We start from the raw sequence: 115,343 nt of genomic DNA, 5'->3' as shown, positions 1-115,343 counted from the left end.
GACGTCGGTGAGGCGAGACGTGCCGAACTCCGCCGACCGCCTCACGGCGCCGACGGCCTCTGGCCCCTCGGACCACGCTCTGCGCAGCATCACCGTGCCCAAGGCGCTTCCGCCGAACCCCACGATCGCCCCCGCGAGGTGAACCACCAGCACGGCTTGGTACCAGCCGGAGTTGAAGCCGGCCGCCAACAGCGAGCACATGTCGCTAAGTGCCACGCCGCGAGTATGGCCGCCACGACGTGTCCGAACCGCCCGGGCAGCGGTGCTACGCCGTCCGCGCAGCGGTGCTACATTGCGCCGTGTCGCGCCAGCGCACCTGAGTGTTTTCGGGAGCTCAGGCTCTTGCGCAAGCAGCCCTTGGGACGGGCCCGTTGGGGAAGCTTTGGGAAGCCTCTGGGGGAAGGGGGGTCGATGCCGATCGAATCGTCAGGCCGCAGCGCTGGGAACCCGCGCTTGTACGAAGTCATCGAAGGCACGCCCGCCGAAGGGCCAAGCCCCACCATCTGGGCGTGGCCCCAGCTCATCGACTATCTCAAGGTCGCCGGACAGCCGGTGCAGGGGCCGTGGCCTCCGCACCAGCAGCGTCGCCCCGATCCCGATGCGGACTCGCTGCCGCGAGCGGTGCCGGATCCGCACGGACCCGGCAGCCAAACCCCGAAGGGCTGAGGCATGTACCCGTCTCGCTTCGGCTACGAAGCTCCCTCTACGGTCGACGAAGCGATCGGACTGCTGGCCGCGGCGCAGGGTGAAGCGAAGGTGTTGGCGGGCGGCCAGAGCCTCATCCCGATGATGAAGCTGCGATTCGCTGCGCCGGCGATGCTGGTGGACATCAACGGCATCGACGGCCTCGGCTACCACCGCGCCGATCCCGACGGCACGTACCGCATCGGTGCGCTCTGCCGGCACGCCGACCTTGAGAAGTCAGCGACGCTGGGCGGCCATCAGCCCACCATCGCCGCGGCGGCACCGCTGGTTGCTGACCCGCTGGTGCGCACCCGGGGGACCTTGGTGGGCTCGGTATGCCATGCCGACCCGCAAGGCGACTGGGCGTCGGTGATGGTGTCGCTGGACGGCGCCGTCGTGGCCCAAGGTCCCAACGGCCGGCGAACCGTGGCGGTGCGGGACCTCATCGAAGGCCCGTTTCAGACCGTGCTCGCTGCTGACGAAGTTGCGGTCGAGGCCGTCGTGCCGCCGCCGGTGGGCACCCGCGCCGGCGGCTATCTCAAGCTGGAACGACGGGTCGGCGATTTCGCCACGGTCGGCGTGGCCGTCTCCGTGGAGCAGTCCGGCAGCAGCGTTGCCCGGGCGGGCATCGGGCTGACCGGGGTCGGGCCTGCCACCATCAGCGCCGCCGACGCGGCTGCGGCCCTGCTGGGCACCTCGCTCGAAGCCGAGGCGGTCGACGAGGCCGCCCGCCTGGCGGCGCAGGCGGCACAGCCGCGTACCGACCACCGCGGCAGCGCGGAGTACAAGCGCCATGTGGTGGCCACGTTCGTGCGGCGCATCGGGGCGCAGATTCGCCAGTCCCAGCAGAAGGCGGCCTGAGATGAGCACACTGTTCGAAGAGGTGCCGCCTAGCGTCGCCGACGACGTGCCGGTGCGCCGAGTGAGCCTGACCGTGAACGGCGACCGGCGAGCCGCCGACGTCGAGCCGCGGCTGCTGCTGGCGCACCTGCTGCGTAACGGCTTCGGGCTGACAGGCACGCACACCGGCTGCGACACCACCAACTGCGGCGCCTGCACCGTGCTCTACGACGGCACGCCGGTCAAGAGCTGCACGATGCTCGCCGTCCAAGCCGACGGCCACGAGATTCTGACGGTCGAAGGCTTGGCGACGGCGAGCGAGCTGCACCCGATCCAGGAGGGCTTCAAGGACGAGCACGGCCTGCAGTGTGGCTTTTGCACCCCCGGCATGATGCTGTGCGCCAAGGCGCTGCTGGCGGAGAACCCCAACCCCAGCGAGGATGACATCCGCTGGGCGCTGTCGGGCAATCTGTGCCGCTGCACCGGCTACCAGAACATCGTCAAGGCGGTGATGTGGGCCGCCGACAAGCTCAGCGATGCGGCGCCCGACAGCGGCGGCGGGGAGGGCTGACATGGCACTCGACGAGATCAAGATCGGCGGGCTCGGCGCCAGCCGCCGCAGAGTCGAGGACAACCGCTTCATCCGCGGCAAGGGCAATTACGTCGACGACATCACGCTGCCCGGCATGCTGCACATGGAGATCCTGCGCAGCCCGCTCGCACACGCCCGCATCAAGTCCATCGACGTCAGCGCTGCTTGGGCCATCAGCGGTGTTCGGCTGGTGCTCACGGGCGAGATGATGGCCGCCCGGAATCTGGCATGGATGCCGACGCTCTCCTATGACACCCAAGCCGTGCTCGCCACCGACAAGGTGCGATTCCAAGGCCAAGAAGTCGCTTGCGTCATCGCCGACGACCCCTACATCGCCAAGGACGGCTGCGAAGCGATCGTGGTCGACTACGAACCGCTGCCCGCCATCGTCAACCCGACCCAGGCGCTGGCCCCCGACGCCCCGCTGATCCGTGACGACAAGGCGGGTCAGGACTCCAACGTGATCTTCGACTGGGAGGTGGGCGACCGCAGGGGCACCGACCGCGCGTTCGCCGAGGCGGACGTGGTCTCGGCCATCGAGATGCACTACCCCCGCTCGCACCCGTCGCCCATCGAGGCGTGCGGGTCCATTGCCGACTTCGACCGGGCCACCTCCAAGCTCACGGTGTACATGACCACCCAGGCGCCGCACATCATCCGGGCTGCGGTGGCGCTGGTGGCCGAGCTGCCCGAGCACATGATTCGCATCGTCGCGCCCGACTTGGGCGGCGGCTTCGGCAACAAGGTGCCGGTCTACCCCGGCTACGTCGCGTCGATCCTGGCCTCGATCCTGTTGGAGCGCCCGGTCAAGTGGATCGAGGACAAGAGCGGCAACCTCATCTCCACCGGCTTCGGCCGCGACGTCTATCTGAAGGGCGAGATGGCGCTGCGCGGCGACGGTCGCATCCTCGGCGTGCGCATGCACACCGACTCCGACCACGGCGCCTTCTTCTCCGATGCCCAGCCGAGCAAGTTCAAGATCGGCCTGATGCACTCGGCGTTCAGCTGCTACGACATTCCCGCAGCGCACCTCACTGCACAGGGCGTCTACACCAACAAGGCCCCCGGCGGGGTCGCGTACCGATGCTCGTTCCGCGTCACCGAAGCGATGTACTTCCAGGAGCGCATGGTGCAGGCCGCAGCCCGCGACCTCGGCATGGACCAGGCCGAGTTCCGCCGCATCAACCTGGTGCGTGACGACGACTTCCCTCATCGCACGCCGTTCGGGTTCCTGACCGACTCCGGCCAGTACGCCAAGTGTCTCGATGTAGGCCTCGAAGCGATCGGCTACGAGGACTTTCTGCGCCGCAAGGAAGAAGCCCGGCAGCGGGGCCGTCTGCTGGGCATCGGCATCTCGACCATGACTGAGCCGCTCGGCGCTGGCAACAGCCGCGAGTACGACATCTTGGGCATCAAGATGTTCGACTCGGCAGAGCTGAGAGTCCACATGACGGGCAAGGCGCTGCTGCGCACGGGCGCCAAGACCCAAGGCCAGGGCCACGAGACGACGTGGGCGCAGATCGTCGCCCACGAGCTGGGCATTCCAGCCGCCGACGTGCTCGTCGAGGAAGGCGACACCGACACGGCACCGTTCGGCATGGGCACCTACGCCTCGCGCAGCACCCCGGTCGCGGGCGCCGCGGTGGCCATGGTCTCGCGCAAGATTCGCGCCAAGGCCCGCAAGATCGCGGCGCACCTGCTGGAAGTCTCCGAAGAGGACATCGAGTGGGAGCTCGGGCGTTTCTCGGTCCGAGGCGCCCCCGACCGAGGCGTGACCATCCAGGAATGCGCAGTGGCTGCCTACTCCAACATGCCCGACGGCATGGAACCCGGCCTCGAGAACAACGCCTACTACGACCCGCCGAACCTCACGTGGCCGTTCGCCTGCTACATCGCAACGGTCGAGGTGGATCCCGAGACCGGCGTGTGGGACGTGTTGCGGGTCGTGGCCGTGGACGACTGCGGCGTGCGCATCAACCCGATGATCGTCGAGGGCCAGATCATGGGCGGCCTGACCGAGGCCTACGCCATGGCCAACATGCAGTTCATCACCTTCGACGAGGACGGCAACTGCATCGGCTCGAACTACATGGACTACCTGCTGCCGACTGCGTGGGAGACGCCGGGCTTCGAGCTGCACGAAGTCGTGACCCCGTGCCCGCATCACCCCATCGGGGCCAAGGGCATCGGGGAATGCGCCACCGTCGGCGGCCCGGCGGCGTTCGTGAACGCCGTCATCGACGCCATCGGCGATGCCGGAGTGCGCAACATCGACATGCCGCTGCTGCCCGACCGCGTGCATCAGGCCATCACCACGAGCAGCGACGTCTCCGGCGCGCCGCCGGTGCGCACCGAGCCATGACCGACCCCGAGTTCGGCGCGCATCAGCCGGTCGAAGGCTGGGGCGTGCTGGAGCGCGCCACCGAGCTGGCACGCAGCGGCGAGGCGTTCGTGCTGGCGACGGTGGTCTGGCGCGAAGGCCCGACTTCGGGGCAGCGAGGATCTCGTGCCATCTACACGGCGTCGGGTGAGATGCACGGCTGGATCGGCGGAGCGTGCGCGGAGCCGGTGTTCATTCGGGAGGCCATTGCAACGCTCGAAGCCGGAACGCCAAGGCTGCTGGCGCTCGGCGCGAGCGATCGTTTCGGCGATCTCCCTCAGGGTGCCGCCGCGGTCGCCATGTCCTGCCAGAGCGAAGGCGCCCTGCAGATCTACTTGGAGCCGGTCGTGGCCGTTCCGCACCTGGTGATCGTGGGAAGCTCGCCGATGGCGACCACGCTGGCCGCGTTGGCCCGACAGCTCGACTGGCGTGTCGAGCTGGTCAGCGGTTCGGGCTTCAGCGAAGGGCTGCTGAGCGCGCAGTCGATCCTCGTGGTGGCCACGCAAGGCCACGGCGACGAAGAGGTGCTGGCAGCGGGACTCAAAGCGGGGCCGGCCTACGTCGGCCTGGTGGCGTCGGACCGGCGCGGCCACAGCATCCGGGCTCGACTCGCAGAACAGGGCTTCGGCGACGACCAGATCGAGACAGTACGGGTGCCCGCAGGCCTCGATCTCGGCAGCACCACCCACAAGGAGGTGGCAGTGTCCATCCTGGCCGAGCTGGTGCAGCTGCGCGCACAGGGCGCGTTCGCTGTCCGGATCGCACCACGCGCTGCTGCGAGGCCCACTGCGGTCGATCCTGTCTGCGGCATGACCGTCGAGGTAGATGCGGCTGCCGCGTCGCTGGAGCTGGCCGAGGGAACCTTCTACTTCTGCTGCGCGGGGTGCCGGACGTCCTACGCACGTCAACGGGGAGTTGCCTGATGCAGCTCGCGCAGCAGTTTCATGTCGCTCAGCCGCCCGAAGCGGTGTGGGACTTCTTCGGCGACGTGCCGCAGGTCGCGGCGTGCCTGCCCGGTGCGGACCTGACCGAGGAACTTGCCGAGGACCACTACGGCGGCACGGTGGCCATCGGCCTGGGTCCGGTCAAGCTGGACTTCGACGGCGACGCAAAGATCACCCAGCGGGACGAGTCGGCCCGAACGATCTCGGTCGCTGCCGCCGGTGCGGACCGAAAGGGTCGCGGGCAAGCGACGCTGGCGCTGGAGGTGGTGCTCGCGCCCGTGTCCGGCGGCACCAACGTCGAGGTCGCGATGGACTTGCAGCTCTCCGGCGCCGCTGCACAGTACGGACGCGGACTCGTCAGCGACGTCACCGCAGTGCTGCTGCGCGACTTTGCGTCCAGTGTGGCGAACCGGCTCACCGCGATGTCTGAGGGCCGCGACCCCGACCAGGTCGGCGGCGCCCGGTCTGCCAGCGGCATCTCCATCGGCCTGCGTGCTGCGCGCATGGGGCTGGCGAGAGTGTGGCGCCGTTTCGTCCTGCCGTACCGTCCCGAGGCTGTGTGAGGAGGCTGTCGTGCTGTGGTGGATCGGAAACCTGATCCTGCTGCTGGTGGTCGTGCCGGTCGCAGTGGCGCTGCTGAACCGGGTGCTGGCCGCTGTCGAGCGGATTCGCAAAGCCGGCGACGACATCTTGGCCGGCGGCGTGGCGGCCGCCGGAGCGCTCGAGTCAACACCCGAGCTGCTCGCGACCACTGACCGATCGATCGAAGCGGTGGCCGACGGCGCCGTGCGCTACGCCGGATCGGTCGGGAAGCTCTTGGGACCGGAGGAGGACTGATGCCTGCTGTTGCCTGGTTCACCGTCATCGTCGGCGGCCTGATCCTCGTGGCGGCCGCTGTCGGGCTGTTGCGCGTGGTGCTCCACCTGCGAGCCGTCCACCGCACGCTGGTGCAGGTCGCCGGGGGTGTGCGGGCGATCGCCGATCGCACGTCCACGGTCCCGACCGTGGTGCCGTCGGTGAACTCGACGCTCCAGCCCGTGCGGGACTTCTGCGAATCGATCTGAGGAAGGGAGTCTCGTGATGATGATGCTCGCCCAAGCCTCCACCACCGGCTGGACGGTCGGCTACGTGATCGGCATCGCCGCAGTGGTCGCCGTAGTGGCTCTCGTTGTGCCGATTCTCCTGCTCGCTCGTTCGATCGGCCGGCGAGCCGCGGAGATCGACGACGCGCTGGAGGACGCCGTTACCAACACCGCAGCGCTGGGCGAGCTGCACGCGACCATCGAATCCGCATCGACCATCGTGGCCGGCTTGCGGCGCGGCCGCACTCGACTGGGAGGCTGACATGACGCTCACAGCGCTGATGGGCCTGACCGACACCCAAGAGAACCTCTGGTGGGGGGTCGTCATCGGCGGATTCGTGGTGATCGCGGCAGTCGTGGCGCTGCTCACCACGCTGGTGCTGCTCGTCCGCACGATTGAACGCCGCGTGCGAACGATCCGCGACACACTCCAGCGTGCCGCAGCCAACACCAGCGACACTGCGCTCATCGCCCAGACCGCAGACCAGGTCGACGCAGTGCTCTCCGAAGGCCTGGAGCATCATCTGTTCCTGGGCCGAGTACTCGAACGGGTGCGATCATGACGACGCTGGTGGTGCTCTCGGTCGTGCTGATCGGTCTGTTGATTGCAGGCCTCGCGTTCTACCTGTACGTCGTGGGCAGTCAGCTGACGCGTATTGCCACGCTGCTTGAGGAGTGCTCGCAGATCGTGCAGAAGGTCTCCGCCGATGCCGAAGCCGTCGAGCCGGGCGTCGAACGCATCAACAACACCAGCGGCGTCATCGCTGGTGCCTTGCCGCTGCTGTACGGCATGGCCGAAGGCATCGTGGCCGGGGCGACCTATGAGCCGGTGCCCGAGCCTCGCGAACCGGTGCCGGCTCAGCCCGCGTCCGGCACACGACGCAGCCGGCTGCACGACGCTGTCGGCTATCGACCTGAGCAGACCTAGCCGCCTGCGCCCGGCTCACGCAGCTGGCTGTCTCTCGGCGGTCAGCCGGGACGCTGGCCCGGGGCTGAGCCGTCGAGGTCGCGGGCGGTGGTGAGCGGACCGGCTGTGGTCGCCCGGTAGCTGCCGATCCACTCCTCTTCCCAATGCTGGTCGAACTGCTCGGGCGAGCACCCGGGGCGGTACACGGCCACCAGCTCTTGGACGATCTGCTCGCGATGGGAGCGCCTACCGCCCGGGACTTCGTAGGTGCAGATGTGGAGATTCCACTTGTTGCCGGCGCGCTGCTCCCAGCATTTGGCACGTTCGTGACCGAACGGCAGCCCGGCATCGCGCAGGTCATCTGCGTGGTCGACGTCGATCACGGCGTAGGCGCGCGGCGCGCCGTGCGGATCGGCCCGATACAGGATCGCGAACACGGCCGCCACCGGAGGCGGTGTCCAGCCGCCCAGCACCCGCGGCCCTTCGAACGGGTAGCCGGCGAGCGAGCCGAGGCGGATCATCGGGTCCGAATCAGCCGCCGAGCGCAGGGTCGCCGGACCCGGGGTCAGGGAGTGCTGGGTCGTCGAACCACATCGGGTCGGCGGCGATGTCGTCTTCACTGACCACCTCGGCCCGAGTCGCCGGCCAGTCGGGCAGACCAGCAGCGCGAGCGGCGTCGGCGAATGCACTCAGCGCAGCCTCCACAGCGGCATCTGCATGCAGCGCCTCGATCACGATCTGAGCGCCGTAGGCCGGCGTGCCCACCCCGGAGGCGATGCCGTCGAGCGGCGCGACGGCATCTGCGAGCGCGACCACCTCGTCGAGCGTCACCGGCCGATCCCCCTCGGCTTGGACCGAGACGCTCCACCGGCTCATCGGGGTCTCGTGTTTCGGGCTTGAATCATGGGGCCGCCCCCGTCGGGGAATCACACTGCGTGTACTCGCTTCAGCCGACCTGTGCCAGTGCGACGGCGAACCGTTCGAGGCTGTCCAAGTCGTGACCCGATTCGAGACGGTCGATGAACGGGCCTGCAGCCATCATGCCCAGCGTGTTCGGCAGCGTCGCGGTGTCGTCGCCGACGAGCGGATTCATCCAGACGATGCGATGGCAGAGCCGGCCGAGCCGTTCCGTGGCGCCGGCCAAGGCTGCGGGCTCGCCACGGTCCAATCCGTCGGAGCAGATCACGACCGTCGCGCCGCGGCTGAGCCCTTGGCGCCCCCACCTACGAATGAACGTCTCCAGCGACGCGCCGATCTGCGTGCCGCCGTCCCAGTCCAGGACGCGTTCGGCGGCCAGCCGCATGGCGTCGTCGGGATTGCGCCGGTCCAGTGCGGGCGTGATGCGTGTCAGCCGGGTGCCGAAGCAGAACACCTCCACCTTCTGGGCCGCTCGTCGCATCGAGTACGCGAACTGCAGCAGGTTTCGCGAGTAGTCCGCCATGGACCCGGAGACGTCCAGCATCAGCACCAGCGGGCGGGGCCGTTCGCATCTGCCGAGTCGTGACACGGCGGGGGCGCTGTGGCTGAGGCGCACGGCGTCGCGTGCCATCCGACGGATGTCCAGTCGTGCGCCTGCTGGATCTGAGCGCTGCCGTCGCGAGCGCCGCCGAGGCGGTTCGAGCCTGACCTGCGCCATGATCCTTCGCAGCGCCGCAAGCTCGGCCGGCGCACACTCGGCGAAGCGCTTGTTGCGCTCGATCTCGATCCCTGAGGCCTGACGTCCGAGCACCATCGCGCCGTCGTCGCTGGATTCGGCGCCAGGTTCGCTGTCCGGCACGTTGAGCGTGCCGCCCGTGCCGTGCGCGTTCGGCACGCTCGAGGTGTCCTCGGGTCCATGCCCGGCGGCGTGGCCCAAGAAGTGGCGTCCGAACACCTCGTCGTAGAGCGGCAGGTGGTCGCGGCGACGCACCAGCGTGGTCCGGCCGGCCCAGTAGACGTCTGCGAGGTCGCTCGGCGTGAGCTGCGAGACCGCGGTGCAGAACGCGATGACGCTGTCGGTGCCCAGCGGGAGACCCTCGCCGCGCAGGGCATGACCGAAACCGACGAGGTGTTCGCTGAACTCGACACCGGCGTCGCCGCCGGCATGGCGCGCCGCCGCCACAGTCGAGCCGAAAGCGGCGTCAGCCATCGACGACCAGACGGTCGAGTCCCGCGGAGACGAGCTGGAGGTCGTCGCGATCCTTGACGACGGCGCCGATGGTGTCGGCCGCGGCTTGGGCGTTCAGATCGTCAGCGCCCAGCGCTCCCAGCGCCCCGACCCAGTCCAAGGTCTCGGCCACTCCCGGGGGCTTGGCGAGGTCCATGGCGCGTAACTGCTGCACTGCCGCCACCACTTTGCGGGCCAGCGTCGCCACCGCGCCGGGCGCCCGCAGACGAACGATCTCGATTTCCTCGTCGAAGCTGGGGTAGCCGATCCAGTGATACAGGCATCTCCGCTTGAGGGCATCGTGCAGCTCGCGCGTGCGATTCGAGGTCAGCACCACCAACGGCCTGCCCGCCGCAGCGACCGTGCCGACCTCGGGGATGGTGATCTGGAAGTCCGACAGCAGTTCCAGCAAGAAAGCCTCGAACTCGTCGTCGGCGCGGTCGATCTCGTCGATGAGCAGCACCGCATCGCTGCCGGCCTTGATTGCCGACAGGAGGGGCCGCTCGATGAGGAATTCCGGGCCGTACAGGCCGCTCACTGCGCCGGCACCGGCCAGCTCGGCCTCCGACAGCGCTCGGACGTGCAGCATCTGACGCGCGTAGTCCCACTCGTACAGGGCTTGGTAGGTGTCGATGCCCTCGTAGCACTGCAGCCGGATGAGCTGTCGCCCGCCGATCTGTGCCAAGCACTTGGCCATCTCGGTCTTGCCGACGCCGACCTCTCCCTCAAGCAGGATCGGCCGACCCAGCCGCATGGCGATGAACGTCGCTGTGGCTGCGCCGCGTCCGGCTAGGTAGCCGGCTGCGCGCAGCCGTGCTTGGAGGTCTGCCACGCTGGACGGCATCTCGCCGAGCGGCTGGTCGCCCGTCATGGAAGTGGGTATCTGTGCAACTGCAGTCAGCAACGACGTCGACGCAACGGCGTTGTCTCAGTCCCCTGAGCGGAGGCTCGGCCCTGTGCGCTGCGGCGTTGACGCCGATGTCGGACCGAGCACCAGATCGCGCACCGAAGTGCTCTCCGGGGAGCGTTTGCCCTCGCGCTCGAGGAGCTTCCGCCACGAGGTCGCGAGGTCTTCGTCTTCCTGCGCGAAGCCGTCGAAGCTGAAGTAGCGGGCGTTACGGCAGACCCGCGTGCTGCCAGCCGCAACCGCAGCGTCGCCGTTTCCCCGCCGGTCGCCATCGGTGGCCTGCCAGAACTCGGTCAGGACCTGTGCGGCCTCCGTTTCGGAGGGAGCATCGGAGAGCGTCACCTCGTCGATGGTAGCCGGAGCGCGGCAATGCCGGCGCTTCGGGCCGGCGACTACGATGGGCAGCGGCGAGGTCACGCCCGCTCGGTGCGTGACGAAAGGGGTAGCCGACCATGAAGGCAGCAGTGCTCAATGAGATTCCGGGGGAACTCGAGATCGAGGACATCTCCGTCGATGCCCCCGCACCGAACGAAGTCCTGTTGCGGGTGGTGCATGCGGGCTTGTGCCACAGCGACCTGCACTTCATGGACGCCCAGTGGCCCTACGAGCTCCCGGCGGTGATGGGCCACGAGAGCGCCGGAGTGGTCGAGGCCGTCGGCGACGATGTCTCCTACGTGAAGCCCGGTGACCACGTCATCACTTGCCTGTCGGTCTTCTGCGGCCACTGCGAGCGCTGCTTGACCGGGCGCCCCAACATCTGCGGCAACCATGCTGCGGTTGCTCGTGCCGACGGCGCTGCGCCCAGGCTGTCCAAGACAGACGGCACTGCGCTCTCCCAGTTCGCTCGCCTCGGCGGGTTCGCCGAGGAGATGCTGGTACACCAGAACGCCGTCGTGAAGATCCGTGACGACATGCCGCTGGACCGCGCGGCATTGATCGGGTGCGGCGTCACGACCGGCTTGGGCGCCGTGTTCAAGACTGCCCGTATCGAGCCTGGCGCCACCGTTGCCGTGTACGGCGCCGGCGGCATCGGTCTGTCGGCCGTGCAGGGAGCACGCATCGCCGGCGCCGGCCGGGTCATCTCGGTGGACGTGGAGGACGCCAAGCTGGAGACGGCTCGCCAAGTGGGCGCCACCGACACGGTGAACGGTGCGCAGGTCGAGGCCGTCGAGGCCATCAAGGAGATGACCGGCGGTGGCGTGGACTACGCCTTCGAGTGCATCGGGCTGAAGCAGACCTGCGAGCAGGCGTGGTCGTCCGCCCGTCAGGGCGGCACGGCGGTCATCGTCGGCATGATGCCCTTCGGCGAGAAGATCGAGATCACCGGCTATGAGATATTCATGCTCGAGAAGCGGCTGCAGGGCTCGATGATGGGCTCGAACGCATTCCGGGTGGACATGCCCAAGTACGTCGACATGTACCTCGACGGCCGGCTGATGCTCGACGAGATGATCTCGGCCCGTCTGCCGCTGGAAGACATCAACGCCGGCTACGAGCAGATGCGCCAGCGCGTGGGCACGCGTACCGTCATCGACTTCGACTGATCGATTCCGGCTGAGCCACATCGACGAGGGGGTTCTGCGCAGATGGACGTGGTCGGCAGGGTCGCCGTGGTGACAGGTGCCGCGAGCGGCATGGGACGCGCCATGGCCGATACCTTCGCCGCAGCAGGCATGAAGGTGGTGCTGGCCGACATCGAGGAAGCGCCGCTGAACGATGCTGCTGCGGAGATCAGCGCGACCGGCGCAGAGGCCATTGCGGTGCGCACCGACGTGTCACGCTTAGCCGAGATCGAAGCGCTAGCGGATGCTGCGGTCTCCGCATTCGGCCGTGTGCATGTGCTGTGCAACAACGCGGGCGTCGGCATTCCGGGGCCAGTGGGGGACATGTCGCTCGAGGACTGGCGCTGGACTCTCGACATCAACCTGTGGGGGCCGATCCATGGCTGCCACGTGTTCCTGCCGATCATCGAAGCTGCCGGCGAGGGTCACATCAATTCGACAGCGTCGGTAGCCGGGCTGTACGGAGGCGCATCGCTGGGCGCCTACAACGTGTCCAAGCACGGCGTGGTGGCGCTGATGGCCACGCTGGAACGGGACTTGCGACTGCGCCGCTCGCCCGTGCATGCCTCAGTGCTGTGCCCCGGCCCGATCAACACCAACATCGTCTACAGCCAGCGCAATCGTGACCCCGACGACGCCGCTCACCATGTCCGTACCGAGCAGGGCGAGAAGTTCTGGGACATGCTCAAGGGCTACTTGGCCGAGGGTATGGACCCTGCCGAGGTGGGGCCGATGGTGCTTGACGCCGTGCGCACCGACCGCTTCTGGGTGCTGACCCATCCGGAGATGGCCAAGATCGCCCGCCACCAGGTCGACGCAATGCTCGCCGACGGTCACCTCACGCACTGAGGGTTGTCCTTCGGTACTGGGTTCGCCGGAATAGCGCCCGCCGGCATCGGGGTGCCCCGATGGAATGGCACGGTTGAATGGCGGCCTTGAGCAGCGCCGCACCCAACCGTTCGTGAGGTTCCGATGAAGCCAGCAGGGCCAGCACGGCGCGCTCCGGCGAGAACGCTGGCGACTCAGCCGTCGGTGTTCGCCGTCGTCCCGCGAGAGCGTGGTGCCGGCGACCGACGCCCGGCATCGTCCGGCTCGTCGACTGTGCCGACCGGGCCTTCAGGGCCGAGCGGGCTGTCCGCTGAGCCGGTCGGGTCGGCCGGCGCGGCAGCACCTGGCTATCGATGGAGGCTGCTGTTGGTCATCGGGCTGGCCGTGCTCGGCTTCGGCTCGCTGATGACACTGGTGACCGCGGCATTGACGCCGATCTCCGAGGAACTCGACACCTCCCTGTCCACAGCGGGCTGGGTGATGACCGGACTCATGCTCGCCATGGCCGTCTCCACCCCGATGGGCGGCAAGCTGGCCGATGCCTACGGGCATCGACGCGTGTTCATGTCCGGCATGGTCGGCATGACCGCGGCCATGATCGTCAACAGCTGGGTTCCCGACATCGGGAGCTTCATTGCAGTGCGCGCCGCATTCGGCGTATGCGGCGGAATGCTGATGCCTTCAGCGATGGCACTGCTCATGCACGCCTTCGGTCCGGCCAAGCGCGCACAAGCCGTCGGGTGGTTCCAGTTCGCCATGACCGGTGCGCCCACCATCGGGGTGGTCGCGGGCGGTCCGTTGCTGAACGTGCTCGGCTGGCGCGGCGTGTTCCTGCTGTTCGGCGTGATCGGCTTGGGAGGCACCGCCCTTGCGGCTTTCGTGGTCAGGCCCATCCCCCGCGGCGTGCGCGTGCCCATCGACGTCTTGGGAGCGTCGCTGCTCGCTGGCGGGACCGGGCTGGCGCTGTGGGCCATCACTCGGGTGCCGACGTTGACCCAGGCGGGAGCGCCGTTGCTTCGGGACCGCACGCTCTTGACGATGCTGGGCGGCTCAGTGGTGTGCTACGTGCTCTTCGTCGTCTGGGAGCGGCGCGCACCGTCGCCGCTGCTGGATCTGCGGCTGTTCCGTCGGACCAGCTTCACGCTGCCGCTGATCGCCGCACCCGCCAACCAGTTTGCCTACATGGGGGCATTCACGCTGGTGCCGGCGATCTTGCAGACTCGCTATGGCTACTCTGTGGGCGCAGCGGCACTGCTGATGGTGCCGCGGCCGGGTGCATTCGCCATAGCGTCGCCGCTGGGCGGCACGATCGTGACCAAGTTCGGCGCCAGAGCACCGATGTTCTTCGGCACGTGCGCCATGATCGGTTCGATGCTCGCCTTCGCTGTCGGCGCGGATCCCGCCGGCTGGGGCCTGATCGCGGTCATGGTGGGGCTGGTGCTGTCGGGTCTGTCGGCGGGCATCGGCTCGCCCGCGTACCAAGTGCTGGTAGCGAACTCCGTCGACGACAAGGACCTCGGCATCGCGAACGGCATGAATCAGACCGTCATGTGGATCGGCATCATCTTCGGCATCCAGACGATGCTGGCGTTCGCCGGCAATGATCCGTCATTCGGCCGGCTGCGCGCCACGTTCGTGCTGGGTGCCGTGGTTGCAGCGTTCGGCTTCGTCGCACCGCTGTTCGCCACCCGCCGGGCCGCTCGCGGGGTGTAGCCGGCTGGATTCGCCCTCGCACCGCGCGTGCTCACCGCTGCCCCGGGGCTGTGCGGGGCAGCGACGCTCAGAGCGCGGCCAGAAAATCGAGCAGCTCGGCGTTGAACTCGTGTGCTGCTTCTTGTTGCACCCAGTGGCCTATGCCGTCCAAAATCACCGACTTGTGCAGGTTGGGCAGCGTTTCGTTGAACTTGGCGATGGAACCGGCGCCCCACACGGTCGGGCCGTCCACCTCGCCGCCGACGAACAGGCTCGGCTGGGTAATGGCTGCGCCGTCGAAGACGGCCATGTCTTCCCAGTCGCGGTCCACGTTGCGGTAGCGGTTGAGCCCGCCGGACATGCCGGTGCGCGTGAACTCCGAGACGTAGTAGCCGAACTCGGTCTCGGACATCCAGCGCGGCCACGTGCCCGCCGACGGCCAGATGAAGTTGTCCGAGAGCTTCCCGCCTGGCGACACGGAGAATCCGCCGCCGGAACCGTCGCCGGCAGCGCGCCGTGCGGCCACGCCGTCGCCTGAAGCGGCGTAGTACATGCCCAGCAGCCAGTGAGCCAGATCCGCTTCCATCTCGGCCTCGGCGCGGCCTGGCTGCTGGAAGTACTCGATGTAGAACTCCTCGTCGCCCCCCATCATCCGGAACGCTTCGCTCGGCTTGAAGTCGCTGCGGGCGTTGTACGGCACGCTCACCAGCACGAGCGAGCTGAAGATGTCGGGCCGCAACAGGGCTGAGCTCCAGGCGATGGGCGCACCCCAGTCGTGACCCGCGATGATCGCCTGGTCCGCGCCGAGCGCTCGCACGACGCCGACGTTGTCGGCGACATGGCGCACCATGCGGTAGTCCTCGACTGCCGTCGGCGCGGACGAGCGGCCGTAGCCGCGCACGTCAATCGCCGCTGCGCGGTACCCGGCTGCGGCAACAGCGGGGAGCTGGTATCGCCACGAGTACCACGACTCGGGGAAGCCGTGGACGAACAGCACGAGCGGCCCCTCGCCCATCTCGGCCACGTGGATGCGGGTTCCCAGCGCATTCACGTCGTGGTGTCTCACGCCCGACAGGTTCCCGGCTGCAGCACCGTCGATGCCATCGTTCTCGCTCATGGCGACAGTCTGGCCTCCGTGCCGCCTTCCGCGCTGCTGCAATGCGGCGACATGTCGAAGCCTGAAGCGGCGGTGTCGCTAAGGGGCCTCCGCCGGCTCAGCATCGAGCTCTACCCATTCGAGCCCGTCGCGGATCGGGTATGGGAGCTGCGGTTCGATCTGTCGGCCTATGACGCGTGGTACGTGGCGCTCGCGGAGTCGCTCGGTGCGCCGCTGGTCACGCTGGATCGCAGGATGGCACGCGCCGCAGGCACGCGGTGCGAGTTCAGCGTTCCGCCACTGCCTGAGCGGAGCTAGTCGCCGAGAGCTCGTTCCTCGTGCATCGTCGGGTTGCAGGGCGAGCAGCCAGACAGCGAGCCGAGCATCGCCCGACGCGGCGCGGCCGCAGCGGCAAGGATGGGCGACATGACCAGCGACATGAGCACAGAGCGGTTCGAGCTGCCGGAACTGGAGACCATTGCGCTGGTGCCTGAGCGCGAGACGCTGCGGGTTTGGCTGAACCGGCCGCAGTCGCGCAACGCCCACAACCAACTCATGGTGCGCGAGGTGGGCGACCTGTTCACGGCGCTCAACGGGCAGATCCGGTACCGGGTGGTGGTGCTGGGCGGGCGCGGCCCGTCGTTCTGCGCAGGCGCCGACCGCAAGGAGCGGCTGCCGCCGGCGGCAAACGACCGTGAGGCTCGCTATGTCAATCAACTGGGCCGTCGCGCGGCGCGTGCCATCGAGGACTGCGAGGCCGTCACCATCGCACGGGTACACGGGCACGCGATCGGCGGCGGCTGCTGCTTCGCGGCGAGCTGCGACTTCCGCGTCACCGAATCCGACGCGATGTGGTACGTGCCCGAGGTCGAGCTGGGCGTGCCGCTGCCGTGGGGCGCGGTGCCCAGGCTGATCTCCGAGCTCGGCATGGCTCGGGCCCGCCAGTTCGTGATGACCAGCGAGCGCATTGACGGCCGCCGTGCCGCCGAGTGGGGCTTGGCCCACGAGGTGTGCGAGGGCATCGAGGCCTTGGACGCTGCAGTCGACCGCTGGGTTGCGCGGCTGACGGACCTGCCAGCGCTGTCGGTGCAGATGGCAAAGCACCAGCTGCGCGGCTATAGCGCGCTCACACGGCTGGGCGACCTGTCCGAGTTCGACGGCGATGCCTCTGCCCGTGCCATCGTGAGCGAAGACGCCCGAGCCCGCTTCGGCACCTTCTAGCCGGGGCACGGCCGACGGCGCAATGGGCCCGCGCGTCAGGCCGAGCTAGAGCTGGCCTGGCTCAGCGCCAGGCAAGTAGTTCACCGGCAAACTCGTCAAGCGTCGGACTCGCGACGGCAGGTCGGCGCCGACCAGCCGTGAAGGCCCCGCCGGCAGGGTGGACAAGATGATGCCGTCGAAGCTGGCACGCGACAGCACTGCCTGAATCGCCCGGAGCGGATCCGGATCGCCGAGTTCGCCGGTTGCGGCGTAGGACGCAGCCGCGATCTTCGCGAGCTGCGCGTCGAGACGCTTCTGCGCCTGCTCCATGCCCAAGGTGTCGGGCCCGAGATGGTCCGCCGCAGGCACATGTTCAGACGGAATTCCCGTCACCGGGTCGGCCGCGAGCATCGACAGCCGACGCGCCCGCGCGTAGCTCTTGGAGTGCGTCATCGGCACCAAGAGATGAAATTCGCACGGGCCCAGAGCGTTCAGCCGGTCGATCTCAGCGACCACTTCGCCGGTGCCCAACGTCTGGTTGGCCACGATCAGCCAGCGTGTCACCTCGACGTCGGGCGCCCCCGGCGTCAGCCCGGGACGTATCCGGTCGACACGAAACGCCACGCGCAGCCTGATGCGGTACAAGGCGATCTCGCCGTCCACGATCATGACGTCGCGCTCTTCGACATAGGCCACCGACAGGTCGCGGATCGTCTTGGTGGCCTCCGCCACACCTCGGCGAGCTGCGTCCTCCCAAGACAGCCGGCTCGCCGCTACCAGCGTGATGACCTTCTCGACCGCGTTGCGGTTCGTCTGAGGTGATGCTTCCAAGTTGCAGACCCGTTCAGTGTGCGCCGGAGGGACGGTCGGCGTGAGGCAGACTGTAGGGCACGCCGCGTCGGCGCGGCACACTGCGCGTTGTCCGGCGTGCCGGGTCGGCACTGGTGTCTCGTTGCGCTGATGCAGACTGTGTCGCAAGCGGGACGCGACACCCCACCCGATGTCGAGGAGGGACCCATGAGCAGCGTCTACAACGTCATCGAGCTGATCGGCACCAGCGAGGAGTCGTGGGAGAAGGCAACCCAGAATGCGATTGTCGAGGCTTCCAAGACCTTGCGCGATCTGCGGGTGGCTGAGGTGGTCGAGCAGGACGTCGTGATCGAAGGCGGCACGATCGCAGCCTTTCGCACGAAGGTGCGGCTGTCGTTCAAGCACGAGTCGCCGTGAGCTGCCATCGCTGCGCATCTGCCGCGATTCCGCGGTGCCGCCGCAACGCCCGCACACGTAGCCCGCGCGAGCACCGAGTCGGTCACCGAATCTGGCACAGAGTCTGCGGACACTGCTTGCTGCGATGACCTCAAGCGGCCTTGACGGCATCCGTGTCGTCGAGCTGGGGCAGATGGCAGCGGCACCGTGGGCGGCGAAGCTGCTGGCCGACTTGGGCGCCGATGTCATCAAGGTCGAGCCGCCTGCCGGAGACGCGGCGCGGCGGCGCGGGCCGTACAGGGGTCGCGGACCCCACCTGCTCGGCGGTTCCGGCCGGTCCCACCCCGCCGGCAGTTCCGACCCATCTGACGACTCCGATCTAGCCGGCGACTTCGGCGCATCTGCGTTGTCCGGCGCATCCGACCAGGACGACATGAGCGGCTTGTTCGCAGCAGTCAACACGAACAAGCGCAGCCGTGTTCTCGATGTCTCCTGCGACCACGACCGCGCCGTGCTGGACGAGCTGCTCGCCGAGGCGGACCTGTTCATCCACGACCTGAGCCCGCGCATCGCGGCGGCACAAGGTCTGGCGGCGTCGTCGCTGCGAGCACGGCATCCGTCGCTGGTGACCACGTCGATCACGCCGTTCGGGCAGACCGGCCCATACGCGAACTGGAAGGCCACCGAGTTGCAGGTGGTACACGGCGGCGGCTGGGGTTGGCTGACTCCCGGCTGCGTGCAGGACTCCGAGTTGCCTCCGCTGAAGCCTCACGGCCACCAGGCTGCGTTCCAGTCCGGCTTCGCCGCGGCGTGCGCGTCGATGGCCGCTGTGGACCGAGCGCAACGCACCGGACACGGCGAGCACATCGACTTCGCTCAGATGTCCTACGTCGCCGGGATGCTGGAGGCCGCCTTCATCAGCTGGACTTACCGAGGCGAGAACTCCAGCCGCTTGGGCGCCCGCATCCTCAACCCGTGGGGCATCTTCCCCGCCGCCGACGGTCTGATCTTCGTGGTGTGCATCGAGCGGGATCAGTGGGAACGGCTGAAGGACTTCATGGGACGGCCTGAGTGGGCCGACATGGACATCTTCGACACCGTCGAAGGACGCTTCGACAACGAAGACTTGCTGCGCCTGTGGCTGGGTGCGTGGATTGCCGACCAGCCCGTGTCCGATCTGTTCCATCGAGGCCAGGCGCAGCGACTGGCCTTCGCTCCAGTGAACAGCGTGGCGCAGATGGCTGCCGATGCGCACCTGGCAGCACGGGGCTTCTTGGTCAGCCACGACCAGCCGGGGCTCGGCAGCATCACCGTTCCGGGAGCGCCCTCGCGGCTGACGAATCCGTGGTGGCGCATCCGGCGCCCGGCGCCCGCTCTGGGCGAGGACAACGTGGCGGGCTTCGCGGGCGCGAGGTCGTGTTCGCCGCCGTCAACAGCGTCGCCGCCGCAGGCATCCGTGCCGCCGACTGCGCCACCGAGCCCGGCCACAGCGCTGCCGGATGCATCGGGGCGTTCGGCCGCCGCATCGCCAGCGTCAGCCCCAGGCCACCGCAACACCGATCGTCCCCTCGACGGGGTCACGGTGGCCGACTTCACTTGGGTCTGGGCGGGGCCGTACTGCACGCTGCACTTGGCGCATCTGGGTGCGACGGTGATCAAGGTGGAGTCGGCGACCCGGCCGGACTTGGGCCGCCGGCTGCCGACGCAATCCGCCCGCCACCACGTCACGCTGGACACCAACGGCTACTTCAACCAGTACAGCCAAGCCAAGAAGAGCGTTGCGGTGGATTTGGGCACGGCCCGGGGCCGGGCGTTGGCGAAGCGCCTGGCGCTGGCGTGCGACGTGGTGGTGTCCAACTACGCCACTGGTGTGATGGACACGTGGGGATTGGGCTACGAGGCGCTGGCCGCCGAGCGTCCCGACGTGATCGTGGGCGCCATCAGCGGCTACGGGCATCACGGGCCGTACAGGTCCTACATGGGCTACGGGCCCACCACCGGTCCGCTGTCGGGCTTGGCGTCGATGACCGGGTACGTGGGCGACGACGCTGCAGAGCTGGGCGTGTCGCTCGGCGATCCGGCGGCGGGCATCGCGACGGCGTTCGCACTGGTGGCTGCTCTGGTGGCACGGCGACGAACCGGGGAAGGCCAGTTCATCGACACGTCGTTGTGGGAAGCCACCACGGCCTGCACGGTCGAGGGCTGGATGGAGTGGGTGATGCGAGGCGTCCAGCCGAAGCCGTCGGGCAATCACGACCCGCTGATGGCGCCGCACAATCTGTACCGCTGCGCAGGCAACGACGACTGGGCTGCCATCTGCTGCACCGACGAGGCCGAATGGGCCGCTCTGGCGGGCGTCACCGGCATCGACTCTGCTGACGACAGGTTCGCCACCGCCGCAGTCCGCAAGGCCAACGAGGCAGAGCTCGACAAGCTCATCGGTGCGTGGACACGCGAGCGCGACCAGTGGGACGTCACCGAGCTGCTGCAAGCGGCGGGTGTGCCCGCTTTCCCCTCGCTCAGCGCCCGTTCGCTCGAAGTCAATCCTCACTTGGCATCGCGAGGTTTGATCGAGCGGCTGGAGCATCCGGTGGTAGGGCAGATGAGCCATGTGGGGATTCCGTGGCTGCTGACCGACGGCACCAACGGCGTGCGAGCCCCCGCGCCCACACTGGGCCAGCACACCCACGACGTGCTGACCGAGATGCTGGGCCTGAGCCCCGACGAGATCGAATCCCTAGAGCAAGCTGGCGTTCTGCGCTGATCTGGGTTATTGAGCAAAGTTACTCAATAGCCCAGATCGGTTGCTATGCTTGCCGCATGGAGACGTACCGACGCCCGCTCGTGGCAGAGATCGTTGCGCGGCTCGAGCAGCCGCCGGAGCGTCTGGTCGCGGTGTTCGGGCCCCGGCAGACCGGCAAGACGACCGCTGTTCGGCAAGCTCTCCGCTCGATCCGCCGGCCCTGGCGTATGGTCGCGTTCGAGCCCGGAGGTGCCGACGACTCATCCGATGGAGCGTCGGACGAGCCTTGGCGAGCGGGTGTAGGCACGGCCCCGGGTCCAACCGCACGTCTGGCTTCCGCGTCCCGAGACGCCGAGTGGCTCGTCGAAGTTTGGGAGCGATGCCGTCAGCGAGCGTGGCAATCCCGTGCAGGCTACGTCTTGGTGCTTGACGAGATTCAAGCGCTACGAGACTGGTCATCGGTCGTGAAGGCCCTCTGGGACGCCGACCGCGCATCGGGCTGTCCGCTGCACGTTGTCATTCTTGGCTCGGCGCCCTTGCGGATTCAGGCGGGTCTCAACGAGAGTCTCATGGGCCGCTTTGTGTCGGTCGTGTCACCTCACTGGTCCTTCCCTGAGATGGCCGACGCATTCGGCTTCAGTTTGGACGAGTACGTGTTCTATGGCGGGTATCCCGGAGCCGCGCCGCTTCGCGCCTCACACGAGCAGTGGCACGGATACGTGCGTGGCAGCTTGATCGAGCCGAACATCGAGCGGGATGTGTTGGCCATGACAAGAGTCGACAAGCCCGCTCTGCTGCGACGCCTCGTCGAGCTCGGTGCAAGCTACTCGGGACAGATCGTGGCCTACAACAAGCTGGTAGGTCAGCTCCAAGAGGCAGGGAACACCACCACCTTGGCGAGGTATCTGCAGCTGCTGACAAACGCCGGGTTGCTGGCGGGATTGCCTAAGCACACTGAGCGAGCCGTCTCGGCTAAGGCTTCAACGCCCAAGCTGAACGTGCTGAACACTGCCCTGATGTCCATGATCTCCGGCTACCGATTCGACGAAGCGCGTTCGGATCGCACGATGTGGGGGAGGCTCGTCGAGAGTACTGTCGGAGCACATCTCATCAACACGATGTCCTCCGACGGTCACGTCAGGTATTGGCGGGACACTCATCGCCGTTCAGCGGTTGAAGTCGACTTTGTGCTGCAGAGAGGCCCACATCTCCTGGGAATCGAGGTCAAGAGCGGGACGGCGCCTCCCCAGATGACCGGGCTTAATGAGTTCAGCAATCGCTTCAACGCGAGAACCCTCGTCGTGGGCCAGGGAGATATCCCCTTGGACCAGTTCCTCTCTGCCCCTGCAACCGAATGGGTGGATGTGACATGAGCGACATAGACGAGATATACGTCCAGCGGACCTGCACGCAACTGGCTGGCCTTGGTGGTAGCCGGCAAACAAATCACTCGATGTCGCTAAGCGATTACCGCTCTGAAGTTGTGTACATCTTGCTCGGAGGTCCCGGCTCTGGCAAGACGACCGAGTTCAAGCGGGAAGCCGAATCGCTCGGCGATGCGGCGACGTACGTCACAGCCAGAGATTTCGTGGCTCTTGATCCCGAAGACGAGTGGCGTCACAGAACGTTATTCATCGATGGCTTGGATGAAATCCGCGCTGGCACGTGCGACAGGCGCACGGTCCTCGACAAACTACGCAATCGCCTGAAGACACTCGCTTGGCCGACGTATCGCCTGTCGTGCCGCGAAGCCGATTGGCTTGGGAGCAACGACCGGCAAGCATTGGAACGAGTGACTCCCGGCGGCGCTGTGACCGTCCTACGACTTGACGCGCTCGACGATGAGGCGCAGCTCGCGCTGTCAAGGCACTACCTCAATCCACCTGTAGCTGTCACGGCTGGAGGCGCGGCGGGAGAAACAGAGACCGCGTGCATGGCGACGGAGCTGCCTTGCGACCGCGAAACCGCTCGGCTCTTTCTGGGCGCGGCGGAGCAACGAGGCCTCGTCGGGATGCTGGGCAACCCTCTCTCGTTGAGTCTGCTCGCTGAGGCCGTTGCCGAAGAAAATGGGAAGTGGCCCGAGAGCCGGCGCGAGATATTCGAAGACGCATGCAGTCGTTTAGCACAAGAACAGCCTGAGAATATAGAACAACTAGCATCGGCAGTCTCGGAACCTGTGAATGTCAACGGCTTACTTCTGGCCGCCGGCGAGCTGTGTGCCTATTCGCTCTTGACTGGCATTGAGCGTATCTCGCTCATCTCAGCGAATGGCGACCTCCCCTGCATAGCGCTCAATGAACTGTTTTCGGACATTCGACGCGATTTACCTTCGCCCTACGCCAATGTACTTGGCGCTGCCGACATCCCGCAGCTGCGCCGAAGCGCCCTTGCTACCAAGTTATTCGCCGCCGCGTACACCACTAGTGCAGATGCCGTGGCACCGGTGATGTCGCCTCTGCATCGCCACATCGCTGAATTTCTTGCTGGCCGTTATCTTGCACAGCTCATCAATGACGGCCTTCCCGCGCGTCGAGTCATTGCGCTCATGCTGAGTCCGTCCGATCAGCGTGTCGTGACATCACTGCGAGGCTTGTCGGCGTGGATTGCGGCGCATTCGACTGAGGCGTTCGATCTGCTGATCGATGCTGACCCTGTCGGTGTTGGATTGTACGGGGACATCAGCGGCCTGAGCTCATGTCAATTCAAGAAGCTTCTGGGCGCGCTTGCTTGCTTCACAGCCGAGGGTCCGCTACTCGGACATGAATGGCGCGACAGCCCAGAGATGGGATACCGGGACAACACTGCCTGGGCGTTTCGTTCGATGGTGACCCCAGCGACCCTCGACACGATTGAGGACCTGTTACGTGAATGCAAGACGAACTACGAGAGTAATCGGATCGCACAGTTCTTGTTATCAGTGTTGGCAGAGGCCGCGCAGGATACTCCGAAAGTCGCTGCCTCGCTGGAGCAGGATGTGTTGTGCATCGTAAGTGACACGCGCTGCCATCATCAGACTCGAAGTGCCGCATTGCGAACGTATCTCAAAACTGGCAAGGCAGAAGACGGCCGCAACGAACTCCTGCTGCAGTTCCTCACCGCGGCAGAGAATGATCCGAAATCAGATCCGCAAGGAGATCTGACCGGGCTTCTGCTCGGCGAGCTCTACCCACACCATGTGCTGCCTGGAGACATATGGTCACATCTCCGCCCGCATGCGGTGCAGTACTACTACGGTAGCTATACACTATTCTGGAAGAAACGTCTTATTGAGCACTCGTCTCCTCAGAATGCCGCTGATGCACTGGATGCTCTGTGGATCACACTCAATTGTGATGAAGGTGCAGGCGATGTCGTCGCGCTACTCCGCAAGAGTGAGCTGCCTGAGCTGCCGTTGGAACTTGTGAAGCTCGCACTTGATATACCCAACGGTGAACGCGATCAGCGCAATAGAGGACGAGTTTCGACTAGGTCAGAGAGGACACTCTACGATGGAGACGAAGGTAACCCGGATTGGGAGCGATTGTTTAGGTGGCTAACTGTCGCAACCGCATGCTTGGGTCATATTCGATCTTTAGCAAGACAAGACCTACATGACGCCATCTCCGCAAGCCTCAAACAGATGGAGCCGCAGGACGCATTTGCACTGCTTGGGTCCGACGATGCGCGGCGTGTGGCTGATGGAGCAAACGATCTTGCGGACCCCACTGGATCCCTACGCGCGTGGCTAGAAGCACGCCCCGAAATACAGCGTCAGCTGTATCTGTTATGGTTGCGATGGCGTGCTGAGCAGTATAGCGCGCCAAATGCGCAGCATTTTTGGGCACTCTCGGTGCCGATGCCGTTGTTTGACAGTACTCTGCCGCGTGATCTTGGTGTCTGGTGTCTTGAACAGGCGATAGCACTTGAAGCCTCCGACCAACAGTTTGCCGCTTTGCTCCTCAAGCACATCATGCGGTACCAGATCAATGATGCCGACATCAACGAAAATCTCTCGTTGGAATTGATCCGTACCGAAGTGAGCGGCAGTCTGGTGCTGCGAGCGGTCTTCGAAGATCTGATGGAGGCACCCGAGATTGATCCACATCTTGCTGAGCAAGAAGCCAGGGTGCAGGCTGCTCGGCTCAAGCGAGAGGAAGAGCAAGGAACACTCCGCCAGCAGTGGACAGATTATATTCGTGCCAACCTCGAAACGCTACGCGCCGGTTCGTTCCCTGTCCATCAACTCGACTATCTCGCAAGCGTCTACCTCGGGTATCACCGCAACACAGGACAATACAGCAGCGGAGGTGAGCGGCTGGCGGCTTTTTTGCAGAATGACAGGCAACTCGCGGCAACTGTATGTGACGCGTTCACGGTCGCCGTGCTCAGCGCCGAGTTGCCCACCGTCCGGGAGACGATCACTCTGAATGCCGAGCGTAGGCGAGCGTTTGTCACCTGGCCGCTGTTCGCCGGCCTGCAGATCGTCGAGGCGGAGGGCAAGGACTGCTTGGCGGATTTCGACGATGAGCGTAAGAGGCGCATTCTGGCAAGCTGCTTCTGCGTAGCGCAATCGCTGGTGCGTACTCCGACGTGGCTTGAGCCGTGGGTGCAGACGGATCCGTCACTGGTCGCAGATGTACTCGTCCAGTGCATCAGGGGTGATGTGCTCGCAGGCCAAGAGTCGAGCTTCGCACTGCACTGGCTCGATCTACTGGATTTTGATGCTACGACGGAGTACCAGATACGGCTGCGTGTACTGAGGTCGTTTCCAACTACTGCACCTCGACGTCAGCTACGGCTGCTTGACCAGTTGCTCCTAGCTGTCGTCAACGCGGGCAGTGGGTGTCGGACCAATGAGACTATTGATATCGTGACGACCCGTGATGTCCTTGACGCGAAGCTAGCTAGCACGAGTATGACGGTATCGCAGCGTGCTCGTTGGCTTATGGCGGCGGTGCTCTTGTTTGAGTGTCATTATCTGGATCAACTTGTCACTTACGTAGTCGGGAACCCCGGCAGTGCGAGCGCCCGGAAGCGCAGTCTGGTGGAGTTCTTGTACGCTGAAGAGGTAGCGCCCCGTTGGACGAGCGAGCCCCACTTTAGCAATGCCCTCTTGCCGTGTACACTGGCCACGTTGGTTGAGGTCCTAGGTAGCGAGTTCGCACCAGCGGGGACAAAATACCGCGTGGGTCTGTCCACTGTTGACAGTGAGGCCGAAGATTGGATTGCCGGCTTTATCGCACAACTTGGTGATATTCCTGCGCCCGAAGCGACAAATAATTTGCAGGAACTACTGCAGAACCCTGAGTTAGAGGCATGGCAAGACCATTTGCGCCGAGCAACGGAGACACAGCGAACCCTGCGGCGTGATGCCGAATACCAGCCGCCTACGCTGGAAGTGGTGCAACAGACACTCAGCAATGGCCTACCTGCGAACGCAGGCGATCTAGCATCTCTGCTAGTGGATCGTCTTGACGACATCGCGGGTAGGTTGCGGGGGGACCCAAGTAACCCTTGGCGCAGCTTTTGGAATGAGGACCAGTACGGCCGGATATTTGATGGCATGGACGACCGGAATTTTGATGCAAAGGTCGAAGATGCATGCCGCGACGTGCTGATGCAGATGTTGAGAGCGGAAGGGCTAGCGCGCGAGATTGATCTTGGCCGTGAAGGCAACTACGCTGCTGACACGCGTGCGGACCTCCGTGTCAGCTATGGCGGTTTCAACGTTCCGATCGAAATCAAGAGACACTCGCACCGAAACCTTTGGAGTGCGATCCGCCGTCAGCTCATCGAGAAGTACACCACTGATCCGGCCAGCGACGGTTACGGCATCTACCTTGTGCTTTGGTTCGACAGCAATGGCAAGATGAGGGTGCCGGTGCCAGCATCAGGCAAGCTTCCTCGGACATCAAGCGAACTACAAGCGATGCTTGAGGCTTCCCTTAGCGACGACGAGAGGCGTCGCATATTCGTGCGAGTGCTCGACGTCACGAAGCCGCGCAGCTGATGGCGAAGCCATTCGGAGGCCGGCTGGGTCCGCTTGTTCGGCGAGCCAGCCCGTGAGCGTGAGCTGAAGCAGAAGCGACGGTGTCTGCGGCGGAGCTGAAGCTTGCGCTACTCGGGCCAGTCGGTGAGGGTGACGAGGTCGAACATTGCGCCTGCTGGGTCGGCCACAGTGGCCATGCGGCCTGGACCCCAGTCGAAGGGCGGCACGATCACGCTGCCTCCCTCGGCTTCTGCTGTCGCGCACGCAGCGTCCACATCGGCCGCACCGAAGCTGACCCGCCAGTGCGGTGGCACCCCTTCGGGCAACGGCATCGCTGAGGTGCTCGCCACAGGTTTGCCGCCCAGCGTGAACACCGTGGGCGAATCCGGCATGTCTTCCATCGTTCCGGCTTCCCAGCCGAACAGCTGGCCGTAGAACTGGGCTGCGGTGTCGTTGTCGTGCGTCGCGACCTCCGCCCACGTGAACGCACCTGGCGCATTGACGATCCCTGCGCCGATGGCGGTGATCGGTGCCCACGTGCAGAACACGGCACCTGTCGGATCGGCGGCGATCACCATGCGGCCCGCCGCGTTCGGTCCCGGCTCGGGCATGTCGACCGCCGGCCGCATCACCGCTCCGCCTGCGACCACGACACGGCTGGCGAACTCGTCTGCATCTTCGACCGTCACGTACACGTTCCAGCAGGGCGGGACCCCTTCGCTGAGCAACTCGGGCGGCATGTCGAAGATGCCTGCGGCAGGGCGCCCATCCACGACGGCCATTACGTAGTTGATCTCGCCGGTGGGGTCGCGCTCGTACTCCCAGTCCATGACGGCGCTGTAGAAGTCGAGCGCGCCCTCGACGTCGGTCGTTGCCAAGTCGACCCATGACGGCATGCCGGCTGGATGTCTGTCACTCACCGCCATGAAGATGCTCCTGTGCGCTACGGCCTCACGGGCGCCAAGCCCATCAGGCGGAGTACGTTGACGGGTTGTCAGGCAGGTAATGGGACTGTGACTTGGGCTGGGAGGGCTTGGCTAACCGGCTGGGGCGAGCTCACGCCGCAGAATGCTGGCGGTGAGTTCTTGGGCTTCCCGCGCTTGGCTCAAGAAGCGGGTCATGCCGAAGAACCCGTGGAACTGACCCGGGTACTCGATCAGCGTGGTGGGCACGCCGGCATCGGCCAGCTGGTGCGCGTAGGCGACACCTTCGTCGCGCAACGGGTCATGGCCGGCCACGATGACCAGCGCAGGCGCAGCGCCAGCAGGGTCGCCGACTGCGAGCGGGGCCGCATAGGGGTTGGAACGTTCCGACGGCGGGCAGTAGTGGTCGTCGAACCACGTCATGGTCGAGCGGGTCAGCAGGTAGCCCTCGGCATTGGCGATCATCGATGGGGTATTCCTCTCGAAGTCGGTGACCGGGTAGACCAGCACCTGCAGCGCCGGCTGGCTGCAGGCCTCGCCGGCCGCTGCGCCGTCACGGCACTTGAGCGCCACCGCTGCCGCCAGGTTGCCGCCTGCGCTGTCGCCGCCCACCGCCACCCGCGCCGGGTCCACCCCCAGCTCGCCGGCATGGTCCACCACCCACTGGGTCGCGGCGCAGCAGTCGTCGATCGCGGCTGGGAACCGATGCTCGGGTGCGAGGCGGTAGTCCGCCGAGACGGTCACCACGCCGGCCAGCATTGTGAGCGAGCGGCACGTGCGGTCGTGCGTCTGGATGCTGCCGACCACCCAGCCGCCGCCGTGGAAGTAGACGAGGCAGCCGAGCGTTCCGCTGTCGTCGGCGGTAGCGGCACCCTCGCCAGGCCGATAGATGCGCACCGCAATGTCGTTGCCGTCCGGGCCGGGGACAGTGCGGTCCTCCGTGGTGGCGATCTCGACGAATTCCCCGGCGGGCGGCATCTCCTCGAAGCCTGCGCGAGCGCGTTCGTGGCCGACGTCCTCGAACGAAGGCCGGCCCAAGGCGTTCAGCTGGTCGATAACTGCTGACGCTTCGGCTTCGAGGGTCACAGCGAGCAGCATATGCGCACGGTCGTTGCAGCGCCCGGACGCGGGCACCCGCGACGCAGCACCCTTGCTCGACGTTGCGCGACAGGCCGCTCGGGTTCGCTCAAGCACAACCGAGGCGCCGCCCGAAACACTGCCAGCCGGCGGCAAGGCAATGCGGCTGCTCAGCCTGTAACTTGTCTCGCACCACATTCACCGATGGACACGACGAGATCAGGGGGATGCTGTGGCGACCAAGGCTGGGGAGCGGCTGGACTTCGACGGCGGTGTGCAGGTCATCGTCACCAAGGGCGGCGAGGCTGATGTCTCGGCGTCTGCGGGAGGCGAAGGACTGAAGGTCGGCAAGCGCTATCAGGACGAGGAATCCGGCATCGAGGTGCTCGTCACCAAGCCGGGCGCGGTGACCTTGCAGTGCAATGGCAAGGACATGGCGCTGCAGGAACCGAAGAAGACCAAGTCGGCCGACTGAGGCCGACCGACCGGCACGGGGCCGACTGAGGCCGACCGTCCGCTAGGAGGCCGACTAGGCCGACCGACTAGCACGGGGCCGCCGGAGGCCCAACGGTCTGAGGGGTGGCGGCACGCTGCAACGCATCGAACACCGACTGAGCGGCGGCCTGCTTGAACGCGCTGAGGCGCGTGAGTTGACCGATCTGTGTGCTTCGGTGCGGGAGGCACGCCAGCCTGCGGTGCTGGTGTTGCGCAACGAGCCCGGCAGCGACTTCTGCTCGGGCATCAGCTTCGACCCGATCGATCTCCAGCCCGATCCGGCAGCGGCTGTGGCCACGGTGCGTGGCCCAGTGGTGTGCGCCATCAGCGGCCTCTGCAGCGGGCCGGGCCTGGAGATTGCGCTGGCGTGCGATGTCCGGCTGTGCGATGCGAGCGCTCGTTTCGCCATGCGCAGTGCGCTGGAGGGCCGGCTGCCGTGCTGGGGCGGTACCCAGCGGCTGCCACGCGTTGTCGGTGCCTCGCGGGCCGCCACGATGCTGCTGCTCGGAACCGAGGTAGACGCGCAGACGGCGCTGACGTGGGGCCTGGCACACGCCGTCGAGCCCGACTTGACCGCCGCAGTGGATCGCTGGCTGGACGAACTGGCCGGCGTAGGCCCGCTGGCACTGGAGTTCGCCAAGGAAGCCGTCCACCGCGGCTCGGAGCTGCCGCTCGCCGACGGCTTGCGTCTCGAAGGCGACCTGAACCACCAGCTCGCCGCCACCGACGACCGCGCCGAAGGCTTGGCCGCCTTCTTCGACAAGCGCCCGCCGGACTTCAGTGGCCGCTGACTTGCCCGCGTCGAGCGACTGGCCCCGACCGGATGTCCCCCAAGTCCGCTGGACCTGACGTGAGCGATTGGCTGCCGCCGGGCCTGCCCGACTACGCCGCCGTGCTCGCCGCAGCCGTGGACAGACGGCTGGGCCTTGGCGTGGAGGGTGACGCGGCGTACTGGCTTGAGCTGCCGAGGCGCCTCGGTGCAGCGGGCGTTCCCGCCGAGCCGGTGCGCTGGGGTGACGGTGCGCTGTGCGTGGACCTCGGTCCCGACGACGCCGAGACGTGGGAGCGCTTCGCGCTGGTCCATCGCAACGAGCCAGACCCCGAAGCCGTCGCCGTCGCCGCGCAGGAATGGCGCCTGGCGGTGACCCCCTACCGGAAGCTGCCCGCCACGGCCGCCGCGCCGGTCGGCGTCGCTGCTGCCGACACCGCTGCGGCTGCCGCACCGTCGGGGCGTGCGGCGGTCGAAGGCAGGAGGATCGTGGACATGACCTCGATGTGGGCGGGGCCGCTGTGTACCGAACTGCTGGGCCGCGCTGGGGCCTGCGTTCGCAAAGTCACCTCCGCTGCGCGGCCCGACGGGCTCGCAGGCACGCCCATGTACGCCGAGCTGAACGCCCACAAGGCAACGGTCGAGATCGACTCCAGGCACCCAGCCGGCCGCCGAGAGCTCGAAGACCTGCTGGGGTCGGCAGACCTGCTGGTCACCTCGCTGTCGCCGCGGGCGCTCGCCAATCTCGACCTGCTGCCGTCACAGCTCGGGGCACACCACTCAGGTCTTCGCACCTTGGCCATCACGGCGTTCGAAGCAGACTCACCCGAGCACCACTGGATCGCCTACGGCAGCGGCGTTCACGCTGCGTCGGGACTGGGCTGGCTGGGCGACAGCCCGCAAGCCCCTGCGTACTCCTACCCCGATCCGCTCGCAGGCCTGCTGGCGGCGCGCGTCGCAGCAGATCAGCTGACCGGCGCGCTGCCACGGCATCGGCGCGTATCGCTCGCCGCTGCCGTAACGCCGCTCGCCTGCCGGGCCGCGACGGGCAGCACCAATGTCGCCGACCTGGCCGGCGCAGTTGGACGACCCAGCCGTGGCTGAGCGGGTGCGACTGCACTTCGGCGACGACGGCGTGGCCACCATCACGCTGTGCCACCCGCCGCTCAACATCTACGACCTGGAGATGCGCGACGGGCTGATCGAAGCGGTCACCGCCGTGCGGGACGCACCCGATGTCCGCTGCGCAGTCCTCGCTGCCGCAGGCAAACACTTCAGCGCCGGTGCCGATCTCAGCGAGTTCGGCAGCGCCGAGTCGATCTTCGATGCGCGGCGCATCCGCTGGGATAGAGACCCGTGGCTGCCGCTGGCGGACCTGCCGGTTCCCACGCTGTGCGCACTGCACGGCTACGCGCTCGGCTCAGGGTTGGAGATGTCGCTGCTGTGCGACCTGCGCATTGCCGGCGCGGACACCGTCTTGGGCCTGCCCGAAACCAAGCTCGGCATGCTGCCCGCCGCAGGCGGCACACAGAGCCTGCTCGCCGGGATCGGACCTGCAGCGGCTCTGCCGCTGGTGCTCAGCGGGCGGCACATCAGCGCCGCACAAGCGCACAGCCTCGGCATCTTGAGCGAAGTCGTGCCAAATCCCAGCCTTGTCCGCCGCACCGCCGAGCTGGCACGCCAGCTCGCCCGCCTCGACCGCCCCATCGCACGAGGCCTGCGCCGCTGCCTGCGCGCCGCCAACGACCTGCCGCTGCACGCCGGCCTGGCCGTAGAGCGCCGCTGGGCCCAGATGTCACAACCCGCCGCTGACGAGCTTCACGCCCTCGCACCGGAGACCTGCCATGCTGCCGATGTCCGTGAACAGGCGTGTTGAGGCTGAGCGCATTTCGCACGGCTCTGTCGGCGGGCTACTGCAGCTTGATGTCGTCGCAGCGGCTGTTGGCCCGGCCGGGGTTGAAGTAGCGGGGCTGTTCGACGAAGCCGCTGCCGGTCCGATCGGTGGCGAGGTACTCCGCCACGGCGTTCGCAGTGGCACGGGCGGCTGCGCTGACGTACTCGTCGGTGGCGAACAGCTGCGCTTCGGAGCGGTTGGAGAGGTAGCCGTACTCGATGAGCACTGCGGGCACGTTCGGGCGGCGAATCATCCCGTAACTGTCGTTCGGGTAGTTGTTCGCTCCGCGAGGCAGCCGTACACGCAGGACTCCCGCATCGCGCCGACTGCGCCAGGTGACGCCGCTGAACTCGGACAGCTCTTCGGTGATGTGCGTATAGAGCAGCCCGCCCAGCCTCGAAGAATCAGGATCGGGCTGCTTAGCAGACGCGGACTGCACATAGACCTCCGTGCCAGGTCTCGTGCTGCGGCTCGGGCTGGGTGCGTTGTGGTGAATCGAGATCAGCGCGTCCGCTCCCAGCGCGTCTGCCAGCGCGGCCCGCACCCACAGCAACGAGGCATAGTTGCCGGTGCGGGTGGCAACCGCCGAGATGCCCCGAGCAGTGAGCGCCTCGACCACCGCAGAGCCGAGCGTCAGGTTCAGGTCTCGTTCGGTCAGTCCGTTGGGTCCGATGGCACCGAAGTCGTGGCGGCCCCCGTGGCCCGGGTCCACCACGACCTGCACTCCGTTGAGCGGCGTGCCGTCGGAAACCTCGGCGGCATTGCCGCACGGCGTTCGCACCAGATAGCCGTCGGTCGTGCGTTCCAGCACGGCGACCGGCACTCCTGTAGGCGTCACCAGTGCTTCCGGCATTCGCTGCTCAATGTCGCTTGACCCTGTGTCCGAGACAACGAAGCCGTCGGGGTTCATCAGATCGACAGGGCTGCTCACCAGCCAACGCCCCAGCGCGGTGCCGGCCGGCACGTACCGCCGCTCGGGCAGCAGCCGGTCGCTCCACGCGCCGTCTTCGGGACGCTGCTGCAGCCCGACCTCCACACGGCCGTCGGTCAGGCGGCGGGCCACCACCCGCGCGCTGATGTCGTGGGCTGCGCTGTTCGTCACCGTCAGCTCCGGGCCCCACTTCCATCGACCTGGCGCGGCGTCGGCGGCGACGAATCGCCGTTCGCCCAGGATCCGTTCGCTCCACGCACCCCCTGCCGTCTGCTGCAGCGCGAGCTCCACCACGCCACCGGCCACACGCTGTGCTGCCACCCGAACCTCGTATGCGGTCTCGGTTGAGGCTGGTTCGGCCCCATCGTCGGCTTCAGGAACGGCAGCAACCGACGCCGACGCGGCCAACACGACTGCAGCCACGGCCGCCGAGGCAAGTGCCGCAATCCGTCGCACGGCCCGGCAGGTTATGACCTCGCAAACACTCGCTGCCGGGTGCCGCTTGGTCATTCCTTCCAGTGGCCGTGGGCAACTCCTCTGACGCGTGGCTCTTGGTGCAGCAGCTCTCCGAGATGGGTGATTTCGTCGAGGTCCCAGCCGAGTGCAGTGCAGACCGCGGCATCCCATCGGCGGCGAATGTCGGTGTAGCCGTCGCGGAACTGCGGCACGACCTCAGTGCGCGTTGCCTGCCAACATTCGGCGAGATGCGCCATGCACGCTTCGTCGATCACCGAACGCGCGTCCACTGAACGCGCATCACCGGAGGTGCCGGCATCGCCAGACCCGGCATCATCAGACCCGGCATCATCGGGCATCGTGCTCACCCAGACGGCGTCAGATGTCGATGCGGTAGAGCTCGGCCGCGTTGAGGGACATGATGCGCTCGACGTCTTCTGGAGCGATGCCTTCCAGCGCTTGGGCCAAGCCGTGGTCGTCTCGGGGATACAGGCAGGTCGGGTGTGGGAAGTCGGTCTCGAACATCAGCGACTGCGCACCCACGTACTCGACCGTCGAGCGCACCGTCGAGCGTTCGAACCAGAAGCAGCCGTAGAACTGCCGTCGGAAGTAGTCCGAGGGCGCCATCGAGAGTTCCGCTAGCTCGTTGGGTGCCGTCTCGCGCATCTGGTGGTCGAGCGCTTCGAGGAAGAAGGGCAGCCAGCCCACGCCGCTCTCCACGGATACGAACTTGAGTTCGGGAAATCGCTCCGGCACACCGGAGTAGATCATGTTGCCGATCACGCGGGCATTGCCCATGAACAGGTTCGCCGAGCCGACCGCCAGCCTCCGCTCCGACCCGAACGACGGCCACGGTGCCTTGCCGTAGAAGTCGAGATTGCCGTTCGACGAGCCGATGTGGAAGTTGATCGGCATCTGCAAGTCCGAGCAGGCCTGCCACACCGGTGCCCAGTGCGGCATGGCCATGTCCGGCAGCCCCGCCTCTTCAGGATTGGAACACGTCACGATGCCCCGCAGTCCGTTGGCGTGGCAGCGTTCGATCTCGCGCACGGCTGCGTCGAGGTCCCACCACGGCAGCAAGGCCATGCCGAACACCCGCTGACCGCTGGCGTCCTGAAACTCGGCCAACGCATCGTTGTAGATCTCCACCGAGACGAGGCGCAGCGCGTCGTCGGGCGACTTGAGGAAGTTCTGGTTGCCGAAGCCGGCGACGTTCGGATACATGATCTGGGCTTCGAGGCCGAGCACCTTGAGCATCTCCACCCGAGCCGCGGCGTCGTAGCTGGCTCGATGCACCATCTCGTTGTCGTAGTCGAAGAATGCGGCACCGGTGATCTTGCGGCCGTCGGGGTCCACCACCGAGGAGGCAATGGGCAGCCCGATCGGGATCGAGCCGTCGAACCACCACCGACGCTTGCCGCCGCGCTCGGCCATCTGCGGGACGCGGTCGCGGTACTTCGCCGGCGCACGAGACGTCCACAGGTCGTAGGGCTCCGACCAGTGACTGTCGGTGTCGATGATCTTCAGGTCGTCCAGCATCGTGCCGCTCATCGCCTTGCCTCGCTGTCTGCTCGCTGTCTCGTCGCTGTCGTGTCGGGCGCTCCGCCTCTCAGCTCGCCTGTGAGACCGTCACCGGTCGCTCGCCGAATTCGGGACGTTCGGTGCGGGTCTTCTTCAGTTCCCAGAAGCCGTCGACGTCCATCATGGCCACCATGCCGTCCCACAGCTTCAGGGCATCGGCGCCTTTGGGCGCACGCGTGATGACCGGTCCGAAGATGCCGACGCGTTCGCCGTCGGCGCGGTCGAGGGCGATGATGGGCGTGCCGACGTCCTCGCCGACCAGCGCCAGTCCCGCGTCCATGCGGGTGCGGATCTCGGTATCCCACGACTCGTCGGCAGCGGCCTTGGCGTGCTCGGGGTCGATGCCCAGCTCCTCCAAGGCGTGCGCGATGTCGAAGTCGCGGTCGCCGTCGTGGTGGATGCGGCTCGCGAAGTCCCAGTAGACGCCGAACACGGCATCGTCGCCCTCTGCTGCCCGGACGGACTCCATCACCCGCAAGTGCCCGTGTGTGACCACCACAGCCTCGTAGTACGGGCTGTCGGCGGCGGGATTGTTCTTGAACAGCAAACTGATCGGCTGCCAGGTCACCTTCAGGTTGCGCTCGGCAGCGACTTCATCGACGACCCACCTGGCCGTCACCCAGCACCACGGTCAGATGGGGTCCACCCAGAACTCGATCTCGGTGTCAGTGCCGGTGTCACGCGTCATGCGCGCAATCTAGCCGAGTCCGCCAGCAGCGATCAGGCTGGCACGCAGGCTGGCTACCCAGGCCCGCTACATCGGGGTGCCGTCGGGATGCAGGTAGTCGCGGGTGATGTGGCCCTCGTCGCACAGCGCCTGCCATTCGCCGTCGTCGAGGCCCAGGACGTCGCGGTAGACGTACTCATTGGCATCGCCGAGCAGCCCGATGGGTCGCCACGGCATCTCGGGGCCGTCCCAGCGCCACTGGCGACCCGGGAAGCTGTGCCAGCCCTGCTCTACCGAGCCGTTCTGGCGGAACCAGCAGCGATCGGCCATCTGTGGGTCTGCGCGCAGTTGCGACTCGCGCAGCACCGGCCCGGCCGGCACGCCTGCCTGCTGGCAGCGGTGAAACACCTCCGTCGCAGTAAGCGCTCGAGTCCAGGCGCTGATCCGCGTGTCGATCTCGTCGTGGTGGGCTTGCCGCCCAGCGAGCGTGGCCAAGCGCTCGTCGCAGCCGAGCGACGGCACGCCGTCGGGCCGGTCGGCGTCGATGAGGCCGGCGAGCGCAAGCCAGTCGGCATCACTCTCACAGGCGATCACCGCCCACTCGTCGTCCTGGTCCGCCAAGGCGGGGTCGGCCGCGCAGCGGTAGCAGCCCTGCGGCGCCCGTGCAATCGAGCGATTGCCGAGTGCCGTGTGCGCAGTGCCGTTCGCAGCGGCGTCGATGAAGTACTCGCCGATGTGCTGCATCACATTCTCGGACTGGGAGAACTCAATGAGCTCGCCCACGCCGGTTCCGGCAGCGTCGCCGATGCCGTCTCGCCGCCCCAGCACGGCCAGCACCGCGAATGCTGCGGTGGCGGCGCTGGCGGGGTCCATGTGGAACACCGAGGTCAAGCTGGTGGGGTCGTCGTCGGCGTAGCCCCGCAGGCTGGTCAGCCCGCACAGTGCCTCGAAGTTGGCGCCGAAGCCCAGATAGTCGCAGTAGGGGCCGTCAAGCCCCATCGGCGGCATGCGCAGCATCACGGCACGGGGGTTCGCAGCGTGAACCGTCTCCCAGTCGAGGCCCAGCTTCGGAACCACGCCCAGCGAGTTGTTCTCGACGATCACGTCGGTCTCGCCCACGAGGCGCGCCAGCGTCTCGCGCCCCAGCTCAGTTCTGGCATCCAGCGTGCAGCTCAGCTTGCCGCGGCCGTGCGAGCTGAACATGTTGTGGCGATTCCACGGTCGGCGGCCCGGGTCGTTGTCGGGATAACCGGACAGCGGGCCGAGTTCCGGCACGAGCGGTGCCGGCGGGCGGGCCACGTGGCCTCGGGTGGCGGTCGGGAACACGTAGGGGTTGTCGACGCGGATCACCTCGGCGCCGAGGTCCGACAGATACATCGTGCAGCCCGGACCGGCCCACACCACCGTGAGGTCCAGCACGCGGATGCCGCTGAGCGGCAGCGTCGGGGCCTCCGCCACGCCGCTGCGACTGAGCGCAGCCGCGGCCGGCGCGCCGGCCGCGCTTGATGCCTCTGCGGGGCTCGGTCCGCCGGTTGTGCAGTGCAGGCTCGCGTGCTTCACCGTGCGCACCTCGTCGCGCACTTCGGCGTCGTGCTGTCCCAGCCAGGGCGCCGGGCGTGGCGGCTCGGGCTGAGCGCGGCGCGCCGGGCGCCCGCCTGGGTGCAGCCGGAACGGCGCAGCGAGCTGGGTGACCGTGCCCGCGACGGGATGGGTCACCGGCAGGAAGAACTCGCGGGCCGCAAAGTGCCCGTCGCTCAGCACGTCCAGCGGGGAGTTCAGCGGCATGACCGCCCACTTGTGTACCTGCGCCGATGCAGCAACGTCGGCACGCGTGTGGCTGAGCAGCCACGGGTACAGCGCTGCCTCGACCGCCTCGGGCAGGCTTTCGTCGAGCATCCAAGCGGGGGTCGCGAAACGCTCGGCCAGCGAAGGTTCCTCGTGCGACCCCAGCCCGAGACCTGCAGCGGCCAGCGTCTGGGCCATCCGAGGCGCCCAGCTCGGCAGCGTGAACACGAGCGCCCAGCCGTCGATCACCGGATAGAAGCCGACCGGCGAAGCGCGCTGGGGCTGGCGAGGTTCTCGGCTCACGTCGGTGCCGGTGTAGGACTGGTACAGCAAGAACGACGTGCGCCGGTCGATGGTGCCGGCCTGCGCTTCGAACGCCGAGACATCGATGTGGAACGAGCGCCCGCTGCGCCGGCTCATCTGGTGGGCGGCCAGCGTCGGCACCGCTGCCAGATTGCCGACCTGGTAGGAGGTGACGTCGCCGCTGAGCTTGACCGGTTCGCGCTCGTCGATGCCCGTGCCCCACATCGGTCCGCCCATGGCGTAGGTCACGATGTCGCTGCCGCGGTAGCCCGCCCCGGCATAGGGACCGGTCTGGCCGAACGGCGTGATCGAGGTGAGCACGATGCCCGGGCGCAGCTCGGCGAGCGACTCGTAGCCCAAGCCCAAGCCGTCTAGGTGGCCCGGCGCAAAGGCCTCGATGACGATGTCGCACGTTGCCGCAAGAGCCTTGACGAACTCCAAGTCGCCCGCATCGCGCTGGCCGGCACTGCGTTCGCCGGCACCGGGCCCGGCGGTGCTTAGATCAGCGACGACGCTGCGCTTGTTGGTGTTCAGGTGCAGGAACAGCGGCGACCGCTCTGTGCAGTCGTGACTGGGGCAGCCGACAATGGGGCTCTGGGCACCGGGGCTGTCGGTGCCGGCTGGCAGTGCCGCGTCGCCCCAGGGTCCGTGGCGGCGGGCCGGATCGCCGCTCGGAGGCTCGACCTTGATGACGTCGGCGCCATGATCGGCGAAGAGCTTCCCGAGGTACGGGCCCGATATGCCGGTGGCCAGCTCCAGCACTCGAATCCCGGCCAGCAGCTTGCTCACAGGGGCCTCCTCGACGCAGCGACAGCGGTGACGCCTCAGATCATGGCAGCCAGGATCGGGGCGAGGAGTTCCAACAGCGCGCCCACGTCGTCTTCGTCTTCGAGTCCCAGCAGGTTGGCCGTCACCGCGATGCCGAGGTCGACCTCAGGCACGTACGCCGCGACCGTGCGAAAGCCAGGCACGCCGCCTCCGTGGGAGTACACCCGCAGACCGCCGACGGTGTCGGTCGATATGCCCAGTCCGTAGCCGTTGGCAGCGTCGGGGTGGCCCGCCGTCATCAGCGCGACTTGGCTCTCGTCGAGCACCTCCGTCGCGAACAGTCCGCGGATCAGCAGTGCCACGTCGCCGATCTGCGCCTCAATGCCGCCGCCGGTCCATCCGGCGGAGCGGGCGAAGGCATCGGGGATCGTGCCGATGTCCACCAGCGTTGCACCGTTGTGGGTGATGCGGTGCTCGCCGGTGAGCCCGAGGAGTGGGGCCATCAAGTAGCCGATCGCGCCGCCGACGTACCCGTTCGCCGTCGGCTCGGGCGGGAACTCCTGCGGTGTCAGATAGGTGTGACTGAGGCCGAGCGGCTCGAAGACTCGGGACCGCAGCTGCGCGGCCGCCGTCTCGCCCGTGACCGCCTCGATGAGCAGGCCCGCTGCGAGGTAGCCGGTGGTGTTGTAGTGAAACTCTGTGCCCAGCTGCGCCACCGGCCCGTAGTCGGCTGCGAATCTGAGGATCTCGGGTGCAGAGATCTGCTCGTCCAGCCGGGGGGCAGCGAGTCGGTAGAACTCCAAGTCGAACGCGTACTCGACGAAGCCGGAGGTGTGCCCGAGCAGGTCGCGCACTGTCACCGCAGCTGCGTGCTCGTATCCCGGCGCCCAGTCCTCGCCCAAGTAGCGAGCGACCGGCGCATCGAGCTCGACGGTACCTTCGGAGACGAGCTGCAGCACCACAGCCGCGGTCACCGCTTTGGTGACCGAGCCGATGCGCACGTGGTGATCGACCGTCATCGGAGTGCCGCCGGCGATGTCGCTCACGCCCCACGCAAAGGTCTGCGGCGGCGCGCCTTCGTGCGTGACGGCGAGCACCACGCCAGGGACCCCCGTGCGGTCCATCCAGCCTTCGACTTCGGTATCCAGCTGCGCGAGCGGCACGTCGCGTCGGGCTTCGATCTCCTCGCGCACACGCCCTGCTTGTTCTCTGACCTGCCGTTCCTGTACGTCCTCGTCTGGGCCGGGGTTCGCCCCGGTTGATGCCGTAGGGCCGGCAGCGGTCGTGACCGTCGGCGCCGGAAGCGCCGTTGTCGGCACTGCGGTGGCCGTCGTCGGCCGGGAGGCTGCGGCAGTCGTGGGTGCAAGCCCCGTCGAGGTCGGTGCGGATGCCTGCGGCTCGGCTTGCCGGATCGCACCGTCGTCGGAACTGCACGCGGCAATCGTCAATCCGAGGCTGAGCAGGACGGCTGCGATTCTTCTCATGCGAACAGCGTAGGAACCGATGCGGGCGCGCCAATGGCTGCAACGGTGGGCAGACTGTGGCGCTGCCTGCTCTGGGCTGGCTGTTCTGGGCTAACTGCTCTGGGCCGTCCGCTCTGGGTTGACCGCTCGGCACGCGGGGAGGCGCACTTGCCAGTATCTGCCGTGACATCTGTCTGGTCGGACCGCTCCGACCGGGCGCGTCAATCGAGTCACAGGGGGTCGATGTGAATCTCGGAATGCTGCTCTTCATGCCGGCGACAATTGCCGGCGACCAGGTCATCCTCATCGACACGTCTCCGGAGGCAGCCGGCGGGACGGCCCGCGAGGTGACCTACCAAGAGCTGCTGGACAACGTGTCGCGCACAGCCGGCCTGCTCACCACGCTGGGCGTCGGCGAAGGCGACCGGGTCGGCGTCTTTGCCACCAACAGCGTCGAGAGCGTGGAGGCCATCTTCGGCGCTGCGTTCGCCGGCGCGTCGGTGGTGCCGATGAACTTCCGTGCGGCTCAGGAGGAGACGGCGCACCTGCTCTCTGACAGCGGCATCAAGGTGCTGTTCACGCAGTCGCGTTATCTCGACCTCGTCCACACGACCAAGCCCGCCGACCTTGAGCACGTGTACGTGCTCGACGACCCGGATTCCTACGCGGCGGCGCGTGACGGGTCGTTCGAGCTGCCGGTGCCCGCCGACGTCGAATCTGACGGGCTGTGCGCGCTGCTGTACACGAGCGGCACCACGGCCATGCCCAAAGGCGTGAAGCTCACCAACGGTGCCGTCACCAGCTACGTCACGGGCACCAACGACGCCGCCACCGGCGAGGACATGGGCAGCATGGCGGTCGCGGCACCGCTGTACCACATCGCGGGACTGACCTCGATGCTGAATGCTCTCTACAGCGGTCGTGTGGTCGTGCTGTTGCCGCAGTTCCACGCGGACTCGTGGATCGAGTGCATCCGACGCCACCGCGTCACCCACGCCTTCTTGGTGCCCACGATGCTGGCACGCGTGCTGCACGCGCCCAACTTCAGCCCGTCGGCGTTCGACAGCCTCGAAGCCGTCACCTACGGCGCTGCGCCCATGCCGCCGTCGGTGATCCGTCACGCCATACGGGAGTTCCCGCCGCATGTCGCGTTCGCCGGCGCCTACGGTCAGACCGAGACCACGTCCACCGTCGCTGTGCTGGACCCCGACGACCATCGCATCGAGGGCACCCCCCAAGAGCAGGAGCGCAAGCTCCATCGGCTGTCCTCGGTGGGGCAGGTGCTCGAAGACGTGCAGGTGCGGGTGGTCGATGCGGACAGCGGCGAGCCGGTGGCGCCGGGCGTCATCGGCGAGGTGCAGCTGTGGACCGCTCGTGCGATGGACGGCTACTGGGGCAACGACGAGAAGACCCGCGTCACCATCGACGACGAGGGCTGGGTGCATACCGGCGACCTCGGCTACCTCGACGACGACGACTACCTGTTCCTGCACGGTCGCACAGGCGACATGATCATCAGGGGCGGCGAGAACGTCCTGCCCGACGAGGTCGAGGCTGTCCTCTACGACCATCCCGACGTGCTCGAAGCCGCCGTCGTGGGCCTGCCGAGCGCGGAGTGGGGCGAGCGTGTGGCAGCCGCGGCGGTGGTGCGCCCTGGTGCTGCAACGTCCGGCGACGAGCTGGCTGCTCATGCCCGCGAGCGGCTGGCGCCGTTCAAGCGCCCCGAGTTCGTGCATCTGATGGACGAACTGCCCAGGACGTCCACCGGCAAGCTGCTGCGGCGCGACCTGATCCCGCTGCTCGACGAACTCGGTCTCTGAGCGGCCGGCGGCTGCGCCGCTGCCTGTGAGCGAGTTGCGTCACGGCGTGGCCGGCACCGGCCCGACAGCTTCCACGCTGCGGTTCCGCCGTCTTGAGCCGGATCGCCGGTCTCGCCTCTGTCAAAGACATCGCGGTCAAGCGCACCGATGAGCACCGTCGCCGCGCCGGGGTATCGAGACGATCACCTGCATCTTCTGGCGTGCGCGGCTGCGCGGCGCTCCATCGACGTGCGAGGCGCCGCGACGGTAAGCGAACTGCTTGAGACCGTCCAGCGCGGCATTCGCGAGCGCGATCGCGCTGGGGACGCGACCTCGTGGCTGCGGGTCTGGGGATACGACGATGCGCTGCTCGCAGAGCGGCGTCATCCGACCGTCGCAGAACTGGATGCGGTGACCTTCGGTCGGCCCGCAGTGCTGCATCACCTCACCGGTCACGTGGCTGTGGTGAACACCGCGGCGGGGCGAGCGCTTGGTCTCGGCGCGGGCGAGGTGCTCGTCGAGCGCCACGACGTGCTGGCGGCAGTGCCGAGGCCGGAGCGTGCCGAGATCGTGGCCGAGCTTGCGGCGGTGCTCGCCGACCTCGCTGCGCACGGCATCCGTGCATGCACCGACGCCACCCACACGAACGACTTGGCAGCGCTGGAGCTGCTCGCCGATGCCGTCGCCGCGGCACCGGCCGTGTCGGTCACGGCGATGGTGGGCGCGAACCGGCTCGAGTCGCTGGGAGGTCTCGTCTTTGGTGCGCGGGTGTACAGCTCCGCGACAGCACCGAGCGAGACTGGCAGCACGCCCACCAGCGGCGCCGACGGCGACACGCGCGAGGCTGCCGGCGCGTCCGGCGTGCGGGCGAACGTGCGCATCGGTCACGCCAAGGTGATGCCGCCCCACGACGACGACAGCGCCATCGACGAACTAGTCGCGACGGCCCGGGTTCACGGCTTCCCAGTTGCCATTCACGCCATGGACATCGACACCATGCAGGCAGCACTCGACGCGCTCGAAGCCCACCCGCCGGCCCGCCACGCCGACACCGTCGACCGCATCGAGCACTGCGCGCTGGCGCTGCCCGAACAGCTGGACCGCATCGCACGGCTCGGCGTTGCGGTGGTGACCCAGCCCAGCTTCGTCACGCGGCGCGCGCCCAAGTATCGAGATCAGCTCTCGGCAGCCGAACAGCAGTGGCTGTGGCCGCTGGCGAGCCTGTTGCGCCGCGGCATCCGCGTCACGCTGTCTTCTGATGCTCCGACGGTGCCCGCCGATCCGACAGAGTGGATGGCTGCGGCCATCGGACGCGACCTCGCCCCCGCCGAACGCGTCGACGCAGCCACCGCGCTCCGGCTGTGTGCGGCGCCTCAGCCCGGCTGCGAGCATTCCTGAGTACTCTGCGCCGTCGCCGGGGCAGTGTCTCGTGGCGCAACAGTCGGTTCAACAGGGGGAGCGCCGATGGCCGGGCCGATGGAGGGCATCCGCGTCGTCGAGCTGGGCGTGTGGATCGCCGGTCCTGCCTGCGGCGGGATCCTGGCCGATTGGGGCGCGGAGGTCCTCAAGGTGGAAACGCCCGAGGGGGACCCGTTTCGTTCGCTGGAATGGCTGTACCCGGGCGAGGGCAACCCGCCCTTCGATCTGGACAACCGAGGCAAGCGCAGCATCGCCTTGGACTTGCGGCACCCCGACGGGCTCGCTGCCTTGCACCGCCTGCTGGGCGACGCCGACGTCTTCGTCTCGAACATCCGGCCCGGCGGCCTGGAGCGCATGGGCCTCGACTACCCCTCGCTGGCGCCGCGCTACCCGCGCCTGATCTACGCCAGCGTCACCGGGCTGTCGCTGCGGGGCGACGAGCGGGACCGTCAGACCTACGACGTGGGAGCGTTCTGGCCGCGTGCGGGGATCGTCCGCTCGCTGACTCCCGCCGATGCCGACCTGCCCTACCAGCGCGGCGGCATGGGCGACCACATGACCGGGCTCGCCGCCGCGGCGGGCGTCGCGGCTGCGCTGTTCCATCGCACGAGCACCGGCAAGGGTCAGCTGGTGGAGTCCTCGCTGATGCGCCTAGGCACCTACATGCTGGGCTGGGACCACAACGTCACCGCCATGACCGGTGCGGACACCGAGGCATGGGGCCGCGACAGCCCGCCCAACCCGCTCATCAACTGCTACCGCTGCAGCGACGGCGAATGGCTCTGGATGCTGGGACTCGAAGGCGACCGCCACTGGCCCAACGTGGTGCGCGCGCTGGACAGGCCCGCATGGGAGAACGACCCGCGTTTTGCCGACATCGTGCTGCGCCTCGAGCACGCCAAGGCGCTCACTTCGGAGATGGACGCCGTCATGGCCACCCGCACCCGCGCAGCGTGGGGCGAGATCTTCGATGCGAACGATGTCTGGTGGGCCCCCGTGCAGTCCACCGCCGAGCTGCGCTCCGACGCCCAGGCGCACGCGGCAGGCTGCTGGGTGACGGTGCCGACGCCGGACGGCGGCACCGTCGAGATGGTTGCGACGCCGGTGGACTTCTCCGAGAGCTCCTGGGCGCCGGGAGGACCGTCGCCGGAGATCGGCCAGCACACCGAGCTGATCTTGGTGGAGCACGGCTATGGCTGGGACGACATCGAGCAGCTGAAGCAGTCCGGCGTCATCCCCTGAGCAAGCAGGTCGTGGCAGTGGGGAGGGGCAGCAGATGATCGAGCCGGTGCGTGCTCGTGTGCTGGTGCCCGAATGGGCGCCGACCGTGATTCCCGCGCCCTACGACTCGCTCACGCCCGACGAGCACGCCCGCCGGCTCGCGGAGAATCCGGACTCGTTCGCCCACGTGGCCGGTGTGCCGGCCGGCAGCTCCGGCCACCCAAGCGAGCACCGCCGTCACGCCACGCGCAGCACCCAGGCGCTGAATCGGCTGATCGGCCTCGGGGCATTCGGCGACACTCGGGCCCCGAGCCTGTACGTGCAGCGAGTCGAGGCCGACGACTGCGTGCAGCACGCCCTGCTGGGCTGCGTGCGCCTCGATGCCCACGAGCTGCGCCCGCACGAGGACACCCAGCCGGGCCGGGTCCACGGCTTGGCCGTACACTTCAGCGAAGTCGGCTGCATGTCCAGTCCGGTGGTGGTGACCGCGCCACGGCTGACAGCAGTGGCCGCAGTCATCGAGGCCACGCTCGCCGCAGCCGAACCCGTCGAGTCCCGTGGATCGGCAGAATCGAACCGATCGTCCACGCCGCTGGCCCCGCTGCTGGACACCAAGACCGTCGACGGCGCCCGGGTCACGCTCTGGCCGGCGGTAGTCGCAGGCGGCGAGGGCGCCGGTGTCGGGCTCGACGGTCCGCTCTACATCGTGGACGGGCACCATCGGGTCGCCGCTGCTCGGCAGGCAGGCTTCTCGCACGTGCTCGTGGCCTGTGCGCCTGCAGAGGAGCTGCACCTCGGCAGCTTCGACCGCGAGCTGAGCGAACTGCATCTGATGCCCAGGCGCGTCATGGAGATGATGAGCGTTCGCTGCGACATGGAGGAGGTGCCGGACGCCGCTGCGGCGCGCCCCCGCACGCCTGGCTGGATCGGCCTGGGCGTGGCGGGCCGCTGGTACCGGGCACGTGTGCGCGATGCCGGACTCGGCAGCTCGGTATCACCGGTTCCCAATCCGGCGACCCGGCTGGACGCAGCATTCGTACACGACTGCGTGCTGGGCGAGATCTTCGGCGTGGAGAGCGCTTCGGACCCCCGAATTGCCTACCGGCCCGCCGCGGCCGCCACCAGTGCAGCGCCGGTCACCATCCTGCTGGCGCCGGTGCTGCTCGACTCGGTGTTCGAGGTGGCCGACTTCGGCGCGGTGATGCCGCCCAAGACCACCTGCTTCCTGCCGAAGGCACGCTCCGGCCTGCTGCTGGTCCGCTGCTGATGCCGACCTGTCCATGCTGATCGTGCTCACCGGCGGGTCGCGCAGCGGCACCGGTCGTGTGCGGTGCTGTTGCTGTCGGGCTCGGGACGGTGGGCGTGCTCGCTGCGCTCGCAGCGGCAGGCGCTGCGCTCGTGGTCGGAATGGCGGCCCGCTATCGATTCGGCGGCATGACCGGCGACGTCCTAGGCGCTACAGCTCAGCCAACTGGCTGCGCTGATGGCAGCATCACGGCTCATCGACAGCTTCGCCTGGCTCTGGGCCTGACTGGCAGCCGTCCCGAGGGAGCGTGTCACACCCCTACGTCATCATGGACACACGTCGCCCAGATGGGGACGAGTCACCCATCGGCCCAGCCGGAAGGAACCACCCATGATCCCATTCAGCTACCTTGCGATGCTCGTCGTCGCATTCTTCGGTGCCGACCTCAGCGGCACCAGGATGGACATCGGCGGGGGCTACAGGGACCCTGACATCGTGAACCTTCACTGCGTTGCCTTCGACGACGAGCTGCGGGACTTCCACAACGACTTCGCCGAAGACTGGTATGCGTGGGAGCGATGCATGCTCATGGACGCCGACTTCAATGACGCCTCTTACGACAATGCCTATCGCCTCGGAAAAGCAGAAGCTGAAACACTGGTGAAGAACGTGTGGGAGAAGTACACGCCCTGGATGCGACGAGAGTTCTCCCGAACGCTGTTCTTTCCTGAAGACAAGGACCAACCCGACGGTGACTGGTATCAGTTGGTGCTGCCCGACGACTGGTCTCCGCGAGTGCCGCTGATCAACTCTGGAAGCAGGAAGGTCCAAGAGCACTGCACTGAGGACGGTGATGCGCCATATGCATGCTCGGTTCCCAGTGACTTTAGGATCGACAAGCGACAAAAATGGGCAAGGCTGTGTACTGGTGGGATGACAACACTGTTGACACCTACACCACCTATTCGGCAAGGCTTAGCCACAAGAAATCCGGTCGTATCGTCACACCCAAACGCAACAGGTTCGTCATCCTGCACGAACTCGCGCACCAGATCGATAACTGGCAGCACGTTCTCTGGGAAGGCGAGACGGCATACACTGCCGAACTGGAAGAAGACGAACGCACTGACGGCCACGGCATCGAGTTCAAGTGTCTGCTGCTCGATCTCTACAACGACTACGGCGGCACTTTCGTCGAGACCCACCCGAGGTGGGACCAGGCATACGACGAACTGCACCGCCTGTGCCAGATCATCGCCCCCTACTACGCTCAACCCCTCGAAGACTCCGACGATGATTGACGAGATACATCACAAGGAACCCGGAGCCTCAATTGACCGATAACAGCCATATACTGCATTCGGTGTGGCAAGCCTAACTGCGACACAATACAGGGTCCTGCACAGAGAAAGAAACCATGATGGGACAGCCGAATTGGTCCGACAAGACCATCTTCACTCACGATAATCTCTACATTCTCAGAGGCATGAACAGTGAATCAGTAGACCTCATATACCTTGATCCACCGTTCAACAGCAATACGAACTATGCTGCCCCTATCGGCTCGGTCGCTGCAGGTGCGGCATTTTCGGATACGTGGACGCTCAGCGACCTTGATGCTGAGTGGATTGAGCTCATGGAATCGCAACACCCAGCACTGTGGAGAGTACTGCTTGCCGCGATGTCAGACTCCGATAAGGCCTATCTTGCCTATATGGCGATACGACTGTTGGAGATGCACCGAATTCTCAGACCGACCGGGAGTATTTACCTGCACTGTGATCCGACGATGTCCCACTATCTGAAGTTGCTCCTGGATGCCATTTTTGGACGCGAGCAATTCAGAAACGAAATCACCTGGCACTACGGCCTCGGAGGCTACAATACGAAGCGTTGGTTCCCGCGGAAGCACGACGTTATCTTCTACTACGCAAAGTCACGGCTTGCGCACCACAACAAGATTCGCGGGGAAGTGAGCAAATGGATGAAGGCAAAGTACCACCTCGAGGACGCGGGCGGACACTACTTCGTACAGAATGACAAGAAGTACTATCTCAAGGGCGGTAAGCCGGTCGATACGGTCTGGGACAATGACGAACTCATCGAATATACCATGTCTCAGACGTCCCCGGAGAGGATAGGATACCCGACACAAAAGCCGCTGGCCGTGTTGCATCGAGTCATTGAAGCGTCGAGCAACCCTGGCGAGATTGTCTTTGACCCGTTTGCAGGTTGTGCTACCACCTGTGTGGCCGCACATGATCTGAACCGTTCGTGGATCGGCATCGATATTTCGCCGATGGCGGCACAGCTGGTCGTCGACCGCCTTCGTGGCCGTCAAGGCATCTTTGAAGACGTGATCCACCGTACCGATATCTTGCAGCGTACCGATCTTGGTCGACTGCCGCCTCACAATGGTGTGGAGAATCGCAAGCGACTATACGGAGAACAAGGTGGACATTGTGCTGGCTGTGGACTGCACTTTAGGGAACAGAATCTGACGGTGGACCACATTATTGCCCGCAGCAAGGGTGGTACCGACCATATCTCGAACTTGCAGCTGCTCTGCGCGCGCTGCAATAGCGTGAAAGGTGACCGTGGCATGGCCTACCTGCGTGATCGACTGCAGATGGCGACGTGAGCGAGCGGGGGATGCACGAGCCGACCGATCCGACCGACGAACCGCAAGAGCAAACCGACGCCGCAGAGCGGGACCGTACGCGCAGCGACGGGCTCGCGGCGATGGCGGTGCTGGCGCTGACGATCGCGTTCATCGTCGCCATCGTCGTCTTCGCCATCGCGTAGCTCGGCTGGTCGCGGTGCCCACGGGAATCGCCGTGGACCGCCGCGACGGGCGGTGTCGCGGCCGGCACTGGTGCGGGAGGCCGTCGAGTCTGCTTCAATGACCGCGGTGCAGGCGGCGGCCGAGTCGGCTCGCTGAAGTGCCTGCCGCAGTCCAGGGAGGGACAACGCATGACCACCAGCGAGGAAGTTCTGAGGCGCGGCACGAAACGGCGCTCGTGGCGAGCGATCGCGGCGATCCTCGCCGTGTTCGCGTTGACCGCCGCCGCCTGCGGCAGCGATGATGACGACGACGGGGCGAGCACCACCCAGCCGGCACCCGAGACCACGCAGGCAGCGGCGCCCACAACGCAGGCCGCAGCTCCCACGACCACCGAAGCGATGGCAGCGATGCCCAGCGGCGAGCCCATCCGGGTCATGACGGTCACCACGCTCAACGCAGCAGGCCCGACCTACGCCAACATTGCGAACACCGCCAACGCCTACGCCGCGTACATCAATGCGCGAGGCGGCATCGGCGGACGGCCGCTGGAGGTCACCGTCTGCGACGAGCAGTTCGACCCGGCCGTGGCCGCGACGTGCGCTCGCGAGGCCGTGGAGGAGGACATGGTGGCCGTCGTCGGCTCGTTCACCTTCTTCGCCGAGAGCATCGTCCCGGTGATCGCAGAGTCCGACATCACCTGGTTCGGCCCGTGCTGTCCGATCACGCCGTCCGAGCTGACGAGTCCGCACTCGTTCCCCATCGGGAACCAGCCGATGTACGCCGTCGGCGCCGTGAAGCGGGCGATCGAGGACGGTTGCGGTGCCATCAACGCAGTGATTATCGACGGCGCCCAGATTTTCCTCCCGCCGATGGAGAACGCGATCGAGGCGCTCGGACAGAGCTTCGGCGACATCATCATCTTGCCGCCCACGGCGCAGGACTACTCCTCCGAGGTCGCCCAGGCCACGACCGGCGCCGACTGCGTGATCGGCATCATCTCCGAGACGCCGTACATCACCTGGAACACCGCGTGGGCTCAGTCGGGCACCGATGCCCGGCAGTACGGCCCCCAAGGCAACCTGAACGAAATCTCGGCAGCAGGCAACGAAGAGGCCACCGACGGCGACATCATCGCCGGCATGTACCCGGACATCTCCACGGCGCCGTGGGATGAGTACCGGCTGGCACTCGACGAGGGCGGCTACGACACCACCGAGCACGACTACAACAGCCTCGGCGGGATGGGCACCTGGGCTGCCTTCGTCGCCTTCGCACAGATCGCTGAGACCATCGACGGCGAGATCACCGCCTCCTCGTTCTTCGAAGCGGCATCGAACACCGACAACCTCGACCTCGGCGGCATGGTCCCGGTGCTGGACTTCACCCAGGAGTGGACCGACGGGCTGGCGGGCTACCAGCGCCTGTTCAACCGCAGCGTCGTCTACAGCACGCTGGAGAACGGCAAGGTCGTGCCGCTCACCACCGATTTCGAAGACGTCAGCGGTCTGGCGACCGGCAACGCCGGCTGACCGCTACGCACCTGCAGACGCCCGCAGCGCCGAGGCGGCCCGAGTGAACGCTCGCCGGCCGCCCCGGTGCCGCGGAGCGTCGGGCTAGCACCGCTGCGACAGGGGAATCATTGGGAGAGATCGTTCGATTCGGTCTGCTGGGCCTCGGCGTCGGCGCGCTCTACGCCTTGGCTTCGCAGGGCCTCATCGTCGTCTACCGCGGCACCGGTGTCCTCAACTTCTCCCTCGGTGCCACCGCCATCGCGGGCGTGTTCTTGCAGTGGGAGCTGCAGAACCGGGCAGGCTGGCCGTTCCTGGTCTCGGCGCTCATGGGCGTCGCGCTGTCAGCGCTGCTCGGCGCCTTGACCCACTGGGTCATCATGCGGCCGCTGCGCCGCGCCAGTTCGCTGATCCGCGTCATCGCCACGCTGGGCGTACTCATTCTGATTCAGGCCGGCGTGGTCATCAGGTACGGCTCCAATGCACGCCAAGTCGACAGCTGGCTGCCCACGGCTCGCGTCACATTGTGGGGCGACGTGGCCATCACTGCGGACCGACTGATCCTGTTTGGCGTCGCGTGCGCCTCGGCCGCGCTGCTGTGGCTGATGTACCGCTCCAGCCACTTCGGCCTTGCTACCGAAGCGGTGTCGGAGAGCGAACGTGCCGCAGCCGCAATCGGCTTGTCGCCGAACGCGATCGCCATCCAGAACTGGGCGCTGGGCTCGGCCATCGCCGCAGTCGCCGGCATTTTGGTAGTGCCGATCATCACCTTGCAGGTCACCGCGATGACCTCGCTGGTGCTCGCGGCACTCGCGGCGGCACTGGTCGGCGACTTTCGGTCGTTCCCCATCGCCACCGCTGCAGGCTTGGCGCTGGGCATCGGCCAGACGCTCGTCGGCCGCTATGTGGACCAGCAAGGCCTCGGGCCCTCGCTGCCGTTCCTCGTCATCATCGTGTTCCTCGTGTTCCGAGGGCGGTCGCTGCCGCTGCGCGACTACTTCTTGCGAGAGCTGCCGATGATCGGCAACGGGCGCATGTCCTGGGACTGGACGATCTTCGGCTTCGGCACCATCGCCTTCTTGATGCTGACCAAGCAGGCCAAGTGGATCGACGCGCTCACCGTCACCGTCGGCGTCGCCATCGTGCTGCTGTCCATCGTGGTGCTGACCGGCTACGCGGGCCAGCTGTCGCTCGCGCAGTACGCAATCGCGGGGTTCGGCGCCTACGTTGCCGGACGCCTCGTAGCAGTCTTCGACGTGCCCTTCGTGCTCGCGCTCGTCGCCGGCGTCGCAGCAGCAGTGCCGCTGGGGTTCGTCTTCGCCCTGCCCGCAGTGAGAACGCGCGGCATCAACCTCGCCATCGTCACGCTCGGGCTGGGCACCACCATCGAGCTGATGCTGTTCCGGAACCGCCAGTACACCGGCGGAGTCCAAGGCACCCAGGTCGGCAGCCCCGACCTGTTCGGGCTGGACATCGGCTCCATCCGCTACCCGGAGCGGTACGGCATCTTCGTGCTGGTGATGGCGTTCGTGGCGGTGTGGGTCGTCTCGAACGTGCGCCGCGGACGCAGCGGCCGCCGCCTGATTGCGGTGCGAACCAACGAGCGCGCGGCCACGGCGCTGGGCATCGACGTCGTGGCGGCCAAGCTGTTCGCGTTCTCGCTCAGCTCGGCCATTGCCGCGCTCGGCGGCATCCTGCTCGCTTTCCGGCTCACCTCGATCAGCTATCCGTCGTTCACCAACCTGACGTCGATCCTGCTGGTGGGCTTGGCGCTGGTCGGCGGCGTCGGCCACCTCCTCGGCGCATTCGTGGGCGCGACGATGGCCACGGCCGGGTTCAGCCAAGAAGTGCTCGAATCGACCTGGGGAGGCGTGGGTCGCTGGGCGCAGCTGATCAGCGGCATCGCGATCTTGCTGATGGTGCTGGGCTACAAGGACGGGGTCGCCGCCGAGTGGGTCAAGATCTTCCGGCTGGTGAAGCGGGCTCGCAAGTGGGGCCGCTCCTACTTCATCGAGCTGGCCGACGGCGCCGACTCCGGTGCCGGCGAACGCGAGCCGTCCAAGGTGCCCGCGCGCACGCTGCGCATCGAAGGGCTGACGGTTCGCTACGGCGCTGTCGTCGCGGTCGACGACGTCACCTTCGAGCTGACGCCCGGCACGGTCACCGGCCTCATCGGCCCGAACGGCGCGGGGAAGACCTCGCTGATCGACGCCGTCAGCGGATTCACCCCGTCGGCGGGCCGGGTGCTGCTGGACGGCGACGACATCTCGGCGCTTCCGGCAGCTCGACGCGCTCGTGGCGGCGTTGCGCGCTCGTTCCAGTCGCTGGAGCTGTTCGAGGACGCGACGGTCTTCGAGAACCTGAGCGTGGCCGCCGATCCGCAGGACCTCCGCTCGTACCTGCGCGACCTCGTCGCCCCTGCCAACCCGCCCTTCCCGCCCGAGGTGGTGCGAGCCGTCGTCGAGTTCCAGCTCGACGGCGATCTCCACCGAGACGTCAAGGACCTCTCCTACGGAAAGCTGCGCCTGCTCGCCATCGCTCGTGCGGTGGCGATGCATCCCAGCGTGCTGCTGCTGGACGAGCCGGCGGCTGGCCTGAGCACCGCCGAAAGCGAGGAGCTGGCCGAGGTGGTCCGACGGCTGGCCAACGACTGGGGCATGGCCGTGCTCGTCGTCGAGCACGACATGAACTTCGTCAACGATGTCTGCGATGAGGTGGTGGTCCTGGACTTCGGGAAGATGATCTCCGCCGGACGCCCTGCGCAGATTCGAGTCGACCCGGCAGTGATCGCCGCCTATCTGGGCGACGACGCCGAGGAGCCGGAGAGCGCCGGGAACGGCTTGGCCGGCGGCGCGTCCGCGGCCGAGCCGAGCCATACGCCTGTCGCGGGAGGCGGGACGTGAGGCCGTTGCTGCAGACGCGCAGCCTCAAGGCCGGCTACCTCAACCGGGCCGTCGTGCAGGGCGTCAACATCGAGGTCTGGCCCGGTCAGGTGGTGTGCCTGCTGGGTCCGAACGGCGCCGGCAAGACCACCACGCTGCTGACCATCGCCGGCGAGCTGACGCCGGTCGACGGCATCGTGATGTTCGGCAACGTGCCGACCTTCACGCCAATGGACCAGCGGGTGCGCCGAGGTGGCATCGGGCTGGTGACCGAGGAGCGGCTGGTGTTCACCAAGATGTCCGCCCGCGACAACCTGCGGGTCGGCGGGGGATCGGTCGAGGCTGCGCTGGAGCTGTTCCCCGAACTGGCGCCTCGGCTGTCGGTGCGCGGCGGCATGCTCTCAGGCGGCGAGCAGCAGATGCTGGCGCTGGCGCGGGCGCTGAGCCGTGAGCCGTCGCTGCTGCTCGCCGACGAGCTGTCGCTCGGGCTGGCCCCCAAGATCGTCGACCGACTGCTGGGCGCAGTGCGCAAGACTGCGGACACGACTGGCACCGGCGCGCTCATCGTGGAGCAGCACGCGCGCAAGGCGCTCCGCTACTCCGATGTGATGTACCTGATGGCTCGCGGCCAGATCCTGCTGCAGCTGCCTGCTGCGGAAGCCCTCGAGCGTCTCGACGAGATCGAGGAGACCTACCTGCACGGGACGTCGGAGACGGAGGAAGACCACATCGAGCGGCTGCGCCGCAAGAACAAGAAGAAGGCGTGGAGGCGGCTGAGAGTCCGCGAACGCGAGCTGGTCCGGCTGTCCGGCAAGCTGGCCTCTACCCGGTCCACTGCCGAGGACGACTACTACCTCGGACGAGAGCAACAGCGACGGGCCGCGGCCATGGCCCGCCGCAAGAGGTAACCACTAGAGGTAACTGCCATGGGGTATCGAACCGCAGAGCTGCCCGACGTCGATCTGGACGAGTTCGCCAAGATTCCGTTCTTCGAGCGGATGAAGCTGCTGCAGCTTCACTGGGTGGAGCACGGCTTCGGGACGCCGAAGCAGACCGGCACGTTCTACGCGTGGAAGATTTTCCTCTACGCGTTGTTCGGGCTGATCGTGGCTGGCGCATTCACTGCCGGGCTGGAGTTCGACAACATCGCCGGCTGGTGGGACGAACCCGTCCTGTACCAGAAGCTGATGATCTGGACGATCCTGCTGGAGGTGATGGGGCTGGCCGCCACCTGTGGACCGCTGGCCTTCCACTTCGATCCGCCGATCGGCGGAATTCTGTACTGGTGGCAGAACGACACGCTGCGCGTGCCGCCGTACCCCAACCACGTCCCGTTCACCAAGGGCAACCGGCGCACGCCGTGGGACACTGGCCTGTACAAGCTGATCCTGGCCAGCCTCATACTGCTGCTCGTGCTGTCGCCCGAGCAAGTCGACGGGCTGCCCGAGGGCAGCGCAGGGATTCTGCCGCAGTGGGCGACGCTCATCTACTGCGGGCTCATCTTGCTGATGGCGCTGCGCGACAAGATCGTCTTCCTGTCGTCGCGTGCCGAGCAGTACGTTCCCACGCTGCTCTGCTTCTCGCTGTTCAGCAACTTCGTGGACATGGTGATCGCGGCCAAGATCTTCATCGTCGTAGTCTGGATGGGCGCCGGGTTCTCCAAGCTGCAGCACGGCTTCTCCTCCACGGTGTCGATCATGGTGCAGAACACGCCCTGGGTGGTGTGGGACCGATTCCGGAAAGCCACCGTGAAGGACTACCCGAACGACATCCGGCCGTCCCGCACGACGCATCTGCTGGCCCACATCGGGGGCACCACCTGCGAGATCGTCATGCCGTTGGTGCTGTTGTTCTCGCCGTGGCGCTGGACGACATGGATTGCCATCGTGTCCATCTGGATGCTGCACAGCTTCATCATCTCCACGTTCCCCTTGGCGGTGCCGCTGGAGTGGAACGTGTACTTCATGTTCTGCGTGGCGTTCCTGTTCTCCAACTTCCACGTCAGCGGGGGCTACAGCGTGGCCGACATGTCGCCCGTGCTGCTGGTGGTAGTGGTGGTCGCTGCGCTGTTCCCCATCGTGCTCGGAGCGTTCCGGCCGCAGTACGTTTCGTTCCTGGTGGGGATGAAGCAGTACGCGGGCAACTGGTCGGCGGCAACGTTCTCGCTGCGAAACAAGGAGATCGAAGACCGCATCAACGACAAGATCGTCAAGTCGGCAGACAACCAGATCGACCAGCTGGAGCCGCTGTTCGGCAAGGAGATCTCGGAGATCTTCATCCAGAAGGCAGTGGCATTCCGCATGATGCACCCGATGGGCCGCATGCACATCTCCGGTCTGATGGTCCATGTGGACGACCTGGACAAGCGGATTCAGCGCGAGGGCGAGTTCTTGAGCAACGTGCTGACGGGCTGGAACTTCGGCGACGGTCACTGCCTCGACGAGCGGCTGATCGCTGCGTGGCAGGAGCGCTGCCAGTATGAGCCGGGCGACGTGGTGGCGGTGTTCACCGAGTCGCGGCCGGCGTTCACCAACATCGTGCAGTACCGCGTGATCGATGCCGCGCTCGGCACGGTCGAAAAGGGCTTCTACCGTCACGACGACGCCTACAACACTCAGCCGTGGCTGCCTGACGGACCGATTCCACACACGGTGACGTGGCGGCGGGAGGGTTATGAGCCTCAAGGGGTGCCGCACCCAGGCAACGCGCGCAAGGTGCCGTCCATCGACCATGACGGGACGTGGCTGATTCCTCGACGCGGCGAGACAGACGCCCGCGCCGCCGTTGATGCCGGCGCCTAGGTGAGTTGCGGAGCAGCCGACGCGTCGCTGCTTGGACGAGTTGAGGCGTGGTTGGCGTAGGTGTGTCAGTCTCGTGTCTTTGGGCGAGGAGCGTCGGGCGGCCGCAGGTGTTCGCGATTCTTCGCCAATGTGTGCTGCCGTTGGGCGAGGGGCGTCAGGGCGGCACGGCCTCGGCCGGCCGAAGCGCGGCACACGCTGGCGATGATGCGGTGAGCGCGGGGTGACTTCGGCGATCGTGGTGGGCAGCGGGCCCAACGGGCTGGCGGCTGCTGTGTACCTGGCCCGGGCGGGCGTCGAGGTGACAGTGCTCGAAGCATCGTCGGAGGTGGGCGGCGGCACGAAGAGTGCCGAGATGATGTTGCCCGGGCTGGTGCATGACCTGTGCTCAGCCGTGCATCCGGTGGCCGCGGCGTCGCCGTTCCTGCGCTCGTTGGACCTCGAAGCGCACGGCCTGCGCTGGTGTGCCCCGCTGGTGGATTGCGCGCACCCGCTCGACGACGGCACTGCTGCGGTGCTGTACCGGTCGGTCGACCAGACAGCGCATGGGCTCGGTGCCGACGGGGAGCGCTGGCGGCGACTGTTCGCAGCGCTCACTGACGACTTGGACGCCTTGCTCAGCGACGTCACCCAGCCGCTGCTGCGGGTGCCCCGGCATCCGCTGTCGGCTGCACGTTTCGGGGCCGCAGCGGCCACGCCTGCCACCGTGTTGGGTCGCCTGTGGCGTGGCGAACCGGCGCGGGCACTGTGGGCAGGTGTCGCTGCGCACGCATTGCACCGGCTGGACCGCCCCATGACCAGCGCCGTCGGCCTGCTGATCCTGGCGACCGGGCATGTCCACGGCTGGGTGGTCGCGCAGGGCGGGTCGCAGGCGATTGCGGACGCGCTGGCGGCAGAGCTGGCTGCACACGGCGGACGGGTCGAGACCGGCGTGCGCGTCCGTTCGAGCGCCGAGCTGCCGCCGACGGACCTGCTGCTGCTCGACGTGTCGCCCGCAGCGGCAGCCGACATTTTGGGCGACCGGCTGCCGGCCCGTGTCGCCCGTGCCTATCGGCGGTTCCGTCACGGACCCGCTGCGTTCAAGGTGGACTTCGCCGTCGACGGCGACGTGCCGTGGCGTGCGGCGGCCGCGGCGGATGCCGGCACCGTGCATCTGGGCGGGAGCGCAGCTGAGGTGTTCGCCTGCGAACTGGCGACCCATCGTGGCCGGATGCCAGAGCGGCCTTTCGTGCTGGTAGGCCAGCAATACCGCGCGGATCCGAGCCGCTCGGCTGGCACCATTCACCCGCTGTGGAGCTACGCGCACGTTCCCCACGGTTACACGGGCGACGCAACCGAGGCGATCGTCGCCCAGATCGAGCGCTTCGCCCCCGGCTTTCGCGAACGCATCGTGGGCACCGCCGTCCGCTCGACGACCGAGATGGCGGCACACAACCCGAACCACGTCGGCGGCGACATCCTTGGCGGCGCATCGTCGCCGCTCCAGCTGCTGTTCAGGCCGCGAGCCGCCGCCGACCCCTACTTCACCGGCATCGCGGGCACCTACCTGTGCTCGGCATCCACTCCGCCCGGCGCAGGCGCCCACGGCATGTGCGGCGCCAACGCCGCCACCCGAGCCCTCGCCTCACTCAACATCGCGCCGTCCGTCTGACACGCGGGCGGCATTGCCCGTATTCCTCAGTCGGGCTGGCTGGGTTGGCGGTGCCGGGCATCACCGCGAGGCTCCATCAACGCTGCTGACGGCGAACGCCCCGCATGTAGCAGCGCGCGCGTAGCGTGGATGACGCATGCCCGACTTCTACGAGCAGCCGATCGTCAACTCCCCGTACGCCGCGCCGACGAGCTACTCGACAACGACGGTGTTCGTGCTCTTGCCTGCCGAACAGGAAACGTCTCATGCCTAGGTCCAATGACCCGGACGAGTGGCTGCCAGAGCAGGTTTGCAACTCCACGCCAGCTGTGCCTTGGGCCGAGATTCGCGGTGCCAATATCGGCCATGTGTATGACCATCGTGACACTGCCGACGAAATCGCATGGAGTGTCGTCTCCGAGTCCATACCACAGCTGGTCGCCGCCCTGAAGGAACCCATCTCGGAGCACGCGGCGGCATAGGCAGCACTTCGCGCAGTGAGATTGGCAGAAGCAACCGGTCTCACCCGTGACGGCTCGTGCCTTCCGAAGATCCTGGCAGCCGAGCTTCCAAATTGAACTTGCGGCATCTGCTCGGCCTGTTCGCATCAGATGTCAATAGCTCGAAGCGACATTACTGCTAGAGGCCGAAGAGGCGGCGGGCGTTGTCGCCGACGAAGTCGCGCTGCGCTGCGGCGGGGAACAGGTCGACCAGTGCGTTGAGGTCGTTCGCGTACTCCGGCGTGTGGTCGGCGTGAGGGAAGTCGCTGGCCCACATGAAGCGGTCGTGCCCGAAGCGCTCCGCCAATGCAGGGATCGTGCGCTCGTCGGGGTCGCAGGAGATCCATCCTTGTCGCATGAAGTACTCGCTGGGCTTCAGCGTGAGCGGCACCCGCGTGCCGGTGTAGGTGTGGCCGAACACGGCATCGATCCGATCCAGGCAGTAGCCGAGCCAGCCTCCGCCGGATTCGAGCACCAGCACCTTCAGCTTCGGGAACCGCTCGAAGACGCCGTAGTCGAACAGCGACACGAACTGGTGACGCACCCCGTCCGAGGCCGTCATCGATGCCGTGAGCCGCAGCTCGCGCACGTGCTCCCAGGTGCCCATGCGGGTCCCCTTCGTCCACTGGGGCTCGAAGGTCGGGTGGATCGCAAACGGCGCGCCGAGGTCCTGTGCCGCTTCGAACACCGGATCGTGGTCGGCATGACCGAGCGGACGCGTCGAATGGGTGAACGGTGCCACGAAGCAGCCTCGCGCCCCGTCAGCCACGCAGCGTCGCAACTCCGCAGCAGCAGCCACAGGATCAGTCAATGAGAGGTGGGCGATGGGCACGAGCCGCTCGGCATGGTCCCGGCAGAACTCGCAGATCCAGCGGTTGTAGGCACGTGTGTACGCCTGACTCAGCTCGGCGTCTTCGAGTTCGGCTTCCCACAGCAGCCCCATCGTCGGCAGCAGCACTGCGATGTCGAGGCCTTCGGCGTCGAGCAGCTCGACCCTTTGGCGGGGATCCATGGCGCCGAACGGGATCTCGCCCGTGTAGGTGCGATCTGGGTTGAACATGATGTCAGGCAGGTCGGGCGCACCCATGGCGCCGAGCGTTGAGACCATCCCTGGGCGGGCCAGCTTGCTGCGGCGATTGTCGATCATGAGGACCTCGAGCCCGCGCTCAGGCTCGATCTCGATGCGAAGCGCTCGGTCCTTGAAGCGAGCCTCGAGGTATTCCTGCCACAGATCCGGCGGCTCGAGGATGTGCCCGTCGGCATCCACGGCGCCGGCATGCGCGATCTTGTGTACCTCGTGCATATGGCGCTGCCCGCCATCGGCGGTCAGTCGTCGTTGAACAGTCGTAGTCATGGTTGAAGTTCCCCTCCAAGCACAGCGCAGCATCCCCCGGATGCGCATTGGTCCTGCTCGCATTGTCGCATGACGAGCCGGGTCGCGTCACGGCGAGCAGCCGAGGCCGCGCAACCACAGCAGAAGCCACGCTGCCGCTGCGGCACTCAGCGCGCTCAGGCTCGCTACGGGTTCGTCCGTGGCCAGGCAGGCGACGAGTGCGCGCATGGTGCCGCGAAGCTGAGTTGCAGCCAAGGAACGCTATACCTGCAACTTGAAGCTGAGTTGCAGGTGTATTGAAGAACTACGCCCTTCCGCTCGGCGGGCCGCACGCGCTGATCGGCGGGTCGCACGCGCTGAAGCGCAGATGACGCTGTTCGGAAAGCGTCCGCCCGCTCTAGAGGTGCAAGCGCTTCGCAACCTCGAAGCCACACAACGAGCCATCAGCTTGGCCGCGTCCGGCACCGATCTGACGGTGGAGAACATACTCGACGTCCATGCGGTGCTCATGCGGGACGAGCCGGAACTCGCAGGCCGCATACGTGATAGCCAGAACTGGATTGGCGGTGGCGCGCTCAATGGCCCTCTCGCAGCACGACATGTGGCTCCGCCGACGACGCGATGCGTTCAGCGACGTATCTTCCCTGCATAGAGTTGCATGCCGATGCTGCAATGTACGGCTGCTTGCTGCGTGAGCGCTTCGTCGAACACTTGGACGGGCTGCTCAGAGGTTGGCAAGACATAGCGCGACGGGCCGGAATTCGGTCCGGCTCCGCGGCCTACAGGTTGCTGGAGTCGTCGCCCTTGCAACCGATCGTCACGGCCACAAGCGTCGCCAAGCAGTTGTCCTGTGACGATACGACCGCCCAGCGCGCAGTCAATCGACTGACCGACATCGGGATCTTGGTACAGCGAAGCGCGGGACGGCGCAATCGCGTGTTCGAGAGTCCGAGCATGATGGATGCGTTCGCGGAGGTCACCCGAGACACCCCGGTCGACATGATGAATCTTGCAGCGCCGAAGCAAGCATCAGCAGATTCCGGCATCTAATGTCGCCGCAGACGATCACGGCGACGTAGCGGCACCGGTCGCCGGCGGCACGAGGGAGGCCAGGCGAACATGGTTGAGGGAATGGAACCCGCGACGCGCAGTGTTGGGGAGGCCAAGGAGCAGGCCGACGGCAGGTTGGCCGGCAAGGTTGCGGTCATCACCGGCGGGGCCAGCGGCATGGGCCGAGCCACGGTCGAGCGGTTCTTGGACGAAGGCGCCTCGGTAGTGATCGGCGACCTCAACGCCGACGCAGGCCACGCGTTCATGGCAGAGCTCAACCAAGCCGGATGCGGCGAACGCGCTCGCTTCTCGCGCACCGATGTCGCCGTGGAAGATGACGTCGCGGCCATGACCGAGCTGGCCGTCGAGGCATTCGGCCGGCTCGACGTGGTGTTCAACAACGCCGGTATCGGCGGGGCGTTCGGGCCGATCACCGAGCTGGACGTGGACGCGTGGGACGAGACGTTCGCCATCCTGGTGCGCTCGGTGATGCTGGGCACCAAGCACGCGGCCCGCCACATGATTCCTCAAGGCAGCGGCGGTTCGATCATCAACACGGCATCGATCGCCGGCGTTGGCGGCGGCGCAGGACCGCAGGCGTACTCCGCTGCCAAAGCCGCCGTCATCAGTCTGGCCCAGACAACGGCGGTGGAACTCGCGCCTCACCGGATCCGGGTGAATGCCATTTGCCCGGGACTGATCTTCACGCCGCTGATGCACAGCGGCAACGAAGCCCAAGCCGAAGAAGTGATGCGCGAGACCCAGCCGTGGCCGGGCCGGGGCGAAGGCGCTGACATCGCTTCGGCGGCGCTGTTCCTGGCGAGTGACGACGGGCAGTTCGTGAGCGGCCAGCAGCTCGTGGTGGACGGCGCGATGCTCGCCGCAGGCCCGCGCATCCACGGTCGGATGCACAACACGCGGAACCTGCACCGCACCGCAGGCATGGCCTACGGCACCACAGGCAAGGCGGCGACCGTTCGGCGCCTGTAGGTCGCGCCGCGCCGCATTCGTGGCCTGGCGACACGCGGTTCTTCACGCTGTCGAAACGATCTCGACACGCCTCGGAGAAATCGCCGCGTAAACACGAAGCGGCGCTGCGATACTGCCTTCGTCTCGTTTGCCTGCGGAGAGGGTTGAAGCGGTGCGCAAAGTGCTGGCTTATTCGGTGTTGCTGCTCGTCGGGCTGGCGCTCTCGCAGTTCTTGCCGCAACTGACCGGCGGCCTGCACGACCAAGTGGCCACCTCCATCCGCGTGCTGACCATGACCGGTCTGGCGTTCATCATGATCCACGTCGGCTTCGAGTTCCACATCGACAAGACGAACTTGCGCCAGTACGGGTGGGACTACTTCGTGGCGTTCACCGCCGCGTCGTTCCCGTGGATTTTCGTCACCGGCTACTTCGTCTTCGTGATGCTGCCCTCGGACGTCTGGGGCAACGCAGACGCTTGGAAGGAGACGCTGCTGGCGGGCAGGTTCGCAGCGCCCACATCGGCAGGGGTCCTGTTCAGCATGCTCGCTGCAGCCGGTCTGGGCGCTACGTGGCTGTTCCGCAAAGCCCGGATTCTGGCCATCTTCGACGACCTCGACACCGTGCTGTTGATGATCCCGCTGCAGATTCTGCTGGTCGGACTCGCTTGGCAGCTCGGCGGCGTGGTGGTGCTGATGGCGGTGCTGCTGATCGTTGCCTACGTGTTCCTGCACCGGATCACGCTGCCGGTGACGTGGGGCTGGGTGCTGTTCTACGCCGCGGCCATCGTGGGCACCAGCGAGGTGCTCTACGAGCTGACCAAGGTGATCGACCCGTCGGTGCCCATACACATCGAGGTGCTGCTGCCGGCGTTCGTGCTCGGCTGCATCGCTCGGCCTCGCATCGCCGGTCAGCGTGCAACCCGACGGGGTGACGCCGGCGAGTCGGGTACTCAAGCAGCCCAAGCCGAATCCGAGCTGCACGAACTGCTGGAGCGCCCACGGGAGCAGCGTGCGGCGGCGTGGGTAGCGGCGGTGTTCATGCTGCTGGTCGGGCTGAGCCTGCCGCAGATCTTCGAAGGCGACGACGCGCAGCACGTCGAGCCGACACCCGCGTCGCTGCACGCTGCCGCGCCCGCCGCCTCGGTGGACGACCCGACCCAGCTCGGCGGCGAGTACGAGGGCCGGTACACCGCCACGGTCACTGCCAGCCAGCCGCAGATGAGCTGGGGGGCGATCCTGTTTCACGTCTTGGTGCTGTCGGCGATCAGCAACCTCGGCAAGATGTTCCCGGCACTGTGCTACCGCCGCGAAGCGCACTGGCGAGAACGGCTCGCGGTCGCCATCGGCATGTGGCCCAGAGGCGAAGTCGGCGCAGGGGTGTTGGTGCTCAGCCTCAGCTACGGCATCGGCGGGCCGATCGTCACGGTCGCGATGCTGTCGCTGGCGCTCAATCTCGCGCTCACCGGCGTGTTCATCCTGTTCGTCAAGCGGCTCATTGCGCCAATCTCCCGAGAGCCGCAGGGATCCCAGCCCCAGCCCGCACGCAGCCAGTAGGCGCGCCGGCACGCGGGTGCTGCGCACTTCGCCGCGCCCGCCCCTCGGGACATTCGGCCGAGCCCGGCTGACGGGGGCAGCGGCGCCGCTCAGCCGTCCTTGAGCACGCCGCGCAGAATCGAGCGACCCGAATGGGCGGGGTTGCCGTCGCGTTCCTCGACGCTGATGTCCACGACGGAATAGACGGCCGGGTCGTACGCGGCGGGCACTGCGAAGCTGTGGAGCACGCCGTCACTTCGTTGACCGGAGGCATCGACGAGGCCCAGCGACACCAGATCGGCCACGTTGCCGTCGCCGTCGGGCTGGATCAGCCACGCTTCAAGGTCTGCGCCGACGCCGGCTGCGGGCAGCACGGCATTGACGAGCAGGACGCGGTAGCGGCCGTTGGTCTCAAAAAGCTGCGCGTCGGCACGAGCCTGCGCGCCCAACGGGTCGAACGCAGCGGCGTCGTAGGCCAAGGTCGTGCCGGCGACGATGCGGTCGGGATCCGCGCGCGTCACGACATAGGACGTGACACCGACGGCCAGGAGCGCCACCGCCGCAGCCGCAGGCAACACCACACGCTTCCACCGCCGGCGGCTGTCGAGTGGCACGACCCGACGGTCGGCGCCAGGGTCGTCGCTGTGACCGTTTGGGTAGTCGCTGTCTGGGTTGTTGAGTGGACCGCGGCCGTCTTCGTGGCCGATGCCGCTCCGGTCAGTCGCAGTCCCGACGTGCTCGCCTTGGGCTGCCAGCGTGGATTCGATGCCCTGCCAGACTTCCGGCGGCGGCGTCAATAGCTCCAAGCTGTCTGCGTCCAGCTCACGCAACGTGGCCTCGAGGTCAGCGGTATCGGACATCTCGGCGTCCCGACGGTCCGGTCGATCAGCCATCGGAGCGCTCCAGCTGGCATCGGATCGTCACCAGCGCCCGCAACAGGGTGCTCTTGACGGTGCCGAGCGGCAGCGATGTCTGCTCTGCGATCTGACGGTGGGTCAAGCCGTCGAAGTAGTGCATCGTGACCAGCCGGCGGGATTGCTCAGGCAGGCGACGCAGTGCATCGCTGATGAGCAGCCGCTCCGCAATCCGCTCGATCGCGGAGTCGGCGGGAACATCAGTCGGATCTTGGTCAGACCGTCGCGCTGCGTGGCGATTCTCGGCTCGGACATTGTCGATGATCCGGTTCTTGGCGATGGCGATCAGCCATCCTGCCAGCGTGCCCTTCGCGGGGTCGAACCGCTGCCGGTGCTTCCAAGCGCTGATGAACACCTCTTGGGTGACGTCGCCGGCGCGGCTCTCCTCGAGAGTTCGACAGCAGAACGTGTACACGAGGTCGCCGTAGTGGCGGTACACCTCTGCCAGCGAGCCTTCCTGGCCGCAGGCGAACGCGTCGGCGACAGCATCGACTGCTGTGCTCGGTGTGCTCGCAGAACGATCCACGGCGGGATCGTACCGACGCACGCTGAGCCCTCAGAAGAGCGGCATCGCCATGGGGACACGGAGCGCCAAAGCACCGCTCTGAAGAAGCACGGCGCAGAAGCATCGGCGGGCGGGCCATGGGGATGGGGGCCGGCCCGCCCGCCGACGCTGTGTGAGGACTTACTCGTCTGAGGGTGGGAGCAGGACGGTGTCGATGACGTGGATGATGCCGTTGGAGGCTTCGATGTCGGTGGCGAGGACGTTGGCGTCGTTGATCATGACGGCGTCGCCGTCGACGGTGATGGTGACCGGTGCTCCTTGGAGGGTGTCGACGGTTTGGCCGTCGAGGGTGACCACGGTTGCGGCTGGTGCTTCGAGGGGCAGGACGTGGTAGGTGAGCACTGCGGTGAGCAGTTCGGTGTCTGCGAGCAGCGCTTCGGGTGTGGTGCCCAGGGCGGCGAGGGCTGCGGCGAAGGCTTCTTCGGTGGGTGCGAGCACGGTGAAGGGGCCGGAGCTGTTGAGCGCGTCGACGAGTCCGGCGGCTTGCACCGCGGCGACGAGGGTGGGGAACTGGCCGGAGGCCACCGCGACCTCAACGATCGTCCCGGGCATCTCGTCGGACGAGGGAGAGCCTTCACGTTGATCGACGGACGGCTCCTCTGCTGCGGCGGTTGTGGGAGGCATCTCCTCTGTTGTGGCGGTTGTGGGAGGCATCTCCTCTGCTGTGGCGGTTGTGGGAGGCATCTCCTCTGTTGTGGCGGTTGTGGGAGGCATCTCCTCTGCTGTGGCGGTTGTGGGAGGCATCACCTCTGCTGTGGCGGGAGGCGCGGCTGGGGTGGCTGTCTCGACGCCGTCGTTGTCGTCGCCGCAGGCTGCGGCAACCAGCGAAACCGCCGCCAGCACTGCCAAGAGCCGTGAGAGTGGGTTCCTCATCGTGAGCCTCATTGCGAAATCTCCTCGTCGTCGGGGTCTCGAAGATCACTACGCAGCGACGGCGCTGTTTGGATGCACGAACATGGGCCAAGATCTGGTGCCGTGACTATTCCCCTGACACCGCCCGCTTCGATGCCGACGCCGGAACTGGCGGCCGAGCTCACGCCGCAGGTGGCCGACGCGGCGGTCAGTGCGAACGAGCAGGCCGTCATCGACCGTGCTGCGAGATGGGCTCGGAGTTGCGTGGCGCCGCGGGCGGAGACCTGGGAACGAGACCGTCGTTTCGCTGCCGAGGCGTTCGCGAGTGCCGCGGCCGAGCAGCTCTGCGGGCTGCTGGTGCCCGCGGCCGACGGCGGTTGCGGCCTCGGCGAGGTCGGGCTGGCGCGGGTGCTCGAAGAGATCGCGGCAGCGGACTTCGCCACGGCATTCGTGCTCGTGTGCCACAACAACCTGGCCGCCGCCGTCAGCCGCCGCGCCACTGCGGGCCTGCGGAATCGGGTGCTGCGGCCGCTGGCGTCAGGCGAACGTCTGGGCGCGTTCTTGCTCACCGAACCCGGCATCGGCAGCGACGCAGCCAAGATCACCGCGTCGGCGCTCCGAGACGGCGACCAATGGGTGCTCGACGGCCAGAAGGCGTGGGTCACCAACGGGATCGCTGCCGACGTGCTGTCGGTGTACGCGCAGACCGATCCCGCCGCCGGACACCGCGGCATTGCTGCCTTCCTCGTCGACGGCGGGGTTGCGGGCATCGAGCGCTCCGAGGGCTACGAACTGTGCGGGGCGCACGGATTGGGAACCAACGACATCTCTCTGCACGACTGCCGGGTCTCGGCGGCCGATGTGCTGGCCCCGCCGGGCGAGGGGTTCGCGGCGGCCATGGAGGGCATCGACTTGGCGCGGGTATTGGTGGGAGCAATGTGCTGCGGCATGATCCGCACCGGACTGGCCACCGCGATCGACTACGTGCGCCGGCGTCAGGCGTTCGGCGGTCGCGTCGCGGACTTGCAGGGCGTGCGATTCCGCCTCGCAGACGTGGCGACCGATCTGGCGGCCGCTCGTCTGTTGACCTATCGAGCGGCGATGGCTGTTGCCGAGGGCCGCGCGGCGGGCGTGGACGCAGCCCACGCCAAGAAATTCGCGACCCGTGCAGCCGAGCGGCGGCTCGCTGACTGCATGCAGGTCATGGGTGCCGTCGGCGCTCGACGAGACCACCCGCTGCCGCGCCACCTCGCTGCATCGCGGCTGACGCACTACGTCGACGGAGCCACCGAAATCCAAGACGTCGTCATCAGCAGGTCCCTGCTCGACTGATCGACTGGGCCCACGACCCTCCGACTGAGGAGCTGCGGCGGCCGACGTGCCGGAGCCGACGGCGTAGTGGCCGGGTCAGGTGTCGGGGGCGCTCTCGGGGCTGGCGGACCGTCCGGCGGGCCTGATCTCGAGGATCAGATCGCCCGGCTCCAGCAGTGCGCCCGGTGCCGCAGCGATTGACGCAACCGTGCCGGCGACCGGCGCCGAGATCGACGATTCCATCTTCATGGCCTCGATAACCGCGACCGTGTCGCCGGTGCCGACTCGGTCGCCTTCGGACACCGAGACGTTGACCGAACCGCGGAACGGTGCCGCAACGTGGCCGGGGTTGGCGGGGTCGGCCCGGGCGTGCTCGGGGCGGTCGGCAGCCACGGTTCGATCCAGCGTGTCGATGTCGCGGGGCTGGCCGTTCACCCGGAAGCCGACCAGCCGCATGCCCTCGTCGTCGGGCTCGCCGATGGACCGCAGGCCCAGCAGCAGCCGCACGCCGGGGCCGAGCTCGACGGCGGTGTCGGGGGCGTGCGGATCCAGCCCGTACCAGAACAGCAGCGAGGGCAGCACGGACAGGTCGCCGTAGCGGTCGGCGCTGTCGGCTTGCGCCGCCGCGGGCCTCGGGAACAGCAGCCGATTCAGGGTTGCGGCTCGGTCGTTCGCCAAGCCGGCCACGTCGTCGTCGGTGAGCGATGTCGCGGCGGGCGACCAGCTGCGTCCGGCAGTCGCTCGGGTTCGGAACGGCTCCGCGAAGCCGCCCGGCGGTGTGCCGAGTTCGCCGTGCAGGAAGCCGACGACGCTGTCGGGCAAGTCGGCGGATGCGGGGTCGGCCGCCAGCTCCTCGGGCGTGACGCCCGAAGCCACCAGATGCAGGGCCAGATCGCCGACGACCTTGGACGACGGCGTCACCTTGATGGGCCGCCCGAGCAGTTCGTTGCAGGCGGCATAGAGCCGTTCCACCTCTTCGAACCGGTCGCCGAGGCCCAGTGCCAGAGCCTGGGCACGAAGGTTCGACAGCTGGCCCCCGGGTATCTCGTGGCGGTACACCGTGCCGGTCGGGGAGGGCAGGCCCGCCTCGAAGGGTGCGTACACGCTGCGCACCGCTTCCCAGTAGGGCTCCATGTCGCCGATGGCGTCGAGGCTCAGGCCCGTTGCTCGATCGGTGTCGTCGGTCATCGCCACGATCGCGGCGATGGAGGGCTGCGAGGTCATGCCCGACAGCGGGGGTGCTGCGCCGTCGATGGCATCCACGCCCGCGTCCACCGCGGCGAGGTACGTGGCGAGCTGCCCGCCTCCGGTGTCGTGGGTGTGCAGGTGTACCGGCTGCGCGAATCGCTCGCGCAGCGCAGTGACGAGCGTGGCCGCAGCGGCCGGTCGAAGCAGCCCCGCCATGTCCTTGACGCACAGGATGTGTACGCCTGCCTTGTCGAGCTGCGAAGCGACGCGGAGGTAGTAGTCGAGCGTGTAGAGGTCCTCGTTGGGGTCCGAGAGGTTGCCCGAATAGCAGATGGTGCCCTCTGCCACGGCGCCGGCATGGATCACGGCGTCGATCGCCGGCCGCATCTGGTCGATGGCGTTGAACGCATCGAACACTCGGAAGATGTCCATCCCGCATTCGGCGGCTTCGGCCACGAACTCGTGTGCCACGACGTCGGGGTACGGCGAGTAGCCCACCGTGTTGCGTCCCCGCAGCAGCATCTGCGTGCAGATGTTGGGGGCTGCGGCTCGGATGCGCCGCAGCCGCTCCCAAGGATCCTCGTGCAAGAAGCGCAGCGCGACGTCGAAGGTGGCGCCGCCCCAGCATTCCAGGCTGAACAGCTGCGCCATGCTGTGGGCCACCTGGCGCGCGCCTGCGGCGAGGTCGATGGTGCGCAGGCGCGTGGCCAGGATCGACTGGTGCGCGTCACGCAGCGTCGTATCGGTGACCGCTACAGCTTCGGCTGCGCGCAGTTCGGCAGCGAACCGCTCGGGTCCGAGGTCGGCGAGACGCTGGCGCGATCCGGCGGGCGGCACGCCTGATGCCGCAATCAGCTTGGCGGCGGGGTCGACGCGGGTGGGCGCGGGGCCGTGTGGCTGGTGGACGGTCACGTCGGCCAAGTAGCGCAGCAGGCGCGTGGCCCGATCGGCCCCGACCGATGCCGCGGTCAGCTCGGGTCGGTCGTCGATGAAGGTGGTGGTGACGGTTCCGGTGCGGAACTCGTCGTCGGCGAGGATTGCTTGCAGATACGGCTGATTGGTCGACACGCCTCGGACTCGGTACTCCGCGAGCGTGCGCTGCATCCGCCGCACCGCAGTCTCGAAGTCCGGCCCGCGGCAGGTGATCTTCTCGATCATCGAGTCGAAGTGCGGGGTGATTTCCACCCCTTGGTACACGCAGCCGTCGAGCCGCACGCCTGCGCCGCCGGCAGGCCGGTAGGCCACGATGCGGCCGGCGTCGGGACGGAAGTCGTTGGCGGGGTTCTCCGCGGTGACCCGGCACTGCAAGGCGACACCTCGCAGGCTGATGGCTTCCTGACGCAGTCCGAGCTCGTCGAGCGTGGTGCCTGCAGCGATGCGCAGCTGCGACTCCACGAGGTCGACGTCGGTCACCTCCTCGGTGACGGTGTGCTCCACTTGGATGCGGGGGTTCATCTCGATGAACACGTGCCGCCCGTTGGCATCCACCAGGAACTCCACGGTGCCGGCGTTCAGGTAGCCGATGGTCTCGGCGAAGCGCACGGCATCGGCGAGGAGCCGGTGTCGCACTGCTGGGTCGAGGTCGCGGGCGGGCGCCATCTCGACCACCTTCTGGAAGCGCCGCTGCACCGAGCAGTCCCGCTCGAACAGATGCACCACCTGCCCCGCAGCGTCCGCCAGCACTTGGGCTTCGATATGGCGCACCCCGCTCATGGCCTCTTCCAGGAAGACCGTGCCGTCGCCGAAGGCGCTGTGCGCTTCGCGCTGCGCCGCCATCACCGCTTCGGCGAGGTCGTCAGCCCGTCCCACGCGGCGCATGCCTCGGCCGCCGCCGCCCGAGGCCGCCTTGACGAACAGCGGGTAGCCGATCTCGGCGGCCGCAGCGGCGAGCGCAGCGCTGTCGAGATCGCTGCCCGACTCGCTGACAGGTGCCGACTGGCGCAGCACGGGGAGGCCGGCTTGGTGGGCTGCTCGGCGCGCCCGCATCTTGTTGCCGGTCAGCCGCAGGACCTCAGCGCTGGGTCCCACGAAGGTGACCCCGGCCGCCGCGCAAGCGTCCGCGAGGTCCGGGCTCTCGGAGAGGAAGCCGTAACCCGGGTAGACGGCATCCGCGCCCACCTCGACGGCCTTGGCCACGATGGCCTCGTGATCGAGGTAGGCCCGCACCGGTCGGCCCTCGGTGCCGATGACGTAGGCCTCGTCCGCCTTGATGCGATGCAAGGCGCCGCTGCGCTCCTCCTCGACCGGCAGGATCGCGACGGTGCGGATGCCGAGCTGCGTCGCCGCGCGAAACGCACGGATGGCGATCTCCCCCCGGTTCGCCACCAGCAGCTTGTTCATCACACCCCCCGTTCCGATGCCGATGGGTCTACGCCATGCATGTCCGGATGGCGCCGTATGAACTGGTCGAACATCGGCACCGTGAAGTCGATGATGCCGTGTCGAGGGGCGTAGCACAGGCCTCGCTTGATCAGTGCGTCCCTGACCGGGCCGACTTGGCTCGTGGTCTTTCCTCTCGCTGCCGCGACCCGGCCCGATTCGTACGGGCCCGGCCCCAGCGAGGCCATCGCGGCGAGATAGGCGCGTTCGGCGTCGGTGGTGCGCCCGATGCGAGCGCGGAAGAAACCGCTGTCCAACTCGTCAAGGGCCAGCGGGACAGCAGCTTCGACGTCGGCAAGCGTGATGTGCTCGGAACCGGTTGCGACATCCCAGGCCTGCTTGCCGAACTCTTGCAGGAAATACGGGTAGCCGTCGGTGAGTTCGACGATGCGCTCGAGCGCATCGGGCTGCCAATGGACTTCTTCCTCTGCAGCAGGCGCACTCAACGCTCGACTGGCTTCCGCTGCGGGCAGGCTGTCGATGATCGGAAACGAGAAGAGACGTTCGGCGTATGACCGTGCTTCTCCGGCCAGCGACGGCAGGGACGGCAGCCCAGCGCCGGCCACCATGAACGGCAGCTGGTCTTGGCTGATGCGGTGAAGGCCGACGATGAGCGCTGCGAGTTCGTCCAGGCTGAGGTACTGCACCTCGTCGACGGTGAACAAGACGCCGGTGCCTTGTGCCCGTGCCAGATCACCGACAGCGCTGAACAGTCCCGCCAGATCCTCGTCGAGCGCGCCCGAGTCTGCGACGCCTGGAACTGGATCGAAACCGAGTGAGAATTCGCCGCCGCCGGGCAGGTTCCATCGTGCTCGAAACGAACGCAAGATGCCCAAGGCGCGCCGTGCACGCTTCGCGGCTCGCCGGGCAGCCGACAGTCGAAGCAGCGCTGTGCGGACGAGTGTGGCCATGGACTCAACGAAGTGCTGCTGTTCGGTGGCCTCAGTCCGCACATGCGTCCATCCATGGGACTCCGCTGTACGACCGAACTCGCGCAGTAGCACGGTCTTGCCGACACCCCGCAACCCTGTGAGCATCAAGCTCTTGGCGGACCGTCCGATGGCCAGTCGCTGGACCGCGACATCGAACGTGTCGAGATGCGCGTCGCGACCGACGAGCGCCGGTGGAGGGGTGCCTGCGCCTGGGCTGTAGGGGTTGCGCACCGGGTCCATGGGCTGAAATATAGCAATCTGCGGCGTCTATAACGAAATCTCATATAAACGCCGCAGAATCTTATAAATGCAACCGAACGCGTGAGGACAGCCGCTCAGCGGAGCACGGGTCGCGCCGTATCGTTGGTGCGGTGAGAGAGCAGCCCACGGCCGCGCAGGGCTCGGGTCCATGGGGCTCGGCGCTGCCGGTACGCTAGCTGGCAGCAGAGCTGCGCTCGGGCAGGTTCGCTGCTTGACACCTCGCGACAGAGTGGCGTCGTTGCGCGCATTGGGGGCCAGCTCAGGGACGTGTGCTGTGGCGTGTATGGGCGTGGGGTGTCGGGCGCCTTCGGCTGCGCCGGCGGGCTCACGTGGCTCCTGCGAACGGTGCTAGTGTGGCCGCCGATGGGAAACCGCCGAAGGGAACATGCCGCGGGGCGGTATCTGCGGAGTGGGAGCTGTGTCGATGTCGGGTCGTGATGGCGTTCTGCGTTTGGTGAGCCGTCTGCGGGGGGGGGGGGGAGTTGTTGCTTAGTTGAGCGGTGGCGTGCGGGGCGTCCCGCTGCCGGCAGTGCCGGGTGCGATGGCGTGTTGTGGGGGTTGGTGGCGGTGGTGTTGGCGCTGTCGGCGGTGGTGCTGGTGCCGAGCGGTGTGTCTGGTCAGGGTTCGGCGCCTGCGAAACCGACGGGGTTAGTTGTCTATGGTGTTGTGGGCGGAGTGGGGCTGTTTTGGGATGATCCCGAGGACCCGTCGATCACGGGGTATGAGTATGTAGCGGGCACCAGCGTGTTCGGAGTGATCGCGTCAACGTCTTGGACGCCTATGGCTGGTTCCGATGCCGATACTACTTCGTTCTCGTTTCCGGCGAGTGGTACCCAGCATGTGAAGATTCGGGCGGTGAATGCGTCGGGCGGGAGCACGTCGACAGCGATCTTCGATGCTACGGCCCAGACTTCTGCCAACACGATTGTGATGTCGGCTGTTCCCGCGGAGGTGCCAGAGGGCAATTCGGGGCGGACGGATGTGACGGTGTCGGTGACGTTGCCGTCTAATGCGCCGGAGGAAGGTCAAAGTGTGCAGATTGCTTCGCCGCAATCGGGCGCAAGCAGCCGTAAAGTTACCTGGAACCTCAACGAACTGCCATCCCGGTCGTGTGATCATCCCGATCCTGCTACGGCGGACATCTGTTGGCCGAATGGGCGCACGTTCATGGTGCCTGGAGGTTCGACGGCGGGTACGTTCGTGTTCAGCGTGCTGGGCGACACGAGGCAGGAACCCAAACGGGAAAGTATCGTGCTGCAAGCGACATCCGGCTCAGGCTCGAGCTCCAGTTCCGGCGTTATTCGACTGTTCGTCGTAGACGACGATGGAGCAAATGCAGGAACGACTACCACCACTCCAGCCACCACGACGACAACTACGACTACGACCACCACGACGACCACGACGACGACCACGACGACGACTACGACCACCACGACAACCACGACGACGACCACGACGACCACGCCGCCGACGACGACCACTACCACGACGACCACGCCGCCGACGACGACCACCACCACGACGACTACTACGACGCCGCCGACTACTACGACGACGACTACGACGCCGCCGACCACGACGACTGCTGCGACGACCAGCACGACGGCGCCGCCGCGCGGCATCGGTTCGGGCGGCGGCTCCGGAGGCGGGGGTTCGGGCGGCGGCGCTGGTTCAGGTTCGGGCGGTTCGGGATCGCAGGGTGGCTCTGTGCCGGCGTCTGGGAGGCCGTGGTCGCCGTCGGGTGTGCTTACCGAGTCGGGCGGCGGCGCAGTGCTGGTGTCATGGACAGCGCCGGGCGGCGGCGACTGCGCGGCGTCGGGCTATCTGGTTCGTATCCGCGAACACCCCCGTGACGGTGGCTCGGGCGGAGGGCGTGTAGTGGCAGAGTCGCTGGTGCTGTCCGGTGTCACCAGCTGGCTGGTGACCGGCCTCGCCCCGGGCGTCGAGTACTCGGTGGAGGTGTTGGCGTACAGCGCGGTGTGCTGGAGCTTCTCCCCGCCGAGCACGCGCACCTTCACCGTCACCGCAGCAGGCAGGCCGCCCGAGCCGCCTAAGCGCCCCCTGATGAGCCCAATGCCCGTGCAAGGACTGAAGATCGACACCGCCAAGCCAGGCCGGGTGACCGTGACTTGGTCGAAACCCGCCGCGATACCCGACGTGCAGCGTGACACGCGTTGCGCGTACACCAATCCGGGTGTGCCGCATTGGGTGAGGAGCATCCGTTACGCCTATGAGGTGTTCAACGTGACCAGCGGCGAACGCGTCGGGGCGGGCAGCTTCGAGTCGGGCAGCCCGACGCTGACTCGCACTGTCGCGCTCACCGGCCACGCAGCGGGCGCCGGTTACCGGCTGCGCGTCAGTGTCGTGGCGTACTCCGAGACCTGCAACCGCTGGTCACCGATCCGCCGCGTCGCCTGGTGGACGCAAGCCCCGTAGGTGTACGTTCGCGTGAGGTGCTCGGCGGGCGATACCGGCCTGCCGCAGCGGTCGAGGAGGCACCGATGACAAGCGACATCACGGCAACAGCCGGGGCCAAGATGATCTACCTCATCAGGCGCCGGCCCGAGGCCACACGCGACGAGCTGGTCGCCAACTGGTTCAAGAACCACATGCCCGGCGTCATCGCCGGCCAGGAGCGCGCTGCCGCTGAGGGCAGAGTTCACGCCACGAAGTACCTCGCGACGCTGTTCGATCAGCGGCCGGGCCGCGACGTGCCGTGGGACGGCATGGCACAGCTGTGGTTCGATCGGGCCGTCCCGAACCCGCCTGAGCCGCACGGCACCGTTCCTGCCGACACGTTCCAGCAGAAGGCCGAACCGTACGTGGGGTGGGCGACCACGGAGTACGTGGTGGTCGACGGCGAGCTGCCCGTGGCGCCGAACACACTGAACGAGCCGTTCCCGACGACGCGATCCGGCTTGTTCAAGGTGACGTTCTTGGTCCCAGCCCGCGCCGGGGCAGACCACGATGCCGCCTTCCGGCACTGGCTGGAAGTGCATGTGCCCAACGTGCGGAGTGTCATGGGGGAGATCGGCGGCTTGCGCTACGTGGTCAGCCACAGCCAGCGTCCTGCTGCCGAGGCGTACCTCGGCATGGCCGAGCTGTACTTCCGTGCAGCGGCAGGCTGGGACGACTATCGGGCCACGATCACCGAGGACGGCTTCAGCGAGTACGTCGATCTCGACCGCCTCGTGAACCTGCAATCCACCACCCAAATGATCGGCATCCCCGGCTAGATAGTAGGTTCCGCCGGTCGGCGGTCGCAGCCGATTGTTCGAGTGGTGGGTGTGGTGGCGTGCGTGTGTGGTGTGGTATGTTGTGTGTGTCTTGTTGTCGATCGTCTCCTGCGGGTTGTCGCGGGGGGGGGTCAGAGCCTGATGTCTGGTTCGGGTGTTGCGGTCCGTTTGGGGGGCCGTGGTGTGTGGGCGGGTTTGTCGGCGGTGGTGTTGGCGGGTTCGTTGGTGGTCCTGTGGGGGTCGGCGGGTTCGGCGCAGTCGGGGTCGGTGCTGGTGTCGGTGGGGGATGCGAGTGTGGCGGAGGGGGGTGTGGGTGAGCGGCTGTTGGCGTTCACGGTGTCGTTGTCGGCGTCGCCGACCCATGAGGTTCGTGTGACGGCGTCGGCGGTGCCTGGCGCGTCGGGCACGGCGTCGCGTGACGCCGGTGCGGGCCGCGATTATGTGGGGTTCACCGGCCGCAGGCTGGTGTTCGCTGCGGGCGCGTCGGGGGCTGGGTTGTCTCAGACGGTGGCGGTGCGGGTGTTGGGGGATCATGTGGTGGAGCCTGATGAGACGTTCATTTTGCGGGTGAACAATCTGGTGACCGGCGATTCGCGTGTGGGGTTCGCCGGCGGTCACGCGAGGAAGACGGAGGCGACGGGCACGATCGTGAACGACGACAGCGCCGACGACACCGGTGTGGTGGTGTCTGTGGCGGACGTGAGCGTGGCGGAGGGCGACTCGGGGACTGCGGAGATGGAGTTCGCGGTGTCGCTGTCCGCGTCGCCGTCCCATGAGGTGCGCTTGAAGGCCTCGGCGCTGCGGGGCCGCACCGGCGCCGCCGCCGCGTCACGCGGGCCGGGACGCGACTTCGGGAGGTTCCTGGGCAAGGTGCTGGTGTTCGAGGCGGGCGCCGCCGGCGACGCGTTGACCCAGGCGGTGACCGTGGAGGTGGTCGGCGACACGCGTGCCGAGCCGGACGAGACGGTGCTGTTGCGGGTGAACAATCTCGACACCGCGGATCAAAGAGTGCGGTTCGCCGGGGGGCATCGCCGCAAGACCGAGGCCACCGGCACCATCCGCGACAACGACCGCACAGAACAACAACAAGACACCCCCACCACCAGCAGCACACCGACCACGACGACGACCAGCACCACAACGACCAGCACCACCACCACAACCACTACGACCAGCACCACCACTACCACGACGACGGCGAAGCCGACTGTGGCCGCCAAGCCGGTCATCACCGTCAAACTCGACGGCACCACAGCCACCGTGACATGGACCGACGCCGTGATCCCGGACTGCGAGATCGTCTCCTACTACGTCAGTGTGTACGGCTTTGGGGACACCAGCTTCGTTGCGGTGCGTCGGACCTTCACCGACGGGACGAGGACGTTGGTGGTGCCCGGATTGGTGCCGGGGCAAGAGCACATGGCCTATATTGTGGCGACGGGTGCGTGCGGCAGGCGCCTGAGCAGGAATCTCCAGTTCGGCGTGGTCGATCCGACGGCCACCACCACTACGACGACCACCACCACCACCACGCCGCCGCCTACGACTACCACCACTACTACGACGACCACCACGACCACCACGCCGCCGCCTACCACTACTACCACTACGACGACCACCACGACCGAGCCGCCGACGCCTGGCGCGGTGACGAATCCAGTGGTGAGTGTCTCGTTGAAGGGTGACTCGGTGACGGTGACCTGGACCGCGGCGTCCATTGTCGGGTGTGGCGAGATCGACTCTTATCGCATAAGACTTGTCAGCTATGATACTGATTTCGTCACACAGCATAAGACGGTCAGCGGCTCTTCGACGAGAAGCGTGACATTCACTGGCTTGGTAGGCAGCGGCGCGTACTTCGTCCAACTGGAAGCCTTCAACAGGCGATGCCAGAATGTGTTGGACTCGTGGCCTAGGGCATACAAGGACTTCGACTACCCTGGATAACCGTCCGACGGGTCATGCCAAGACTTCGCCGTGACCTCCAAGCATCGGTAGCCTGCGCCAATGAGACAGCCGTGAGCTGGCGGGCGAGGCGCGCCAAGGTGAGCTTCACGATGGTGAGCGACCAACCATCTAGCTCTCAGTTCACGCGCGGCGGCATGCTCGTCGTCGTGTTGGGTGGGTAGAGGTCTCGCCAGTCGAGTTGGTCGTCTTTGGGCAACAGAGCGTTGATGGGTGCCATGTCGGCGAGCAGCGCTCCGGCGGCCTCGTCTCCGATGGCGGCCCAGTGTGTGCTGTCCAGCCGATCGGTGACGGATTCGATCTGCGCGCGGCCGGCGAAGCCACTCTCAGTGGCCCGGCCGTCAGCATCGAGCCAGCCGCGCTGACGGAGGCGCTCGATGGCTGCATCGGCTTCGGCTTCAGACCAGCCGGCCTCTTTGCCGATCCACTCGCGGGGCGCTTCGTCGACTGCCACCTGCGACACCACCGATTCGCAGCCGTCCAGACCGGCAGCCGCGAGCGCAACGAGATGGCATCCGCTGCGGTACTCGCGCAGCAGCGTGCAGCCGTGCCACAGCGCCAGATGCGGACCGTCAGGCCACTCCAGCGCTAGCCACCCGGCGAACAGCACGCGTCCCGTCGGGTCGGCGGCCTCGCATGCCGCTCGGACTATCTCGGCGCTACGGGCCACAGCATCGCTGCCGACGAGGTCGCCGAGTTCGCGGCGAAGCGCCCGGTCCATGGCCTCGTAGCGGGCCGCCAGCACGGTGCCGGGAGCGGCCAGCGCCCAAGCGTCCGGAATCGCTCTGCGCACCCGGACAGGCGCGTAGTAGAAGAACAGCGATTCCACCACCGTCGCCGGCACGGCCCCCAGCGGTGCCGCCCGCGTCGCGAAGTAGTTCATCCAGAAGCCCTTGAGGCCCGCTGCGGTGCCGGTCTCACGCACCTCGGGCGCCCAGTAGCAGAGCTGGTGGTAGCGCTCCACGCACTCCCACATCTGGCGTGCTGCTGGCATGGTCGCCTAGGTCGCCGCTCGGTCTCGGGTCAGCCGGGTCGATTGACCAGATGGGTGGCGGCGTTGTCGAAATGGGCGAACATCGCTGCCGTCAGGTCCTCGGTGAGTGCCGACCCGTCGGGCATCCGGGCCGCGTCGAGCGACGCGGACATGTGGGTCATCCAAGCGTCACGCTCGGCTCGGCCGATGGCGAAAGGAACATGGCGCATCCGCAGCCGCGGATGGCCGCGCTCGGCGCTGTATTCGGCGGGCCCGCCCCAGTACTGGGCCAGGAAGCCCGCCAGCCGGTGACGCGAGGGCCCCAAATCGGTCGGGTACATGGGGCGCAGCAGCTCGTCGTGCTCGACAGCGTCGTAGAAGCGGTCCACCAAGTCGTCGAAGAATCGCTGCCCGCCGACCGCCGCGTACACCGTCGGCGGCTGCGCCACCTGCTCGGCCAGAGCACCGCTCAGCGTCAGCCCGCCGGCACCCCACTGGGTCGCCTCCCCAGTCGGTGCCGGTTCGCTCTGCGCAGCAGTCGCAGCGTCGGCCATCGGCCTCAGGCTATGTGTATGAGATGCATGAGCCCAGCAATCTCCGGCGGGCGGCCGGCGCCGGCGCGTACAGTCATGGCGCGCCCGCCCCATGGGTCGGCGCCCAGGAGCGGGGTGTCGCGCGACCCCGCATTGAGCATGAGGGGCACCATGGCGACAGCGACAGCGAAAACCGAAACGACGACCGACCGGCGGGCGGCCAACGGCAAGCGGCCCCAACAGCGTCGAGCGCACCGCTCCTACCTCAGCTACATCGACAAATCGCGCGAGTACTACGCAGCGCAGGGCTATCCGCAGCCGTACCAGTGGTCCTACCACCAAGAGGTGCCGTTCGCGCCGCTGCGAACGTCGCTGTCGCGCAGCACCGTCGGCTTGGTGACGACGTCGTTCTTCCGCGCCGGCAACGAACCGGCCGGGGTTCCGCCGGTGCGGCCCAAGCAGCCCTATGCCGCACGCTGCGACGACGCCTTGGGCGGCCTGTACAACAACGACTTGTTCTGGGACAAGGACAACACCCACACCGAAGACCTCGACAGCTACCTGCCCGTCAACCGGCTGCGCGAGTTCGCCGCCGAAGGACGCATCGGAGCGATGTCGGAGCGCTTCTATGGCGTCCCCACCGACTACAGCCACCGCCGCACGCAGCGCAACGACGCCCCGCGCATCGAAGCATGGATGCGCGAAGACGGCGTCGACGTGGCGCTGCTGGTGCCGCTGTGACCCGTCTGCCACCAGACCGTGAGTCTGGTCGCACGCCACCTCGAAGGCGCCGGCATTCCGACGGTGGTCGTCGGCAGCGCTCGTGACATCGTCGAGGAGTGCGGTGTCGCCCGGTTCGTGTTCACCGACTTCCCGCTCGGCAACCCCACCGGCAAGCCGGGCGACACAGCGATGCAGCGTGACATCGTGGGCACAGCGCTCGCGCTGGCCGAACACGCATGGACGGCGCGCACGACCGTGCAGACGCCCTACATCTGGGATGCCGACAACAACGACGGCTGGCGCGACCACTTCATGCGCGTCGACGACGCGAACCGTGCAGCGCTGGCCGCCGCGGGGGAGGCTCGTCGCCGCGATCAAGCTGCCGCCAAGGCTGACGGCCGCGCCCGGACCGCCTGAGCAGCTAGGAGATGACGCAGCCATCGGCGGGTGCCGGTTCGCACAACAGGCCGCTGGTGGACGCAGCCGATGCCGACGAGCCGGATTTCGTGCCGTCGGAGCCGGCGGGCGCCGATGTCTACTCGCATCCCTCCGAGCACGGCGAGCGCATCACCGACAGCTTCGCCCCCGACCTGATGATCGAAGCAGCGGCCGGAGTGACGGTCGCCGCCGACGTCTACGGCGACAGCGGCCCGCTCGTGCTGCTGCAGCACGGCGGGGGTCAGACCCGGCACGCCTGGAAGGGAGCAGGGCAAGCCCTCGCCGACGGCGGCTACCGGGCGGTGAGCCTCGACGCCCGCGGGCATGGCGATTCGGACTGGGCGCCCGACGGCGACTACACGACCGAAGCGTTCGTGGCCGACCTCGTGGCCGTGGTGGCGCACTTCGGCGAGCGGCCGGTACTGGTGGGCGCATCCATGGGCGGGGGAACGTCGCTGACCGCGGTGGGCGAGGGCGCTGTGGACGCGCTCGCACTGGTGCTGGTGGACACCGCGCCGCGGATCGAGGCGGCTGGTGTGCGCAAGATCCGCGACTTCATGGCGCAAGGCGCCGACGGCTTCGCCTCGCTCGAAGAGGTGGCCGAAGCCATTGCGAACTACCAGCCGCACCGCCGGCGGCCACGCAGCTTGGACGGGCTGGCCAAGAACGTCCGCCTCTGGCCCGACGGCCGCTACCGCTGGCACTGGGATCCGGCCTTCATGCACCGTCCGCGCAGCATTGCCGAACGCATCGGTCGCCAGCAGACCGCCTCGGAGAACCTGACGCTACCGACGCTGCTGGTCCGGGGCGGTCTCAGCGACGTGCTGTCAGAGCAGGGCGCCCAGTCGTTCCTGGAGACCGTGCCGCACGCGCGCTACGCCAACGTGGGGGGTGCCGCGCACATGGTCGCCGGCGACCGCAACGACGTCTTCGTCGAGGCGACGCTCACGTTCTTGGACGAATTCGTGCCCGGCGCCCGAAGGCGAGTCTGATCAGCGTTCGAGCCTGAACGGCGACATCCCGCCGTAGCATTGCGGCCCGTGGCCGGACAGGCCCGTATGCGAGAGGCAAGACATGCGCGGAACAGTCAAGTTCTTCAACGACGAGAAGGGCTTCGGCTTCATCTCACGCGAAGGCGCCGATGACGTATTCGTCCACTTCTCCAACATCGTCGGTGAGCATCGCCGGACGCTGGAGGCAGGACAGTTGGTCGAGTTCGACATCGGTCCCGGTCGCAAGGGCGACGAAGCTCAGAACGTCAAGCCCGTCTGAGGGCGCTCACGTCTCGGCACCGCCGCCCGAGTCCTCCAAGGACTCGAGGCTGGACGGTGCCAGATTCGACGCGAACTTGGACATGTTCTCGCTGAGGGCGTTGATCAGCTGCTCCACGAACTGGGGCGACATGTTGACGCGCTGCACGACGACGCCTCGTCGCGTCGACTGCTGATCGCTGAAGTCCAGTCGCACGAAGTCGACGGCGAACTCATACGGCGAGTGCCGCACCACTGCGAAGTTGGACCACACGCCGGCTTCGAGTTCTGGCGGCATGCGAATCTGCAGTTCCGTGCCGTCTGGCAGAGCTTCATGGTCGTTGCCGTCACTCACGCACCGGACGCTACCCAGCGATTGCGTCGCCGCGCGCTCAGCGTTCCTCGCGGCGGAATGGCAGGGTCAGCGCGGCGGGTGCCGGACTGGGCCGGTGCCGGGCTCGCACGCTGATGGCGACGAGCACCACTACAGTCAGCAGGAACGGCAGCATGCCGAGCAACGCTGGCGAGATCGTGCTGACCTCCAACCCGAAGACTGACACGTCGAAGGTCTGCACTCGGGGCTGCAAGGCCAGCGTGAAGCCGAACAGCAACGAGCCGCCGGCCAGTCGTCCCGGCCGCCAGGCGCCGAAGATGACCAGCGCCACAGCGATCCAGCCGCGGCCGGCGATCAGCCCTTCGTTCCAGCCGGCGGCCATGTAGAGCGACAAGAAGGCGCCCGCGGCCCCGGCGAATGCGCCGCCGACCAGCACCGCGCCGCAGCGCAGGCCGATCACCGAGTGACCGACCGAGTCTGTTGTCGCCGCGGATTCCCCCACCGCTCGCAAAGCGAGGCCCATGCTCGTGCGATGCAGGAAGAACCACACGGCGACGCCCAGGATTCCCGTGAGGTACACCACGGGAGGCTGGTCGAACAGGATGGGACCAGCCCAGCGGATGTCAGCGAGGACGGCGATGCCCAGATCGGTGAACACCGCGTCCGCACGCTGGCGGACGGCGTCTTGACCGATGAATGCTGCGAACCCGAGGCCGCCGATGGTGATCGCCAAGCCGGACACCACTTGGCCGGCACCCAGCGCCACGCTCACCACAGCGTGTACGCCTGCGACCGCCGTGCCGACGAGTGCAGCGACAGCGAAGCCGATCCAGGGCCGGCCGGTGGCCACTGCCGCCATGAATCCCGAAACGGCGCCCATGGCCATCATTCCCTCGACACCGAGGTTCAGCACGCCTGAGCGCTCGGCTATGAGCTCGCCAAGGCCGGCCAGGTAGACCAGCGTGGCGAACTGCACGGTCGCCACGAGCAACCCGACGACGGCCGATTCAGTCACCCGGTGCCCTCGGTGCCGCCGAGCTTGGCGAACTGCTCGAACCGGCGTCGCTGCGTGATGCCTCCGCTGGCAGCGGCGAGTCGGCATCGGCGCCATGACCGACAGGGCGCACCCAGCGGACGCGATAGTTGAGCAGCACGGCTGCCACGAGTGCGCCGATCAGGATCATCGCTTGCAACATGGTGGCGACAGAGCTGGTGACGCCGAGCGTCTGGATGGACTGGCCGCCCACCTGGACGGCGCCGAACACGAAGGCCACTGCAGCGACGCCCGACGGTCGCATGAGCGCAAGCGCCGCCACGATGATGCCGGCGAATCCGTAGCCGTTGGCTAAGCCGGGATCGAGCCGCGTCGCCGTTCCGGTGAGTTCGACAGCTCCGGCGAGTCCTGCCACGGCACCCGAGAGCACCAGCACGGCGAGCACCTTTCGCTGCATCGAGATGCCCGCATACCTGGCTGTCGCCGGCGAGGCGCCCGCCAAGCGCAGTTCGTAGCCCCACGCGGTTCTCGACACCGCCAGCCAGGACGTCACCAGCAAGCCGACTGCGATCACGGCACCGATGTGCGCGCGGCCGAACATCGTGGGCAGCGAGGCTTGCTCGGGCAGCGGCTCGATCAGCGCGAAGCCCTGCGAAGCGGGGTCCTTCCACGGTCCGGTCTGGAGCCACTCGACCAACCGGATCGAGACTTCGACGAGCATCAGCGTCGTGATGATCTCGCTGACGCCCAAGTACGCCCGAGCCAGTGCGGGCCCGGCCATCAGCACGACGCCGCCCACCGCGCCCGCGCCGATCATGGCCAGGATCAGCAACGGGCCCGGCAGATCGCCGGCGGTCATGGCCAGACCTGCGGCGAACGTAGCGCCGGCGGTCATCTGGCCTTCGGCGCCGATATTCCACAGTCCCATCGAGCCGGCTGTGGCGACCGCGAGGCCGGCGATGGCGAGCGGTGTGGCTCGCACCAAGGTGCGCGAGACGGAGTCGATGCCGCCCAGCGACGCATCGAACATGCGGTCGTACACCTGAGCGGGGTCGTTGCCGGCGGCCAGCAGCAACAGCGCGCCGGCGACGAGGGCCGCGGCGATGCCGATCGCGAACGCGCATGCTTGAGCAGCCGGCAGCACGCGGGCGCGTCGCTGCAGCATCGGTCGAATCAGGCTGGCGCGGCGACGAGCGTCGCTGCGTGACACGGTGCGCGGCGACGAGCCGGCCTGTCCAGCGGTGCGCGGCTCGCGGCTGCTGCGATGCCCGACGCGTCGCGCGCCGCAATCCTCGCGCCGATCACGCGCCGCCGCGCCGCCTGCCATTGCGGCGCCGACCTCGACACGCGTCGTGGTGCGTGGGTCGACGCGCGCGATGATGCGTCCCTCGTACATCACGACCAGGCGATCGGACAGTGCGAGCAGCTCGTCGAGATCTTCGCAGATCAGCAGCACTCCCACTCCGGCGCTGCGCTGAGTGAGCAGCTGCTCCTGTATCGCAGCGATGCCGGCCACGTCGAGGCCGCGAGTGGGCTGAGCGGCCACCAGCACCTTGGGATCGCCGGCCAGCTCGCGCCCGAGCAGGAGTCGCTGGAGGTTGCCGCCGGACAACACGCCGACATCGGCGTGCAGGTGTCCCGCCCGCACGCCGTACCGATCGACGAGGCCGGCGCAGAACTCCTCGCATCGCCTCCGGTCCAGCATGATGCCGCGGCGCATGGACCGGTACGAGCGGACTACGGTGTTGTCCACTACCGACATGTGCGGGGCGAGGCCGACACCGAGGCGGTCCTCTGGCACGTACGCCAGCCCGCAGCGCGAACGCGCTCGCGGCGAAGTGCGGCCGACGTCGGCACCCAGCAGCCGCACGGTCCCCGCGGTGACCGGACGCAGCCCGGCGATGACCTCTGCCAGCTCGCTCTGACCGTTGCCGGACACGCCCGCCACGCCCACGATCTCGCCGGCGCGTACCTCGAGGTCGATGGCGCGCAATGCGGGCACGCCTTGGTCGCTCAGCGCGCCGACGCCTCTCAGCCCCAGCACGACATCGTCCAGCACAGGGTCGCCCAGCGCACGCTGTATGCGCCGCTGCACCCTGGCACTCGCCGCGTCTGCGTCGCCGACCATGCTGTGGGCCAGCATTGATCGCTGGACGCCGCGGAGGCTGGCGTGACGGGCAACGGTGACGCCGCTGCGCAGCACGGTGGCCTCGTCGCACACGGTGAGCACCTCGTCCAGCTTGTGGCTGATGTAGACGACCGACCGGCCTCGATCGGCCATGGAGCGCAGCGTGATGCCCAACTCGGCCGCCTCGCCAGGCGTGAGCACCGCAGTGGGTTCGTCCAGCACCAGCACCTCGGCATCGCGCCACAGCGCCTTCAGGATCTCCACCCGTTGGCGCTCGCCGACGGAGAGCTGCCACACGGGGCGCGTGGGTTCGACATCAAGCGAGTAAGCGTCGGCGAGGCGCGCAACTTGCTCGGCTGCGATGCGGATGCTCATGCTGCGTGGCGCGGCACCGAGCACGACGTTCTCCGCGACCGTCAGCCGGGGAACCAAGCGGAACTCCTGATGGACCATGCCGATGCCGGCGGCGATCGCATCAGCAGGCGAGCGAAACTGCTGGCGGACGCCGCGCACCCAGATCTCGCCGCCGTCGGGCAGGTACACGCCTCCCAGTACGTTGACGAGCGACGTCTTGCCGGCGCCGTTCTCTCCCAGCAGCGCGTGGACGGCGCCGGAGCGCACCGACAAGTCGGCCCCGTCGCAGGCGACGACTCCGGCGAACTCCTTGCGAATCCCGCGGAGTTCCACCGCGTACGGCGGACCGTGACCGGCCGGCGCGTTCGCTGCTGTCAGATCAGGCGGCCCCGATGACGGCGCCGGCTCGCCGGACGAGTCGGGCTCAGGGTGCAGCGTCGCCCACCACGCCTTCGACGAACCAGCTCATGGCGAGCATCGAGGCGTCGTCCATGGTCTCGCCGTCGGCCACTCGCACGGTTCCGGCCTGATCGCGGATCTCGCCGGTGAACACGTCCCAGTCGCCTGCGCGGATCCGCTCGGCCACGTCGTCGATCCGCTCGGCCACGTCGCTCGGCACGTCGTCGGCCAGCGGCGCCAAAGCCACGATGCCGTCGGCCATGCCGCCCCAGTACGAGCCAGGTTCGTAGGTGCCTGCGGCCACCGCCTGGATGGTCTCGGCGTAGCGCGGCCCCCAGTTCCACACCGGCGCGGTGATGAACGCATCCGGCGCGAATTCGCGCATGTCGGAGTTGTAGGCGACCCAGCGCGCTCCGGCGTCTTGAGCAGCCACGCCTGCGGCCGGGGAGTCCTGGTGCATCGTGATCACGTCGGCGCCGGCTTCGAGCAGGGCCCGCGCGGTGTCGCCTTCCACGGCCGGGTCGAACCAGGTTGACGTCCAGTTGACGTGGACTTGAGCGGTCGGATTGGTCTCGCGCACGCCGAGGGTGAAGGCGTTGATGCCGCGGATCACTTCCGGAATCGGGAAGGCGGCCACGTAGCCAATGCGTCCGCTCTCGCTCATCGCCCCGGCAGCCATGCCCGACAGGTAGCGGGGCTGGTACATGCGCCCGAAGAAGTTGCCGAAGTTGGTGTCGTTCATCTTGTAGCCCGAAGCGTGCTCGAACACGATGTCGGGATACTCGTCGGCGAGCTCGAGCATCGGGTCCATGTAGCCGAACGAGGTGCCGAAGATGATGTCGGCGTTCTCGTTCTCGATGAAGTCGATCGCGACGGCCTTGACGTCCTCGGCGTTTTCCGGAATGCTCTCCACGACGAGCGTCGTGGCGCCCGTCTGCGCTTCCGCATACTGGCGGCCTTGGTCGTGCGCCCAGTTCCAGCCGGCGCTGCCGATCGGCCCCACCAGCACGAATGCGGCCGTGATGTCCCCCGAGTCGCTGCTGTCGGCGTCGCTGCCGCACGCTGCTGCGAGCAACGCCACGCAGGCCACTGCACAAGCCAATCGAGCCGGAATTTGTCGGTGCAAGGTTCTTCGGCGCAAGATTCCCTCCTCGCCGATGCCTGTACGGCAGGTCTGGACGGCGCAGCCGTAGCCTATTGTCGCGCTTGCTGGCCGCAGCTTGCCGCAGTCGAGCAGCGCTGGGTCAGCAAGGTCGGCCCGGCACAGGTCGGGCCAGCAGGAGGCTGGTCAGAACGGGTTGGGTTCGAGGCCGAGCAGGTGTCGGCCCAGCTGGTGGGCGATCCGGTCTTGATGCACGTTGATGTGTACTGGCATCGCCCTGAAGTCCCGATAGCGGCGTTCGAACGCGCCGCCCTCGCGCAACGCTGTGCCGCCTTGGGTGCGATGCAGCAGCGACATGGCCTCGTCGAGCTGTTCCACCGCCATCGTCGTCACGGCCATCTGGCGCAGGTAGTCGGCTTCGTCGGGGACGATGCCGGCGGCGATGCGACGGTCGACATCGCAGCAGGCAGCTTCGGTTGCCGCAGCAGCGGCTGCCAGCAGCGATGCGGCCCTGCCGAAGTTGACCTGCACGGTGGGCCGCTCGACCATGGCACCGCCGATGACCACCCGCCGGCCTCCGGCCGCATCAGCAGCCTCGGCGAGCGCCCGGCGCACGAGGCCTACTGCCATGTACGCGAGCCAGAGATCCGAGATGCCCACCCAGTCCTCGCGGTAGCGGTGATGCACCACCGGGACGGTGCGCAGCGACTCGGCGCGGTTGGCGCCGAACCAGGCCACGCAGTCGTCCAGATCGACAGCAACCTCGGTGTAGTGGACATCGTCGGTTGCTGAGGCCCGCAGCCCGGCGCCGTCCCACGACGGGTCGATCTTGATGCCCTCGGCTGCGGCGGGGACGATGGTGAAGCGAAGGTCCAGCGGCCGCAGCGGCTTGCCGTCGTCGCCCGTGACGGCGAACGCCACCCCGCAGTAGTCGGCGTATCGAGCGCCGGTGCCCCAGCGGCCGGTGCCGTTCAGGATGGCCTGGCCTCCGCTGATGCGACCGTAGACCGAGCTGCGGGCACCGCCGGGAAACGAGACCCACTCGCCGTTGGTCACGATGCGGGTGAGCAGGCCCTGCTGTTCGGGCCCGAGCGACCCGACGAACAAATGGAACACGCACAGGTGGTTCCACAGGCACCATGCCAAGCTCGGGCAGCGGGCCGCGACCGCTTCGAGCTCGCGGCCCATGTGCACCATGGACTCCTCCACGCCGCCGATGTTGCGGGTGGCGGACATGCGCATGAAGTCCGTGCCGCGGATGGCCTCGATGACCTCCGCTGAGACCGAACGGGTCCGGTCGGCTGTTGCCGCCTGCGCTTCGATGGCGTCGAGCAGCGGCGCGATCCGCAGTCCGGCGGTCGGCGCCGGCGCGAAGTGGTTGACTACTGCAGCGCCGCCGCAGTCGCTGGTCTCTGTGAGACTCACGTTCGCCCTGCTCGCTTCAGGCCCTGCCCGCTCAGGCACAGTGGCCGTTGGACATCGGGGGTACGTCGAGCATCGGATTGCGCTCGAAGAACCCGTCGGGCACCAAGCCGAAGCCGACGTACTCGGTGGGCATCACCGGGAAGTCCTCAGGTCGGGCGTCGTGGGTGATCCCGAACGTGTGCCACACGGTGATGTCCGTGCCGACCACCGGCCGGTCGCCTGCGGTGTAGCGCTCCAGCCCGTCGCCGGAATTGCGCTGGGTGGGGAAGCGCCCTGCGGCGTAGCGCTCCTCTGGCCGTGTGGGTGACACCCACACGTTGTGGCGGGCGAAGGTGGCGCGCCGCGAATGCGGGCTGTCGTGCGACGCGAACATAGTCGCGGTGGGCGGCGGCAGCAGCCGATACGCCGTCGGCCGTCCCAGCCGATTGACGCAGTCCGCGCTCTCGATCCGCCAGTAGCGGCTCGTTGCGGAGTTGGCGTCGCGCCGTGCGGCCAGCTCGCTTCCCAGCACGGTCTCCTGGGCGGCGAAGGCAGTGCCGTGCGGATTGTGCGGGCCGGGGGGCAGTGCCTCCGTGTTCACCTCGACGACGGTGTTGGCGTTGCCGTCCACGGCCATGTCCAAGCGCACGCAGAAGATGTGCTGGTGGATCGGCGCCGATACGTGCGGCGCCACTTGGCGAGCGAACGTCATGTCGTCGCCGTCGCGGTGCGAGCGCGTGGTCAAGATGCCGGTCAGCTTCACCTCGTAGCGGATCGAGCCGTCGAGGTAGAAGTACCAGAAGAAGCCGTACTCGTAGTTGCCGACCGTGTGGATGGCACTCACTACCAGCCGGCGAGAACGGCGCACCTCGGTGGTGTTGGCGTTCCAGTCGTAGTGCTTCCAGCCGATGCCGAAGTCCTCCTCATGGATGCAGACGGCGTTCGGCGTGGTCACCACCGAGCCGTCGTCGAACACTTGGGTGGAGTCCAGGTAGACGATCTCTCCGAGGCAGTCGCACCCCAGCTCCAGCGAGTTGTTCATCAGGCCGAGGCCGAACTCGCCCGAGTCGAGCGCGTGCTTGAACGTCTGCGACGGCCGCGTGTCGCCATAGGGCACGACCATCTCGGCCAGCGAAGCCCGGTCGACGACGGGTCGCGTCCGACCGTTGTCCTCGTAGGCGATGCGGTGCAGCACCAAGCCTTCGGTGTCGTCCATCACCACCCGCATCGACCACTTCTGCCAGCGCAGCTCGTTGTCGTCCAGCGTGAAGCTGGCGCCCTCGGGCTGGGTGATGTCGATGGGACGCAGGTCGGTGCGCATCGGGCCGAAGTCCTGCGTGACCGAGTCCACGTCGTAGTTGCCACGTTCCGAAGCCACCGGCCACTGGTCGAAGTCGTCGACGTGCAGCACCTCCAGCGTGTCGACATCGACGTGGACCATGAGTCCGTCGAGGGGGTAGGCGTAGCCGTTGTCGGTGGGCTTCGGGCGCCAGAACGCGATGCAGCGCTGCACTCGCCGCCCCGACTCGAACGCCAAGCCGTAGTCGCCAGTCGGCCAGGGGTCGATCTGCACTTGGGAGGGGTCGGCGATGCCTCGCTTGGCAATGGCGTTCGCGAATGCCGGATCCTTGCGGCAGGCGTCCATCACCGCGAACAGCTCGGTCTGTCCCACCCGCGGGACCACATCGGGGTGGTGCATCCACGAGTCCACCTCGCCCCGGGTCACCGACACCACTGCGCTATGCACCATGTCGTTCTCGCGCACGACGATCTCGAAGCGGCGATCGGTCTTCGCACCAGGGGTCCACGCAGCTACTTCGGCCTTTGGCGGCTCCCAGATACAGAATCCGTGAAAGCGGGCGTCATCGCCGATGCGGCCCGAACGGCGCAGCACCTCGATGGCGGCGTTGGCCTCCGCTTCGGTCATCATTGACAGCGGGTGGCGCGGCGGCGCGGTCGCAGTCGTCGCCACGGCGCTCGGTCGTTCCAGCGTGGTCTTGGTCATGGCTTCACGCTATGTCGCGCGAGGTGACCCACGCGTCCGGCGCAGCGCCGGCCGCGTGCAGCCCGGCCGCGTGCAACATAGTGCCGACGCGCGCACGGCCGATCGCACCGCCTGTCGCGCCGTCTATTCTCTCCCGATGCTGCTTCGCGTGCGGCCCCAAGGCAGGTCCGCACAGGACAGGTCCGCAGACGACGGGAGTTCCCACATCGTGACCGCAAGTGCGGCGACCAGCGATGCGGTGACACGTGATGCGACGACCCATGGCGCGGTGGCCCACGGCGCGGCGGCCGATACGGGCTTGCGCGCCCGAGTGCGGCGCCACTTGGAACTGATCTATCCCGAGCACATGACCGAGCCGTCCGCGGAGCAGCTGGTCGAGGACGTGCTGGCATCGGTCGGCATCGAGCCCACGGACCCGATGAGTCCCCCGAGCTCGATGACCGAGCCGCCGGCGCAACCGCGCTGGGACCAGCGCGACGTCGCCATGATCACCTACGCCGATTCGATCACCCAGGCAGGCGAGGTGCCGCTGCGCACCCTGCATGACCTGCTCGACGACTTGACCGGCGACGTCGTGACCATCGTGCATGTCCTGCCGTTCTACCCGTCGAGCTCCGACGGCGGCTTCGCGGTGGTCAACCATCGGGCGGTGGATCCGCGGCTGGGCAGCTGGGAAGACATCCGCGAGCTCGCCGAGACCTGCACGGTGATGGCTGACTTGGTGGTGAACCACGTCAGTGCCGATCATCCGTGGATGGAGCAGTTCTGCAGGGGCGAGATGCCCGGCAGCCGCTTCCTGCTCAGCGCGGAGCCCGAGGACGACCTGTCCAGCGTGGTGCGGCCGCGCACGACGCCGCTGCTGCGCGAAGTGGAGACGCCCGACGGCCCTCGGCTGCTGTGGTGTACGTTCAGTCACGACCAAATCGATCTGGACTTCGGCGAGCCGGACGTGCTGCTCGAGCTGCTGCGGACCGTCGCATGCCTTGTCGACGGCGGCGTGCGCTGGTTTCGACTCGACGCTGTCGCCTACCTGTGGAAGGAGCTGGGCACGTCGTGCCTGAACCTGCCGCAGACCCACGAGATCGTCAAGCTGTTGCGGACGCTGCTGGAAGTGCGATGCCCCGGCTCGGTCGTCATCACCGAGACCAACGTGCCGCACGAACAGAACGTGGCCTACTGGGGCGACGGCGACGAGGCCCATCTCGTCTACAACTTCAGCCTGCCGCCGCTGATCGCCCATACCATGGTCTCGGGCTCCGCGACGGCGCTGCAGCAGTGGCTCGCTCAGCTGGAGGCACCGCCGGCCGGTGCGTCGTTCTTCAACTTCATTGCCAGCCATGACGGCATCGGACTCCGACCGGCCGAAGGGCTGCTGGGCAGGGCAGACGTCGCTCGACTGGTCGCAGCGGCGCGCAGCGCAGGCGGCACACACTCGGAATTCGACACCGCCCAGGGACCTCGGCCCTACGAGCTGAACGTCTCGCTGTGGGATCTGCTCGCCGGCGACGGTGATGCGCTCGGCATCGCCCAGTTCTTGGCAGCACACACGATCATGCTGAGCCTGGCCGGCATCCCGGCGCTGTACGTGCATGCGTTGCTGGGCACCCCCAGCTACTGGACGCCGATCAGCGAGCCGCCGCGCATCGTGACCGAGCACGACCTGCCGCCGGTCGAGCCGAGCAGACGCACCATCAACCGGCGCAAGCTGACGCTTGACGAAGCGGTCGACCTGCTGGGAGCACAGGGAGGCGTGCGCCGGCAGGTGCTGGTGGAGCTGGTGCGGCGGATGCTGGTGCGCGGCGGCCAGCCGGCGTTCCATCCCGACAGCGCGCAGGTCTCGCTCGACGTGGGCAACCGCGCCTTCGGCGTGATCCGCGGCGGACCGGACAGCGGTCAGACCGTGGTCTCGGTCACCAACGTCTCCCAAGACCCGCTCGCCGTGGATCTCGGCGTGCTGGCCGGGCGGTGTCCCGCTGACAGCGCCGGCGCACGCTTCGACAGCGAGGGCTGTGTGGACCTCCTCGACGACTCGGTCCATGAACAGGACGCCGGAGTCGTGCTGGCCGCGGGTCAGACGAGGTGGCTGTGCCTCGAATCCCAGCGCCGGGCACCCGCTGGGGCAGCCGGTTCGCACGCCTGATTCGCATGTCTGATCCGCACGTCTGAACGCCGCACGTGCCGCCATGAGCCGGCCTCAGGCGTTGTCGCGCTCGACGGCGTCGTGGAGCCCGGCGAGCACCTCGGGCATGGCGCTTTGCACCCTCGACCAGTTCGGGATGAACGGCGTGCCCATCGGGTCGTTCAAAAACTCGTCCCCGGCTGCCATGACCGCAGAGGCGAACAGCTCCACAGCGGTCTCTTCTGCGTGCAGGTCGAAGCTCAAGCCGTTGAACGCCGCGTCGTTGCGGTAGTGGCTGACGAGGTCGAGTGCGTTGCGGTAGTACACGGCCTTGACCGTTCGGAACGTCTCCGCGCCGAGCACCGTGCCGTCGATGGCCAGCTTGCGGTAGATGGCCTTGGCGATGTCGCGGCTCATCTTGTGCAGCCCCGCGTCGGCGTCGTCGAGCGACAGGTCCTGATGCTTGTGGTCGTACCGTCCGCAGAGGTCCACTTGGCAGATGCGCCGCCCTTGGTAGATGCGGTAGACCTCCGAGAGCACGCCGATCTCGAGACCCCAGTCGCCGGGAATGCGGACGCTGCGCGCCATGTCGTGCTTCATCGCGAACTCGCCGGCCAGCGGGTATCGGAATGCGCTCAAGTAGCTCAAGTACTCGTGCTCGCCGATGGTGCTTCGCAACGCCTGCAGCAGTGGTGTGACCAGCAGGCGAACCACCCGCCCGTTCAGCCGGCCCGATGAGCCCTCGCCGGCCCGGTAGTAGTAGCCCTTCGAGAACGAGTAGCCGAAGGTGGGGTGCAGGATCGGGTAGAGCAGCCGAGCCAGCAGGCTGCGGTCGTAGGTGAGAATGTCCGCGTCGTGCAGCGCCACGTTCTCGCACCGTCCTGAGGCCAGGAAGTAGCCGAGGCAGTACCAGACGTTGCGGCCCTTGCCCGGCTCGGTCGGGGCGAGCACCCGGTCTGCGAGTTCTTCGTCGATCCGGCGCAGGCGCGGCCCGTCGTTCCAGAGCAGGCGGGTGCGCTGCGGCAAGCGGGAAAAGAACCGTCGGGCCTCGGCGAACTGGGCTTCGTCGGCCCGGTCGATGCCCACGATGATCTCGTCGATGTAGGAGACCTTGGCGATCTCGGTGACGATGTTGCCCAGCGCCGGTCCCTGCAGCTCGCTGTACAGCGCTGGGATGATCAACGCGATAGGGCGACGGCGCGAGTACGCGAAGAGCTCGTCTTCGAGGCTGTCGACGGATCGGTCGGCGAGGCGATGCAGCGTGCCGATCGATTCGTGCTGCTGGAAATCGGCCACGTCGTTCCGTTCAGCCCTTTCAGCGCTTCGGTCTGTCGTGACGCTACCGCGCCAGGTTTGCCTGGCTCGGTTTGCTTGGCTTGCCCACGGCGCGCGGTAGTGTGCGCTATGGCCGTTTCGCAGCCGTTCTCCACGGGCCGATTCCCTTCGCTGGAGAGCAAGTTCGCAGCAGACGGACTGACCTTCGACGACGTGCTGCTGGTGCCCGATGCGTCAGATGTGCTCCCTGACGCGGTGGAGACGTCCTCGGCGTTCACGCGGTGCATCAGCTTGGCCGTGCCCTTGGTGAGCGCAGCCATGGACACCGTGACCGAGGCGCGCCTGGCGATCGCGATGGCCCGTCACGGCGGCATCGGCGTCATCCACCGCAACCTGTCGATCGCTGAGCAGGCCTCCGAGGTCGACAAGGTCAAGCGCTCCGAATCGGGCATGATCACTGAGCCGGTCACGTTGGGGCCCGACGACTCGGTCAGCGATGCCGAGGACTTGATGGCGCGCTTCAAGATCAGCGGTGTGCCCATCACCGACGCTGCCGGTCGCTTGGTGGGGATACTCACCAACCGTGACCTGCGCTTCGAGACCGACTGGCGACGCCCCATACGCGAGGTGATGACCGCCGAGGGCTTGGTCACCGCTCCTGCGCCGACCACGCTCGACGAAGCGCAGGTGATTCTGGCTCGACATCGCATCGAGAAGCTGCCCATCGTGGACGACGAGTTCAAGCTCGTGGGTCTCATCACCGTGAAGGACATCCAAAAGCGCATCCAGTTTCCGAACGCTTCCAAAGACCGTCAAGGCCGGCTGCTGGTGGCTGCCGCCGTGGGCACCGGGCCGGACTCCATGGAGCGTGCAGCGGCGCTGACCGAACGCGACGTGGACGCCATCGTGGTGGACACCGCCCATGGCCACAGCCGCGACGTCATTGAGGCGGTCGCGAAGCTGAAGGCCAATCACGCCATCGAGGTGGTCGCGGGCAACGTGGCCACCGCGGCGGCGGCCCGCGCGCTCATCGAGGCCGGCGCTGATGCCATCAAGGTCGGCATCGGGCCGGGCTCGATCTGCACTACTCGAGTGGTGGCCGGAGTGGGCGTGCCGCAGGTCTCGGCGGTGTTCGACTGCGCAGGCGCGGCCGCAGATGCCGGCGTGCCGGTGATCGCCGACGGCGGCATGCAGTTCTCCGGCGACCTCGCCAAGGCCATCGCCGCAGGGGCGCACTGCGCCATGGTGGGCGGCCTGCTGGCCGGGACAGACGAGTCCCCCGGCGAGGTGGTGCTGTACCAAGGGGAACGCTTCAAGGAGTACCGCGGCATGGGCTCGGTCGGCGCCATGAAGGGCCGCAGCTATTCCAAGGATCGCTACTTCCAGGACGGACGCGAGGTGGAGGAGCTGGTGCCCGAAGGCATCGAAGGGCGGGTCGCCTACAAGGGCCCGCTCGCCGGGGTTCTGCATCAGCTCGTCGGCGGCCTGCGTCAGGCGATGGGCTACTGCGGCGCTGCGAGCATCGAGGACATGCGGCTGCGCACCACGTTCGTGCGAGTCACCGCGGCGGCGCTGCGGGAGAGCCACCCTCACGACATCGTGATCACCAAGGAGGCGCCGAACTACCGCGTGCCGATCTGACGGCCCACAGCGTCGGAGGCTTCGCTGAGGAGTTCGAGCCGTTCCCATTCGTCAATCAGGCTGCTGTCGGTGCGGCGCACCGTGTCACCGAGCCAGCGTGTCAGCGCAACGACGTCGTCGGTGCGACGGTGTTCGGGTACATTGCGGACGAGGGCCTTGTAGGCACCCGACAGGTAGCGCAGCAGCACGCCTTCGGCGCCTTTGATGCCGCAGTGGTTGACGTACTCGCGAAACGTCATGGCGCGCTCGTTCATGTCTCGTGCCACGGACTTGGGGCGCACGTTCTCGTCACGAAGCCACGGGTGCCCGGTGGACCAAGCGTTGAAGCTGTCGTACAGCCAGTCGCGCAACGGCTTGGGCCATTCCACTGCATCGAGTCGCGCCCTGCGTTCTTCGTAGTCGACGCCTTCGGCCTTCAACTCGGCCAGCAGCTCGGTGCACACGAGGTCTCGCTGGCGTTCGAGCACCACCGTCGGGTTCTCCAGTGTCGCCTCGAGCACGCTGAGCAGGTCGAGGGTGTAGGTGGGCGCTTCGGCGTCGAGGAACTCGATGGCGTCGAGCGCGAACGGAGACAGGGGGTGGGTCAGGTCGAACTCGGCTTGCAGGTCGACGTTGACTCGCACGAGCCGGTCCAGTTCGTCTGGTTGCTCGAGTCGCTCCACGACTTGAGCGTCCACCAGCGAGCGGTAGATGGCGATGGCGCGGCGGATGTGGGTGCGGTTCGCGGCACGGCTCTCGTGATTGTCGGTGAGCAGCCGCCGCATGGCGGCACAGCCGTCGCCCGGGCGGTCCAGCACGTTCATCAGCATCGAGTGCGACACGTCGAAGTGCGAGCGGAGCGGTTCGGGCTGACCGCCTGCGAGCCGCTCGAACGTGTCTGCGTTCCAGGGGGCGTAGCCGCGTTTGGGCGGTGACGGCCGGCGGACCCTGCGCAGCTTGGCCGGGTCGTCGCCGAACTTCTCGCGGGCCTTCTCTAGGGCCATCGCGTACTCGACTTCGTGCTCAGGCGCTTGGCACCAGACGAATCCCTCGTGGTCGAAACCGCGGCGGCCTGCGCGGCCGGCGATCTGCTGGAAGTCCCGCACGGACAGCACCCGGGTGCCGCTGCCGTCGTACTTGCACAGCTGAGTGAACAACACGGTGCGGATAGGCACGTTGACGCCTACGCCGAGCGTGTCGGTGCCGCAGATCAGCTTGAGCAGACCGGTGCCCGCGAGGCGCTCGACCAGCAGCCGGTACTTGGGCAGCATCCCGGCGTGATGCACGCCGATGCCGGCTTTGACGAAACGCTGGATGTCGCGGCCGAACGGCGAGTCGAACCGGAACTCGGCGATCGCCGCGGCGACTTGTGCCTTCTCGTCACGTGAGAGCACCTTCAGACTGGTGAGCGCTTGGGCGCGTTCGGTGGCTGCCTTCTGTGTGAAGTGGACGATGTAGGCGGGTACCCGCCGCAGCTCCAGGAGCTCTTCGAGCGATTGATGCAGCGTGGTCGTGCGGTAGGCGAAGGTGAGCGGCACCGGTCGTTGTGCGCCCGTGACGGTGACAACCTCGCGGCCGGTACGTCTCTGCAAATCCTGCGCGAACCGCTGTGTGGGGCCGAAGGTGGCGCTCATCAGGATCATCTGGGTGCGACGCAGCTCCAGCAACGGCACCTGCCAGGCCCAGCCCCGGTCGCGGTCTGAGTAGAAGTGGAACTCGTCCATCACGACGCTGTCGATGGGCGCGTCGGCACCGCTGCGCAGCGCCAGGTTCGCCAGGATCTCCTGTGTAGCGCACACCACCGGCGCGTCCGGATTGACTGCGCCGTCGCCGGTCACCATGCCCACGTTGGGCGCGCCCAGCTCGTCGCAGAGCGCGAAGAACTTCTCCGACACCAGCGCCTTGACCGGTGCGGTGTAGTAGCTGCGGCGCCCCCGTGCCACTGCTTCGAAGTGGGCGGCCAGCCCGACGAGCGACTTGCCTGAGCCTGTGGGCGTGGTGATGATGACGTGGTTGCCGCCGAGGATCTCCAAGATGGCGTCTTCTTGGGCGGGGTACTGCTCCAGGCCGATGGCGGCTGTGTAGTCCAGGAAGCCTTCCAGCAGCGAGTCGGCGTCCGGCTCGCGGGGCACGAACGGCGCCAAGCGCCCAGATGCCTGCGCTCCTGTTGCGCTCGCGTGCTCCGTCGCCATCCGAATGCGCTTCAGGCGTTGCGGCCCGGCCACGCCTCCGGGTTGAGCATGTTGGCGGGCCGTCCGCCGCTGAGCGCTGTCATCACCTCCTCGACAGCGTGGGTGAAGATGCGGCGCCTGCCCGCCACGGTTGCCGATGCCACATGGGGGGTGACGATGACGTCGTCGCGGTTCACCAGCGGGTGGTCGCCGGCCAGCGGTTCTGGTTCGGTCACGTCCAACCCGGCGCCTCGCACCTTGCCCTCTTGGAGCGCCGCGAGCAAGGCGTCGTGGTCGACCAAGCCGCCGCGCGACGTGTTGACCACGTACACCCCGTCGCGCATCGCAGCGAGCAGATCGGCGTTCACGAGGTGGCGCGTTGCCTCGCTCAGCGGCGCATGCACCGACACGACCTGTGCCTCGGCGACGGCCTCGCTCGGGGTAGCGGCCCGTCGTGCATCGAGCTCTGCGAACCTCGCTTCGTCGGCGTAGGGGTCGTACGCCACGATCTCCATGCCTCCTGCCGACATCGTCTGGGCGACGCGCCCGCCGATCCGACCGAGGCCCAGCAGTGCCAGCGTCGAGCCGTGCAGTTCCAGATGGCCGTGGCGCGCCCAGTAGTCGCCCTCGCCTGCTCGGAGTCGCTGAGCCGATTCCTTGAGCCCCTTGGTGACGGCGTAGATCAATGCGACGGCGTGTTCGGCGGTGGAGGTGGTCGGTCCGTCGGGTGTGTTGCAGGCCGCGATGCCGTACTCGGTGGCATCGTCGAGGTCGAGGTTGTCGTATCCGATGCCGGCCCGCGCGATCACCCGCAGCAGGGGCGTTCGCCGGTAGACGTCGCGGTCGTAGCGAACAGCGGCGCCCACGATGGCACCGTGTGCCCGTTCGATGCCCTCGAGCGGATCGTCGCCGCGCGCGTCGATGATCTCCGCGCGGCCTTCGAGCAGCTCGTGCTGCAGTGCGCCGGCGGGCCGGTCGAACCAGACCGTCGGGAGGCTGTGGTGTGCTTCGGCGCCGGCGGGGTTGCCGGCCGGGTGGTCGATGGTCGAGCCGGTCGCAGGCATTGATGCAGGTATGGGGGTGCTCATAGCGCCAGTATCGCTGCGCCGCTGGCCTCGCACCGATGCTGCGCCGATGGCTACCGTGGACTGTTCCGTCGGCGGTCGGCGGGAGCGGGGAGCTGGGCTGAGGCGATGCTGATGCAATCGAGGCTGGTGCATGTCGACGATGTGGTCATCCACGACACCGAGCGGTATGCGGCCGAGGGGTATCCTTGGGCCGAATGGGACCTGCTGCGCGCCGAGGCCCCCGTCTACTGGTACGTGCGCGACAACATCGTCCCGTTCTGGGCCGTCACCCGTCACGAGGACGTGAAGTGGGTGTCGGGCCAGAACAAGACGTTCATCAACGGCGGCGGCCGTCTGCGTCTGGCCGCTGCGGACCGCGACTTGCGCTTTTGGGCTCGGTATCGCCGGCGAGCGACGGAGATCGGCTGGGATCCCACCGAGCCGCCGGACTTCATCTTCAAGGACCGCCCCGATCACTGGGACCTGCGTCGGCTGGTGGTGCCGGAGTTCACGCCGAAGGCGATGCGCGCCCGGTCCGCCTCGCTGGAGCGCCATGCGCGGCGCTTCGCGCAGGAGTTCGAGGCCAAGATTGCCGACGAGGGCGCGGCCGACATCGTGGAGGACCTTGCGGTGAAGCTGCCGCTGGCTGCCATTTGCGAGATGGTGGGCGTCTCCGCTGACGATTGGGCGCAGGTGCATGCGTGGACGTCGGCCTTGTTCGACGATCCGGACTTGGATCGGTTCTGCCTGCCGGGCGAAGCGCACGACGACATGCGAACACGCATGCTCCGCGAGTTCGACGCCTGGATTGGCGAGCTGATCGCTCGCCGTCGACGTGACGGTGCCGACGGCACCGATCTGGTGAGCATCCTGCTGCGGTCTGAGACTGATGCGGGGCCGCTGAGCGCGCAGCAGCTCATCGGCTATCTCCGGCTGATGATCGCCGCCGGCAACGAGACCACGCGCAACGCGGCCAGTGGCGGGGTAATCGCGTTGCTGGAGCATCGTGACCAGCTCGACCTGCTCAACGAGCGCATCGGTGATTCGGGTGCTGGCGATCCGGGTGCTGTTGAGACTGCGGTGGAGGAGGTTCTGCGCTGGACCTCTCCGGTCATTCAGTTCGCCCGTACCTGTACGCGGGACACCGAGCTGGGCGGGCAGACGATCAAGGCCGGTGAGCATGTCGGCGTGTGGTATCCGTCGGCCAATCGGGACGAGCGCCAGTTTGCTGAGCCGTATCGGTTCGACGTTCAGCGCACGCCCAATGACCATCTCGCCTTCGGCCATGGCGCTCACTTCTGCTTGGGGGTGCATCTGGCGCGTTGGGAGCTGCGGGCGTTCTTCCGTGTGGTGGCGCCGTTGCTGGACGGTTTGGCGCTCGACGGCGGCCAGTCCCGCATCGGTCATCTGCATGTCGGGCCGATCAAGCGCCAGATGGTGGTGCCCCGCAGCTGAGCGACGTTGCTGCACCTGCTGCGTTCGGGCCTAGGCGCGCGCAGCGATACGGGCGCGCAGGAGTACTGTCGGCGCCATGACGACCACCGAGGTAGTAGTGACCGGGCTGGCCTTCGGAGAGGGTCCCCGCTGGCACGACGGCCGGCTGTGGTACAGCGACATGTTCCGTCACGGCATCTTCGCCGCGACCACCGACGGTGCCGAAGAGCTGATGCACACGGTGCCCACGCAGCCGTCGGGCTTGGGCTGGCTGCCCGACGGCGACCTGCTGTTCGTCTCGATGCTGGACCGGCAGCTGCGCCGCCTCGACGCCGACGGCAACGAGACGCTGCACGCCGACCTGTCCGGCATTGCCGCAGGGCCGTGCAACGACATGGTCGTGGCTGCCGACGGCACGGCCTACGTCGGCAACTTCGGATTTGACGACGCTGCCGGCGAGACGTTCGCGCAAGCCACCTTGGCCATCGTGGGTCTTGACGGTACGGTGCGGCCGGGCCCGGCCGGTCTCGATTTCCCCAACGGCACAGCGATCGATGCCAGCGGGCGGCACATGGTGTTGGCCGAGAGTTTCGGCAGCCGACTGACAGCCTTCGAGATCGAGTCCGACGGCTCGCTCACCGGTCGGCGGACCTTCGCCGACCTCGGCGGGCGGGTGCCCGACGGCATCTGCATGGACGAAGCCGGCGGCATCTGGGCGGCCGACCCAGTCAACGCCAGCTGCATCCGCGTGGTGGACGGCGGCGAGGTGACCGATGTGATCGAGCTGGAAATGAACTGCTATGCGTGCATGCTCGGCGACGACGATCGCCGCACGCTCTACCTGATGACCGCCCCCACACACGTCCCGTCCGCCGATCAGTCACGCCCCGGCCGCATCGAGAGGTGCCGAGTGGATGTGCCCGGCGCCGGCCTCCCGTAGCTGCCGCCTCACGCGAGTTGCGTGTCAGCGTTTTGAGCGAACCGCATAACTTTGCGCTTCTGCGCAATCACCAACGTAAGCGCAAAACGTTTGCGTACACTCGGAGTGTGGACCAGGATGCGCTCCGTTCGCTGCTCGTCGAGGGCGAGACCTTCACGGTCGAGTTCAAGGACGGTTCGATCAACGACTCGGAACTCGTCGAAGCAGTGGCATGCCTGGCAAACGGTAGCGGCGGAACGCTCCTCGTCGGCGTCAGCAACAACGGGACAGTAGCGGGGGCTCCACCGCGCCACGGCACGAGGACCGATCCACGGCGCGTGGAGGCGCTGATCGCTAGCAAGACCGAACCAGCGGTACTCGCGGCCTGCACGGTGGAGGAGGTCGACCTTGCGCAGCTGCTGTTGGTGGTTGTGCCAGCAGCGGCGAACGTCGTCGCTACCAGCGATGGCCGTTACGTTCGCCGGGCAATCGACGTCCACGGTCGGCCACAGTGCCTGCCGATGCGTCCGCACGAAGTTGTCGCACGCTCCGGCAGTGTTGGTGCCCAGGACTATTCCCGTGTCGTGATGCCCCGGCTTGCCGTAGATGACCTCTCTGCCACCGAATTCGAGCGCTTCCGCGTGCTAGCGCGAACTCGCGGCGACGAGACCCTGCTGAGCCTCTCTGATACAGAGCTTCTGAAAGCGCTCAACCTCACCACATCTGATGGTCAGCTGACAGTCGGCGCGCTCTTGCTGTTCGGAACCTCGGACGTAATCGCCGCGCACCTTCCGGCCTATGAGGCAGGCTTCCAGGAACTCAGTGGACTGGAGGTTCGAGCCAGCGAGTCCGGGCCGGTTCCGTTGTTCCGGGCCATGATTGAGATCACCGACCGGGTCCAAGCGCGCAACCCGACCGAAGAAATCGAGATCGGCCTGCTTCGAGTGCCATTGCCGCGATTCGCTGATGTAACACTCAGAGAATTGATTGCGAACGCCCTCGTGCATCGCGATTATACCGCCAACGGTGCCACGATTATCGAGGTCACTCAAGATGCGCTCGTCGTCTCCAACCCGGGTGGACTCCCAGAGGGCGTTACGACCTCGAACCTCCTGACTACGCCGCCCCGCCCTCGAAACCCTGCGTTGGCTGACGCATTTAAGCGAGCCGGACTTGTCGAGCGAACAAGCCGTGGCATCAACCGAGCTTTTGCAAGTCAACTTGCCCTCGGCAAGCCAGCGCCCGACTACAGCAGGAGCACGCCGAACTCGGTTGTGGCACGGGTGCGTTCCGGTCCTGCCGACAAGGAACTGGCGGGCTACATTGCCCAGGCCCGCCGCGATGGCTTGCAGTTCTCGCTTGAGGATCTGCTGACGTTGCACGAGGTCAGAATTGAGCGGCGCATCTCCACGGCGCGGGCTGCAGAACTGTTTCAGGTCGACCAACACGAGGCGCGCGCTATTCTCAATCGACTGGCCGACCTTGGCTTGCTTGAGGCCCGAGGTGCCGCAAGAGGACGGAGCTACCACCTCTCGGCTGCACTGTACAACCGGCTAGGCGAACCAGCTCAGTACGTGCGGACTCGGGGCTTCGATGGCATCCAGCAGGAACAGATGGTGCTGACCTTTGTGACACAACACGGCACGATCACTCGACGCGAGGCCTCGGAACTCTGTCAAGTCGATTCCGAACGAGCCAGCCGTCTTTTGAGGCGTCTGCGTGACGAAGGCAAACTCGACATGCAGGGCGAGAAACGATCCGCGCGCTACATGAAGCCTGCTCTTCCTGTGTTGACTGCTGACGAAATCGACGACCGGTAGGTGTCAATGAACGGCGAAGCGATCGCCGTAGCAGCGCTATGTTCATTATCGCGATACACAAGCAAACAATGGCGAGACTGATACCGGTCTCTGACAAATGCGACGTTGACAAGTTCGTGTTCCGCCTGACGAGAGATATTCGCGTCCAAGCAGAATCGAGGATCACGTCGGGAGTTGCGCAAACTTGGCACAAGCCTCAACCCGCTTTACCGAAATCTCGAAGCCTCTGGCTACTTCTTCAGGGGAGTCTATCTCCAGGCAAGCAACAATCGAGCTGACAGGTATGCGAGTGCCGGAAATGACAGGCTCACCGAAGCAGATGCGGGGATTGATCTCGATCCACTCAGAAATATCCCATACAGATGCTTGGCCATCGATGAACTGAATTTCCTCCGCAAACGTGCGAATAGCGGACTTGACCGCAATCTGGCCCCTTTGATCCCCCACAATTTCTTCCAAGTGTCCTTCGAAGTCAATCCAGACACTCTGACCGTCTGTGAAAAACGATTCTTGGGCGAGCGGGTGCTTGAGTTCGGAAAAGCGTCTGTGCATCGCTTCCAGAACTTTGCGCACGCGCTGGAGAGAAGCACCCACTTCACTGCGGAAACGACATGCCATCTCCAATCCGATCAGATCCAGAAAATTGATGGTTGCGGACCCATGGCGGTGCTTTTCGGGGGACCTCACGACAACCAACCATCGTCTCACGTGGCGTTCAGAAATGTTGCGATTTCGGGAAACGATGTTTGTGGCTTGCCGAACCGAATAGATGCCCTCGTTCACAGCTGATTGCCCAAGGTCGGCAAGACTGTCTGTATTCGATACGGTCTTGCGCTAGTCCTCCGTTCATGCCAGTTTGCAACACGCTAGCACCACAAGTCGAATAGTGGCACCTCCCGAGCCATTGCTTGGCAACTCCGCACTTCTGCAGGTCGATACGCGCCACGATAGCGCATGGCTGGGCGATGCCCCGCGCCTGGCCCCAGAATGCTGCCCGCGGCGGCCAAGTATTGCAGCCCGGCCGCCGAAGCGGAGCCATGCTTGTAGCCGCCGTAGTGGAGCCAAGCACTGGAAGGATAGGTCGAGCCCCGTGAACGCTCGCACGATGCCTCCGCTTAGGCGCAGTACCGGCACTGCTTCTGACCGACGCAGGATCGCCGCCGCCACCATCTTCTCGCCGTGGCATCCGGCACGCACATCTGGCGCGTTGCTTCCGCTTGGGTGGTGCTGGCCGCCGCCCGTTTGACCGATCCGCAGGCGGCACCGTAGTCCCGTCGGGCCGCGCTCTACCGGCGGGTGCTTGGTGGCTGTCTGGTCCGGGATGCTGTGGGGCGGGGTCGGGTGTGAGTGTTGTGGTGTCGTGCGTGTGTGGTGTGGTAGGTTGTGTGTGTCTTGTTGTCGATCGTCTCCTGCGGGTTGTCGCGGGGGGGGTCAGAGCCTGATGTCTGGTTCGGGTGTTGCGGTCCGTTTGGGGGGCCGTGGTGTGTGGGCGGGTTTGTCGGCGGTGGTGTTGGCGGGTTCGTTGGTGGTCCTGTGGGGGTCGGCGGGTTCGGCGCAGTCGGGGTCGGTGCTGGTGTCGGTGGGGGATGCGAGTGTGGCGGAGGGGGGTGTGGGTGAGCGGCTGTTGGCGTTCACGGTGTCGTTGTCGGCGTCGCCGACCCATGAGGTTCGTGTGACGGCGTCGGCGGTGCCTGGCGCGTCGGGCACGGCGTCGCGTGACGCCGGTGCGGGCCGCGATTATGTGGGGTTCACCGGCCGCAGGCTGGTGTTCGCGGCGGGCGCTACTGGGGCTGGGTTGTCTCAGACGGTGGCGGTGCGGGTGTTGGGGGATCATGTGGTGGAGCCTGATGAGACGTTCATTTTGCGGGTGAACAATCTGGTGACAGCGGATTCGCGTGTGGGGTTCGCCGGCGGTCACGCGAGGAAGACTGAGGCGACGGGCACGATCGTGAACGACGACAGCGCCGACGACACCGGTGTGGTGGTGTCGGTGGCGGACGTGAGCGTGGCGGAGGGCGACTCGGGGACTGTGGAGATGGAGTTCGCGGTGTCGCTGTCCGCGTCGCCGTCCCATGAGGTGCGCTTGAAGGCCTCGGCGCTGCGGGGCCGCACCGGCGCCGCTGCGGCGTCACGCGGGCCGGGACGCGATTTCGGGAGGTTCTTGGGCAAGGTGCTGGTGTTCGAGGCGGGCGCCGCCGGCGACGCGTTGACCCAGGCGGTGACCGTGGAGGTGGTCGGCGACACGCGTGCCGAGCCGGACGAGACGGTGCTGTTGCGGGTGAACAATCTCGACACCGCGGATCAAAGAGTGCGGTTCGCCGGGGGCATCGCCGCAAGACCGAGGCCACCGGCACCATCCGCGACAACGACCGCACAGAACAACAACAAGACACCCCCACCACCAGCAGCACACCGACAAGCAGCACAACGACGACGACGACGACAAGCAGCACAACGACGACGACGACGGCGAAGCCGACTGTGGCCGCCAAGCCGGTCATCACCGTCAAAATCGACGGCACCACAGCCACCGTGACATGGACCGACGCCGTGATCCCAAGCTGCGAGGTCAACTTCTACGGCGTCAGTGTGCATGGCCCGTCCGCGAGCGGCTTCGATTCGGTTGTTCGATACTTCTCGGATGAAGCGTCCAAGACGAGGACTTTGGTTGTGCCCGCCTTGGTCAGGGGGCATAGGTACAAAATCACTGTTGAAGCGCGAGCCCTAGTGGACGCAGAGGACGCCGAGGGAGACGACAGGCATTGCGGCCCGCCAGTCACAGGCAATCTCCAGCTCTTTGTGGTTGATCCCACTGCCACCACCACGACTACGACCACCACTACGACGACTACGACCACCACTACGACGACGACTGCCCCCGTGCAAGAGGGTCCGGTAGCGGATCCTGTGCTGACTGTCACCTCTACGGAAAATTCGGTGACGGTGACTTGGACTGCTGCTGTCATTCCCGGATGCGGGGTCGGCCGTTACGAAGTGAGTCTGACCGAATTCGTCCCCAACGCGGCGACGAACAAGCTGGGCTTCAAGAGGGTCACCCCCGCGACGAGGACGGTCTCCTTCACCGGCTTGACGCTCGACTCCAGCCGACTTCACGCAGTGCGGCTCATCGCCTATCCACCCAGCAGCCACTGCCTGACGACCGTGCTGCGCGATCACGGCAATCCCAAAGCAATCAAGTACTTCCGGCCAAACTAGCCGTCCGACCCGGTCCCACCAAGGCTTGGCGCCTTGACACCAAAGCAGTAGTAGCCTCGGAACTCCATCAGAGCGTCTGGGGCGTGATCGCCCCGTGAGTTGCGGCTGCTCGCCGCGGCGCGGGTCAGCTCGCCCGGGGCGTGGCGGTGGAGGTGGCCGGCTTGGATGTCGGCGGTTTGGCCTTGGACGAGCAGGAACAGGGCTTCGCGGGCTAGGCGCTGCGCACCGGTCGGCGTCGTGGGCGGCCACCAGCACAGTATCGATGTGGTTCCAGCCGGTGACGAACGGCGCCACGCCACGCAGCACCCAGCAGTCATCCCCAGCGCGCTCGGCACACAGGCACGGCTCGGCCGCATCGAGAGGTGCCGAGTGGATGTGCCCGGCGCCGGCCTCCCGTAGCAGGCGTTGCCCTGTCCGGTAGCATCAGCGCAACTCATTGTAGTTGCTCATAAGTTGCTATAGGGTGTAGTACCATGCAGATCGAAGAGCTGCTTGAAGGAGACCTTGGCGCAGCGTCCGAGACTGCAGCTCGCTTGATGCCTGACATCGTGGCGGCGCTCGACCGGCTGATGCCACTGATCGCCGGCGGCGCTGATCGAGCTGTGGTGCGGCGCTACTGGGTATTCGCTCACGAGGCGGCGCAAGCGCTGACAGCGCTCCGGGCGCGAGATCCCGACATGCTGCCACCGCCCGGAGTGGTGTTCGAGCTGTTGCGCCGTGACATTGCCGAGCTGCCTTGGGTCGCCCCGTCGCTCGACGGAATGGGTCTTCTCACGGTCTTGGTTGACCGGCTTCGCGGCTTCACGGCTGGGCTTTCCCAGCAATGCGTTAGAGCGCGACCGGACATCGATGAACACCGCTTTCGCGGGTTTCTCAAGATGCTGGCCGAGGTTGAGCACGAGCAGGAACGCAGCGCGCCGCTGAGACGGGCGATGACCAATCTGGAATTGACGAGCGGCGATGTCGCGGAACTCATGGGAGTGACACGTCAGGCGGTCGACAAATGGCTGCTCGCAGGGCCGCCTGTCGACAGATCTGGCAAGATCGGAGCAGTCAGCGAAATCGCCGACATTCTTCGACACCGCTTGCGTGACGGCATGCCTCCGATCGTCGCGAGGCGACGGGCTGCTGCGTATGGCGGCCGAACCATCCTCGAGTTGATCGCCGCGGACGAGCATGACTGGCTCTTGAAATCCATCAAGGAGAGCTTCGATTACGCACGGGTCGCATGAGAGCGCTCACGACGTCAATCGGAGGTACGTACTACCGTGTCGCAGATCCTGACTGGTCTGACCCGCTCGATCCTTCGTTTGCATCGGCCGGTTTGGGCAGGCGTTGGAACCCTCCCGGACTTGCGTGCCTCTATCTGAACGCTGATGTCACAACGGCACGTGCCAACGTCTGGCGATTGTTCGTCGGCTTGCCTTACGGGCCGGAAGATCTCGAACCCGCAACCGCGCCGGTCCTCGTCAATGTAGCTGTGCCAGACGGCGAGGCCGCTGACGCTTTCTCCGACGACGGCCTCGTCCGGCTCGGATTGCCGACGAGTTTCCCTCACGACGGAGAAGGCGAGCTCGTTCCCCACCGGACGTGCCAACCCCTCGGACAAGCGGCATTCGATGCCGGACTCGATGGTGTCGACGCCCGCTCAGCAGCTGCTGGGGGAGTGCGTGAATTGGTGTGGTTCCCTCGTGGCCGACCCGCACAACAACTCTCGCGCCTCAGTCTTGATCAATGGTGGTGATGAGTTTGGCATGATTGGTGGACTCGGCAGCCGGGTTGTCCAGTTTTACGCCCGGGGGACGCAGCTCACAGATGGAACAGGCTCTCGAATGCATCAGCGAGGCGCTTGATGGTGTCGACGAGGCATCCACTGCGGACTTGCGCGGAACGCTGTCCGCGGCGAAACCGCTGGGCAGCCGCGTGGAGCTGCTCGAAACCAAAGCAGCCTCGCTGGTGGCGCGCCGCGAGCGTCACGGCGATAGTGGCGCTGGACTGCTGAACCAGCTCAGTGGTCTGTCACGCGCCGGTGCTGCTCGCAAGGTGCGCACCGATGCGCAGCTTGCGCAGATGCCCGCCGCTTCGACCGGCGTCGCAGCGGGAGAGATCAGCTTCGCGAACGCATCCAAGCTGGCACAAGCAGCACGTTCTGCCGGCCATCAGGCGGTGCAGGAATCGAGCGAGCTGATGCGGTTGGCCAAGACGCTGCCCGACTGCCTCCCGATGGGTCGATGGGGGCGTGACGGGCCTTGTCGTCGCCTGAGCGAGAAGGTAACGGCGGGGTGTGACACGGCTTACTCGTAGGTCGTCCGGAGTCAGGTGGCTGCGGCGGGGGTGGTGAGGCGGTGGAGGTGGCCGGCTTGGATGTCGGCGGTTTGGCCTTGGACGAGCAGGAACAGGGCTTCGCGGGCTAGGCGCTGCGCATGGTTGGCGAGCGTGATGGCTCGACCGCCGATTGATGACACCAGTGCGCTGGTGGCCCGGATGCCGATGTAGCCCACTTGGGCGCGGCGCTCGGGCATCTCGTCCACGCCGGCGGCGTACAGGGCTTGGCGTGCGGCGTGCAGCTCGGCATCCAGCGGAGTCGGACCCAGCAGTGCCAGCGCCCGAGATGCCACGCCGAGCATGAGTGCGCCGTTGGTTCGCAGCCCTCGCCGGTAGGCGGCGTGCCATTCGCCGTAGTCGATCACCTCGACGACATGATCGTCGCGCACGAAATGGCGGTCGAAATGCAGCTCGACGGTGACCGATGAATCCACTGCAGCCAGTCGCAACCGGCGCGACCGCAGTGTGGGTGCCTCGCACGCCGGCAACAGTATCCATACCAATCGTGCGGCATCGTGAGCGGCCACCAGCACAGTATCGATGTGGTCCCAGCCGGTGACGAACGGCGCCACGCCACGCAGCACCCAGCCGTCATCCCCAGCGCGCTCGGCACACAGGCACGGCTCGGGCCGCAGCACGTGTGCGAAGGCCACGCCTCCTCGCTGTGCACCTGTCGCGAGCGGCCGAGCCCAGCGCTCGTGAAGTGCGCTCCCCGGCGGCGTTCGGGCAGCGCTCGCTGCACTGCCAGCGTGCTGCCCCCACACGAACGCGGTCGTGAGGCAGCCGCCGGCCAGCGCTTCCATGATCGGCAGCCGCTCCAGCTCGTCGAGACCGCAGCCGCCCAGCTCCACCGGCGACCACAGACCGTAGAAACCGGCATCTCGCAACAGGTCCAAGCCAGTATTGGGCACGGTTCCGGCTACATCGACATCGAGCGCTCGCGGGAACAACACATCGTCGGCGAGTTTCCGGGCCCGGCTCAGCAACGTGGTGCAAACCGCGTCATCGTGCTGCGCACGACCGCTCGCGAAGGTCACGCGGGTGCGCCGGCGCGAGCAGCGTCCGCCCACGGCACCTCGCAGGCTTGGTTCAGCTCGATCTCGGCGTGGACCACCGAGTTGCGGTGCGGGCCGGCACACCACGACGGCATCACCATCGAGTACAAGCCCGAGCCGCCGGCTTGGAACAGCACGATCTTGCTGGGATCGGTCAGAATCGGCACCAGTTCGTCTGCAGCATGCTCGTCTTCAGCAGCATCTCCAGCAGCCGGCCTGTCCCGGTCGGCTGCGCGGCCGGCTTCTGGGTCGACAGCGAACGCCGAACTCACGTGAGCGAGCGTGGCAGCCGTGTTCACCGAGCGGGCAGCCAGTTCAGCCTGGACATCTTCGCGGTTGAGCCCCGCCCGAGCCAACACCGTTGCATGATCGGGGTTCACTATCACCGTCACCGCACCGTGGCGCAGGTGCGCGTTGTTGCTGCCCGGGTTTGCCAGTGCCGCTGCCAGCACGTTCAGCAGCCGGTCGGCCGACGCAGGATCGTCAGCATCGCCCGCGAAGATCACCGAATGCGGTGCCTCGGCGCCCACCACGACCACGGCACTGCGCTCTGGCCCATAGCCGTAGCCGGTGTGCAGCGGCTCGAACGGGCTGTGCTCGGCGTCCTCGGCCAGGCAGTAGGTGAACTTGCCCGGGTGGCCGTGCAGCGCCATGTCCGACACGCCCGGCCGAGCACCTCCGATGTTCGTCATCGCCAGCCGCAACGCCCGGCCGATCGACGCATTCGCCCGATGGCCGGGCCCGAGCGCTCCGAATCCCGAGACGACGCCGCCGCACTGGTGCCGTGCAGGTCCGCACACCACCACCAGCGGCGCAGTGCAGTGGGTGGTGCTCTGCATCTCGGTGAGGTCGAACTCGGGCTTGCACACCGCCCTCACGGCGGCCACCACGACGGGCACGTGATCGGGCAGGCAGCCGGCCATCACCGCAGCCGTCGCGACCTTCTCCACGCTGGCCACGCCGTGTGCGGGTCCCATCACGCCGAGTTCGAGGTCCGCGTCCAAGCCGGTGGCCAGCACCATCGCAGCCACTCGCTGCGGGGTCGGCACTACCACCGGCAGGCCGTCGGTGAGCCCGAGCGCGTGCAGCTGCTCGAGGGCGTCCGCCTCGCTGCCGGCTTCCAAGAGCGTCATGGGTCCAGTCTCACCGAATCGGCGTCATCGGCTCAGTGTCATGGACTCGGTTCGATGGTCCCGTCAGTCGGCGGTCGCACCGGTCAGCATCGAGATGATCTGCGGTGCGATGCCGTCGGCCACCTGGGCCATGTTCTCTTCTCCAGTGCCCGCCAGCGGATGGGGCAGCCGGACACGGGGCACGGCCGGCATGCCGGTGGCTGCGGCCACGAAGTCGCCTTGGGGCCAGAACGCCTCGGTCACGAGTGCAACCGACGGGATGCCGTGGCGGGCGGCGGTGATGCTGTCACGCACGGTGCCAGACGTGCAGCTGCCTCAATGGCCGTACGCGGCGACTATCGCGCCGCATTCGGCCCTGATGTCGGCCAGCATCGACTTGCTGATGACCGACGAGGCATCGCGCTTGTCGTAGCGGCTGAACGACGCTGCCGGCAGCCGTTGCGCCAGAGCCTTCTCGACATGATCCAAGAACCGGACGCTGTCGGGAAAGCCGTTCGCGACCAGCCCGATGGTGATCGGCTCGTCGAGACGTGTGCTGAGCGTGTACGGCGTCGGTGCAATTTTGGCTTGGCCGCGCGGATCGTGGAAGCGGACGGTGCTCATTGCCCCAGTCTGACACTCGTACCGGTGCAGTGCAGTGGGCGGCCGAGAATTGACGGAGAGTCGTCACGGAAAGTGCGCAGTTGCGGAGCGCTGTCAGTGGTCGTGATCGACCGGCCGAGCCGCGTACTGTTCGGCTCGGCCGGCGAGCGTCTGCGCCGTCACCCAGCCGCCGCGTGCGACGACGCGTTCGAGGGCTGTCAGCCAGCATCGGTAGTAGTCCCGCGGCTCGGGCGTGTCGTCATGCTCGGCGAGCGTCTCGGTCTCGGCTTCGGCGATCGCGCCGATGAGCTGCTCGCGGAACTCGTGCCAGGTGAGGTGGCCACCGTCGACCAGATCGGCTGCGAGCCCGAATGCCCGCGCTTGCCAAGGCTCGGAGAAGACCAGCTCGCCGTTGTCTCGTGGCGGCTCGGCGACCGTGCCCACGAGCAGGTCGGCGCCCGAGGCCCGGGGACTCACGTGTCGGCCCGCATGCGCGACGATCCAATCTGGCCGGTCTGGTCGCGGCCGTCGGCCCGGTCGATGTTCGCTGGCCGCCGATGCTCTGGTCGCTTGCTCACGGGCCGGTGGGGTCGCCGGCCCGAGCCACGCCGATCATCGAATCACGCGTCACGAGCGTCGCCAGTCGTTCAGCCGACCAGCCTTGCGTGCCCGCGGGCCGCTCTGGCAGCACCAAGAAACGGGTCTCCGAGCTGGAATCCCACACGCGCACTTCGGTGTCAGTGTCGAGCACCAAGCCCATCTCGGCCAGCACGGCTCTGGGCTCGCGTACCGCACGGGCCCGGTACTCCGGACTCTTGTACCAGTTCGGCGGCAGCCCCAGCAGCGCCCACGGGTAGCACGAGCACAGCGTGCATACGACCACGTTGTGGACTCCCGGAGCGTTGGCCTTCACCTCGATGTGCTCGATCTCCGCGCCTCGGATGTCCATGTCGGCCAGCACGGCATCGGCATCGCTCAGCAGCCGGCGGTGCAAGTCGGGGTCAAGCCACGCTCGGGCCACCAGGTTCGCTCCGATCATCGGGCCGATGTCGTGCTCGTAGCGCTGGATGATGGCGTCGATCCGCTCAGGGTCGGCGAGGCCCTTGGCCACGAGCAGGTCTTCGAGCGCCTGCGCACGAATCTCCGGCGAAGAAGCGTCGCGGCGACTGTGGTGGTCGCCGTGATGAGTGTGGTCGTCATGCACGGGAGGCCTCCTCGTCGTGCTGCGCTGCATTCGAGCCGGCGCTGCGGGCGCCGAGGGCCGTCAGATGGCACTCGTAGACGTCCAAGTGAACCGTCGTGTTCGGCTCGGCGTCGTCACCCCACAGCATCGCAGCGTCGAAGCCCACGCAGTACACGTGCTGGGGCCGTTCGCCCAGATCGTGGGCAGTGCTGTCGGGCAGCACCTCGGCGGGATGCAGTCGCACGACCGTCCCCGGCCTGCCCAGGGCATAGCCGGGCAGCCGGGTATGGCCGAGCGGCGGAAACGCCGTCGCGACCACGCGGTCGCCCACACCGAAGCGAGGCGGTTCAGCCAGCTCGCGCCGAACGGTGCGGCGTTGCGGTGCCGGAGTGGGTCGGTCCGCAGGCAGCGACTGCGGATCGCGCGCAACAACTGGCCCGACGCGCCGGACCGGAGACGCCTCGGATGTTTGGGCCGGTGTCATGTCGGTGAGTCCAGCCACGGCGTTGTTCATCTCCTCGGCGCTGACCACGTCGTACTCGGCCAGCAACGCCTCGAAGCCGGCCAGCCAGCGACCGAAGTAGCCGTGGTCGAAGTAGCTGGCGTAGTCCAAGCGCTCCAATGCGTAGCGGAATTCGCCCGGCCGTCGGGCTGTACACGCCGTCACGGCGCCGAGCAGGCCGAACACGCGTCGCTCCCAGTCGGCATGAAACGGCGGTTCATGCGGATCGTGCGGCACTGGCCCGAATCCGCGAGAGCCGCCGAGGTCGTGGACGCCCAGCCGCACCTGCTCCAGCATGGCAGGCGCGCCGCTACAACCGCGTACCGGTTTCGCCGCGGGTGGCTGCTGCGCCGCACCCCGCCAACGCCTCCCGAGTGCGAGGCAGGTGTGCCGTTAGGTTGCGGGCGTGCCCGAGTTCGTGCTGGCTGTGGACCTCGACGGGGTGTGCGCACAGCACACGGAGGCATTTCGCCGGGTCGTGGCCCGCGAGCGCAACGTCAGCGAGGACGCGCTGCCGCTCGTGCGCAACTGGAACTTCACGGAGTGGGGGCTCAACGACGGGGAGTTCGAGGAACTGCACCGCATCGCTGTGCTGGACTACCGCATGTTTCGCGACATCGAGCCGATGCCGGACTGCTCGGAAGCGCTGTGGCGACTGTCGGACGCCGGCGTGTGGATCCGGCTGGTGACCCACCGTCTCTACACCAACTGGGGCCACCGCGTGACCGTCAGCGACACCGTGGACTGGCTGGACCGCCACCGCATTCCCTATCGGGACATCTGTTTCTTGGCCGACAAGTCCGTGGTGAATGCCGACGCGCACATCGAGGACGCTCCGCACAACATCGACGCGATTCGAGCGGCAGGCGGCCATGCGATCGTGTACGACCAGCCGTACAACGCGCATGTTGAGTCCCCACGCGTGCATGACTGGGTCGAGGCGGAGGAGATGATCGTGCAACTGATGGCTGCGGCCGGCAATGCTGTGGCGCGGCCGCTGCCAGGCATCGACGCAGGCTCGGGTCGGCTCCAGCGCAGGACACTGGACAGCGCATGAGCGAACCCATCGATGTGGCGCTGGTCGATGCTGCGACCGTCGTCGTGGTGCGCGACGGCGAGCCGGCGGCATCGCCGGGGCACGGATTCGAGCGCGCAGCGAGCGACGCCGCGGCGCACTTGGAGGTGCTCATGCTTCGGCGAAACTCGCGCGGGTTCTTCGGCGGCATGTGGGTGTTCCCCGGCGGCCGTGTGGACCCGCCGGACCGTGACGTGCCCGGTGATGTGGTCGGGCCCTGCGACCCTCGGACTGGCTTCGCACACTCCAACGACGCACGCGGGTATCGCACGGCCGCGATCCGTGAGGCCCGGGAGGAAGCAGGCATCGACCTGTCCGGCTGCGAGCTGACCCATTTCGCCCACTGGCTGCCGCCGCAGATACGCGCCAAGCGCTTCTCCACGCATTTCTTCATCTGCGAGGCGCCCGCCGATCTGGGCCAGGTTCATGTCGACGGCAGTGAGATCCTCGACTTCGCCTGGGTCTCGCCGGCGGCTGCGCTGAAGCGGCGAGCCGCCGGCGACATCGAATTCGTCACTCCCACCTTCGTCACGCTCACGTGGCTGTCGGGTTTCGGTGCCAGCGCCGATGCACTCGCCTCGGTCGACGCGCACACGTGCTTCCACACAGCAATCATCCCGTCGCCAGAGCCCGACCCGGGCAATGTCGCCGTGTACGTCGGCGACGCTGCCTATCCCGACGGCGACCTCGACGCGCCAGGCCCTCGCCGTCGCTGCGCCATGGTGCGTTCTGGCTGGCGCTGGGAGGAACACGACGGCAACGTCACCGGCTGAGATCTCGCTCCACGACGCCCGTCGCCCGCGAGTCCGGCGTCGAGCGTCGGTCAGTTGCGGTGCCCGCGGAACCGCGCGAAGCGACGCTTGGGCGCCTCCGGCGGTGCCGGCAATGACGGCCAGGCCGCCGACAGCTCCAGCTGTCCGGTGCGGCGCACCTCTTCGAGCTCGTCGTGGGTGTACGGCGTCGGCCGCGGGTCGAGCGCCCGGTAGCGGGCCTCGGCACTCGGGAAGTTCTCTGGGGTGATCAGCTGGGGGATCAAGGCGCACGGCGACCAGTCGGCGCGTGGGCCGAGATAGAGGTAGCCGTCGGCCACATCGCGCAACCGCAGCGAGGCATCGGTGCCGTCGAGCGAGCCTCGTACCTCCGTCATCGCGACGCTGCCGAGCGTGGAGGCCGCCAAGTCCAAGCCGAAGCGGAGTTCGGCGCCGGCCCGTCCTTCCGGCGAGTGCGAGATCAGCTCCTCGGCCCGCTGCGTGGCTGCGGTGTCGGCCACTGCACCGTGGAAGACGACCCGACGGCAGCCGTCGCCCATCCAGCGCCACAGCAGATTGCCTGCCGATGCGGTCGGCACGCCGTCAGCCCACTCCACGAGGCGGGTCGTGGTGGCGGCGATGTTCATGTACACGAGCGCCCGCTCGCCCTTGCGCAGCACCTCTGAGGTGAGCACGCCGGCTGCATGAACGGCCGATATGTCCCGGTAGTGCCCGCCGAGCGACCAGTTCCGCAGCTCCAGTTCGGCGGCGGAGCGGCCGTCGAGCAGGTCCGGGTCCTCGACGTAGGTGGGCAGGCCGAGCGCGACCACTCGGATGGGCCGACGGTCCGCCTCGCGACGGCGTTCCGCGTCGTTGTGCTGCCAGACCGCGTGCAGCACGTCGGCGTACTCCTGGTAGCCGAAACCGACGCCGAGCAAGTCGACGAACAGATCCGCGCACGCACGGTCGTCCCAGTCGGGTGCGTCGATCAGTGCATCGAGTTCGGCTTGGCGACGCGAGTTCGTGAACTCCCAAGCGAAGTTGGCGACCCCGTTGTCAGCCAGCTCGGCCAGCGCATCCGCCAGCAGCAGCACGTGCTGGCGCACGCCGATCTGGTCGCCGAGCAGCACGATTTGGTGACGGCCGCAGAGATCCCCCAAGTAGTCGACCGGTGAGCGGAGCCCGGCGGCGGGCTGCGCTTCGGCGGCCTGCTCGTCGTCTGTGTTCGCGTCGACTGGCTGCGCCGTGTCGGCCGGCTTGCGGGAGGCATTGGCATCGGCAGTATCGGGCGGCACCGTCGGAGAGTCTGCCTGCCGCCAAGCCGCGTCAAGTCTCTAGCCCGAATCCGCGTCCAGGCAGCGTCCTGAACCCCCGCCGCCGCGACAGCGCTCTGGGCTCAGAGCACCTGGGTCCAGGCCAGTTCTGCCGCTGCAGCCGATTCGGACACCGCCGCTGCGAAGTCGCGGGCCGTTGACCGGCCGTCTCGCAGCGCCGGGTCGATGGCGTAGCGCCGAGCGCTGTCCACGTAGGCAGCGGGCACCGGCTCAGCTAGTGGCGTGGGAGCGCGTCGTTGGTAGTCCGGTTCGAGGTAGACCCAGCCGGTGGCGAGTCCGCTGAGCGGAACGCGATCGAGGCTCGTCGAGCACCCGAGCCGTGCCGGCGGGCCGCGGTCGGTGTCGAAGGCGAGCGGAACCGCCAAGTCGTCGTGCAGGGCGAACGTCGCATCCACAGCGCCGTCTGCGACCAAGGCGTAGTCGCCCAGCTCGCCGTCGGCGGGAAGCGGCTCGTGGATCAGCACGGTGACCGCGCGGTCCGCCACGGCTTCGTACACACGGTTCCCCGCGCCGACGACTTGACCACCGACGATCTCCGCGTCGAAGGCGTCCCACAGCCTGTGCGGCAGCCGCTTTGCTCGTGTCATTGCGTGGGCGGTGCGTGTGAGCACGAGCGCCCGATGCCCTGGTTCGATGACCTCGGCAAGCAGAACGTCGCACATGTGTGCCGACACTGGCCCGCGACTGCGCAGATGCGGCCAAGCGTAGGACGTGCGCAGGTCCGCCGTGTCGGTGACGGCGTCCATGTCCAGGTCGTAGTCGAGTCCCAGCACACGCATCGGTGTCCCGCTGCCGACGTAGCGATGGTTGACTTCCCAGACCGCGCCGAGCACGTCGAGGTACTCGCGGTAGGCGAAGTGGTGACGGATGCCCCAGCGCAGCAGTGCGTCCCGTGCGAGGTGCTCATCGAAGCCGGCGCCGGTGACCACGGCGTCGAGACGTGCCTGGTCGTCGACGC

At 67.2% G+C, this 115,343-nt stretch carries 100 protein-coding genes and 1 pseudogene (2 of these 101 only partly in view); 59 read left to right on the top strand and 42 right to left on the bottom strand.

What is annotated here, in order from left to right; translation table 11 throughout:
• Window positions 1-216: the 5' portion of a DUF2269 family protein gene (locus tag ACOGI4_RS01270; RefSeq protein WP_419842152.1), read on the bottom strand. Its footprint begins 345 nt before the window's first position; the window shows 216 of its 561 coding nt (coding positions 1-216); its start codon is at window positions 214-216; its stop codon lies off the left edge, out of view.
• A gap of 195 nt (window positions 217-411) precedes the next feature.
• Between ACOGI4_RS01270 and ACOGI4_RS01265 the strand changes: the two genes are divergently transcribed.
• From ACOGI4_RS01265 to ACOGI4_RS01215, 11 genes are read left to right on the top strand one after another with little or no spacing between them, the layout of a single operon-like run.
• On the top strand, window positions 412-666 hold the full coding sequence (locus ACOGI4_RS01265; RefSeq protein WP_419842151.1) for a hypothetical protein: 255 nt from the start codon (window positions 412-414) through the stop codon (window positions 664-666).
• Between the two features lie 3 nt (window positions 667-669).
• On the top strand, window positions 670-1,545 hold the full coding sequence (locus ACOGI4_RS01260; protein ID WP_419842150.1) for an FAD binding domain-containing protein: 876 nt from the start codon (window positions 670-672) through the stop codon (window positions 1,543-1,545).
• Between the two features lies 1 nt (window position 1,546).
• Window positions 1,547-2,095 (top strand): (2Fe-2S)-binding protein, encoded by a 549-nt coding sequence (locus ACOGI4_RS01255; protein WP_419842149.1) that lies wholly within the window; start codon window positions 1,547-1,549, stop codon window positions 2,093-2,095.
• Between the two features lies 1 nt (window position 2,096).
• The gene (locus tag ACOGI4_RS01250) at window positions 2,097-4,478 is read left to right on the top strand and encodes an aerobic carbon-monoxide dehydrogenase large subunit (protein ID WP_419842148.1); all 2,382 of its coding nucleotides are present in this window, start codon (window positions 2,097-2,099) and stop codon (window positions 4,476-4,478) included.
• Window positions 4,475-5,419: an XdhC family protein gene (locus ACOGI4_RS01245; protein ID WP_419842147.1), complete on the top strand. Its 945-nt coding sequence runs from the start codon at window positions 4,475-4,477 to the stop codon at window positions 5,417-5,419. Before ACOGI4_RS01250 ends, ACOGI4_RS01245 begins: the two co-directional genes overlap by 4 nt.
• Window positions 5,419-6,003: an SRPBCC family protein gene (locus ACOGI4_RS01240; RefSeq protein WP_419842146.1), complete on the top strand. Its 585-nt coding sequence runs from the start codon at window positions 5,419-5,421 to the stop codon at window positions 6,001-6,003. Before ACOGI4_RS01245 ends, ACOGI4_RS01240 begins: the two co-directional genes overlap by 1 nt.
• A gap of 10 nt (window positions 6,004-6,013) precedes the next feature.
• Window positions 6,014-6,277 (top strand): hypothetical protein, encoded by a 264-nt coding sequence (locus ACOGI4_RS01235; RefSeq protein ID WP_419842145.1) that lies wholly within the window; start codon window positions 6,014-6,016, stop codon window positions 6,275-6,277.
• Window positions 6,277-6,504, top strand: coding sequence for a hypothetical protein (locus tag ACOGI4_RS01230; protein ID WP_419842144.1), 228 nt, complete (start codon window positions 6,277-6,279; stop codon window positions 6,502-6,504). Before ACOGI4_RS01235 ends, ACOGI4_RS01230 begins: the two co-directional genes overlap by 1 nt.
• A 16-nt stretch (window positions 6,505-6,520) precedes the next feature.
• On the top strand, window positions 6,521-6,784 hold the full coding sequence (locus ACOGI4_RS01225; protein WP_419842143.1) for a hypothetical protein: 264 nt from the start codon (window positions 6,521-6,523) through the stop codon (window positions 6,782-6,784).
• Window position 6,785: 1 nt separating this feature from the next.
• Window positions 6,786-7,085 (top strand): hypothetical protein, encoded by a 300-nt coding sequence (locus tag ACOGI4_RS01220; protein ID WP_419842142.1) that lies wholly within the window; start codon window positions 6,786-6,788, stop codon window positions 7,083-7,085.
• Window positions 7,082-7,450 (top strand): hypothetical protein, encoded by a 369-nt coding sequence (locus tag ACOGI4_RS01215; RefSeq protein ID WP_419842141.1) that lies wholly within the window; start codon window positions 7,082-7,084, stop codon window positions 7,448-7,450. The genes ACOGI4_RS01220 and ACOGI4_RS01215 overlap by 4 nt, the downstream gene beginning before the upstream one ends.
• A 41-nt stretch (window positions 7,451-7,491) precedes the next feature.
• Here the strand turns inward: ACOGI4_RS01215 and ACOGI4_RS01210 are convergent, their stop codons facing one another.
• The 5 genes from ACOGI4_RS01210 to ACOGI4_RS01190 all read right to left on the bottom strand — a co-directional run bounded on the left by ACOGI4_RS01210 (window position 7,492) and on the right by ACOGI4_RS01190 (window position 10,899).
• A complete protein-coding gene (locus tag ACOGI4_RS01210) occupies window positions 7,492-7,950 on the bottom strand; it encodes a hypothetical protein (protein ID WP_419842140.1) in 459 nt (152 codons plus the stop codon).
• Window positions 7,951-7,960: 10 nt separating this feature from the next.
• Window positions 7,961-8,305 (bottom strand): hypothetical protein, encoded by a 345-nt coding sequence (locus ACOGI4_RS01205; protein WP_419842139.1) that lies wholly within the window; start codon window positions 8,303-8,305, stop codon window positions 7,961-7,963.
• A gap of 70 nt (window positions 8,306-8,375) precedes the next feature.
• On the bottom strand, window positions 8,376-9,557 hold the full coding sequence (locus ACOGI4_RS01200) for a vWA domain-containing protein (RefSeq protein WP_419842138.1): 1,182 nt from the start codon (window positions 9,555-9,557) through the stop codon (window positions 8,376-8,378).
• On the bottom strand, window positions 9,550-10,446 hold the full coding sequence (locus ACOGI4_RS01195) for an AAA family ATPase (RefSeq protein ID WP_419842137.1): 897 nt from the start codon (window positions 10,444-10,446) through the stop codon (window positions 9,550-9,552). The genes ACOGI4_RS01200 and ACOGI4_RS01195 overlap by 8 nt, the downstream gene beginning before the upstream one ends.
• 57 nt (window positions 10,447-10,503) lie before the next feature.
• On the bottom strand, window positions 10,504-10,899 hold the full coding sequence (locus ACOGI4_RS01190) for a hypothetical protein (RefSeq protein ID WP_419842136.1): 396 nt from the start codon (window positions 10,897-10,899) through the stop codon (window positions 10,504-10,506).
• 35 nt (window positions 10,900-10,934) lie between these two features.
• Between ACOGI4_RS01190 and ACOGI4_RS01185 the strand changes: the two genes are divergently transcribed.
• From ACOGI4_RS01185 to ACOGI4_RS01175, 3 genes are all read left to right on the top strand, one after another.
• Window positions 10,935-12,026 (top strand): Zn-dependent alcohol dehydrogenase, encoded by a 1,092-nt coding sequence (locus ACOGI4_RS01185; protein WP_419842135.1) that lies wholly within the window; start codon window positions 10,935-10,937, stop codon window positions 12,024-12,026.
• Window positions 12,027-12,068: 42 nt separating this feature from the next.
• Complete coding sequence (locus tag ACOGI4_RS01180; RefSeq protein WP_419842134.1) at window positions 12,069-12,893, top strand: SDR family NAD(P)-dependent oxidoreductase; 825 nt, start codon at window positions 12,069-12,071, stop codon at window positions 12,891-12,893.
• 123 nt (window positions 12,894-13,016) lie between these two features.
• Complete coding sequence (locus ACOGI4_RS01175) at window positions 13,017-14,585, top strand: MFS transporter (RefSeq protein WP_419842133.1); 1,569 nt, start codon at window positions 13,017-13,019, stop codon at window positions 14,583-14,585.
• 67 nt (window positions 14,586-14,652) lie between these two features.
• Here the strand turns inward: ACOGI4_RS01175 and ACOGI4_RS01170 are convergent, their stop codons facing one another.
• The gene (locus ACOGI4_RS01170) at window positions 14,653-15,681 is read right to left on the bottom strand and encodes an alpha/beta fold hydrolase (protein WP_419842132.1); all 1,029 of its coding nucleotides are present in this window, start codon (window positions 15,679-15,681) and stop codon (window positions 14,653-14,655) included.
• A gap of 51 nt (window positions 15,682-15,732) precedes the next feature.
• Here ACOGI4_RS01170 and ACOGI4_RS01165 point away from each other — a divergent pair, with 51 nt between their 5' ends.
• Entirely contained in the window at window positions 15,733-15,978 is a 246-nt protein-coding gene (locus tag ACOGI4_RS01165) for a type II toxin-antitoxin system VapC family toxin (RefSeq protein ID WP_419842131.1), read from the top strand.
• 108 nt (window positions 15,979-16,086) lie between these two features.
• On the top strand, window positions 16,087-16,881 hold the full coding sequence (locus tag ACOGI4_RS01160; RefSeq protein WP_419842130.1) for an enoyl-CoA hydratase/isomerase family protein: 795 nt from the start codon (window positions 16,087-16,089) through the stop codon (window positions 16,879-16,881).
• A 45-nt stretch (window positions 16,882-16,926) separates the two neighbouring features.
• On the opposite strand, the gene ACOGI4_RS01155 is transcribed toward ACOGI4_RS01160, so the two are convergent.
• Window positions 16,927-17,691, bottom strand: a complete 765-nt coding sequence (locus ACOGI4_RS01155; RefSeq protein WP_419842129.1) for a dodecin family protein — start codon at window positions 17,689-17,691, stop codon at window positions 16,927-16,929.
• Between the two features lie 186 nt (window positions 17,692-17,877).
• Here ACOGI4_RS01155 and ACOGI4_RS01150 point away from each other — a divergent pair, with 186 nt between their 5' ends.
• The 4 genes from ACOGI4_RS01150 to ACOGI4_RS01135 all read left to right on the top strand — a co-directional run bounded on the left by ACOGI4_RS01150 (window position 17,878) and on the right by ACOGI4_RS01135 (window position 26,798).
• The gene (locus ACOGI4_RS01150) at window positions 17,878-18,087 is read left to right on the top strand and encodes a dodecin family protein (protein ID WP_419842128.1); all 210 of its coding nucleotides are present in this window, start codon (window positions 17,878-17,880) and stop codon (window positions 18,085-18,087) included.
• Window positions 18,088-18,211: 124 nt separating this feature from the next.
• Window positions 18,212-20,830, top strand: a complete 2,619-nt coding sequence (locus ACOGI4_RS01145; protein WP_419842127.1) for a CaiB/BaiF CoA transferase family protein — start codon at window positions 18,212-18,214, stop codon at window positions 20,828-20,830.
• A gap of 56 nt (window positions 20,831-20,886) precedes the next feature.
• The gene (locus tag ACOGI4_RS01140) at window positions 20,887-22,182 is read left to right on the top strand and encodes an ATP-binding protein (protein WP_419842126.1); all 1,296 of its coding nucleotides are present in this window, start codon (window positions 20,887-20,889) and stop codon (window positions 22,180-22,182) included.
• Window positions 22,179-26,798, top strand: coding sequence for a hypothetical protein (locus tag ACOGI4_RS01135; protein WP_419842125.1), 4,620 nt, complete (start codon window positions 22,179-22,181; stop codon window positions 26,796-26,798). Before ACOGI4_RS01140 ends, ACOGI4_RS01135 begins: the two co-directional genes overlap by 4 nt.
• A gap of 107 nt (window positions 26,799-26,905) precedes the next feature.
• On the opposite strand, the gene ACOGI4_RS01130 is transcribed toward ACOGI4_RS01135, so the two are convergent.
• Both ACOGI4_RS01130 and ACOGI4_RS01125 read right to left on the bottom strand, forming a co-directional pair.
• Window positions 26,906-27,697, bottom strand: coding sequence for a VOC family protein (locus ACOGI4_RS01130; RefSeq protein ID WP_419842124.1), 792 nt, complete (start codon window positions 27,695-27,697; stop codon window positions 26,906-26,908).
• A 117-nt stretch (window positions 27,698-27,814) separates the two neighbouring features.
• Entirely contained in the window at window positions 27,815-28,798 is a 984-nt protein-coding gene (locus ACOGI4_RS01125) for an alpha/beta hydrolase (protein WP_419842123.1), read from the bottom strand.
• Window positions 28,799-29,009: 211 nt separating this feature from the next.
• Here ACOGI4_RS01125 and ACOGI4_RS01120 point away from each other — a divergent pair, with 211 nt between their 5' ends.
• The 4 genes from ACOGI4_RS01120 (at window position 29,010) to ACOGI4_RS01105 (ending at window position 31,917) form a co-directional block, all read left to right on the top strand.
• Window positions 29,010-29,252 carry a hypothetical protein gene (locus ACOGI4_RS01120; protein WP_419842122.1) on the top strand — a complete coding sequence of 81 codons (243 nt, stop codon included), beginning with the start codon at window positions 29,010-29,012 and terminating at the stop codon, window positions 29,250-29,252.
• 175 nt (window positions 29,253-29,427) lie between these two features.
• Complete coding sequence (locus tag ACOGI4_RS01115) at window positions 29,428-30,063, top strand: enoyl-CoA hydratase/isomerase family protein (protein ID WP_419842121.1); 636 nt, start codon at window positions 29,428-29,430, stop codon at window positions 30,061-30,063.
• Window positions 30,064-30,122: 59 nt separating this feature from the next.
• Window positions 30,123-31,145: a CoA transferase gene (locus tag ACOGI4_RS01110; protein WP_419842120.1), complete on the top strand. Its 1,023-nt coding sequence runs from the start codon at window positions 30,123-30,125 to the stop codon at window positions 31,143-31,145.
• On the top strand, window positions 31,099-31,917 hold the full coding sequence (locus ACOGI4_RS01105) for an enoyl-CoA hydratase/isomerase family protein (protein ID WP_419842119.1): 819 nt from the start codon (window positions 31,099-31,101) through the stop codon (window positions 31,915-31,917). Before ACOGI4_RS01110 ends, ACOGI4_RS01105 begins: the two co-directional genes overlap by 47 nt.
• A gap of 34 nt (window positions 31,918-31,951) precedes the next feature.
• Here the strand turns inward: ACOGI4_RS01105 and ACOGI4_RS01100 are convergent, their stop codons facing one another.
• The 6 genes from ACOGI4_RS01100 to ACOGI4_RS01075 form a co-directional block, all read right to left on the bottom strand.
• On the bottom strand, window positions 31,952-33,289 hold the full coding sequence (locus tag ACOGI4_RS01100; RefSeq protein WP_419842118.1) for an N-acetylmuramoyl-L-alanine amidase family protein: 1,338 nt from the start codon (window positions 33,287-33,289) through the stop codon (window positions 31,952-31,954).
• Between the two features lie 83 nt (window positions 33,290-33,372).
• On the bottom strand, window positions 33,373-33,681 hold the full coding sequence (locus ACOGI4_RS01095; protein WP_419842117.1) for a hypothetical protein: 309 nt from the start codon (window positions 33,679-33,681) through the stop codon (window positions 33,373-33,375).
• A gap of 19 nt (window positions 33,682-33,700) precedes the next feature.
• The gene (locus ACOGI4_RS01090) at window positions 33,701-34,873 is read right to left on the bottom strand and encodes an amidohydrolase family protein (protein WP_419842116.1); all 1,173 of its coding nucleotides are present in this window, start codon (window positions 34,871-34,873) and stop codon (window positions 33,701-33,703) included.
• 58 nt (window positions 34,874-34,931) lie between these two features.
• On the bottom strand, window positions 34,932-35,522 hold the full coding sequence (locus ACOGI4_RS01085; protein ID WP_419842115.1) for a disulfide bond formation protein DsbA: 591 nt from the start codon (window positions 35,520-35,522) through the stop codon (window positions 34,932-34,934).
• Window positions 35,523-35,657: 135 nt separating this feature from the next.
• Window positions 35,658-38,447, bottom strand: coding sequence for a CaiB/BaiF CoA transferase family protein (locus ACOGI4_RS01080; protein ID WP_419842114.1), 2,790 nt, complete (start codon window positions 38,445-38,447; stop codon window positions 35,658-35,660).
• Between the two features lie 35 nt (window positions 38,448-38,482).
• Window positions 38,483-39,910 (bottom strand): serine hydrolase domain-containing protein, encoded by a 1,428-nt coding sequence (locus tag ACOGI4_RS01075; protein WP_419842113.1) that lies wholly within the window; start codon window positions 39,908-39,910, stop codon window positions 38,483-38,485.
• A gap of 224 nt (window positions 39,911-40,134) precedes the next feature.
• Here ACOGI4_RS01075 and ACOGI4_RS01070 point away from each other — a divergent pair, with 224 nt between their 5' ends.
• From ACOGI4_RS01070 to ACOGI4_RS01015, 12 genes are all read left to right on the top strand, one after another.
• A complete protein-coding gene (locus ACOGI4_RS01070) occupies window positions 40,135-41,709 on the top strand; it encodes a class I adenylate-forming enzyme family protein (RefSeq protein WP_419842112.1) in 1,575 nt (524 codons plus the stop codon).
• Window positions 41,710-41,856: 147 nt separating this feature from the next.
• Entirely contained in the window at window positions 41,857-43,086 is a 1,230-nt protein-coding gene (locus ACOGI4_RS01065; RefSeq protein ID WP_419842111.1) for an amidohydrolase family protein, read from the top strand.
• Between the two features lie 66 nt (window positions 43,087-43,152).
• Window positions 43,153-44,349, top strand: coding sequence for a CaiB/BaiF CoA transferase family protein (locus ACOGI4_RS01060; RefSeq protein WP_419842110.1), 1,197 nt, complete (start codon window positions 43,153-43,155; stop codon window positions 44,347-44,349).
• 34 nt (window positions 44,350-44,383) lie between these two features.
• The gene (locus tag ACOGI4_RS01055; RefSeq protein ID WP_419842109.1) at window positions 44,384-45,595 is read left to right on the top strand and encodes a DUF1015 family protein; all 1,212 of its coding nucleotides are present in this window, start codon (window positions 44,384-44,386) and stop codon (window positions 45,593-45,595) included.
• 887 nt (window positions 45,596-46,482) lie between these two features.
• Entirely contained in the window at window positions 46,483-46,875 is a 393-nt protein-coding gene (locus ACOGI4_RS01050) for a hypothetical protein (RefSeq protein WP_419842108.1), read from the top strand.
• A 185-nt stretch (window positions 46,876-47,060) separates the two neighbouring features.
• Entirely contained in the window at window positions 47,061-48,215 is a 1,155-nt protein-coding gene (locus ACOGI4_RS01045; RefSeq protein WP_419842107.1) for a DNA methyltransferase, read from the top strand.
• 11 nt (window positions 48,216-48,226) lie between these two features.
• The gene (locus ACOGI4_RS01040; protein ID WP_419842106.1) at window positions 48,227-48,379 is read left to right on the top strand and encodes a hypothetical protein; all 153 of its coding nucleotides are present in this window, start codon (window positions 48,227-48,229) and stop codon (window positions 48,377-48,379) included.
• A gap of 168 nt (window positions 48,380-48,547) precedes the next feature.
• Window positions 48,548-49,888: an ABC transporter substrate-binding protein gene (locus ACOGI4_RS01035; protein WP_419842105.1), complete on the top strand. Its 1,341-nt coding sequence runs from the start codon at window positions 48,548-48,550 to the stop codon at window positions 49,886-49,888.
• A gap of 110 nt (window positions 49,889-49,998) precedes the next feature.
• Window positions 49,999-52,770, top strand: a complete 2,772-nt coding sequence (locus ACOGI4_RS01030; protein ID WP_419842104.1) for an ABC transporter permease subunit — start codon at window positions 49,999-50,001, stop codon at window positions 52,768-52,770.
• Window positions 52,767-53,657 carry an ABC transporter ATP-binding protein gene (locus ACOGI4_RS01025; RefSeq protein WP_419842103.1) on the top strand — a complete coding sequence of 297 codons (891 nt, stop codon included), beginning with the start codon at window positions 52,767-52,769 and terminating at the stop codon, window positions 53,655-53,657. Before ACOGI4_RS01030 ends, ACOGI4_RS01025 begins: the two co-directional genes overlap by 4 nt.
• Before the next feature lie 18 nt (window positions 53,658-53,675).
• Window positions 53,676-55,550, top strand: coding sequence for a DUF3556 domain-containing protein (locus ACOGI4_RS01020; RefSeq protein WP_419842102.1), 1,875 nt, complete (start codon window positions 53,676-53,678; stop codon window positions 55,548-55,550).
• 220 nt (window positions 55,551-55,770) lie between these two features.
• Entirely contained in the window at window positions 55,771-57,198 is a 1,428-nt protein-coding gene (locus tag ACOGI4_RS01015) for a phytoene desaturase family protein (protein WP_419842101.1), read from the top strand.
• A gap of 618 nt (window positions 57,199-57,816) precedes the next feature.
• Here ACOGI4_RS01015 and ACOGI4_RS01010 read toward each other — a convergent pair.
• The gene (locus ACOGI4_RS01010) at window positions 57,817-59,031 is read right to left on the bottom strand and encodes an amidohydrolase family protein (protein ID WP_419842100.1); all 1,215 of its coding nucleotides are present in this window, start codon (window positions 59,029-59,031) and stop codon (window positions 57,817-57,819) included.
• A 346-nt stretch (window positions 59,032-59,377) separates the two neighbouring features.
• On the opposite strand from ACOGI4_RS01010, the gene ACOGI4_RS01005 reads away from it, so the two are divergent.
• The 3 genes from ACOGI4_RS01005 to ACOGI4_RS00995 all read left to right on the top strand — a co-directional run bounded on the left by ACOGI4_RS01005 (window position 59,378) and on the right by ACOGI4_RS00995 (window position 62,584).
• Window positions 59,378-59,662 (top strand): hypothetical protein, encoded by a 285-nt coding sequence (locus ACOGI4_RS01005; RefSeq protein WP_419842099.1) that lies wholly within the window; start codon window positions 59,378-59,380, stop codon window positions 59,660-59,662.
• A 479-nt stretch (window positions 59,663-60,141) separates the two neighbouring features.
• Complete coding sequence (locus tag ACOGI4_RS01000; RefSeq protein ID WP_419842098.1) at window positions 60,142-61,050, top strand: SDR family NAD(P)-dependent oxidoreductase; 909 nt, start codon at window positions 60,142-60,144, stop codon at window positions 61,048-61,050.
• A 151-nt stretch (window positions 61,051-61,201) separates the two neighbouring features.
• A complete protein-coding gene (locus tag ACOGI4_RS00995; protein WP_419842097.1) occupies window positions 61,202-62,584 on the top strand; it encodes a sodium:proton antiporter in 1,383 nt (460 codons plus the stop codon).
• An 89-nt stretch (window positions 62,585-62,673) separates the two neighbouring features.
• Here ACOGI4_RS00995 and ACOGI4_RS00990 read toward each other — a convergent pair whose 3' ends face one another.
• The 3 genes from ACOGI4_RS00990 to ACOGI4_RS00980 all read right to left on the bottom strand — a co-directional run bounded on the left by ACOGI4_RS00990 (window position 62,674) and on the right by ACOGI4_RS00980 (window position 64,915).
• The gene (locus ACOGI4_RS00990) at window positions 62,674-63,456 is read right to left on the bottom strand and encodes an anti-sigma factor (RefSeq protein ID WP_419842096.1); all 783 of its coding nucleotides are present in this window, start codon (window positions 63,454-63,456) and stop codon (window positions 62,674-62,676) included.
• Window positions 63,449-64,003 carry an RNA polymerase sigma factor gene (locus ACOGI4_RS00985; RefSeq protein ID WP_419842095.1) on the bottom strand — a complete coding sequence of 185 codons (555 nt, stop codon included), beginning with the start codon at window positions 64,001-64,003 and terminating at the stop codon, window positions 63,449-63,451. Before ACOGI4_RS00985 ends, ACOGI4_RS00990 begins: the two co-directional genes overlap by 8 nt.
• Before the next feature lie 159 nt (window positions 64,004-64,162).
• Entirely contained in the window at window positions 64,163-64,915 is a 753-nt protein-coding gene (locus ACOGI4_RS00980) for a fasciclin domain-containing protein (protein WP_419842094.1), read from the bottom strand.
• 102 nt (window positions 64,916-65,017) lie between these two features.
• On the opposite strand from ACOGI4_RS00980, the gene ACOGI4_RS00975 reads away from it, so the two are divergent.
• Window positions 65,018-66,226, top strand: a complete 1,209-nt coding sequence (locus ACOGI4_RS00975; protein ID WP_419842093.1) for an acyl-CoA dehydrogenase family protein — start codon at window positions 65,018-65,020, stop codon at window positions 66,224-66,226.
• 75 nt (window positions 66,227-66,301) lie between these two features.
• Here ACOGI4_RS00975 and ACOGI4_RS00970 read toward each other — a convergent pair whose 3' ends face one another.
• Both ACOGI4_RS00970 and ACOGI4_RS00965 read right to left on the bottom strand, forming a co-directional pair.
• Complete coding sequence (locus ACOGI4_RS00970; RefSeq protein ID WP_419842092.1) at window positions 66,302-69,736, bottom strand: pyruvate carboxylase; 3,435 nt, start codon at window positions 69,734-69,736, stop codon at window positions 66,302-66,304.
• Window positions 69,733-70,944 (bottom strand): AAA family ATPase, encoded by a 1,212-nt coding sequence (locus tag ACOGI4_RS00965; RefSeq protein WP_419842091.1) that lies wholly within the window; start codon window positions 70,942-70,944, stop codon window positions 69,733-69,735. Before ACOGI4_RS00965 ends, ACOGI4_RS00970 begins: the two co-directional genes overlap by 4 nt.
• Window positions 70,945-72,216: 1,272 nt before the next feature.
• Here ACOGI4_RS00965 and ACOGI4_RS00960 point away from each other — a divergent pair.
• The 3 genes from ACOGI4_RS00960 (at window position 72,217) to ACOGI4_RS00950 (ending at window position 76,151) form a co-directional block, all read left to right on the top strand.
• The gene (locus ACOGI4_RS00960; RefSeq protein ID WP_419842090.1) at window positions 72,217-73,404 is read left to right on the top strand and encodes a fibronectin type III domain-containing protein; all 1,188 of its coding nucleotides are present in this window, start codon (window positions 72,217-72,219) and stop codon (window positions 73,402-73,404) included.
• A 65-nt stretch (window positions 73,405-73,469) separates the two neighbouring features.
• Window positions 73,470-74,204, top strand: coding sequence for an EthD domain-containing protein (locus tag ACOGI4_RS00955; protein WP_419842089.1), 735 nt, complete (start codon window positions 73,470-73,472; stop codon window positions 74,202-74,204).
• A gap of 141 nt (window positions 74,205-74,345) precedes the next feature.
• Window positions 74,346-76,151, top strand: a complete 1,806-nt coding sequence (locus tag ACOGI4_RS00950; RefSeq protein ID WP_419842088.1) for a fibronectin type III domain-containing protein — start codon at window positions 74,346-74,348, stop codon at window positions 76,149-76,151.
• Window positions 76,152-76,287: 136 nt separating this feature from the next.
• Here ACOGI4_RS00950 and ACOGI4_RS00945 read toward each other — a convergent pair whose 3' ends face one another.
• Complete coding sequence (locus ACOGI4_RS00945; protein ID WP_419842087.1) at window positions 76,288-77,163, bottom strand: SCO6745 family protein; 876 nt, start codon at window positions 77,161-77,163, stop codon at window positions 76,288-76,290.
• A gap of 29 nt (window positions 77,164-77,192) precedes the next feature.
• Window positions 77,193-77,696 carry a globin gene (locus ACOGI4_RS00940; RefSeq protein ID WP_419842086.1) on the bottom strand — a complete coding sequence of 168 codons (504 nt, stop codon included), beginning with the start codon at window positions 77,694-77,696 and terminating at the stop codon, window positions 77,193-77,195.
• A gap of 150 nt (window positions 77,697-77,846) precedes the next feature.
• On the opposite strand from ACOGI4_RS00940, the gene ACOGI4_RS00935 reads away from it, so the two are divergent.
• The 4 genes from ACOGI4_RS00935 to ACOGI4_RS00920 all read left to right on the top strand — a co-directional run bounded on the left by ACOGI4_RS00935 (window position 77,847) and on the right by ACOGI4_RS00920 (window position 80,108).
• The gene (locus tag ACOGI4_RS00935; RefSeq protein ID WP_419842085.1) at window positions 77,847-78,416 is read left to right on the top strand and encodes a hypothetical protein; all 570 of its coding nucleotides are present in this window, start codon (window positions 77,847-77,849) and stop codon (window positions 78,414-78,416) included.
• Window positions 78,417-78,434: 18 nt separating this feature from the next.
• On the top strand, window positions 78,435-78,815 hold the full coding sequence (locus ACOGI4_RS00930) for a hypothetical protein (RefSeq protein ID WP_419842084.1): 381 nt from the start codon (window positions 78,435-78,437) through the stop codon (window positions 78,813-78,815).
• Between the two features lie 11 nt (window positions 78,816-78,826).
• A complete protein-coding gene (locus ACOGI4_RS00925) occupies window positions 78,827-79,828 on the top strand; it encodes an alpha/beta fold hydrolase (RefSeq protein ID WP_419842083.1) in 1,002 nt (333 codons plus the stop codon).
• A gap of 82 nt (window positions 79,829-79,910) precedes the next feature.
• A complete protein-coding gene (locus ACOGI4_RS00920) occupies window positions 79,911-80,108 on the top strand; it encodes a cold-shock protein (protein WP_419842082.1) in 198 nt (65 codons plus the stop codon).
• A gap of 6 nt (window positions 80,109-80,114) precedes the next feature.
• Here the strand turns inward: ACOGI4_RS00920 and ACOGI4_RS00915 are convergent, their stop codons facing one another.
• The 6 genes from ACOGI4_RS00915 to ACOGI4_RS00890 form a co-directional block, all read right to left on the bottom strand.
• Window positions 80,115-80,441 (bottom strand): DUF3467 domain-containing protein, encoded by a 327-nt coding sequence (locus ACOGI4_RS00915; protein ID WP_419842081.1) that lies wholly within the window; start codon window positions 80,439-80,441, stop codon window positions 80,115-80,117.
• 37 nt (window positions 80,442-80,478) lie between these two features.
• Entirely contained in the window at window positions 80,479-81,435 is a 957-nt protein-coding gene (locus ACOGI4_RS00910) for an ABC transporter permease (protein WP_419842080.1), read from the bottom strand.
• On the bottom strand, window positions 81,428-84,229 hold the full coding sequence (locus ACOGI4_RS00905; protein WP_419842079.1) for an ATP-binding cassette domain-containing protein: 2,802 nt from the start codon (window positions 84,227-84,229) through the stop codon (window positions 81,428-81,430). The genes ACOGI4_RS00910 and ACOGI4_RS00905 overlap by 8 nt, the downstream gene beginning before the upstream one ends.
• A 91-nt stretch (window positions 84,230-84,320) precedes the next feature.
• Entirely contained in the window at window positions 84,321-85,376 is a 1,056-nt protein-coding gene (locus ACOGI4_RS00900) for a BMP family ABC transporter substrate-binding protein (RefSeq protein WP_419842078.1), read from the bottom strand.
• 207 nt (window positions 85,377-85,583) lie between these two features.
• Window positions 85,584-86,822, bottom strand: a complete 1,239-nt coding sequence (locus ACOGI4_RS00895; RefSeq protein WP_419842077.1) for an acyl-CoA dehydrogenase family protein — start codon at window positions 86,820-86,822, stop codon at window positions 85,584-85,586.
• Window positions 86,823-86,853: 31 nt separating this feature from the next.
• Complete coding sequence (locus ACOGI4_RS00890) at window positions 86,854-88,806, bottom strand: primary-amine oxidase (protein WP_419842076.1); 1,953 nt, start codon at window positions 88,804-88,806, stop codon at window positions 86,854-86,856.
• Between the two features lie 136 nt (window positions 88,807-88,942).
• Here ACOGI4_RS00890 and ACOGI4_RS00885 point away from each other — a divergent pair, with 136 nt between their 5' ends.
• Window positions 88,943-90,946 (top strand): alpha-amylase family glycosyl hydrolase, encoded by a 2,004-nt coding sequence (locus ACOGI4_RS00885; RefSeq protein ID WP_419842075.1) that lies wholly within the window; start codon window positions 88,943-88,945, stop codon window positions 90,944-90,946.
• 54 nt (window positions 90,947-91,000) lie between these two features.
• On the opposite strand, the gene ACOGI4_RS00880 is transcribed toward ACOGI4_RS00885, so the two are convergent.
• Window positions 91,001-92,221, bottom strand: coding sequence for a glycosyl transferase (locus ACOGI4_RS00880; RefSeq protein WP_419842074.1), 1,221 nt, complete (start codon window positions 92,219-92,221; stop codon window positions 91,001-91,003).
• Window positions 92,222-92,329: 108 nt separating this feature from the next.
• Here ACOGI4_RS00880 and guaB point away from each other — a divergent pair, with 108 nt between their 5' ends.
• Complete coding sequence (gene guaB / locus ACOGI4_RS00875) at window positions 92,330-93,841, top strand: IMP dehydrogenase (RefSeq protein WP_419842073.1); 1,512 nt, start codon at window positions 92,330-92,332, stop codon at window positions 93,839-93,841.
• Here the strand turns inward: guaB and ACOGI4_RS00870 are convergent.
• Together ACOGI4_RS00870 and ACOGI4_RS00865 are read right to left on the bottom strand one after the other, a co-directional pair.
• On the bottom strand, window positions 93,823-96,012 hold the full coding sequence (locus tag ACOGI4_RS00870) for a DEAD/DEAH box helicase (RefSeq protein ID WP_419842072.1): 2,190 nt from the start codon (window positions 96,010-96,012) through the stop codon (window positions 93,823-93,825). The two genes, guaB and ACOGI4_RS00870, sit on opposite strands and share 19 nt — an antisense overlap.
• Window positions 96,013-96,023: 11 nt before the next feature.
• On the bottom strand, window positions 96,024-97,079 hold the full coding sequence (locus ACOGI4_RS00865; RefSeq protein WP_419842071.1) for an NAD(P)-dependent oxidoreductase: 1,056 nt from the start codon (window positions 97,077-97,079) through the stop codon (window positions 96,024-96,026).
• 105 nt (window positions 97,080-97,184) lie between these two features.
• On the opposite strand from ACOGI4_RS00865, the gene ACOGI4_RS00860 reads away from it, so the two are divergent.
• The 3 genes from ACOGI4_RS00860 to ACOGI4_RS00850 all read left to right on the top strand — a co-directional run bounded on the left by ACOGI4_RS00860 (window position 97,185) and on the right by ACOGI4_RS00850 (window position 101,231).
• Window positions 97,185-98,513: a cytochrome P450 gene (locus tag ACOGI4_RS00860; protein ID WP_419842070.1), complete on the top strand. Its 1,329-nt coding sequence runs from the start codon at window positions 97,185-97,187 to the stop codon at window positions 98,511-98,513.
• A gap of 76 nt (window positions 98,514-98,589) precedes the next feature.
• Entirely contained in the window at window positions 98,590-99,432 is an 843-nt protein-coding gene (locus ACOGI4_RS00855) for an SMP-30/gluconolactonase/LRE family protein (RefSeq protein WP_419842069.1), read from the top strand.
• A gap of 107 nt (window positions 99,433-99,539) precedes the next feature.
• Window positions 99,540-101,231 carry an ATP-binding protein gene (locus ACOGI4_RS00850; RefSeq protein WP_419842068.1) on the top strand — a complete coding sequence of 564 codons (1,692 nt, stop codon included), beginning with the start codon at window positions 99,540-99,542 and terminating at the stop codon, window positions 101,229-101,231.
• Window positions 101,232-101,393: 162 nt separating this feature from the next.
• Here ACOGI4_RS00850 and ACOGI4_RS00845 read toward each other — a convergent pair whose 3' ends face one another.
• Window positions 101,394-102,014: a DUF433 domain-containing protein gene (locus ACOGI4_RS00845; protein WP_419842067.1), complete on the bottom strand. Its 621-nt coding sequence runs from the start codon at window positions 102,012-102,014 to the stop codon at window positions 101,394-101,396.
• A gap of 658 nt (window positions 102,015-102,672) precedes the next feature.
• On the opposite strand from ACOGI4_RS00845, the gene ACOGI4_RS00840 reads away from it, so the two are divergent.
• The 5 genes from ACOGI4_RS00840 (at window position 102,673) to ACOGI4_RS00820 (ending at window position 106,751) form a co-directional block, all read left to right on the top strand.
• Window positions 102,673-103,767: a Calx-beta domain-containing protein gene (locus ACOGI4_RS00840; protein ID WP_419842066.1), complete on the top strand. Its 1,095-nt coding sequence runs from the start codon at window positions 102,673-102,675 to the stop codon at window positions 103,765-103,767.
• A 191-nt stretch (window positions 103,768-103,958) separates the two neighbouring features.
• Window positions 103,959-104,447 (top strand): hypothetical protein, encoded by a 489-nt coding sequence (locus ACOGI4_RS00835; protein ID WP_419842065.1) that lies wholly within the window; start codon window positions 103,959-103,961, stop codon window positions 104,445-104,447.
• Between the two features lie 548 nt (window positions 104,448-104,995).
• A complete protein-coding gene (locus tag ACOGI4_RS00830; protein WP_419842064.1) occupies window positions 104,996-105,679 on the top strand; it encodes a hypothetical protein in 684 nt (227 codons plus the stop codon).
• Complete coding sequence (locus ACOGI4_RS00825; RefSeq protein ID WP_419842063.1) at window positions 105,676-106,191, top strand: RES domain-containing protein; 516 nt, start codon at window positions 105,676-105,678, stop codon at window positions 106,189-106,191. The genes ACOGI4_RS00830 and ACOGI4_RS00825 overlap by 4 nt, the downstream gene beginning before the upstream one ends.
• Before the next feature lie 71 nt (window positions 106,192-106,262).
• Window positions 106,263-106,751 (top strand): hypothetical protein, encoded by a 489-nt coding sequence (locus tag ACOGI4_RS00820; RefSeq protein ID WP_419842062.1) that lies wholly within the window; start codon window positions 106,263-106,265, stop codon window positions 106,749-106,751.
• Window positions 106,752-106,762: 11 nt separating this feature from the next.
• Here the strand turns inward: ACOGI4_RS00820 and ACOGI4_RS00815 are convergent, their stop codons facing one another.
• The 6 genes and pseudogenes from ACOGI4_RS00815 to nthB all read right to left on the bottom strand — a co-directional run bounded on the left by ACOGI4_RS00815 (window position 106,763) and on the right by nthB (window position 111,524).
• Window positions 106,763-107,758: an acyl-CoA dehydrogenase family protein gene (locus ACOGI4_RS00815; protein WP_419842061.1), complete on the bottom strand. Its 996-nt coding sequence runs from the start codon at window positions 107,756-107,758 to the stop codon at window positions 106,763-106,765.
• A 47-nt stretch (window positions 107,759-107,805) separates the two neighbouring features.
• A complete protein-coding gene (locus ACOGI4_RS00810) occupies window positions 107,806-108,960 on the bottom strand; it encodes a hypothetical protein (protein ID WP_419842060.1) in 1,155 nt (384 codons plus the stop codon).
• 38 nt (window positions 108,961-108,998) lie between these two features.
• Window positions 108,999-109,563 (bottom strand): annotated as a pseudogene (locus tag ACOGI4_RS00805) (UGSC family (seleno)protein).
• Window positions 109,564-109,656: 93 nt separating this feature from the next.
• Entirely contained in the window at window positions 109,657-110,019 is a 363-nt protein-coding gene (locus ACOGI4_RS00800; RefSeq protein WP_419842059.1) for a nitrile hydratase accessory protein, read from the bottom strand.
• Between the two features lie 97 nt (window positions 110,020-110,116).
• On the bottom strand, window positions 110,117-110,776 hold the full coding sequence (nthA, locus tag ACOGI4_RS00795) for a nitrile hydratase subunit alpha (RefSeq protein ID WP_419842058.1): 660 nt from the start codon (window positions 110,774-110,776) through the stop codon (window positions 110,117-110,119).
• Window positions 110,739-111,524 (bottom strand): nitrile hydratase subunit beta, encoded by a 786-nt coding sequence (nthB, locus tag ACOGI4_RS00790; RefSeq protein ID WP_419842057.1) that lies wholly within the window; start codon window positions 111,522-111,524, stop codon window positions 110,739-110,741. Before nthB ends, nthA begins: the two co-directional genes overlap by 38 nt.
• Before the next feature lie 109 nt (window positions 111,525-111,633).
• On the opposite strand from nthB, the gene ACOGI4_RS00785 reads away from it, so the two are divergent.
• Both ACOGI4_RS00785 and ACOGI4_RS00780 read left to right on the top strand, forming a co-directional pair.
• Window positions 111,634-112,284: a 5' nucleotidase, NT5C type gene (locus ACOGI4_RS00785; protein ID WP_419842056.1), complete on the top strand. Its 651-nt coding sequence runs from the start codon at window positions 111,634-111,636 to the stop codon at window positions 112,282-112,284.
• Window positions 112,281-113,075: an NUDIX hydrolase gene (locus ACOGI4_RS00780; protein ID WP_419842055.1), complete on the top strand. Its 795-nt coding sequence runs from the start codon at window positions 112,281-112,283 to the stop codon at window positions 113,073-113,075. Before ACOGI4_RS00785 ends, ACOGI4_RS00780 begins: the two co-directional genes overlap by 4 nt.
• Window positions 113,076-113,125: 50 nt before the next feature.
• Here ACOGI4_RS00780 and ACOGI4_RS00775 read toward each other — a convergent pair whose 3' ends face one another.
• Together ACOGI4_RS00775 and ACOGI4_RS00770 are read right to left on the bottom strand one after the other, a co-directional pair.
• Window positions 113,126-114,346 carry a hypothetical protein gene (locus ACOGI4_RS00775; RefSeq protein WP_419842054.1) on the bottom strand — a complete coding sequence of 407 codons (1,221 nt, stop codon included), beginning with the start codon at window positions 114,344-114,346 and terminating at the stop codon, window positions 113,126-113,128.
• A gap of 101 nt (window positions 114,347-114,447) precedes the next feature.
• On the bottom strand, window positions 114,448-115,343 hold the 3' portion of the coding sequence (locus ACOGI4_RS00770; protein ID WP_419842053.1) for a hypothetical protein. The gene runs 316 nt beyond the window's last position; only the last 896 of its 1,212 coding nucleotides appear in the window; the start codon falls outside the window, past its right edge; the stop codon is at window positions 114,448-114,450.

It is taken from the genome of Candidatus Poriferisodalis sp. (genome assembly GCF_965205175.1).
Lineage (GTDB): Bacteria > Actinomycetota > Acidimicrobiia > Acidimicrobiales > Poriferisodalaceae > Poriferisodalis.
The sequence above is the reverse complement of the archived record's forward strand: the minus strand, read 5'-3'. Positions and strand labels throughout refer to the sequence as shown.

Bases quoted from the DNA above. Each gene is read 5' to 3' on its own strand.
- ACOGI4_RS01265 (WP_419842151.1), top strand. From the start codon at position 412: ATGCCGATCGAATCGTCAGGCCGCAGCGCTGGGAACCCGCGCTTGTAC.
- ACOGI4_RS01260 (WP_419842150.1), top strand. From the start codon at position 670: ATGTACCCGTCTCGCTTCGGCTACGAAGCTCCCTCTACGGTCGACGAA.
- ACOGI4_RS01255 (WP_419842149.1), top strand. From the start codon at position 1,547: ATGAGCACACTGTTCGAAGAGGTGCCGCCTAGCGTCGCCGACGACGTG.
- ACOGI4_RS01250 (WP_419842148.1), top strand. From the start codon at position 2,097: ATGGCACTCGACGAGATCAAGATCGGCGGGCTCGGCGCCAGCCGCCGC.
- ACOGI4_RS01245 (WP_419842147.1), top strand. From the start codon at position 4,475: ATGACCGACCCCGAGTTCGGCGCGCATCAGCCGGTCGAAGGCTGGGGC.
- ACOGI4_RS01240 (WP_419842146.1), top strand. From the start codon at position 5,419: ATGCAGCTCGCGCAGCAGTTTCATGTCGCTCAGCCGCCCGAAGCGGTG.
- ACOGI4_RS01230 (WP_419842144.1), top strand. From the start codon at position 6,277: ATGCCTGCTGTTGCCTGGTTCACCGTCATCGTCGGCGGCCTGATCCTC.
- ACOGI4_RS01225 (WP_419842143.1), top strand. From the start codon at position 6,521: ATGATGATGCTCGCCCAAGCCTCCACCACCGGCTGGACGGTCGGCTAC.
- ACOGI4_RS01220 (WP_419842142.1), top strand. From the start codon at position 6,786: ATGACGCTCACAGCGCTGATGGGCCTGACCGACACCCAAGAGAACCTC.
- ACOGI4_RS01215 (WP_419842141.1), top strand. From the start codon at position 7,082: ATGACGACGCTGGTGGTGCTCTCGGTCGTGCTGATCGGTCTGTTGATT.
- ACOGI4_RS01210 (WP_419842140.1), bottom strand. From the start codon at position 7,950: ATGATCCGCCTCGGCTCGCTCGCCGGCTACCCGTTCGAAGGGCCGCGG.
- ACOGI4_RS01205 (WP_419842139.1), bottom strand. From the start codon at position 8,305: ATGAGCCGGTGGAGCGTCTCGGTCCAAGCCGAGGGGGATCGGCCGGTG.
- ACOGI4_RS01200 (WP_419842138.1), bottom strand. From the start codon at position 9,557: ATGGCTGACGCCGCTTTCGGCTCGACTGTGGCGGCGGCGCGCCATGCC.
- ACOGI4_RS01195 (WP_419842137.1), bottom strand. From the start codon at position 10,446: ATGACGGGCGACCAGCCGCTCGGCGAGATGCCGTCCAGCGTGGCAGAC.
- ACOGI4_RS01185 (WP_419842135.1), top strand. From the start codon at position 10,935: ATGAAGGCAGCAGTGCTCAATGAGATTCCGGGGGAACTCGAGATCGAG.
- ACOGI4_RS01180 (WP_419842134.1), top strand. From the start codon at position 12,069: ATGGACGTGGTCGGCAGGGTCGCCGTGGTGACAGGTGCCGCGAGCGGC.
- ACOGI4_RS01175 (WP_419842133.1), top strand. From the start codon at position 13,017: ATGAAGCCAGCAGGGCCAGCACGGCGCGCTCCGGCGAGAACGCTGGCG.
- ACOGI4_RS01170 (WP_419842132.1), bottom strand. From the start codon at position 15,681: ATGAGCGAGAACGATGGCATCGACGGTGCTGCAGCCGGGAACCTGTCG.
- ACOGI4_RS01165 (WP_419842131.1), top strand. From the start codon at position 15,733: ATGTCGAAGCCTGAAGCGGCGGTGTCGCTAAGGGGCCTCCGCCGGCTC.
- ACOGI4_RS01160 (WP_419842130.1), top strand. From the start codon at position 16,087: ATGACCAGCGACATGAGCACAGAGCGGTTCGAGCTGCCGGAACTGGAG.
- ACOGI4_RS01150 (WP_419842128.1), top strand. From the start codon at position 17,878: ATGAGCAGCGTCTACAACGTCATCGAGCTGATCGGCACCAGCGAGGAG.
- ACOGI4_RS01145 (WP_419842127.1), top strand. From the start codon at position 18,212: ATGACCTCAAGCGGCCTTGACGGCATCCGTGTCGTCGAGCTGGGGCAG.
- ACOGI4_RS01140 (WP_419842126.1), top strand. From the start codon at position 20,887: ATGGAGACGTACCGACGCCCGCTCGTGGCAGAGATCGTTGCGCGGCTC.
- ACOGI4_RS01135 (WP_419842125.1), top strand. From the start codon at position 22,179: ATGAGCGACATAGACGAGATATACGTCCAGCGGACCTGCACGCAACTG.
- ACOGI4_RS01125 (WP_419842123.1), bottom strand. From the start codon at position 28,798: ATGCTGCTCGCTGTGACCCTCGAAGCCGAAGCGTCAGCAGTTATCGAC.
- ACOGI4_RS01105 (WP_419842119.1), top strand. From the start codon at position 31,099: ATGTCGCCGACCTGGCCGGCGCAGTTGGACGACCCAGCCGTGGCTGAG.
- ACOGI4_RS01095 (WP_419842117.1), bottom strand. From the start codon at position 33,681: ATGCCCGATGATGCCGGGTCTGATGATGCCGGGTCTGGCGATGCCGGC.
- ACOGI4_RS01090 (WP_419842116.1), bottom strand. From the start codon at position 34,873: ATGAGCGGCACGATGCTGGACGACCTGAAGATCATCGACACCGACAGT.
- ACOGI4_RS01075 (WP_419842113.1), bottom strand. From the start codon at position 39,910: ATGAGAAGAATCGCAGCCGTCCTGCTCAGCCTCGGATTGACGATTGCC.
- ACOGI4_RS01065 (WP_419842111.1), top strand. From the start codon at position 41,857: ATGAGCACCGTCGCCGCGCCGGGGTATCGAGACGATCACCTGCATCTT.
- ACOGI4_RS01060 (WP_419842110.1), top strand. From the start codon at position 43,153: ATGGCCGGGCCGATGGAGGGCATCCGCGTCGTCGAGCTGGGCGTGTGG.
- ACOGI4_RS01055 (WP_419842109.1), top strand. From the start codon at position 44,384: ATGATCGAGCCGGTGCGTGCTCGTGTGCTGGTGCCCGAATGGGCGCCG.
- ACOGI4_RS01050 (WP_419842108.1), top strand. From the start codon at position 46,483: ATGGGCAAGGCTGTGTACTGGTGGGATGACAACACTGTTGACACCTAC.
- ACOGI4_RS01045 (WP_419842107.1), top strand. From the start codon at position 47,061: ATGAACAGTGAATCAGTAGACCTCATATACCTTGATCCACCGTTCAAC.
- ACOGI4_RS01040 (WP_419842106.1), top strand. From the start codon at position 48,227: ATGCACGAGCCGACCGATCCGACCGACGAACCGCAAGAGCAAACCGAC.
- ACOGI4_RS01035 (WP_419842105.1), top strand. From the start codon at position 48,548: ATGACCACCAGCGAGGAAGTTCTGAGGCGCGGCACGAAACGGCGCTCG.
- ACOGI4_RS01020 (WP_419842102.1), top strand. From the start codon at position 53,676: ATGGGGTATCGAACCGCAGAGCTGCCCGACGTCGATCTGGACGAGTTC.
- ACOGI4_RS01010 (WP_419842100.1), bottom strand. From the start codon at position 59,031: ATGACTACGACTGTTCAACGACGACTGACCGCCGATGGCGGGCAGCGC.
- ACOGI4_RS01005 (WP_419842099.1), top strand. From the start codon at position 59,378: ATGACGCTGTTCGGAAAGCGTCCGCCCGCTCTAGAGGTGCAAGCGCTT.
- ACOGI4_RS01000 (WP_419842098.1), top strand. From the start codon at position 60,142: ATGGAACCCGCGACGCGCAGTGTTGGGGAGGCCAAGGAGCAGGCCGAC.
- ACOGI4_RS00990 (WP_419842096.1), bottom strand. From the start codon at position 63,456: ATGGCTGATCGACCGGACCGTCGGGACGCCGAGATGTCCGATACCGCT.
- ACOGI4_RS00980 (WP_419842094.1), bottom strand. From the start codon at position 64,915: ATGAGGAACCCACTCTCACGGCTCTTGGCAGTGCTGGCGGCGGTTTCG.
- ACOGI4_RS00965 (WP_419842091.1), bottom strand. From the start codon at position 70,944: ATGGACCCGGTGCGCAACCCCTACAGCCCAGGCGCAGGCACCCCTCCA.
- ACOGI4_RS00955 (WP_419842089.1), top strand. From the start codon at position 73,470: ATGACAAGCGACATCACGGCAACAGCCGGGGCCAAGATGATCTACCTC.
- ACOGI4_RS00950 (WP_419842088.1), top strand. From the start codon at position 74,346: ATGTCTGGTTCGGGTGTTGCGGTCCGTTTGGGGGGCCGTGGTGTGTGG.
- ACOGI4_RS00945 (WP_419842087.1), bottom strand. From the start codon at position 77,163: ATGCCAGCAGCACGCCAGATGTGGGAGTGCGTGGAGCGCTACCACCAG.
- ACOGI4_RS00940 (WP_419842086.1), bottom strand. From the start codon at position 77,696: ATGGCCGACGCTGCGACTGCTGCGCAGAGCGAACCGGCACCGACTGGG.
- ACOGI4_RS00935 (WP_419842085.1), top strand. From the start codon at position 77,847: ATGGCGACAGCGACAGCGAAAACCGAAACGACGACCGACCGGCGGGCG.
- ACOGI4_RS00925 (WP_419842083.1), top strand. From the start codon at position 78,827: ATGACGCAGCCATCGGCGGGTGCCGGTTCGCACAACAGGCCGCTGGTG.
- ACOGI4_RS00920 (WP_419842082.1), top strand. From the start codon at position 79,911: ATGCGCGGAACAGTCAAGTTCTTCAACGACGAGAAGGGCTTCGGCTTC.
- ACOGI4_RS00890 (WP_419842076.1), bottom strand. From the start codon at position 88,806: ATGACCAAGACCACGCTGGAACGACCGAGCGCCGTGGCGACGACTGCG.
- ACOGI4_RS00885 (WP_419842075.1), top strand. From the start codon at position 88,943: ATGCTGCTTCGCGTGCGGCCCCAAGGCAGGTCCGCACAGGACAGGTCC.
- guaB (WP_419842073.1), top strand. From the start codon at position 92,330: ATGGCCGTTTCGCAGCCGTTCTCCACGGGCCGATTCCCTTCGCTGGAG.
- ACOGI4_RS00870 (WP_419842072.1), bottom strand. From the start codon at position 96,012: ATGGCGACGGAGCACGCGAGCGCAACAGGAGCGCAGGCATCTGGGCGC.
- ACOGI4_RS00865 (WP_419842071.1), bottom strand. From the start codon at position 97,079: ATGAGCACCCCCATACCTGCATCAATGCCTGCGACCGGCTCGACCATC.
- ACOGI4_RS00860 (WP_419842070.1), top strand. From the start codon at position 97,185: ATGCTGATGCAATCGAGGCTGGTGCATGTCGACGATGTGGTCATCCAC.
- ACOGI4_RS00855 (WP_419842069.1), top strand. From the start codon at position 98,590: ATGACGACCACCGAGGTAGTAGTGACCGGGCTGGCCTTCGGAGAGGGT.
- ACOGI4_RS00840 (WP_419842066.1), top strand. From the start codon at position 102,673: ATGTCTGGTTCGGGTGTTGCGGTCCGTTTGGGGGGCCGTGGTGTGTGG.
- ACOGI4_RS00825 (WP_419842063.1), top strand. From the start codon at position 105,676: ATGAGAGCGCTCACGACGTCAATCGGAGGTACGTACTACCGTGTCGCA.
- ACOGI4_RS00820 (WP_419842062.1), top strand. From the start codon at position 106,263: ATGGAACAGGCTCTCGAATGCATCAGCGAGGCGCTTGATGGTGTCGAC.
- ACOGI4_RS00810 (WP_419842060.1), bottom strand. From the start codon at position 108,960: ATGACGCTCTTGGAAGCCGGCAGCGAGGCGGACGCCCTCGAGCAGCTG.
- nthA (WP_419842058.1), bottom strand. From the start codon at position 110,776: ATGCAGCGCAGCACGACGAGGAGGCCTCCCGTGCATGACGACCACACT.
- nthB (WP_419842057.1), bottom strand. From the start codon at position 111,524: ATGCTGGAGCAGGTGCGGCTGGGCGTCCACGACCTCGGCGGCTCTCGC.
- ACOGI4_RS00780 (WP_419842055.1), top strand. From the start codon at position 112,281: ATGAGCGAACCCATCGATGTGGCGCTGGTCGATGCTGCGACCGTCGTC.